Annotated in this window: 100 protein-coding genes and 2 tRNA genes (1 of these 102 running past the window's edge); 56 read left to right on the top strand and 46 right to left on the bottom strand. The window is 49.4% G+C overall.

All coding sequences use genetic code 11. The features are described 5' to 3' along the window. On the top strand, nucleotides 1–279 hold the 3' portion of the coding sequence (locus FH871_RS21690; protein WP_138993522.1) for a hypothetical protein. The gene continues 246 nt to the left of window position 1, outside the view; only the last 279 of its 525 coding nucleotides appear in the window; its start codon lies off the left edge, out of view; the stop codon is at nucleotides 277–279. A 32-nt stretch (nucleotides 280–311) separates the two neighbouring features. Here FH871_RS21690 and FH871_RS21685 read toward each other — a convergent pair whose 3' ends face one another. Then, nucleotides 312–1,550, bottom strand: coding sequence for a PAS domain-containing sensor histidine kinase (locus FH871_RS21685; protein ID WP_138993520.1), 1,239 nt, complete (start codon nucleotides 1,548–1,550; stop codon nucleotides 312–314). Between the two features lie 45 nt (nucleotides 1,551–1,595). Between FH871_RS21685 and FH871_RS21680 the strand changes: the two genes are divergently transcribed. The 3 genes from FH871_RS21680 (at nucleotide 1,596) to FH871_RS21670 (ending at nucleotide 4,000) form a co-directional block, all read left to right on the top strand. Beyond that, a complete protein-coding gene (locus tag FH871_RS21680) occupies nucleotides 1,596–1,790 on the top strand; it encodes a hypothetical protein (protein ID WP_133299859.1) in 195 nt (64 codons plus the stop codon). A gap of 84 nt (nucleotides 1,791–1,874) precedes the next feature. Continuing rightward, entirely contained in the window at nucleotides 1,875–3,182 is a 1,308-nt protein-coding gene (gene hemA, locus FH871_RS21675) for a glutamyl-tRNA reductase (RefSeq protein WP_138993518.1), read from the top strand. Between the two features lie 200 nt (nucleotides 3,183–3,382). Beyond that, the gene (locus tag FH871_RS21670) at nucleotides 3,383–4,000 is read left to right on the top strand and encodes a DUF4230 domain-containing protein (protein WP_138993516.1); all 618 of its coding nucleotides are present in this window, start codon (nucleotides 3,383–3,385) and stop codon (nucleotides 3,998–4,000) included. Here the strand turns inward: FH871_RS21670 and eutC are convergent. Continuing rightward, on the bottom strand, nucleotides 3,997–4,776 hold the full coding sequence (eutC, locus tag FH871_RS21665) for an ethanolamine ammonia-lyase subunit EutC (protein ID WP_138993514.1): 780 nt from the start codon (nucleotides 4,774–4,776) through the stop codon (nucleotides 3,997–3,999). The two genes, FH871_RS21670 and eutC, sit on opposite strands and share 4 nt — an antisense overlap. Beyond that, nucleotides 4,773–6,152, bottom strand: coding sequence for an ethanolamine ammonia-lyase subunit EutB (locus FH871_RS21660; RefSeq protein WP_138993513.1), 1,380 nt, complete (start codon nucleotides 6,150–6,152; stop codon nucleotides 4,773–4,775). Before FH871_RS21660 ends, eutC begins: the two co-directional genes overlap by 4 nt. 184 nt (nucleotides 6,153–6,336) lie before the next feature. On the opposite strand from FH871_RS21660, the gene FH871_RS21655 reads away from it, so the two are divergent. Both FH871_RS21655 and FH871_RS21650 read left to right on the top strand, forming a co-directional pair. Then, nucleotides 6,337–7,092: an HAD family hydrolase gene (locus FH871_RS21655; RefSeq protein ID WP_138993511.1), complete on the top strand. Its 756-nt coding sequence runs from the start codon at nucleotides 6,337–6,339 to the stop codon at nucleotides 7,090–7,092. 19 nt (nucleotides 7,093–7,111) lie between these two features. Then, nucleotides 7,112–8,257 (top strand): TIGR03364 family FAD-dependent oxidoreductase, encoded by a 1,146-nt coding sequence (locus FH871_RS21650; protein ID WP_138993509.1) that lies wholly within the window; start codon nucleotides 7,112–7,114, stop codon nucleotides 8,255–8,257. 153 nt (nucleotides 8,258–8,410) lie between these two features. Here FH871_RS21650 and FH871_RS21645 read toward each other — a convergent pair whose 3' ends face one another. Both FH871_RS21645 and yihA read right to left on the bottom strand, forming a co-directional pair. Then, the gene (locus FH871_RS21645) at nucleotides 8,411–8,908 is read right to left on the bottom strand and encodes a DUF5606 domain-containing protein (protein WP_138993507.1); all 498 of its coding nucleotides are present in this window, start codon (nucleotides 8,906–8,908) and stop codon (nucleotides 8,411–8,413) included. Nucleotides 8,909–9,073: 165 nt separating this feature from the next. After that, a complete protein-coding gene (yihA, locus tag FH871_RS21640) occupies nucleotides 9,074–9,694 on the bottom strand; it encodes a ribosome biogenesis GTP-binding protein YihA/YsxC (RefSeq protein WP_138993506.1) in 621 nt (206 codons plus the stop codon). A gap of 223 nt (nucleotides 9,695–9,917) precedes the next feature. Between yihA and FH871_RS21635 the strand changes: the two genes are divergently transcribed. Beyond that, the gene (locus FH871_RS21635; protein ID WP_138993504.1) at nucleotides 9,918–10,448 is read left to right on the top strand and encodes a thioredoxin fold domain-containing protein; all 531 of its coding nucleotides are present in this window, start codon (nucleotides 9,918–9,920) and stop codon (nucleotides 10,446–10,448) included. Nucleotides 10,449–10,533: 85 nt separating this feature from the next. On the opposite strand, the gene FH871_RS21630 is transcribed toward FH871_RS21635, so the two are convergent. From FH871_RS21630 to tgt, 11 genes are all read right to left on the bottom strand, one after another. After that, complete coding sequence (locus tag FH871_RS21630; protein ID WP_138993502.1) at nucleotides 10,534–11,163, bottom strand: response regulator transcription factor; 630 nt, start codon at nucleotides 11,161–11,163, stop codon at nucleotides 10,534–10,536. Between the two features lie 64 nt (nucleotides 11,164–11,227). Beyond that, a complete protein-coding gene (locus tag FH871_RS21625; RefSeq protein ID WP_171062910.1) occupies nucleotides 11,228–12,433 on the bottom strand; it encodes a glycosyltransferase family 4 protein in 1,206 nt (401 codons plus the stop codon). 73 nt (nucleotides 12,434–12,506) lie between these two features. Then, on the bottom strand, nucleotides 12,507–13,577 hold the full coding sequence (locus tag FH871_RS21620) for a glycosyltransferase (protein ID WP_138993500.1): 1,071 nt from the start codon (nucleotides 13,575–13,577) through the stop codon (nucleotides 12,507–12,509). Further along, entirely contained in the window at nucleotides 13,574–14,482 is a 909-nt protein-coding gene (locus FH871_RS21615) for a glycosyltransferase family 2 protein (RefSeq protein ID WP_138993498.1), read from the bottom strand. Before FH871_RS21615 ends, FH871_RS21620 begins: the two co-directional genes overlap by 4 nt. Beyond that, a complete protein-coding gene (locus tag FH871_RS21610) occupies nucleotides 14,454–15,704 on the bottom strand; it encodes an O-antigen polymerase (RefSeq protein ID WP_138993497.1) in 1,251 nt (416 codons plus the stop codon). Before FH871_RS21610 ends, FH871_RS21615 begins: the two co-directional genes overlap by 29 nt. Then, nucleotides 15,677–16,930, bottom strand: coding sequence for a hypothetical protein (locus FH871_RS21605; RefSeq protein WP_138993496.1), 1,254 nt, complete (start codon nucleotides 16,928–16,930; stop codon nucleotides 15,677–15,679). The genes FH871_RS21610 and FH871_RS21605 overlap by 28 nt, the downstream gene beginning before the upstream one ends. 69 nt (nucleotides 16,931–16,999) lie before the next feature. Continuing rightward, entirely contained in the window at nucleotides 17,000–18,256 is a 1,257-nt protein-coding gene (locus tag FH871_RS21600) for a nucleotide sugar dehydrogenase (protein ID WP_138993495.1), read from the bottom strand. 16 nt (nucleotides 18,257–18,272) lie between these two features. After that, entirely contained in the window at nucleotides 18,273–19,352 is a 1,080-nt protein-coding gene (locus FH871_RS21595; protein ID WP_138993494.1) for a GNVR domain-containing protein, read from the bottom strand. Then, on the bottom strand, nucleotides 19,352–21,277 hold the full coding sequence (locus FH871_RS21590; RefSeq protein ID WP_229317464.1) for an SLBB domain-containing protein: 1,926 nt from the start codon (nucleotides 21,275–21,277) through the stop codon (nucleotides 19,352–19,354). Before FH871_RS21590 ends, FH871_RS21595 begins: the two co-directional genes overlap by 1 nt. A gap of 664 nt (nucleotides 21,278–21,941) precedes the next feature. Continuing rightward, nucleotides 21,942–23,402: an OmpA family protein gene (locus FH871_RS21585; RefSeq protein WP_165840956.1), complete on the bottom strand. Its 1,461-nt coding sequence runs from the start codon at nucleotides 23,400–23,402 to the stop codon at nucleotides 21,942–21,944. Between the two features lie 233 nt (nucleotides 23,403–23,635). Continuing rightward, nucleotides 23,636–24,766 carry a tRNA guanosine(34) transglycosylase Tgt gene (tgt, locus tag FH871_RS21580; protein ID WP_138993492.1) on the bottom strand — a complete coding sequence of 377 codons (1,131 nt, stop codon included), beginning with the start codon at nucleotides 24,764–24,766 and terminating at the stop codon, nucleotides 23,636–23,638. A gap of 141 nt (nucleotides 24,767–24,907) precedes the next feature. On the opposite strand from tgt, the gene FH871_RS21575 reads away from it, so the two are divergent. The 7 genes from FH871_RS21575 (at nucleotide 24,908) to FH871_RS21545 (ending at nucleotide 29,811) form a co-directional block, all read left to right on the top strand. Continuing rightward, nucleotides 24,908–26,113 carry a glycosyltransferase gene (locus FH871_RS21575; RefSeq protein WP_229317462.1) on the top strand — a complete coding sequence of 402 codons (1,206 nt, stop codon included), beginning with the start codon at nucleotides 24,908–24,910 and terminating at the stop codon, nucleotides 26,111–26,113. A gap of 110 nt (nucleotides 26,114–26,223) precedes the next feature. Further along, the gene (gene rsmG, locus FH871_RS21570; protein WP_138993491.1) at nucleotides 26,224–26,844 is read left to right on the top strand and encodes a 16S rRNA (guanine(527)-N(7))-methyltransferase RsmG; all 621 of its coding nucleotides are present in this window, start codon (nucleotides 26,224–26,226) and stop codon (nucleotides 26,842–26,844) included. Between the two features lie 36 nt (nucleotides 26,845–26,880). Next, nucleotides 26,881–27,180, top strand: a complete 300-nt coding sequence (locus FH871_RS21565; RefSeq protein ID WP_114407125.1) for a hypothetical protein — start codon at nucleotides 26,881–26,883, stop codon at nucleotides 27,178–27,180. 79 nt (nucleotides 27,181–27,259) lie between these two features. After that, nucleotides 27,260–27,333: transfer RNA gene (locus tag FH871_RS21560), tRNA-Asn, on the top strand. A 130-nt stretch (nucleotides 27,334–27,463) separates the two neighbouring features. Then, entirely contained in the window at nucleotides 27,464–28,246 is a 783-nt protein-coding gene (locus FH871_RS21555) for an adenylate/guanylate cyclase domain-containing protein (RefSeq protein ID WP_138993490.1), read from the top strand. A 7-nt stretch (nucleotides 28,247–28,253) separates the two neighbouring features. After that, nucleotides 28,254–29,264 carry an adenylate/guanylate cyclase domain-containing protein gene (locus FH871_RS21550; protein ID WP_138993489.1) on the top strand — a complete coding sequence of 337 codons (1,011 nt, stop codon included), beginning with the start codon at nucleotides 28,254–28,256 and terminating at the stop codon, nucleotides 29,262–29,264. Further along, nucleotides 29,254–29,811: a Pycsar system effector family protein gene (locus FH871_RS21545; RefSeq protein WP_138993488.1), complete on the top strand. Its 558-nt coding sequence runs from the start codon at nucleotides 29,254–29,256 to the stop codon at nucleotides 29,809–29,811. Before FH871_RS21550 ends, FH871_RS21545 begins: the two co-directional genes overlap by 11 nt. Before the next feature lie 21 nt (nucleotides 29,812–29,832). Here the strand turns inward: FH871_RS21545 and FH871_RS21540 are convergent, their stop codons facing one another. From FH871_RS21540 to FH871_RS21520, 5 genes are all read right to left on the bottom strand, one after another. Beyond that, nucleotides 29,833–30,084 (bottom strand): hypothetical protein, encoded by a 252-nt coding sequence (locus FH871_RS21540; protein ID WP_138993486.1) that lies wholly within the window; start codon nucleotides 30,082–30,084, stop codon nucleotides 29,833–29,835. A gap of 119 nt (nucleotides 30,085–30,203) precedes the next feature. Beyond that, the gene (locus FH871_RS21535) at nucleotides 30,204–31,076 is read right to left on the bottom strand and encodes a toprim domain-containing protein (protein WP_138993484.1); all 873 of its coding nucleotides are present in this window, start codon (nucleotides 31,074–31,076) and stop codon (nucleotides 30,204–30,206) included. Nucleotides 31,077–31,318: 242 nt separating this feature from the next. Beyond that, nucleotides 31,319–32,512, bottom strand: a complete 1,194-nt coding sequence (locus tag FH871_RS21530; protein WP_138993482.1) for a VapE domain-containing protein — start codon at nucleotides 32,510–32,512, stop codon at nucleotides 31,319–31,321. Between the two features lie 69 nt (nucleotides 32,513–32,581). Beyond that, nucleotides 32,582–33,838 (bottom strand): site-specific integrase, encoded by a 1,257-nt coding sequence (locus FH871_RS21525; protein ID WP_138993480.1) that lies wholly within the window; start codon nucleotides 33,836–33,838, stop codon nucleotides 32,582–32,584. Between the two features lie 76 nt (nucleotides 33,839–33,914). Next, nucleotides 33,915–34,121, bottom strand: coding sequence for a hypothetical protein (locus FH871_RS21520; RefSeq protein WP_138993478.1), 207 nt, complete (start codon nucleotides 34,119–34,121; stop codon nucleotides 33,915–33,917). A gap of 138 nt (nucleotides 34,122–34,259) precedes the next feature. Between FH871_RS21520 and FH871_RS21515 the strand changes: the two genes are divergently transcribed. Together FH871_RS21515 and FH871_RS21510 are read left to right on the top strand one after the other, a co-directional pair. After that, the gene (locus FH871_RS21515; protein WP_138993477.1) at nucleotides 34,260–34,919 is read left to right on the top strand and encodes a helix-turn-helix domain-containing protein; all 660 of its coding nucleotides are present in this window, start codon (nucleotides 34,260–34,262) and stop codon (nucleotides 34,917–34,919) included. A 13-nt stretch (nucleotides 34,920–34,932) separates the two neighbouring features. Beyond that, a complete protein-coding gene (locus tag FH871_RS21510) occupies nucleotides 34,933–35,688 on the top strand; it encodes a GIY-YIG nuclease family protein (protein WP_138993475.1) in 756 nt (251 codons plus the stop codon). 28 nt (nucleotides 35,689–35,716) lie between these two features. Here the strand turns inward: FH871_RS21510 and FH871_RS21505 are convergent, their stop codons facing one another. Together FH871_RS21505 and FH871_RS21500 are read right to left on the bottom strand one after the other, a co-directional pair. Further along, nucleotides 35,717–36,163: a type II toxin-antitoxin system death-on-curing family toxin gene (locus FH871_RS21505; RefSeq protein ID WP_138993473.1), complete on the bottom strand. Its 447-nt coding sequence runs from the start codon at nucleotides 36,161–36,163 to the stop codon at nucleotides 35,717–35,719. 1 nt (nucleotide 36,164) lies between these two features. Continuing rightward, nucleotides 36,165–37,169 (bottom strand): DNA-binding protein, encoded by a 1,005-nt coding sequence (locus tag FH871_RS21500; RefSeq protein ID WP_138993472.1) that lies wholly within the window; start codon nucleotides 37,167–37,169, stop codon nucleotides 36,165–36,167. A 1,033-nt stretch (nucleotides 37,170–38,202) separates the two neighbouring features. Here FH871_RS21500 and FH871_RS21495 point away from each other — a divergent pair. The 3 genes from FH871_RS21495 (at nucleotide 38,203) to treZ (ending at nucleotide 43,080) form a co-directional block, all read left to right on the top strand. Continuing rightward, the gene (locus FH871_RS21495) at nucleotides 38,203–39,450 is read left to right on the top strand and encodes a hypothetical protein (protein ID WP_138993470.1); all 1,248 of its coding nucleotides are present in this window, start codon (nucleotides 38,203–38,205) and stop codon (nucleotides 39,448–39,450) included. Nucleotides 39,451–39,603: 153 nt separating this feature from the next. Then, nucleotides 39,604–41,211 carry an alpha-amylase family glycosyl hydrolase gene (locus FH871_RS21490; RefSeq protein ID WP_138993468.1) on the top strand — a complete coding sequence of 536 codons (1,608 nt, stop codon included), beginning with the start codon at nucleotides 39,604–39,606 and terminating at the stop codon, nucleotides 41,209–41,211. 6 nt (nucleotides 41,212–41,217) lie between these two features. Next, nucleotides 41,218–43,080 carry a malto-oligosyltrehalose trehalohydrolase gene (gene treZ, locus FH871_RS21485; RefSeq protein ID WP_138993466.1) on the top strand — a complete coding sequence of 621 codons (1,863 nt, stop codon included), beginning with the start codon at nucleotides 41,218–41,220 and terminating at the stop codon, nucleotides 43,078–43,080. A 125-nt stretch (nucleotides 43,081–43,205) separates the two neighbouring features. Here the strand turns inward: treZ and FH871_RS21480 are convergent, their stop codons facing one another. Continuing rightward, entirely contained in the window at nucleotides 43,206–43,955 is a 750-nt protein-coding gene (locus FH871_RS21480; RefSeq protein WP_138993464.1) for a glycosyltransferase family 2 protein, read from the bottom strand. Between the two features lie 58 nt (nucleotides 43,956–44,013). Between FH871_RS21480 and FH871_RS21475 the strand changes: the two genes are divergently transcribed. Then, entirely contained in the window at nucleotides 44,014–44,751 is a 738-nt protein-coding gene (locus tag FH871_RS21475) for a class I SAM-dependent methyltransferase (protein WP_138993463.1), read from the top strand. 59 nt (nucleotides 44,752–44,810) lie between these two features. Here FH871_RS21475 and FH871_RS21470 read toward each other — a convergent pair whose 3' ends face one another. From FH871_RS21470 to nagB, 3 genes are all read right to left on the bottom strand, one after another. Beyond that, entirely contained in the window at nucleotides 44,811–46,082 is a 1,272-nt protein-coding gene (locus FH871_RS21470) for a glycosyltransferase family 4 protein (protein WP_138993461.1), read from the bottom strand. Next, nucleotides 46,079–46,819: a bifunctional 2-polyprenyl-6-hydroxyphenol methylase/3-demethylubiquinol 3-O-methyltransferase UbiG gene (locus tag FH871_RS21465; protein WP_138993459.1), complete on the bottom strand. Its 741-nt coding sequence runs from the start codon at nucleotides 46,817–46,819 to the stop codon at nucleotides 46,079–46,081. The genes FH871_RS21470 and FH871_RS21465 overlap by 4 nt, the downstream gene beginning before the upstream one ends. Before the next feature lie 187 nt (nucleotides 46,820–47,006). Next, nucleotides 47,007–48,965 carry a glucosamine-6-phosphate deaminase gene (gene nagB / locus FH871_RS21460; RefSeq protein WP_138993457.1) on the bottom strand — a complete coding sequence of 653 codons (1,959 nt, stop codon included), beginning with the start codon at nucleotides 48,963–48,965 and terminating at the stop codon, nucleotides 47,007–47,009. A 183-nt stretch (nucleotides 48,966–49,148) separates the two neighbouring features. Between nagB and FH871_RS21455 the strand changes: the two genes are divergently transcribed. The 11 genes from FH871_RS21455 to FH871_RS21405 all read left to right on the top strand — a co-directional run bounded on the left by FH871_RS21455 (nucleotide 49,149) and on the right by FH871_RS21405 (nucleotide 68,484). Further along, nucleotides 49,149–50,171, top strand: a complete 1,023-nt coding sequence (locus FH871_RS21455) for an LD-carboxypeptidase (protein WP_138993455.1) — start codon at nucleotides 49,149–49,151, stop codon at nucleotides 50,169–50,171. 201 nt (nucleotides 50,172–50,372) lie between these two features. Beyond that, nucleotides 50,373–52,760 carry an ABC transporter permease gene (locus tag FH871_RS21450; protein WP_138993453.1) on the top strand — a complete coding sequence of 796 codons (2,388 nt, stop codon included), beginning with the start codon at nucleotides 50,373–50,375 and terminating at the stop codon, nucleotides 52,758–52,760. 122 nt (nucleotides 52,761–52,882) lie between these two features. Then, nucleotides 52,883–55,627, top strand: a complete 2,745-nt coding sequence (locus FH871_RS21445; RefSeq protein WP_138993451.1) for a DUF1553 domain-containing protein — start codon at nucleotides 52,883–52,885, stop codon at nucleotides 55,625–55,627. Between the two features lie 6 nt (nucleotides 55,628–55,633). Then, nucleotides 55,634–57,133, top strand: coding sequence for a DUF1501 domain-containing protein (locus tag FH871_RS21440; protein WP_138993450.1), 1,500 nt, complete (start codon nucleotides 55,634–55,636; stop codon nucleotides 57,131–57,133). A gap of 242 nt (nucleotides 57,134–57,375) precedes the next feature. After that, nucleotides 57,376–58,245 carry a sugar phosphate isomerase/epimerase gene (locus FH871_RS21435; protein WP_138993448.1) on the top strand — a complete coding sequence of 290 codons (870 nt, stop codon included), beginning with the start codon at nucleotides 57,376–57,378 and terminating at the stop codon, nucleotides 58,243–58,245. A gap of 584 nt (nucleotides 58,246–58,829) precedes the next feature. Next, complete coding sequence (locus FH871_RS21430) at nucleotides 58,830–59,456, top strand: RNA polymerase sigma factor (RefSeq protein ID WP_138993446.1); 627 nt, start codon at nucleotides 58,830–58,832, stop codon at nucleotides 59,454–59,456. Between the two features lie 48 nt (nucleotides 59,457–59,504). Further along, complete coding sequence (locus FH871_RS21425) at nucleotides 59,505–60,497, top strand: FecR family protein (protein WP_138993444.1); 993 nt, start codon at nucleotides 59,505–59,507, stop codon at nucleotides 60,495–60,497. A gap of 53 nt (nucleotides 60,498–60,550) precedes the next feature. Further along, nucleotides 60,551–64,066 carry a SusC/RagA family TonB-linked outer membrane protein gene (locus tag FH871_RS21420; protein ID WP_138993442.1) on the top strand — a complete coding sequence of 1,172 codons (3,516 nt, stop codon included), beginning with the start codon at nucleotides 60,551–60,553 and terminating at the stop codon, nucleotides 64,064–64,066. 16 nt (nucleotides 64,067–64,082) lie between these two features. Beyond that, nucleotides 64,083–65,561, top strand: coding sequence for a RagB/SusD family nutrient uptake outer membrane protein (locus FH871_RS21415; protein ID WP_138993440.1), 1,479 nt, complete (start codon nucleotides 64,083–64,085; stop codon nucleotides 65,559–65,561). Between the two features lie 25 nt (nucleotides 65,562–65,586). Further along, nucleotides 65,587–67,059 (top strand): sulfatase, encoded by a 1,473-nt coding sequence (locus FH871_RS21410; RefSeq protein ID WP_138993439.1) that lies wholly within the window; start codon nucleotides 65,587–65,589, stop codon nucleotides 67,057–67,059. Between the two features lie 24 nt (nucleotides 67,060–67,083). Next, nucleotides 67,084–68,484, top strand: coding sequence for a sulfatase (locus FH871_RS21405; protein ID WP_138993437.1), 1,401 nt, complete (start codon nucleotides 67,084–67,086; stop codon nucleotides 68,482–68,484). Nucleotides 68,485–68,503: 19 nt separating this feature from the next. Here FH871_RS21405 and FH871_RS21400 read toward each other — a convergent pair whose 3' ends face one another. Continuing rightward, the gene (locus FH871_RS21400; RefSeq protein WP_138993435.1) at nucleotides 68,504–69,763 is read right to left on the bottom strand and encodes a sensor histidine kinase; all 1,260 of its coding nucleotides are present in this window, start codon (nucleotides 69,761–69,763) and stop codon (nucleotides 68,504–68,506) included. A 222-nt stretch (nucleotides 69,764–69,985) separates the two neighbouring features. Between FH871_RS21400 and FH871_RS21395 the strand changes: the two genes are divergently transcribed. Next, a complete protein-coding gene (locus FH871_RS21395; protein WP_138993434.1) occupies nucleotides 69,986–70,501 on the top strand; it encodes a ferritin-like domain-containing protein in 516 nt (171 codons plus the stop codon). 81 nt (nucleotides 70,502–70,582) lie between these two features. Next, nucleotides 70,583–71,224 carry a cysteine hydrolase family protein gene (locus FH871_RS21390; RefSeq protein ID WP_138993433.1) on the top strand — a complete coding sequence of 214 codons (642 nt, stop codon included), beginning with the start codon at nucleotides 70,583–70,585 and terminating at the stop codon, nucleotides 71,222–71,224. 125 nt (nucleotides 71,225–71,349) lie between these two features. On the opposite strand, the gene FH871_RS21385 is transcribed toward FH871_RS21390, so the two are convergent. Further along, the gene (locus FH871_RS21385; RefSeq protein WP_138993431.1) at nucleotides 71,350–72,579 is read right to left on the bottom strand and encodes a glycosyltransferase; all 1,230 of its coding nucleotides are present in this window, start codon (nucleotides 72,577–72,579) and stop codon (nucleotides 71,350–71,352) included. A gap of 105 nt (nucleotides 72,580–72,684) precedes the next feature. Next, nucleotides 72,685–73,932, bottom strand: coding sequence for an amine oxidase (locus FH871_RS21380; RefSeq protein ID WP_138993429.1), 1,248 nt, complete (start codon nucleotides 73,930–73,932; stop codon nucleotides 72,685–72,687). A 296-nt stretch (nucleotides 73,933–74,228) separates the two neighbouring features. Between FH871_RS21380 and treY the strand changes: the two genes are divergently transcribed. The 3 genes from treY (at nucleotide 74,229) to pfkA (ending at nucleotide 80,738) form a co-directional block, all read left to right on the top strand. After that, the gene (gene treY, locus FH871_RS21375) at nucleotides 74,229–78,464 is read left to right on the top strand and encodes a malto-oligosyltrehalose synthase (protein ID WP_138993427.1); all 4,236 of its coding nucleotides are present in this window, start codon (nucleotides 74,229–74,231) and stop codon (nucleotides 78,462–78,464) included. Nucleotides 78,465–78,890: 426 nt separating this feature from the next. Next, on the top strand, nucleotides 78,891–79,550 hold the full coding sequence (locus FH871_RS21370; protein WP_138993425.1) for a phosphatase PAP2 family protein: 660 nt from the start codon (nucleotides 78,891–78,893) through the stop codon (nucleotides 79,548–79,550). Nucleotides 79,551–79,763: 213 nt separating this feature from the next. Further along, a complete protein-coding gene (gene pfkA, locus FH871_RS21365; RefSeq protein ID WP_138993423.1) occupies nucleotides 79,764–80,738 on the top strand; it encodes a 6-phosphofructokinase in 975 nt (324 codons plus the stop codon). Here the strand turns inward: pfkA and FH871_RS21360 are convergent. Then, nucleotides 80,735–81,505 (bottom strand): YdcF family protein, encoded by a 771-nt coding sequence (locus tag FH871_RS21360; protein ID WP_138993421.1) that lies wholly within the window; start codon nucleotides 81,503–81,505, stop codon nucleotides 80,735–80,737. The two genes, pfkA and FH871_RS21360, sit on opposite strands and share 4 nt — an antisense overlap. An 81-nt stretch (nucleotides 81,506–81,586) precedes the next feature. On the opposite strand from FH871_RS21360, the gene FH871_RS21355 reads away from it, so the two are divergent. After that, the gene (locus FH871_RS21355; protein WP_138993419.1) at nucleotides 81,587–83,026 is read left to right on the top strand and encodes a thioredoxin-like domain-containing protein; all 1,440 of its coding nucleotides are present in this window, start codon (nucleotides 81,587–81,589) and stop codon (nucleotides 83,024–83,026) included. Nucleotides 83,027–83,029: 3 nt separating this feature from the next. Here the strand turns inward: FH871_RS21355 and FH871_RS21350 are convergent, their stop codons facing one another. Beyond that, nucleotides 83,030–83,941 (bottom strand): DUF58 domain-containing protein, encoded by a 912-nt coding sequence (locus FH871_RS21350; protein WP_138993417.1) that lies wholly within the window; start codon nucleotides 83,939–83,941, stop codon nucleotides 83,030–83,032. 157 nt (nucleotides 83,942–84,098) lie between these two features. Beyond that, nucleotides 84,099–84,545 carry a septal ring lytic transglycosylase RlpA family protein gene (locus tag FH871_RS21345; RefSeq protein WP_114407974.1) on the bottom strand — a complete coding sequence of 149 codons (447 nt, stop codon included), beginning with the start codon at nucleotides 84,543–84,545 and terminating at the stop codon, nucleotides 84,099–84,101. Nucleotides 84,546–84,810: 265 nt separating this feature from the next. Here FH871_RS21345 and FH871_RS21340 point away from each other — a divergent pair, with 265 nt between their 5' ends. From FH871_RS21340 to FH871_RS21320, 5 genes are all read left to right on the top strand, one after another. After that, entirely contained in the window at nucleotides 84,811–85,134 is a 324-nt protein-coding gene (locus FH871_RS21340; protein ID WP_114407973.1) for a DUF3276 family protein, read from the top strand. Nucleotides 85,135–85,329: 195 nt separating this feature from the next. Then, a complete protein-coding gene (gene ychF, locus FH871_RS21335) occupies nucleotides 85,330–86,433 on the top strand; it encodes a redox-regulated ATPase YchF (protein WP_138993415.1) in 1,104 nt (367 codons plus the stop codon). Nucleotides 86,434–86,484: 51 nt separating this feature from the next. Continuing rightward, a complete protein-coding gene (locus FH871_RS21330) occupies nucleotides 86,485–87,312 on the top strand; it encodes a LytTR family DNA-binding domain-containing protein (protein ID WP_138993413.1) in 828 nt (275 codons plus the stop codon). A 113-nt stretch (nucleotides 87,313–87,425) separates the two neighbouring features. Then, a complete protein-coding gene (locus FH871_RS21325) occupies nucleotides 87,426–88,034 on the top strand; it encodes a hypothetical protein (RefSeq protein ID WP_138993412.1) in 609 nt (202 codons plus the stop codon). Nucleotides 88,035–88,052: 18 nt separating this feature from the next. Then, nucleotides 88,053–89,213, top strand: coding sequence for a serine hydrolase (locus tag FH871_RS21320; RefSeq protein ID WP_138993411.1), 1,161 nt, complete (start codon nucleotides 88,053–88,055; stop codon nucleotides 89,211–89,213). A 1-nt stretch (nucleotide 89,214) separates the two neighbouring features. Here the strand turns inward: FH871_RS21320 and FH871_RS21315 are convergent, their stop codons facing one another. After that, nucleotides 89,215–90,531, bottom strand: coding sequence for a DUF5103 domain-containing protein (locus FH871_RS21315; protein WP_138993409.1), 1,317 nt, complete (start codon nucleotides 90,529–90,531; stop codon nucleotides 89,215–89,217). A 107-nt stretch (nucleotides 90,532–90,638) separates the two neighbouring features. On the opposite strand from FH871_RS21315, the gene FH871_RS21310 reads away from it, so the two are divergent. Beyond that, a complete protein-coding gene (locus FH871_RS21310; RefSeq protein WP_138993407.1) occupies nucleotides 90,639–91,562 on the top strand; it encodes a bestrophin family protein in 924 nt (307 codons plus the stop codon). 262 nt (nucleotides 91,563–91,824) lie between these two features. Here FH871_RS21310 and FH871_RS21305 read toward each other — a convergent pair whose 3' ends face one another. Further along, nucleotides 91,825–93,828, bottom strand: a complete 2,004-nt coding sequence (locus FH871_RS21305; protein WP_171062909.1) for an ABC-F family ATP-binding cassette domain-containing protein — start codon at nucleotides 93,826–93,828, stop codon at nucleotides 91,825–91,827. A 95-nt stretch (nucleotides 93,829–93,923) separates the two neighbouring features. Here FH871_RS21305 and FH871_RS21300 point away from each other — a divergent pair. The 8 genes from FH871_RS21300 to FH871_RS21265 all read left to right on the top strand — a co-directional run bounded on the left by FH871_RS21300 (nucleotide 93,924) and on the right by FH871_RS21265 (nucleotide 99,566). Further along, nucleotides 93,924–93,996, top strand: a tRNA-Thr gene (locus tag FH871_RS21300). A gap of 180 nt (nucleotides 93,997–94,176) precedes the next feature. Further along, entirely contained in the window at nucleotides 94,177–95,535 is a 1,359-nt protein-coding gene (locus FH871_RS21295) for a site-specific integrase (protein WP_138993404.1), read from the top strand. 8 nt (nucleotides 95,536–95,543) lie between these two features. After that, nucleotides 95,544–95,885 (top strand): DUF6883 domain-containing protein, encoded by a 342-nt coding sequence (locus FH871_RS21290; protein WP_138993402.1) that lies wholly within the window; start codon nucleotides 95,544–95,546, stop codon nucleotides 95,883–95,885. A gap of 4 nt (nucleotides 95,886–95,889) precedes the next feature. After that, nucleotides 95,890–96,126 (top strand): DUF4926 domain-containing protein, encoded by a 237-nt coding sequence (locus FH871_RS21285; protein ID WP_138993400.1) that lies wholly within the window; start codon nucleotides 95,890–95,892, stop codon nucleotides 96,124–96,126. 70 nt (nucleotides 96,127–96,196) lie between these two features. Continuing rightward, the gene (locus FH871_RS21280; protein ID WP_138993398.1) at nucleotides 96,197–97,123 is read left to right on the top strand and encodes a hypothetical protein; all 927 of its coding nucleotides are present in this window, start codon (nucleotides 96,197–96,199) and stop codon (nucleotides 97,121–97,123) included. 92 nt (nucleotides 97,124–97,215) lie between these two features. Then, on the top strand, nucleotides 97,216–97,548 hold the full coding sequence (locus FH871_RS21275) for a helix-turn-helix domain-containing protein (protein ID WP_138993397.1): 333 nt from the start codon (nucleotides 97,216–97,218) through the stop codon (nucleotides 97,546–97,548). Beyond that, complete coding sequence (locus tag FH871_RS21270; RefSeq protein WP_138993396.1) at nucleotides 97,545–97,985, top strand: hypothetical protein; 441 nt, start codon at nucleotides 97,545–97,547, stop codon at nucleotides 97,983–97,985. Before FH871_RS21275 ends, FH871_RS21270 begins: the two co-directional genes overlap by 4 nt. A gap of 75 nt (nucleotides 97,986–98,060) precedes the next feature. Further along, nucleotides 98,061–99,566, top strand: coding sequence for a hypothetical protein (locus FH871_RS21265; RefSeq protein WP_138993394.1), 1,506 nt, complete (start codon nucleotides 98,061–98,063; stop codon nucleotides 99,564–99,566). Nucleotides 99,567–99,794: 228 nt separating this feature from the next. On the opposite strand, the gene FH871_RS21260 is transcribed toward FH871_RS21265, so the two are convergent. The 3 genes from FH871_RS21260 to FH871_RS21250 all read right to left on the bottom strand — a co-directional run bounded on the left by FH871_RS21260 (nucleotide 99,795) and on the right by FH871_RS21250 (nucleotide 104,519). Then, nucleotides 99,795–100,274 (bottom strand): hypothetical protein, encoded by a 480-nt coding sequence (locus tag FH871_RS21260; protein WP_212768254.1) that lies wholly within the window; start codon nucleotides 100,272–100,274, stop codon nucleotides 99,795–99,797. A gap of 48 nt (nucleotides 100,275–100,322) precedes the next feature. Then, nucleotides 100,323–100,997, bottom strand: a complete 675-nt coding sequence (locus tag FH871_RS21255; protein ID WP_138993390.1) for a DUF3800 domain-containing protein — start codon at nucleotides 100,995–100,997, stop codon at nucleotides 100,323–100,325. A gap of 75 nt (nucleotides 100,998–101,072) precedes the next feature. Beyond that, nucleotides 101,073–104,519, bottom strand: coding sequence for a DNA methyltransferase (locus FH871_RS21250; RefSeq protein ID WP_138993388.1), 3,447 nt, complete (start codon nucleotides 104,517–104,519; stop codon nucleotides 101,073–101,075). A gap of 520 nt (nucleotides 104,520–105,039) precedes the next feature. Here FH871_RS21250 and FH871_RS21245 point away from each other — a divergent pair. Then, the gene (locus FH871_RS21245; RefSeq protein ID WP_138993386.1) at nucleotides 105,040–105,687 is read left to right on the top strand and encodes a hypothetical protein; all 648 of its coding nucleotides are present in this window, start codon (nucleotides 105,040–105,042) and stop codon (nucleotides 105,685–105,687) included. 163 nt (nucleotides 105,688–105,850) lie between these two features. Then, nucleotides 105,851–106,237 carry a hypothetical protein gene (locus FH871_RS21240; protein ID WP_138993384.1) on the top strand — a complete coding sequence of 129 codons (387 nt, stop codon included), beginning with the start codon at nucleotides 105,851–105,853 and terminating at the stop codon, nucleotides 106,235–106,237. A gap of 657 nt (nucleotides 106,238–106,894) precedes the next feature. On the opposite strand, the gene FH871_RS21235 is transcribed toward FH871_RS21240, so the two are convergent. The 4 genes from FH871_RS21235 to FH871_RS21220 form a co-directional block, all read right to left on the bottom strand. After that, entirely contained in the window at nucleotides 106,895–107,251 is a 357-nt protein-coding gene (locus FH871_RS21235; protein ID WP_212768253.1) for a hypothetical protein, read from the bottom strand. Nucleotides 107,252–107,336: 85 nt separating this feature from the next. Further along, nucleotides 107,337–107,516 (bottom strand): zinc-binding dehydrogenase, encoded by a 180-nt coding sequence (locus FH871_RS21230; protein ID WP_138993382.1) that lies wholly within the window; start codon nucleotides 107,514–107,516, stop codon nucleotides 107,337–107,339. Nucleotides 107,517–107,610: 94 nt separating this feature from the next. Further along, the gene (locus FH871_RS21225; RefSeq protein WP_138993380.1) at nucleotides 107,611–108,009 is read right to left on the bottom strand and encodes a hypothetical protein; all 399 of its coding nucleotides are present in this window, start codon (nucleotides 108,007–108,009) and stop codon (nucleotides 107,611–107,613) included. Nucleotides 108,010–108,137: 128 nt separating this feature from the next. Continuing rightward, complete coding sequence (locus FH871_RS21220) at nucleotides 108,138–108,467, bottom strand: hypothetical protein (RefSeq protein WP_138993378.1); 330 nt, start codon at nucleotides 108,465–108,467, stop codon at nucleotides 108,138–108,140. A gap of 676 nt (nucleotides 108,468–109,143) precedes the next feature. Here FH871_RS21220 and FH871_RS21215 point away from each other — a divergent pair. Further along, nucleotides 109,144–109,344 (top strand): histidine kinase, encoded by a 201-nt coding sequence (locus FH871_RS21215; RefSeq protein ID WP_229317460.1) that lies wholly within the window; start codon nucleotides 109,144–109,146, stop codon nucleotides 109,342–109,344. Beyond that, nucleotides 109,334–109,594, top strand: coding sequence for a DUF2147 domain-containing protein (locus FH871_RS21210; RefSeq protein ID WP_138993376.1), 261 nt, complete (start codon nucleotides 109,334–109,336; stop codon nucleotides 109,592–109,594). Before FH871_RS21215 ends, FH871_RS21210 begins: the two co-directional genes overlap by 11 nt. Here the strand turns inward: FH871_RS21210 and FH871_RS21205 are convergent. Genes FH871_RS21205 through FH871_RS21195 form a run of 3 tightly spaced genes read right to left on the bottom strand, consistent with a single transcriptional unit; the run spans nucleotide 109,574 to nucleotide 112,916 of the window. Next, on the bottom strand, nucleotides 109,574–110,647 hold the full coding sequence (locus FH871_RS21205; protein ID WP_138993374.1) for a dihydrodipicolinate synthase family protein: 1,074 nt from the start codon (nucleotides 110,645–110,647) through the stop codon (nucleotides 109,574–109,576). The two genes, FH871_RS21210 and FH871_RS21205, sit on opposite strands and share 21 nt — an antisense overlap. An 11-nt stretch (nucleotides 110,648–110,658) precedes the next feature. Then, a complete protein-coding gene (locus tag FH871_RS21200; RefSeq protein ID WP_138993372.1) occupies nucleotides 110,659–111,675 on the bottom strand; it encodes an NAD(P)-dependent oxidoreductase in 1,017 nt (338 codons plus the stop codon). Nucleotides 111,676–111,680: 5 nt separating this feature from the next. Continuing rightward, nucleotides 111,681–112,916: an Nramp family divalent metal transporter gene (locus tag FH871_RS21195; protein ID WP_138993370.1), complete on the bottom strand. Its 1,236-nt coding sequence runs from the start codon at nucleotides 112,914–112,916 to the stop codon at nucleotides 111,681–111,683. A 150-nt stretch (nucleotides 112,917–113,066) separates the two neighbouring features. Between FH871_RS21195 and FH871_RS21190 the strand changes: the two genes are divergently transcribed. After that, a complete protein-coding gene (locus FH871_RS21190) occupies nucleotides 113,067–114,965 on the top strand; it encodes an AAA domain-containing protein (RefSeq protein ID WP_138993369.1) in 1,899 nt (632 codons plus the stop codon). Nucleotides 114,966–115,037: 72 nt separating this feature from the next. Here FH871_RS21190 and FH871_RS21185 read toward each other — a convergent pair. Then, nucleotides 115,038–115,343, bottom strand: a 306-nt coding sequence (locus FH871_RS21185; RefSeq protein ID WP_171062908.1) for a T9SS type A sorting domain-containing protein, incomplete at its 5' end; no start/stop codon positions are given.

The following is a 115,343-nucleotide window of genomic DNA, read 5'->3' as shown; positions in this document are numbered from 1 at the left end:
TATCTGGAATGGGGAAATTATGAATTAAAAACCTACCGGTTTGTCAATGGCAAGTTCGAATATGTCGATCTGCCGGTTCTCAACAAACTGTTTTTTCCCCGTTTGAAACCGGACAACAAGAACAGTCCGCTGGAGGGTAAACTGGATTTCTCCCAAAGCTTTCTGCGGTCGCGCAATACCCGCATGACGCCGGTCAAATTCGCCATTCGCATTCGGGACCGCCAGTTGCGCGTTAGTAACGTCGTGGAAACTGATACCATTTCCGTTCCCCTGAACTAAAATATACGATTCGCAGTGCGTAACAACCGGTTTTACGCACTGCGAATCGTTTTGTGGCTTTCCAGAGCCGGTTCTTCGCCCACCACGGTTTCCCGCAGCAAAATCCGGAACGTCGTTCCCTTGCCCACTTCGGAGCTTTTGACATACAGCCGTCCGTTGTGGTATTCTTCAATAATCCGTTTCGCCAGCGTCAGGCCCAGACCCCACCCCCGTTTTTTGGTGCTGTAACCGGGGTTAAACACCTTCTGCAAATTGGCCTTGCTGATGCCTTTGCCCGTGTCAGTGATGTCGATGGCAATTTCGTTGCGGGGCAGCGGTAACAACCGGATCGTCAGGCTACCAATCCCGCCCATCGCATCGACGGCATTCTTACAGATGTTTTCAATGACCCATTCAAACAGCAACTTGTTGATTTTCACCTCCCGGCCATCGACCAGATAGTTTTCAACGTGCATTTTGACCTTCGTTGAAATGCGTTTTTCGAGGTAGGTGATAAATTGGTGGACGGTTTCGTAGAGATCCTCCCGCTTCAGCGTCGGAATGGAGCCGATGCTGGAAAACCGGGTCGCAATCGTCTCCAGCCGGTTGACATCTTTCTCAATTTCATCGGCAATCGACTGATCCATCGCCGGATCGGTGCGAAAGTATTCGACCCAGGCCATCAGCGACGACAGCGGGGTCCCCAACTGGTGAGCGGTTTCTTTCGCCAGACCCACCCAAACCCGGTTTTGCTCCGCCCTCCGGGCCGAACTGAACGCCAGATAGGCCAGAAAACCGAGGGCGATCATCACCGCAAGCTGAACGTACGGAAAAAACCGGAGTTGGGTCAGTAACGAGGAATTGTGGTAATAAATGTAGCCGCGTTTCTTGTTACCCATCTCAACCACAATAGGTTTATGCTCTTCTTTCATTTCCGCCAGATTTTCTTCCAATTCCAGGTCCATTTCTTCGTCGGGAGTGCCCGGAAGAAAAGTAAAATTGTGAACGATAATTTTATCGTTCTCATCTACATAAATCGTTGGAACCTGGTTTTTTTCGTTGACGAAAATAATTTCCTGGGTAATGAACGTCATATCCTCGTTCGAATTCTCATCATAAGCCTTGACCAGCGCTTTAGCATACAACTTGACGTAATTCTCTTCCCGTTCTTCCAGCCGTTCCACCAACCGGTTGGTGTAGAGCAGGGAAGCCGTACCGACTAAAAGCAGATTCAGGGCAACGACAATCTTCAGCGTGTTTCGCTGACCATAAATATCCAGTGACTTCAACATAGATTTCGGTTTGAAGCAACCTAACTCCGGTTTTCGACGTATCGGGTGAAAATTATCATTTTATGGGCTGATTCTCATCATCAAATCACAACCGCTTCAGGTGGTAACTTCGCAACAGACTTACGTCATAACGCTCATTTTCAGCAATTCAATGTCCTTATTGCCCGTCTCACCGGAATAATATTGCAAATAGGATATAAAGAAGAGAACTTTGCAATAGTTTATAGAGGTTCTAAATAAGTAACTAGTAAACTGAATCTGCACCAACAGTGTTTTCTGTAAGAGAATTGTATCGTAATTTTGAGCATATTTTGAAAAGTAGCAATGCACGATTTCTTTCAATCAATTAGCCTTTCACATAAAACCGCCCCCCTGGCTGTCCGGGAGCTAATTGCATTAAATGAAGACGAGTCCAAGCAATTTCTGATCAAGCTTCGGGAGTTTTTTGGAGCCTCGGAATCGCTGGTTATTTCTACCTGCAACCGCACGGAGGTTTATTACACTTCCCCGCAAAATCTGAACCGGGAAATTGCCCGGTTGCTACTCACCGAAAAAGGAATAACCTCGACGGAAGATTACCTTCCTTATTTTCATTTTTTTGATACGCAGGCCGAATCCGTTCGGCATCTGTTCGAAGTCTGCACCGGTTTGCACTCGCAGGTCGTGGGCGACATGCAGATTCCGAATCAGGTCAAGCAAGCCTATCAATGGTCGGCCGACCTCGATATGGCGGGTCCTTTCCTGCACCGGCTGATGCACACCATCTTCTTTACCAACAAACGGGTAGCGCAGGAAACCAGTTTCCGCGACGGAGCCGCTTCGGTTTCGTATGCCGCCGTTGAATTGATTGAAGAACTGGTGGGAACCACCGGCTGCCCGGCGGGTCACGGCCCGGCGACGCCCTCGGTGTTGGTGGTTGGCCTGGGCGAAATTGGCGCGGACATCTGCGAAAACCTGGCCGCCCGCAAATTAAACCGCATCACGCTCTGCAACCGTACCCGTTCCAAAGCCGATGCGCTGGCGGAGAAACACGCGTTCCGGGTGGCCGATATGGCCGATCTAACGGAGGAAATTGCCAAAGCGGACGTGATCATTGCATCGGTGCTGGTTGAAAAACCGCTCATTACCACCGACTTGCTGGCCGGTTTAAACTCGCTGACGTTCAAATATTTCATTGACTTATCCGTTCCCCGGAGCATCGATACCAACATTGAGCAGATTCCGGGTGTGCTTTTGTATAACATCGACCACATCCGCAACCGGGCCGACGAAGCCCTGAGCCGCCGGATGGCGTCGATTCCGCAGGTTGAAGCCATCATCGATCAGTCGATTGCCGATTTCAACGACTGGTCACGGGAAATGGTGGTGTCACCCACGATCAACAAATTCAAAAATGCGCTGGAGCAGATTCGGAAAGAAGAAATTGCCCGCCATTTGAAAAACATGACTGCCGAGGAATCCGAAAAAGTGGATAAGATTACGCGCAGCATCATGCAAAAAATTATGAAGTCACCGGTATTGCAACTCAAAGCCGCCTGCAAACGGGGCGAAGCCGATACCCTGATCGACGTGTTAACGGATTTGTTCGACCTGGAAAAACAACCCGCCGATGCATCGCAGAATTTTCACTAACCTATGATGAGCGTTCCTTAAGATCCCAAACGAAGCAATTGGTTTGGGATTTTTCGTTTAGGCAATGTCCGTTTACGGTATTCGGTTTACCGTTTGCGCCGGGCCGTCGGATCGGTGCGGTTCCCCACCGGGACTGACGCATACACAAAAACGTGTCAATTCCCGTAAACCGAATACCATAAACCGTAAACTCTGTCGCTATGTCCCGCTTTATCAATACGATTCTCCGCCTGTTTTTCATCGTCCTTCTGGTCGTTGGCCTGGTTGTGCTGTGGGAACAACTGCGGGGCTGGTCGGTTTTCAGCGGGTTGACGAAGAAAGAAGCTACCGTTCAGACGGTGGTTTTGCAGGAAGTGACTGAGCTAGGGAAACTCGAACTGGTTCAATACCGCTTCAAAGACATTGTCGAACACCAGTTTGTCCGGGAGTGGTTGCCCAACCCGAAAGCCGTGCTGATTGTGGAAGGCGAAGCGATTGGTTGCCTGGATCTGACCAAAATAACCGCCGACGATATAACCGCCCAGGGCGATAGCCTGATCGTTCATTTGCCCGACCCGGAAATCTGTTCCTACAAGATCAACCACAACCGCTCGCGGGTTTTCAATACGGAATACGCCTTTTTTGAAGAAGCCCAGTTGGTCAACGAAGCCTACCGACGGGCCGAAACCCAAATCCGGCAGTCGGCACTGAACAGCGGAATTCTGGAACAAACCCGGCAGAATGCCGACAAAATTCTCAAACCGATGCTGGAGCGGATTTCGGGCAAAAAAGTATTTCTGACGACCCGCATGAAAGCCACATTGCAGCCCCTTCGCTAAGGCGTCAATAGATTGTCGTCAAACTCATCTTTCAACAGCACCCCCGACAACCGCCGGGTTTTCATTTCGGTAAGCAGATAGAGCAACTTTTGTACGGCCGCTTCGTACGGAAAGCCTTCGGGCCGGATGTTGGAGATGCAATTGCGCGATTCGTCGGTCAAACCGGGTTGCGGCCCGAACGTCAAATAGGCTCCCATGCTGTCGGGCGAGGTCAGGCCGGGCCGTTCGCCAATCAGCACCACGACGGTTTCGGCTTTGAGTGCGTGGGCAATTTCGTCGCCAATCGCCACCCGCCCCTGTTCCACCAGACACAAAGGCGCCAGTGACCAGCCTAAGGCCCGGATTTCTTCCACTAAGCGCGAAACGACCGCTCCTGCGTGCCGATTGATCGCCGTGGCAGACAAGCCATCGACCAGCACAATACTGAGATCGAACCCCTGCGCGCTTTTCCCAGATACACCTGTCAGGTGGTGGAGGTGGGAAAGACTCTTTTCATCCAGTTTCCGACCTAAATCCGGACGCTGAAGATACTGTTGCCGGTCAGCCGCCCGGCTATGAAGCTGCAAAACCGGCTGTTGGATGACTTGCAACTGAGTCAATAGTGTATCCCGCTCCAGTTCTGAATAAACCGCATCCCGGGCGCGGGCGTGATCGAGTTGAAAATCGAGCAGGGCGCGCGTGGGCAGGCTGTGGCCCGTGCGGCCGCGGGCGATGCGGGCGGAGGTGTGGCTTTGCAGAAACGCCCACGGATCGGGTTGGTCGGGCAGATGGCTCATAAACCGGCAGCTTGGAGTAAACGGTGGGTATTTTTAACCGGCATCAACTTTCCGTCGGCGTTCATCAATTCCATGCGCAAAAGCCAGGCTTCAAATTCCGGCGCGGGGCGCAGGCGGCACAAATCCCGCAGGTATAACGCATCATGAAACGACGTACTCTGGTAATGCAGCATCACGTCATCGGCACCGGGAATACCCATGATAAAGTTAACGCCCGCGGTTCCGAGCAGGGTTAGCAGGGTGTCCATATCGTCCTGATCGGCCTCGGCGTGGTTCGTATAACAGATGTCGACGCCCATCGGCAATCCCAGCAGTTTTCCGCAGCAATGGTCTTCCAGACCGGCCCGAATAATTTGTTTTCCATTGTATAGATACTCCGGTCCGATAAAACCGACTACGGTATTGACCAGCAAAGGTTCAAAAAGCCGGGCCACGGCATACGCCCGAACCTCGCAGGTCTGTTGATCGACGCCATGATGGGCATTGGCCGACAGCGCACTCCCCTGCCCCGTTTCAAAATACATGACATTCTGACCCACAGTGCCGCGTTTGAGGGCGCGGGTAGCTTCAAAACCCTCCCGAAGCAGGGCCGTATTGATCCCGAAGGAGCTGTTAACGGCTTCCGTTCCGCCAATGGACTGAAACATCAGATCGACCGGCGCGCCCTGTTCGATGGCCTGGAGTGTGGTGGTAATGTGACTCAGCACGCACGTCTGCGTCGGAATTTCAAACCGCTGCCGGATCTGGTCCATCATATCGACCAGCCGAACCACCGTCCGAACGTGATCGGTAGCCGGATTGATGCCAATTACGGCGTCTCCGCTTCCGTAGAACAAACCGTCTACGATACTGGCCGCAACGCCCCGGAAATCGTCGGTCGGGTGGTTGGGTTGCAGTCGGGTCGAAAACCGCCCTTTCAACCCGATGGTGTCCCGAAACCGGGTAATGACTTCACATTTCGCCGAAACCGTAATCAAATCCTGATTCCGCATCAGCTTACTCACAGCGGCCACCATTTCCGGCGTCAGGCCCGGTTGCAGGTTGGTCAGCGTTGGCGCATCGACCTCGTCGGACAGCAGGTAATTCCGCAGTTCGCCCACCGTCAGGCTTTTGATGGGCGCAAACGCATTGGCATCGTGCGTATCCAGAATCAGCCGGGTAATTTCATCGGTTTCGTACGGAATCACGGCTTCGTTCAGGAACGTCGTCAGGGGCAGATCGGCCAGGGCCATCTGGGCCGCCACCCGCTCCTCGGCGGTTTGGGCCGCCACGCCCGCCAGTTGATCGCCCGACCGCAGGGGCGTGGCTTTGGCGAGCAACATTTTCAGGTCGTCGAAGTGATAGGTAAAGTTCCGAACGGTACAGCGGTAGGCCATAGTGGTAACAATTCCGAAAAGAGTTGTACGAAAACCGGGCTCACGGAATCCCGGAGGTTCAAAAATGGAATCTACTAACTAGCTCGGATAAGCCCAAGAAATCCAGGAATTTAATACACCGATAACCGTTTATAGGCGGGTCTTTTGTATGTTTGGCGATTGGTATTTTATCCGTTTTTGAAAAATGAAAGCATTTCAATTGGTGGTATTTGATATGGCTGGCACGACGGTTCGGGACCAGCACGAGGTGGAGCACTGCTTTGCCCAGGCGGCTTCCCAGACCGATCTGATCGTCAGCGACGAACGCATTCTGGCCATGCAGGGCCTTTCCAAGCGGTTTGTTTTTGAAACCCTCTGGAGAGAGCAGTTGGGCCAGCCTTCGCCTTCGGAACTGACGGCCAAAGTGGATCATTCCTACCAGCTTTTTACCGAAATCCTGGAAAATCACTACCGCACCCAACCCGTTGTGCCAACGGAAGGCTGTCTCGAAACCTTCGATTTCCTGCGTAAAAACGGCATCCGCATTGCGCTGACCACCGGTTTTTACCGCAAGGTGACTGATATTATTCTGGAAAAACTAGGGTGGCTAACCGGTCTGGACGAGCAGTATGTGGGCAACAGCCAAACCATCATTCAGGCATCGATTGCCAGCGATGAGGTGGAACACGGTCGTCCGCAGCCACTGATGATTCAGAAGGCCATGCGGTTATTGGGCGTTTCTGACCCAAAGTCGGTCGTCAATGTTGGCGATACGCCTTCGGATCTGCAATCGGGAAGAGCCGCCGGGGTTGCCTTCAATCTGGGGGTTGTCAACGGCACCCACACCCGTGCCCAGCTCGAAGCCTACCCTCACGACCAGTTACTGGGATCGCTCGGTGATTTGCCAACCCTGCTCTCAGCCTCGTCCTTTCAAAAACGGGCTAACGGTCTTAGTTTGTAATTTGTAATCCCTCTTTCTCTTGGCTTCTTTCGATTTCATCATCATCGGCTCCGGTATTCTGGGAACGTTTCATGCGCTCCATGCCGCCCGTGCCGGCAAGCGGGTTCTGGTTCTTGAAAAAGACAACCGCCCCGTCAGTGCCACCGTTCGGAATTTTGGGCAGGTCGTTCCTTCAGGTTTGAGCGGGCGCTGGTATCAGTACGGGCGTCGCAGTCTGGAACTCTACCACGAAATTCAGCAGGAACACGACATCTCGGTCCGGAAAAACGGCTCGGTTTATGTGGCGTCGGATGCCGACGAGTGGCAACTGGCCAACGAATTATACGACCAACGCCGGGCCGACGGCTATCCCTGCGAATTGTGGTCACAAGCCCAAACCTTGATAAAATACCCGGTTTTGCGGCCCGAATATGTTAAAGGTGCCGTGGTTTTTCCGGAAGAAATCAGCGTCGAACCGGATCTGATGATCTACAAGCTCATCGATTACGTCACAACGAAATATGCCAGCGTAACGTATCGCAACAATGCCGCCGTGGTTGGCTGCGAATCGACGGCCAGCGGGGCAACGGTTCAACTGGCGAATGGCGAACGGTTTGAGGCTCAGAAAGTTCTGATCTGCAACGGCAGCGAATTTCGCTTGTTGTACCCCGACCTGTTTGCCGAAAGCGGTCTGGTGGTGAGCAAACTCCAGATGATGCAGACGGTTCCGATGCCGGAAATTGCCCTTCCCGGCAACATTCTGACGGGTCTAACCATCCGGCGGTATGAGTCGTTTGCCGATTGTCCGTCGTACCCCAGTCTCAAGACGCCGGAACACCTGGACGAGCTAAAAAAATGGGGCATTCACGTCTTGTTCAAACAGGCGCTCGACGGTTCCATCATCATCGGGGATTCGCACGAATACGCAACGGCGCTCCAGACCGACGACCTGGGGTTCGACACCAAAGACTATGTCAATCAATTAATTCTGGAGGAAGCCAGCCGCATTGTTAACTTCCCGGTGGATCGGATTCAACGGACCTGGGCCGGTTTTTACGCCCAGACTACGCAGGAAATCTTCGAAGCCGATCTGGAAAACATTCACATTGTCACCGGGATTGGCGGCAAAGGGATGACCTCCAGCGCCGGTTTTTCAGAAGAAACAATCAGGCGGTTGTTTCCGTGAGAAGAAAGAGTGTAGACAAGAGAGGAAAGACAGTTTAGGCGCGACCTGTCTCTTGTCTTTCTTCTCATCTCTTTCTTCTCCGAAACAAAAAAAAGCAGGAAAGCCAAAGGCCCATTCCTGCTTTTTCAATTAATTACTGAAAATGGAAATTCGTTATGCTTTTTGCTCCTCCGTTTCGGCAGTTGCGGATGGCGTTTCGCCCGGAGCGGCTTCGGCGGTTGCTTCAACGTCCGTCGTTTCTTCCGCTTTTTTCTCAAAGACTTCCGGCAGGTTTTTCCGCAGAATGGTGTACCAGCCAATCATTTTCTTGACGTCCGACATGTGTACCCGGTCGCGGTCGTATTCCGGTACCACTTCGCCGATGAATTCGGCCAGTTCAGCATTTGAGGCCGATTTTGGCGTAATCGGCAGGGTGTCTTCGTATTTTTCGTAGATGGCCAGAAACACATCCGCCAGGGGCTTCGATTGTTCCTCGTCGTCGGTATAAATCGAGATGTCTTTCAGCACCGACACGCGCGCCGTCGGCCCGATCATGGTTTTTTCTTTCTTTTCGTCGAGCGACTCCACAATCACGCCAGTCCGGCTGGGTTTCATGATTCGGTATAAGCCGCTTTTTCCGGCAATATTTGCAATTTCTTTCAGCGCTTCCATGCTGCTTGTTTAATGGGTAACGGTCGATTTGATTTGGTTATTGCCAATTTTATGAAAAACTGAGGGGCAAAGATAGGGCTAATCGCCTGCACATAACAGCAGAGGAGTGGATTTAGGAGATTTTAATTCCCTTCGATACGCCTGGGGTGTTGAGCCGATTTATTGTCATTTTTTTGCCTTCATCTCCTCATAAAATTCTTTATTCAGTTGGTCGATATAGTCCAAAATTTCCTCTTTGCCCCGGCTACTGACGGCTGATGAGACGAACATCGGCGGCAGTTCGTCCCACGTTTGTTTTAAGGTCTGACTGTATTTTTTTACCATCTGCGAAATGGCGTTGGTGCTGCTTTTTTCGTTTTTTGTGAAAATAATCACAAATGGAAGCCCGCGTTCGCCCATTTTCGCCATAAACTCCAGATCGATCCGCTGCGGGTCGATCCGGCCATCGACCAGCACAAACGTACAGATCAGATTCGGGCGTTCAGTCAGGTATGCGTCGATCATCTTCTCCCACTTTTCCCGCTCCCGCTGCGGTGCTTTCGCAAAACCGTAACCCGGCAAATCGACCAGATACCAGTCCGTATTGATGAGAAAATGGTTGATTAATTGCGTTTTCCCGGGCGTCTGCGAGGTTTTAGCCAGCTTGTGCCGGGTGGTCAGCATGTTGATGAGCGACGACTTTCCGACATTCGAGCGACCGATGAACGCATATTCCGGTTTGTCGGGCTTCGGGCAGCGGGTCGGGTCGGAATTACTAATTATAAATTCAGCTTGTTTTACTTCCATAGTGGTTCAGAGAACAATTTGAAAAACCGTCTTCCTGCCGCAAAGTTCGTAAAGAATTGAGAAGAGTACTATTCTATCCCCACATTGCATCGATCACAACGACTTATAAATCGATATTTTTGCTTAAAATTGTACTACGAATGGGACCATTTCCGGGAATTGGGAAACCAATTGGAATCCGTTCGTCGTTATTCTTCCATCTGAACGAACCGCATACCGAATTATGAAAAATACAAGTTTGCTATCTGTACTCGTGGCCCTGGCCCTGGTTTTGAATGCCTGCAACACCACCAGCACAAAATCGGAAGGAGAAAAAACGGCCGTTAGTGAAAGCGCAACTCCGGCTGCGAGCGAAGCCGAAACCCCTCCAGCGGAGGCTACGGCCAGTGCAGAACCGGGTATTCAATTCACGGATGCCGCCTGGAAAACGCATCTGGCCAAGGCCAAAGCCGAGAATAAACTGGTCTTTCTGGATGCCTACACCAGCTGGTGCGGTCCCTGCAAAATGCTGCAAAAAAATGTCTTTACACAGCCCACTGTCGGCGACTTTTTCAACAAAGAGTTTATCAATGTAAAAGTTGATATGGAGAAAGGCGAAGGCCCGGATTTAGCCCTGCAATACCCGCTGGACGGTTATCCGACGCTGTTTTTCATCGACGGTGATGGCAAAGTTGTCAAGAAAGTACTGGGGTATATTTCCCCGGAGGAATTACTGGCGATTGGCAAAGGCGTGAAAGACGGAAACGCGCTTTAATTGCACGAACTTGCTGAACCCCAAAAAGCCGCAACGAATTTCGTTTGCGGCTTTTGTTTTAAAGGTCAGGTTGACCAAAACCGCTTTAAATCAGTCGGTAATGCATAGCCAGCTCCTTCATAACGAGCACGTTATCTACTTTCAGCTTATCAAAAATCCGGGCTTTGTGTGTGCCAACGGTCGACGTGTGAATGTTCAGCGTATCGGCAATGTGGCTCACGGATTTTCCCTTCACCAGGTGATAGGCGATTTCCAGTTCCCGGTTTGATAACCGCCCAAACGGGTCCACTTCTTCGCTAAAGCGGCTGTCTTCCCCCATCTGATCCATCAGTTCGGAACAAACGTAAAGTTTTCCGTATAGAATGCTGTGAACCGCTTTCAGAATTTCCGGGTCTTCGGCCTGCTTGCTGACGTATCCCTTTACACCCAGTTGCAAGTACCGTTTGGCAAAAGCATATTCAGTCATGATCGTAAAAATCATGATCGGCAAATCCGGTGCCGTGCTTCGGATGTTCTGAAGCAGGCTGAAGGTATCGGTATTTGGCATGTTGATGTCCGTCACCATCAGGTGATAGGTATTGTCCATGATTTTCCCGAAAGCCACACTGCCGTTTTTGGCCTCGTCTACCTCAATAGCGCCATACTGTTCCTTCAACAGAAGACGAATGCCCGAACGCACGATGGAATGATCGTCCACAAGCAGGACCTTATACATAGTTTTTCTGATTTTGGAGTCTCTTTGAAAAGCTAGTCTTGGAGCTCAGGCTTTCGGTTATCAGCTATTTTCCAAGCTGCTCCATCATTTTTTTTGAAGCATGCAGATCAATTCCAGCCGTTTGCAAAGCCTTTTTATAGACCCTATGCTTCGCTTCCCATACGTCAAGCGGATCGAAGTCGAGCAAAACCCGCTTCCGTGCATTGTGGCCATGTCTCCGTACCATATCATGGTCAGTCAAATAAATTCGTATTTTTTCGACCAAGCTCTCCGGCGACCTTGGCTCGCAGAAAAGGCCGGTTTCATTTTCAACCACGGCATCGACGGTCCCTGTGACCCGACTAACAATTGCCGGAACCTCCATAGCCCCAGCTTCGAGTAGCACATTTGGCAATCCCTCCCGATAGGTTGGCAGGAGGATAAAATCAAGTAATGCAAAGTAATATTCCACATCCGTCACAAAATCAACCCAGTGGACACGGGTATCAAGCAGTAGTTCATCAATTATTTCTTTTTCAGGTGACAACTCCATCTCAGAGGAGCCAACCAAAATCAGAGTAAGGTCAGGAAAATCTTGACGAATCATTTTCCAGGCCAGAGCCAGTTCAACGATGCCTTTGTCCCGCGTCAGACGCCCAACAAAGCCAATACAACGCCCTTTCAAACCCAAAGTTTCTTTCAGTTTCTGTAATTTACACTCGTCCAGATTATCCGGATTAAATTTCAGTCGGGCATCCACACCGTTACAACTTCCACGGTGAGGTACAGTTAGCTTTTTTGCGCTGGCAATTCGTTGGTTCAAAGCCAAGGTATGCAGTGAATCACTCACGATCAGGACATTCGTTGCCGCCCGGCACGACAAACGTTCCATACCCATCATCAACCATCGGTAAAATCCTTTCCTACTTTCAAAAGGGAAGCCGTGGATTTCGTAAACGCGAACGGGGACACCGGCCATTCGGGCAGCTAACATGGAAAGTAAACCCGCTTTAGGCGTGTTCCCATGCACGATTGCGGGTTTAACCCGCCGAAAAATTTGGTATGTATACCACAGACACATGAGATCGTGCCAGGGGGTAATTTTACGGGTGTAAGGTACGGTTTCAAATCTGATTCGATACCGATGAGCGAATTCAGTCAAAAAATCACCTTTTGAACAGATCAATTGTGTGTCCAAGCAATTTTCGCAAAAAAAAGAAGACTGGCCTTCTATGAAGGTTAACGAAATAGGAACCGTAAACGCATGGATTATGGTAGAAGAATGATTCATAGCACATGTAGAACAATTGACGCAAGACATTAAAATTCCAACCCTGACTTCATTAAGTATTTGGTAGGTTCTGTCATTGAGAAAGTGAGTTAAATATTTTTAGATAAGAAGAATTATTTGCCTGCAAACTATAATAATCTTCTACTACTTTGCGTCCATTTATACCAACAGTACTAAAATAATATTGATTATGATATACCGTTTCCAAAGCATTAAACCACTCCTCGGAGGTTGTTGCAAACAAATTTTGTCGATTATGATCAATCTTCAAATTTGCCTCAAATGGGGAAGCAATAAATGGTTTTCCGCAAGCCATATATTGAATTAATTTAAATCCACATTTTCCTTTTTCAAATAATCCATCAGTCAAGGGCATTATGCCGACACTTATTGGCATCAATAAATCAAAATCACATCCGATATGCCAATCCATGATACGAAAATACTCAGAAGGCAACAGATAAGACATTTTTTTATCAAAACCAATCAAATGAATGTTTATACTATATTTTTTAGAAAACCTATCAAGCGGCTCAATAATACTTAGCAAGTATTCAGATGTTGATTTGGAGCCAATCCACCCAACAATAAAATTGTTAGGTGGATTAATATATCCGGGAATTGGATAAAGATCTAAATCAATTGAAGTAGGTATTTCCACTACTTTTTTATGGAATTGTTTGAAATAGTTGGTTAAGTACGGGCTCCCAGTAATAACACATTCTGATTTTTTTGCAACACCTTTAATTTTGTCCTTAAATACATACCGAACAAACTTGTTATAATGTGTTTGATAAGTATGGTAAATAGCATCATCGTAGTCGACTATTACAGAAACATTACGCAATTTAAACCAATAATATAATCCAGTCTCCGGTAAGTACGGAAGAAGTTCACTATGAATAAATATAATACTATTTTTTTTAACAGAAAATATATGCATTATGCGCCTTATGTAGCAAATTATCAACTTGATTAAGCTATAATTAACATCAGAATTAAAATTAATCAAATATTCATCAGGTAGCAGTGGTTTGTGTTGACAACTATAGCCATACTTCTCAAAAATTGAAAAATATTGACTAAACCTGTACCGTGTGCTAGCAGCCAAATTTGAGTAACGAGTAAAAAATACAATTTTCATTTTAATATTTTATCAAAATATAAAAACTTATAAGTCTCAAATAAATCTTTAAGTCTTTTAAATTGCCGGTTACTAACTAAAAAAAACAGTCTTGTAAATGGCTCGATTAGAAAAGTCATTATAAATAAAAAATAATATTCAACAGGTGTAAAATGTTTTTTTATATATTTTAACCTACTATTTAGTAAATAGTACAAACTCTTGCCAAGTGCTTGTTCAGATGTTCCGCCGCCTTTATGAAAAATTGCTATATCGGTACAATAGTAACTCATATAACCTTTTTTAAAAGCTCTATAAGAAAAGTCTAACTCTTCAAAATAGACAAAATACTGTTCATCAAATAAACCTATCTCAGTAAGTAGTTCAAATGGGAATAAAAAAAAAGCTCCCATAACTTGATCTACATATTGAGATTTATTGTAGTCTAAATCAGTCATGACTGTCGCTGGGTTGAATTTGTAGGGCCAAAGCTTTGAAAATCCAATTATATCGTAAACAAATCCCCTGAATGTAGGAAATCGAGAACAACTTGTTTTAGTCATCCCATACTCATTATAATGTCTTACACCCAATATATGAACATTATTATTGACATTTATAAAATTTATTGCATCAGACAAAGTGTGTTTTTCAAGTACTGTGTCTGGGTTTAACAATAAAACAAACTTTGACTTATTTAATTTAATTATATGATTACATGCCTTGGAAAATCCAATGTTGAAAGCACCTTTATAAATTTCAACATTATCATAAAGAGGGATATTCTTAATAGAATTATCAGTTGAACAATTATCATATATATGTATTTTATAAGAATTATATGTTGAATTCAAAACAGATTCTACACATCTTTGTAATTGCTCTCCAGAATTCCAGTTAACTATTACTATCAACAATTCGCTCATTCTTAGTTTGTGATTTAAAATAAAAAAAAACACCTAATATCAAGAAAATTTGCAACCACATAGACATCAATGAAAAATATTGTTCCTGAAAGAATGAAAAAAATATTGGATAAAGGAAAATTGCGTATGCAATTTTATAAAAACCATTCTTTCTTAGAATTGCTCTTTTAAACAGTAAAGAATGAAAAAATCCAAGTGGAAAAAATATACTTAATCCAAGATATCCAAAATCTTTTATATACTGATAATATATAGTATAAACATTGGTAGAAAACGGAATAAATATAAATGGCTTTACAAGTCCTACAGGCTGAGTATTTGTTAAATTCAGTTTATAAAAAATTGCATGAATAGTCCTAAACATTTCTAAACCATATGAGTATTCTCGTTCACTACCTAAAAATTGACTAAGAGCAGGTAAGGGTCCTATTAGATAACGTGTAAATATCTTATATAGATTTCCCATGAGAGTGAAAGTATCTACATCGGATCCACCTTTTTTTAATAATAAAGCTGATGACGAAAAAGTTATAATTATACTCAGTGCAAAGAACCCAATATGTTTCTTCGTAATCTTATTTTTTAACAATATTAATGCGTAAATATAGACAACAAGCATAAACATGTAAGTACGACCTGTAAATAACACAAAGTAGACTGCTGTAATTATTATAGAAAGTATATAATATAACTTATTATTCAGTTGCTTTTTATAAAAAATTCTCAAGATTAGATTTACAAATGATATAACCAAAAAATAGCCTAAAATACCATAACTCTCACCTTCATTTTCTTTATTCAATGCAAACCTAAGACCGATAAAAAAATTAGTATTTCCAGCAGACACACTTAACTCAAAAGCCTTTCTTATGTAGAAGGGAAGTACAAGCAAAGAGGAATAAAATAAAAAATTTATGCATATAATACTTTTCTTGTTTAATTCTTCATATTCAGTATTTATTTGTGCTTTATTGGAGTAATTTTTAATTAGAGGAAAAACACCGCCCATTGAAAAAAGTATTGGCCCAATTATCATTATTAAAATTGATTCAATAGACAATGCATTAACATCTAATTGAAAAAAATTTACTGCTATTATATAATACATTATTACACAAGACCATATAAGGCTAAACAGAAATGGCGGATAAGCCTGTTTAGGAACAATTATATAATTAATTATTGTTGTTAATACTAGGACAATTTCCGCCAATATTTCCATGAATTATAATAAATTAAGATAAAATAAATTAAAGATGTAATTGAAGTATTTATTCCAGCATAAAATAACACTCCAGTTTTTAATAAAATAATATTGAGAAATATATTGAAGAAAAATGAAATAATACAACACATTAGCATAATCTTAGTCATAATTAAAAGTTCCAGTTTTTTTTGGACTAATATTGAAATTTGCCAAAAAAATGCTCCCGAAATTATAGAGATTGCTAAGTAGTAAAAATCATTTTCTCTCATAAATACGGGCAGGTATGTAATAATTTTATCATTAGTTGCAATTCTTAAGATTACACATACACTTAAAAATATTGCAGTTTGGTACATTATCCCTTTTTGTATAACCTTATCAATAGACACATAGTCATTTTCTTTATAAAGTCTAACAAGTATTGGGTAATATATAAGTGATATTGGGGTCAGTAACAATGAAATACCCTTATAAAATACGTCGTAAATAGCAGAATAATATCCAACTTCCTTTTGTGTAAAGAATTTAGATATAATAAATCTATCAGTAAAATTCAATAGCTGAGCGAACAAAAACCAAAAGATTAATGGCCAAATATAATTTAATATATAATTTTTCCTGTAGATATAATATATAATGTCTACAAAATTCAATTTAAGCATTGAACGCACCTTTAACTGATTGCTTATACAAATAATAATCAAATTAATCGAGAACGAAACATTTAAAGACATCAGTATATTATAAACATTGGCAATGTTAAAAAAAAAATAAATTAAAAAAGGCAATAAAAAATATACCAAGCTCCTAGTTATTTCCAAACACAGATATTGAAGTACTAACAATTTAGATTGGAGATACGCTATATGAATTTGATAAATCCCCATAACAATTAATGCGTAACCAGTCAGCAATCCATGCAAAACCTCTCCTTTGTTTAGCCAAACAATAACAAAACAACTAGATGCACCAAAAAAAGAGAATATTAAATAATTATAAACTAAAGAAGTAATAAGATAATTTGTTTCAAATTCCGGCAAGAACCTAAATAATAATTGATTTGCTGGAGCAGAAAGAAATAATGATATTACTGTAGATAAAACAAAAAGTAGTGTATAATCACCATAAACACTTTCACCAAAAAAATCTACAAATAGTATAACTGACAATAAATTTAACCCTCCGCTTATTGCTGAAGTTACAATATATATTGCATAGTTTTTATTTATATTAATTGTCATTCTTCTAAAACGGTAAAATATTCTGGCAACAATTTGCTGCTAAACTAATTCCATTGACTTTTTAATAACTTACAACCGGCTATCCACTTTATCCTTCTCCAACAATCCCTTCAGATCATAAATAACGGTTTTTTCGGTTCGTAATGCCGGATAATCCAGCTCCCGGAACGGTTCATGCGCCACCGCCATGACGATGCCGTCGTAGCGACCGTCGGGCTGGCTGATCAGCCGAAAACCGTACTCTTTTTCAACCTCATCGGCATTGGCCCACGGATCGTGTACTTCGACCTGAATGCCATACTCGACCAACTCCCGGTAGATATCGATAACCCGTGAGTTGCGGATGTCGGGGCAATTTTCTTTAAAAGTAATGCCCAATAACAAAACGCGTGAACCGTTGATCGTATGCCCCTTCCGAATCATGAGTTTGACCAGTTTGCTGGCGACAAACACGCCCATGTTGTCATTGATGCGCCGTCCGGACAAAATTACCTGCGGGTAGTAGCCCAGACTTTCGGCCTTGTGAGCCAGGTAATACGGGTCCACTCCAATGCAGTGCCCTCCTACCAGACCCGGTTTGAATTTCAGAAAATTCCATTTGGTTCCGGCGGCTTCCAGAACTTCAAGGGTGTCGATCTCCATTCGATCAAACATCAACGCCAGTTCGTTGACAAACGAAATATTGACATCGCGCTGGGCATTTTCAATGGCTTTGCTGGCTTCTGCCACTTTGATCGACGTTGCCCTGTGGGTCCCCGCCTGAATAATCGATGCGTATAACTGATCCACGACAAGGGCAATTTCCGGCGTCGAGCCGGAGGTGACTTTCCGGATGGTGGTCAGCGTATGAACCTTGTCGCCCGGATTAATCCGTTCCGGTGAATAACCGCAATAGAAATCGACGTTGTAGACCAACCCGGAGCCTTTTTCAAGAACCGGAACGCATTCTTCCTCCGTACAGCCCGGATAAACCGTCGACTCATAAATGACCAGATCTCCTTTTTTCAGTACCTTCCCAAGGTCGCGTGTTGCCCCCAGCAAAGGTCTTAAATCCGGTTTTTTATAGGCATCGACGGGGGTTGGAACCGTCACAATATAGATCGTACAGCCGGCAATATCGTCCAGTTTGGACGAAAACCGCAGGCGGTTCGTTTGCCGAAGTGTCGTCTCATCCGTCTCCCGGGTTCGGTCGTAACCGCCATGTAATTCATCGATCCTGCGCTCATCGATGTCGTAACCGACCACATCGTATTGTTTACCAAATTCCAGTGCCAGGGGTAAGCCTACGTATCCTAAACCAACAATTGCAATGCGTACCGAATCCATGATTTTATAGTCTCGCTTATCTTTCTATTGACAGAGGTTGCCAATCTATATGTCGTACCAGTGCAATCCCTATACCAAAAAGCCCGCCCATCAAAGCCGCCACCAGCACCATGATGGTCCGACGCGGTTCACTGCGCTTTGTAGGCACCTGCGCAGGCTCCAGTATTTTCAAAATAGGGGTCTCTTCCTGTATTTTGATCCGGGTTTGTTCATATTGCTGGGTAATATTACTGTATAAACCCTGCGCAAGTTCAAATTCAGCCTGCAAACGACGCTCTTCAATTGTTCCGATCTCCGTTACCATATACCGGTGCCGGTCCTTGTATGCCGACAGATTGACCATAGCCCGGTCATACCGCTGTTTGGCTTCCCGAAATCGTTCCGAAAGAAATTTCAGATCAGAGCGGGTTTTTTCAGTCCGATACTGAATCACGTAGCGGGTCAGATATTCGATTGCCAGTTGACTAACCTGGGCCGCTACTTCGGCATCCGGCATTTTTACCCGAATGATAATAACCCCGGATTGCTTATCTAAATCGGATAAAATGCGCTCCTTCGTATCCTGAATCAACAGCTCCTGATCCCGCGTCAGACGCAACGCCTGCCGATCATCAATCAATCGAGGAACCGGAAACGACTCCCTGTCAAAAAACCAGTCGGTCCACGAAAAAGACGCCTGGGTCAGGAAAGCAGCCAGGGTAGCATATTTACTTTTTTTAACCGTTGTGAAGGGCTGATTCAGCAAATATAAAATGAAAGGAGTGCTTTTCAGCACATCCGGATAAAGGTCGGGCCGAATGGCTTCCGTATTACTAACCCCTTCCAGGTTGATCCCCGCCAATTCCGCCAATGCCCCAAACCGCTTTAAATTCAAGGCCGACCGCGCCTGCAATTCCGGCATCACCCGCACCTCCGACGTGTATTCGAAAGGGCTCAGCAAGGCCATGATAACCCCAGCGACCCCAAATAAAAAAGCGATGAGCAGAACCGAGGCTTTTTGATGCCATACCACAATCAAAGCCCACTCGGGATCCAGGTGTGAAGGTTGCCGGATATTCCGAGCCTCGATTGGCAGCAAAGTTATATACTTTTTCATTAAAATAGCCGGATAATGGTCAACACCACTGCTGCCAGTGATGTAATGCCCGTCATCACGGCTACCCGCTCAGCCGGAGATAATTTACTTTCCGACCGGACCGGCTTTGGCGGTACTATTACTTCCATCCCAGGTTCTGAATACGGGTAAAACCGGGCACCCAGCAATACTTTGGTGCGGCTGACCTTGCCATTCGCGTAAACCACGTATAACTTTCGACGTAGCGCTTTGGCCGTAAATCCGCCCGATTCGCTGATGTATGATTTGATTGATTTACGCTGATTGAAATCAATAACGGCCGGATTGAGCACTTCGCCCCGTATGCGTACCAATTCCGTTTTCCGGGGAATGTGAATCGAATCGCCCTGCAGCAGCAGCAAGTTTCCGGTATCGGTTGGTTTTGCCATAATCCGGTTAAGATCTACCGAAACAACTTCACCCCTGCGGATGAACCGGGTTGCTTTCAGGTAGGCTTCCGGACGAAGCCCCCCGGCCCGGGCGATCAATTCCGTGATCCGTTCGGATTTATCACGAATCGGGTAGCTGCCCGGATAAGGAACTTCGCCGGTAATGATCACGGATTTCTGCGATTCATACCGGGGCGATGTACGGACATAAACCTGATCGAACGGACTCAGGACAAACCGAGCCTCAGCTTCAGAAAGTCTTAATTGCTCATTTAGTTCAAACTGAAAAAGCCGAACATTCTGATTTGCGGGCAAGTCGGTCGTATCTTTTCGGACCCGCCTGGCAATTTCGATCCGGGTGGCCGTTGCGCCATCACTGAACCCCCCCGCCATTACAATCAAGCTGGCAATGCTCATGCTGTCGGCGTACTCAAAAACACCCGGTTTATTGACCGCACCCTGAATATGAACCGTCCGGTGTTCCCGTAAATCGCTGTATGCGAGAATTGAAATTACGTCTTCCCGCTGAAGACTAATATCCTCCGCTTCACCGCGCATTAGTTTACGCAAATCGACCGATATGATTTCGGGATCCAGATTTTCCCGTAGACGCCGAATGGTAGCCCGGTTCTGAAACGCATCTTCCCGCAGCCCTTCTGCAGTCGTGATAAGCTGCCGCAAGGTCAAGCCTTTCTGCAAAGCGTAAATACCAGGTCGGAATATCGCTCCGTTGATGGTCACCCGGTTTTCATACCGGTCAATGATCGCTCCCACCGAATAATGATCGCCCGGCTGAGGTACAAAAGCCGGTATTTCAGCCGCCGGGACCGTAACAACCTGTAATTCTTTCGGGGTATTTCGGCGCAGGGTCAGCGACGCGGTGTAGGCTTTATCGGTAAATCCGCCCGCAAAAGCCAGGACATTTTTCAACAACTCGCCTGTTTTGACTTCATAGATGGCAGGTTGTTTTATTTCTCCGGTCAGTTCAATTCGGGTATCGTAGTGATTTACGAAAATGATGTCTTGGTCTTGAAGCCTGATGTTATCTTTCTGATCGGCGCGAAGTAAAAAATCGTATATATCCAGCGTACGAATTACCCTGTTACCCCGATAAACACGAATATCCCGAAATGAACCCCGATCAGGGTCGGGGCCACCCGCCACATAAAGTGCGTTAAAAACCGTTGCTAATGAGGAAAGGGTATACGTTCCAGGTTTCACCACCTGACCGATCAGCGTCACTTTAATACTGCGGATACTACCCAACGTGATGGTTGCAAAAACGCCACTTGCCGTTGTATTCAATCCAGAATACAACTGACGCAAACGCCCGACAATCCGCTGCTCGGCTTGTTCTATCGTTAACCCGTTAACGTAGATTGGACTTAGATTTTCCAGCTTAATAACCCCTTCAGGACTCACTTTTGCCCGGTAATTTTGCTGGGCATTGCCATATACATCAATAATAAGTTCATCTTCCGGCCCAACCTGGTAATTCTTCGGGGTTGGAATCCGCAAATTGGGCTCAAATGTCAGATTCGTTGTTGCGAATAGGCTGCTCCCAAAAACTGGGGGCTTATCCCCAGCGATTTTTTCCCGCACAGGTTGCGCTGTACTAAGACCTGCTTTATCAACTTGTCCGCGATTGACATCAACCGGGCTGGATTGCCCTTTAGAAATTGGTGCTTTTTCTAACTCCGTGATCCGCTCCCTCATCTTTGTAATATCCGCCAACGTAAATCCGCGGGAAGTGGCTAATTGCTCAATCTGGGATTCTGACATTCCGCTGGATTTGGCTCGCTGAACAAACTGACGCACCTGCTCATCGCTCAAGTCACTTACTTTTTGAGAATATGCTGGTATAACTACGTTTAATAAACCCCAAACTACCAAGATACTATTTGCTTGTATAAGCATTTTATGGCTTCTTGTACCAGGAATGAACACGCTGTAAATGGTTGAGTTAAGGAATTAAAATAGTACAAGTAGGAGTGAAGAGAGATAAAATGACAAATCGTGGATTTAATAAAGGGCATTTTTAACCATTCATTATCCGGTTCTTTTACGTCCTATCTGGCGTCTCACATTCCTACTTATCTCTACCTTATTTTATTTAGACGCAAAAAGCCCCGAAAGGTTACACCTTCGGGGCTTTTTTATTCTGGTATTTCAAACCAACTCCTTACGGAACCAGGCGCAATTCAACCCGGCGGTTTTTCGTCAGACCGGCACGGGAGTTGTCACCGATGGGTTTGAACGACCCGAAGTAGTCGATGATAATGCGGTTGGCATCATTCAGACCTTGTTTCACCAGGTAGTTTTTGACGGCTTCAACACGACGGCGCGACAGCGCGATGTTGTAACGGTCAGAAGCACGGCGGTCGGCATGACCCGACAGTTGCAGGCGGCATTGCGTTTTGTTCAGCAATTCAACCACTTTGTTCAGCATGTCGTAGTACTGCGGTTTGATGATGTTTTTGTCGGTGTCGAAAGCCACATTGGTCAGAATTTCGGCACAGGCAATACCCGGCAGTGCGGCACTTACGTACTTATCGAAGTCGATGGCTTCACCCGCACCGGAGACGATGCTACCAGCCGGCGTGTTAGGCTGGCGGTCGAAGTAATCCGAAACACCGTCATTATCCGTATCCATCAGCAAACGGGGGTCGATGTCTTTAGGCCGGTTGGCTTTGGCTACCGAATCGATTTGCTCCAGCGTCAGGATGACCGGCGGTTTGATCAGGTTACGAGGATCGGTCCAGCGGAGGTGATACGTCCCTTTGGTCGTATCGTACTCGTATTTGCCGTTCACTTTCTGAACCTTGATCGCGTTTTTGCCTAGTTTGTAGGTAACCGATACGGCTGCGTAACCCCACTTGTCCAGATTCGATTCTCCTTTCCGTTCGAAAGCGTTGTCAAATTGACCGCGGGTGCCGAACTGATCGAAATAACTGGAGCTGTTTCCTCCGATGGTGGCATCGAGCCGGTCGGTGTTGACGTTTGAAAACCGGAAGTCCAGACCCACATCGAAACGGGAGCTCACTTCATAATTAACAGCCAGACCAACAGGAATCACCCAGTCTTTTTCGTATTTAGCCTCACGCAGGATGCCATCGCCATTGTTGGTTTTGGTCCAGCGACGCACGCGGCCGGTTCCTAATTCGTAGGCGGTTGACTTAAAGAACATGACGCCCAAACCGGTGTAGGCATCAACTTTCCAGCGCTTCATTTTATTGATACCAAACAGCAGACTTTTCAGGTTCACACTTCCCGTCAGGTCAGTTTGGATGAAGTTTGATCGAAAATAAGAATAATACAGCCGGCGCTTCATACCGACTAAATTACCGAATTGCCCATCGAGCTGGAGGCCAAAAAGGTGAGACAATTGCTTCCCGACGGCCACGCCAAAGAACGCCGACTTACGTTCGTTGTAGCTGTCAAATCCGGTTTTCGAAACCGGATAGAAGTCATATTCCCTCAGGTCTCCAAAGAATTGAGTGGGTCCGCCCATGACAGAAACTGACCAGGTGTTCAGTTTTGCAGGACCTTCATACGAGGCTTTCGGGTTATACTGGGCACTGGCACCTGTCGCTGCCAGAAGAGCCAGTCCCATTGCCCTTACGAACAGGGATACTTTTTTCATACTTATCAGGTTATTGTTTGACAGTTAATAAACCATTGAGTGTGGTGAAACAACTTGTGTCGGTTACTTTAGCCGGTCGTTTTATGCAACTTTCAACGCTTTGCCGCAAAACTATAGATTTTCGCTTAGTTTACAAACAAGACACTGGTAGTTTACAAACAAGTTACCGTCCGCTTTGTTCAATTCATACGGTTTCGTTTTACCGGCACAAGAAAAACAGGATTTGGCTACCATCAAAGGCGTTGCATCAGTTTTTTTGTCATATTTGCTTTCCATTTTACGAAATTACCGGTATTGATCTCCTGCCGGGCCTCTTTCACTAACCATAAATAAAAGGTAAGGTTTTGAAGACTCGCAATTTGTGCGCCTAAAATTTCTTCGGACCTGATTAAGTGCCTTAAATACGCTTTAGAGTAACATGTCCCGGCATACCCGCCCAACTCCGCGTCAATCGGGCTAAAATCATCTTTCCACCGTTCATTCTTGATGTTGATGATGCCCTGGGTGGTAAATACGACCCCATGCCGGGCGTTCCGCGTGGGCATCACACAGTCAAACATATCGATGCCCAGCGCGATGGCTTCCAGGATGTTTTCAGGCGTTCCGACCCCCATCAGATACCGGGGTTTATCAGACGGTAAAATGGCGTTGACCTGCTCGATGGTCGTATACATTTCCTCTGCCGGCTCACCCACCGCCAGACCGCCGATGGCGTTCCCGTCCCGTTGTTGTTCGGCCACGAACTCGGCCGACTGCTGCCGGAGGTCCTTGTACGTACTGCCCTGAACGATAGGAAATAAGGTTTGCCGATAGCCGTATTTCCCTTCCGTGGCATCAAACCGGTCGATGCAGCGGGTCAGCCAGCGGTGGGTCATTTCCATCGACGCCCGGGCGTAGCCATACTCACACGGATACGGCGTGCATTCGTCGAACGCCATGATGATGTCGGCCCCAATGATTCGTTGAATATCCATGACACCTTCCGGCGTAAACACATGTTTGGAACCATCGATGTGCGACTTAAACGTGACGCCCTCTTCTTTTATTTTCCTGGTATTGGATAACGAATACACCTGATACCCTCCGCTGTCGGTCAGAATCGGACGGTCCCAGCCGTTAAACCGGTGCAGTCCGCCGGCTTTTTCCAGAATGTCGAGACCGGGACGCAAATACAGATGGTAGGTGTTTCCCAGAATAATTTCCGCTTTGACGTCCGCTACCAATTCGCGCTGGTGAACCGCTTTCACCGTTCCAGCCGTTCCAACGGGCATAAAAATGGGCGTTTCGATCAACCCGTGGTCGGTGGTGATGAGTCCCGTTCGCGCCTTTGAGTGGGGGTCGGTTGTCTGTAGGGTAAATTGCATGATGGGTCGCTTTACGATCTTTTGCCTGCAAAGGTGGAAAGTCCGGCGACCAAAATCAAAATATGTATATTTGCCACCGTATTCCAATTTGGCCTTGCGGCCCTTTATTTCCGTCGTTTCGTGGTCTTTATCGTGCTGGTTGTGTGTTTATTATCTGTAGGCATACAACTTCTGTATATTCTCGGTATTTTTTCGCGACTGGCTTTCTACTCCGACCCGGACGAAAGCGGGTCGCCGGACGGTGCGGCTTCGCTCAAACTGCTGGCCGCCCCCCCTGCCGTCGATCCGCCGGTGAGCATCATCGTGTGTGCGTGGAACGAACTGGAAAATCTGCGGACGTTGCTGCCCCTGCTCGATGACCAGATCTATCCGGATTTTGAAGTGCTGGTAATGGACGACCGGTCGAGCGACGGCACGAAAGAGTTCCTGGAAAAATCCGCCGACCGCTTCGAACACGTCCGGGTCATCCGGATCGACCGGGAACATGATCACGTGACGCCCAAAAAATACGCCCTGACAACCGGCATTCGCAGTGCCGCCCACGACCTCATTTTGCTGACCGACGCCGACTGCCAACCGGCGGGCGACTACTGGCTCGCGGGTATGGTGACGCAACTGGACCAGCCGAACAAAGAAATTGTGCTGGGCTTTGGTCCCTATAAACGCCGGAAAAAGCACGGCTGGATCAACCGGCTGATCCGCTACGAAACCCTGTTTACGGCGGTTCAGTACCTGTCGATGGCCCTGGCGGGACTGCCGTATATGGGCGTGGGACGAAATCTGATGTACCGGCGGCAATTATTTCTGGAAAACAAGGGGTTTTATTCGCACATCCGGGTGCTGGGGGGCGACGACGATTTGTTTATCAACGAAGTAGCCACCGCCCGAAACGTTGCAATTAGTGTTCATCCGGCTACCTTTACGTATTCGAAGCCGAAGGAGACGTTTGCCGAATGGTGGCACCAGAAACAGCGGCATTTGTCGGTGGGCAAGCATTACAAAACCCGCAACAAGTTCTTGCTGGGGCTTTTATCCCTTTCCCACGTGCTGACCTGGTTAACGGGTTCCATCATCGGTTTGATCACCTTGATTACGGTTTTGAATACCGGTTTGTCCGATATGCTGAGCCAATCCGACGGCCAGCTGTTGCTCATCGCCAGCGGATTGTTTGGATTCCGGCTTCTGGTTTTCTGGGCCATCGTCGGGCGGATCAGCTACCGGCTGGGACATACCGTCGACTGGATGGCCATACCGGTTCTGGATCTGACGATGGGAATTTATTATGGCATCATGGGCGTTGTGACCCTGCGGCCACGGCGTAAAAACCGCATTATGAAGTGGAAATAGAACGATGAATGATTAACGATGGATGATGAACGGCGGACGACGAAGATCAGTTGTGCCAGCCATTCATCATTCATCGTTCATCATTCATCGTTCATAATTCATACCTACTTTTGGACCTGATAAAAAAATACTTTCCCGACTTAACCGCGCGGCAACTGGAGCAGTTTGCGGCTTTGGATGATTTATACCGGCACTGGAACGCCCAGATCAACGTCATCTCGCGGCAGGACATCGACTCGCTGTACGAGAAACACGTGCTGCATTCCCTCGGCATTGCCAAAGTCATCCAATTTGTACCCGGGACCGAAATTCTGGACGTTGGCACGGGGGGCGGTTTTCCGGGGATTCCGCTGGCGATTCTGTTTCCGCTCGTCGATTTCCACCTGGTCGACAGCATTGGCAAAAAAATCAAAGTGGTGACGGAAATCAGTTCAGCACTGGGACTCACCAATGTGAAGGCGGAGCAGGCCCGGGTGGAGCACCTGGAATCCACCTACGATTTTGTGGTCAGCCGGGCGGTGACACGCCTGCAACCGTTTATGGGATGGGTGCGTTACAAGATTCTGAAAACCGGCAACAATAAACTTCGGAATGGGGTTTTGTACCTGAAAGGCGGAGATATCAGCGAAGAACTGGCCGAAGTGCAGGAGAAGCACCGGCTTTACGAATTATCCACGTATTTTGACGAACCGTTTTTCGAAACCAAGAAGGTCATTTATCTACCCAAATAATTGTTCAACAGTTGGGGCGTTCCCGACGCAAAGGCTATGGCAGAAGTTTTCAAATCCAGCGGTTTCAAAGATCCCATCAACCGCGACGTTGTTGAATTCAACGACAAAGGGGTGACATTCCGCGTCAACAAGTTGATTGGCGGCACCGACAGTTTTGTTTTTTACGGCGATATTTCGGGCGTAGAGATCGATAACGGACTGTTTTTTTCCACGATCCGGATCATTCCACGGGCCCGGCCCGAAATTATCATCAAGAATTTTACGCGGGGTGACGCCCGCCAGATCAAGGAGTTAATTCTGACACGGGTGCCGACCTTGGGCTCTTCGGCGGTCTAAAGCGAAAGTTCTTGAGGATTTTTGCAGAAAATGTTTGCAAGAGTTCTTCCGGACACTTACTTTTGCACCCACAAAACACTCCCGAATAGCTCAGTCGGTTAGAGCATCTGACTGTTAATCAGAGGGTCGCTGGTTCGAGCCCAGCTTCGGGAGCAAAAAGCCTCAAATCGCGAGATTTGGGGCTTTTTTGTGTTACATATGTAACACAAAAATTTTAACGCTTTCTTTATAATTTGATTTATACATTTATTATTTTTGAATATACCCAAACCTTAAATTTATCATGAACTTAGCGCTTTCTCAAGAATTACGTCGCCAATATGGTGAGGGATATCAAAAATCAGAAGAAGTCAGAGCATTACTTTCTGAAAATATTGAATCAATAATACAAGAAGTTAGAGCAAGACCTAATAATAATATAAAGGTTAAACTAAACGAATCATTTAATGCAAGGTTAGGTACTCCAAATAATAATTTGAGTAACTATTTACTTAATAGTAAGACAGCTGAGTTAGTGCTTTTATTTATTGATATATGTAGCTTTTCAACTAAATTTAGTTCATTAAATAATCAACAATTAACTTCATATTTGGATTCATATTATAAAATTGTATTACCAATAATTTATAAATACCAAGGTGAAATTGATAAAATAATGGGTGATGGAATTATATGTTTATTTGGGCCGCCATTCTTAAATACTACTTATAATGACCGTTTAAGAAAGGCAGAAGATTGTGCAAAAGAAATAATTGCGGCAACAAATGGAACTTCCTATTCACTCAAAATAGCTCTACACCCAGGTCAGTGTATGTACTATCATAATACTTCTTTAAACTACCCTGATTTTACTATTATAGGGAAATGTATAACAGAATTATATAGATTAGAGTCAATAGCTGAAGACGAAAAAATTATATTTTTTAGCGGTACTAAGTTTGAAAGTGAAACCCTGACTAGGCATACAAACTTTACAAGACCATGGTACATATCAAATCAGGCTTCTTTTCCTTCTTTAAAAGGAGTAACTGGTTATAATTGGAAACGTACTTTAATAAAAACATAACAATAAAATGAATATTGATAGTTTACTTCAAGATATAGAAGGTGAAATTAATGATATATTTAATCAATCATTCTCGCTAGATACAACAGACACTAAATTAGTTCCAAATTATGATAGTCCTGGATTAACTTTTGAAAGAAATAATGCAAAGAGAGGCAAAGAACTTACAACTTGTGTATTATATATTGATATTCGTGAATCTACTAAAATTAGCAATGATCTTAAAAACAAAAAAGATATATTAGCAAAAGTTTATACTGCTTTCGCTAAATCCATGATTACTGCTGCTGACTCATATGATGGGTATATTAGAAACATTATAGGTGACAGAGTAATGGTTGTCTTTTCTCCTGAAAATTGTTTTAATAATGCTATAAATTGTGCGATAACTATGAATACGATTGCACATAAAATATTTCCAAAATACTATAAGGAATCAACATTTAAATGTGGCATAGGTATTGACTTTGGCAATATGCGGGTTCTAAAGGTAGGTCGTCCAAGACGAGATGAAGAAAAAAATTCATTTAAAAATCTTGTTTGGCTTGGTGATACAGCAAATATAGCATCTAAATTGACTGATATTGCAAGTAAATCTTTTGAAGATACAGTATATAAAATATCTTATTTACGTAGCAATGGACGTTTTCCTCGTTTTGGAGAGTCTGAAAGGGATCGATTATTTAGCTTTTTAAATCTGCCGAAAACAGAAGAATTGACAGCGATTGAGTTTTCTAACCGAATTATATTTGAGAATAATAAAATATTAATAAAAGATTCTTTTGGAATTAGTGATCTTAATGTAACTAGTATTGAAAAAAAGAAAGTTAAATTAATTTTTCCGCCAATTTTGATATCTGGAATTGTTTATGCTGAATTTTCTAAATTAAATAATGAGAGAAATGATATAAAAGAGAATCTTTGGAAAATTCAACCCAAATCAAAATATTTAAAATCAATAAAAACAGTGTATGGTGCAGATTTAACATGGAAAATTAAGGGAAATAATGACAGATGAAGAATATAAAATCCTAAAAGAACAATTTACAATTGTTAGTGACTGGCTTAAATATGCCGAGTCAAAAAATGCAACTTTAACCGCTTTTAATGGAGCGGCTATCTTTGGAATTTTACAAAGTATTGATAAAATTCCAAGTTGGTTTTCTGCAATAACTGTTGCCTTGTTATTGGTATCCACTTTAATAACGACCTTTTCTTTTCTACCCCGATTGAATAATAAGTTTAGTACAAGGAAAATTCCAAACCAAGAATTTCAATCAACTAAAAACAATATTAATCATATTTTTTTTGGTGATATAAAGAAGCTAGACTCTACACAATTAAGTGAGTTATTAAATGAACGATATCAAAATATGAGTTTTAACCATTCCGATCTTGGTATTTACGATTGGTTAAATCAAATAATTGTAAATTCAGAAATTGCTGCAATCAAGCATATAGCTTTTGTATTTGCAATAAGAACTTCAATGTTATCAATTATAGTTGGGATTATATATATTTCTGTACGCTTAATAGGTTATTTTGATAAAATTATCAATAACTGATAAATTAAAATAGTCATAGTATTAATGTCCTTTTTTTCTTAGCCTTAAATGAGCTTTCTGGCACCCTTGGCAACAAAAAGCGGTATCAACTCTTCTGGCTTCAAAATCTTTTTCACAGTATTGACATTTCTTTCTATAAAACATTCCCTTAATGGTATAAGAGCTTGTACCATAATCCGGGTCGTAATTATGGATTCGTTTATTCTTCTGAACTTTCTCGAATCCATAGTTTCGTAAGCCATTTTTGTCTTGAATGATATTTTCCTTTTTCATTTTTGTACGCGTTATAAACTTGTTAATGGTTCGTTAATGGTTTCTAAATGGTGTGCTGTTACCTTCTAGTACACTTGAAAAATGGTCTAAAAGTGCCTTAAAAGCGGTCTAAAAGTGCTTTAATTTTGCTTCTGTACATAGTATTCATTATAATCCTTGAATGAAGCATATAGAAATGAACAATCCTTAACCTTCACTTCTTGAGCCGTAAGCTTTTCAATCGCTCTTTTTCCAGCATTGTCGTTATCAAAAAAAGTATTCACTACTTGGTACTGTTTTAGAATTGATAATGTCACTTGAAGAAAGGAAAGCGAATTCAATACAATGGTTGGGCTGTTTAATCGGATTGTATTATGATGCTGGCAGCAGGTCAGAAAATCAAAGAAGCCCTCGAAGACATTTATTGCTCCGGTTGGTTTGCCCGGAATAGTGGTGAACCATTTTAGTGAAGTCCCTCCTTGAAAATACCGGCTTCGAAACTCAAACCCACCTTTGTCGTTCTGGAAGCCAATCGCGAAGTAACTTTTATTATCTACTCGGTAATGCACCTCTTTTAAATATTGGCTGGCTACCTTAGGCGAAATCTTCCGGCTTTCTACATATGCCCATAAAGCCCGGTTTTGTATCGGTAGAACGCTCAAAACTTCAAGACTTGAATTATTAGCTTGATTTAGATTCTGGCCGCTAAAAGAAAAAGGAATGACATTATTCGATCCTGAGAATTTTTTGAGAATTTGAACGGCCTGACCAAATGAGCAATTTTGTAGGTATTGAACCAAACGGATTAGATCGCCTTTTTCTCCTGTTCCGCTAAAATCATGGAAAACGTTTTTAATGGGGTCAACCATAAAGGATGGAGAATTTTCCTGATAACGTGGTGAATAATAAACTAACTCCTTACCCTGCTTTCTTACAGGCTGACAACCCATTTGATTGAGATAATCAGTAATCGGGATTTTTTTTAATTCTTCAATGATGCTTTTATCAATCATGTCTTTTTTCTTTTAGCGGCTTGAAATCTTACTTACTCGTTTACTCACCTTATTACTTCCTTCATTATTAGCTATTTATAGCTCGAACATCGAGTAGTCCTGCTTACTTCTTTACTCGTAATTGTCTCTTTTTTCGAGTACTGAGTAATAGCGAGTAGAGAGTTAGTTACTCTTCTATTTAGCTTGTAATTGACTGATAATAAGGCTATTAGATAGTATCGAGTAATCGAGTAGGTAGTATTTTACTTTTGACGAATGTAATACCCCTTTTCAGTGTACTTCTTTTGGGTATTGTAATTTGAAACCTGTGGGAATCCCATTATTTGAAGTGCTTTACCGATTTGATTTCGGTATAGCTTAAGACTTACTTTTGTTCGAAGTGATTGTTCAATGTCAGCCGCAGTGTAAAATTCCGCCCAATGATCTCCTTTTTCTGCTGGCTCGAAATACTTACTGATAATTTCCATTTCAGTCGTTGTTCGTAAGAATTTCCGGTTAGACAGTTCCAAGGTTTTAATCTCTTCATTGGTCATATCCGGCTTATAAGTAGGATCGTTTAGCAAGGCATAGGCTTGTGACCATACCTTGTTAATATCTACCTGAGCCATATACCCGTTCGAGCCGCCGTTGTCATGTTGTATCTCTTTGACAATGAACGGTAACCAACGTACGTTACCGGTTTCATCGGTTAGAAACTCGTATTGGTTCGTACTGGCTACAAAACTGGCTCTTCGCTGAAAAGCGGTTTCAACATTTTGAAAGAGTGGGCGGTATTTTACAATCCCTTCTGACAAGACCGTTTTAAACTCATTATTGAGTTCTTTTTTGTCAAATGAAGCTAGTTCATCTAGATTTACCATGAAGTTTTGCACCAGCGAAAACTTGCCTTCTTTAGAGCCAAAATCAAATCCTTTCTTCACATAGTTTTTTAAGGCAAACGGAATCAGAAAATCTAAAAAAGTAGTCTTTCCGTCGTTCTGTTTACCAACTAGGGTTAAACATTGTTTGTTAAAGGAAATCGCTCCAACTGCCTGACCCACACAACGAACCAGCCACTTTTTAAACATTGCTTTCCACCAATCATTATCCTCTGTTTTGACATAGCTAGCTAATTGCTCGATATAATCCGGTAACGTATCATTCCAGGCTGGCAAACTCTGAAAATATACCTCGAACGGGTCATATTTTGGAATGGTTTTCGAACCAAATAAGGCTCGTAGAGCATCTTTAAACCCTTTCAAACCATAATCATATAGCTCTAATTCAACGTCGCACAAATTCACTAGCTCCCATTCGGTTGCCTTTTTAGCCTTACGTTCTAACTGATTCGAAACCACATCGACACGGTAATCATATTCCGCAAATAAATAATGCCGAATTCGGTAAATAATAGGCTGACTTTCAGCCTTTTGTTTGCTGTTTTGATCAGAATTCATAATTTTGTCTTATTAATTATCAAAGATTAGTATTGAAAACCACCCCCTTTTAGGAGGTGTTTTTTTTGATTACATTGCCTTGCGGTTTGGGCCTTCATTCTCCTTACGTTCGCGGAATTCACGCATATGCCGAATAACCGCTTCTTCACTTCTTTCCGTGTAGTATAGCTCGGTCGTACTGGTTTTTTTATGACCTAACATGGTGGCTACACTGGTCAACGGGACACCATTAGCGATATAATAAGAAGCACACGTTTTACGGGCTACATGGGTAGTTAGTCGAACGGTGATCTTACAAGCAGCTTGTATCTCCTTTAGAATGCGGTTCATAACCTGATTCGCGTAAACAGGCAGCAATCGTTTACGAAGGATACATTCTTCATTATCAGCGTATTTCTCCAAAATCTGTAGAGCTTGCGGTACTAACAGAATAATACAGTCATTGTCATTTTTCCCCCGCTTGATCTTGATCAGTTGTTCGCCATTTTGTAAAGTGAGCAAATGAGAGGAATTGAGTCTACTTACATCGACATACGCCAATCCGGTATAGCAACAGAATAGAAAGACATCTCGTACATAATTGTATTCCCGGCTATGGAACACCGTTTCCTGTAAACGGTGAATGTCCTTTTCCTTTAAAGCAATTACTGCTTTCCGTTCTCTTTTCGGACGAAAGAAGGCAAACGGGTTTTTCTCTAACCATTCGTTTGCAATGGCATAATTGAGCGTTCTTTTCAGAAACTCAGCGTGTAAAACGGCGTGATTATGGCCGTGACCATATGTCTTTTTGCAGAATGTTACGACTTGCTGCGCGTCAATTGCTTTTAGATCAGCAAGTTTCAAATAGGGATTTTGCCGGTAGGTTATAATATATTGCTTGATTCGTTCCACCAAATACCGCTTCTTCTCAACTGTTTTACGTTCAAAGTCAATACCTGACAGCGATTCAAATTCATCTTTGTAGAATTTGTCCAAGCATTCAATAACCGTTGGTTTGTTAGGCTCAATACTGGATTTGTCAATAACGACTTTCTTTATTTCCCGTAAATCGGGAGTTCGTTTAGTCAATAGAAAATCAGTAAATGTGCGTTGAAAGTCAGACTTTAATGCTTGTAAATAGGCCGTGGCCGATTCGTCGTTAAGCACAGTAAATGACTTAGCGTCGAGTTGGCGGGGGCTACAATTCAGACCGGAGCTAAAAGCCACGTTTCGGCCATTGTAATGTAACTTTACATAAATAGCTGTACCCCTTTGGTACAGTTGAACCGTCAGACGCTTTATTCGGACGTTTTGATTAGAATCAGGTAAATGTTTTACCTTTGCCATAGAAATCAATGTTTAACAGGATGTTGATTGAAAAATGAAGCCCGTTACCGTCTGCCAACGGTAACGGGCATTTTGTTTAAAGGAGGCTTTCCAAAGTGACTCCGAAAAAATTGGAAAGGTTACGAGCTTCAAAGCCCAAAATCGGCTTCTCCCCTCTTACCAGTTGACCAAATCGTTTTTGATTGATACCTACTTTTTGATAAAAGCGATTGTCCGGTTTGAACCGACCGCCAATTCTGTTTTCGTAGCCTTCTAAAGCTCCTTTAACTGCTGTCTCTTCCATAATGTATAAAATTTGTTACGTTAATTCTAAATATTACCGTCACAAATCTACACTATTCAAGATATAAATTCCAAATATTTTTTACATAATCGTATAAAATATTTTACGTATTTTTGCATTACTCTAAAAATCAACCACATGGATGTATCAAATAACATACGCTCAATACGTGAAAGGAAAGGTTTAACCCAAGTAGATATTGCAAACCGTCTGGGAACAGAGCGCAGCAATTACGCTCGTTTGGAGAATAGAAACGTTAATTTGACCCTTAAGCAGATTCAAGAAATTGCAGAAGCTTTAGAAGTGTCGGTTTACGAAATCATTGGTATGCCGCAAACGGATGATTTAAGAGGTGAACAAACCGAAACACTTCAAAGACTGGAAGAAAAATTGAAAATGACTGAAGAAGCTCTGAAGGACAAGAAGCGAAATATTAAGCTCTACAAATCCTTTATTGAATGGACAAAGGGCAAATTTGTAACACAATTCCTTCTAGCTGCCTTATATGCAATTCAAGAACTTAAGCTGAGAGAAGTAACTATTGAGGACGACGAAGAACTTGGCATAAGTAAATTTAATCTGACAGATGAAGAACTTAAGCAAATGGGTGACTACATGTTCAACTTTAGCACACCTAGTTATATGCTTACAAATTTTGTAGCATCATCAGGATTTGTAACTGAAAAATGGTTCATTGATGCCTATAAGCGTGCTAATAGAAGGAAAAAAGAAAAAATCGCATTTGCAGAAGTAAAAAATTGGGTTGATGGAGTTTTTGAATTTTTAGAAGAAGAGTAAGAAAAAAAATCTTATGCTAAGGACAATTATATTAGATGCATATGAAGAGTCTGAAAAAAAAGAAATTGCGAACGCTATAGATTATATATGTTCGCCTAAAGATAATTATGGCTGGTCTTCAGCAGGGTTATACTGTTACTGGAATTATTACACAAAGGAAATACTTTATATAGGCATAGCAGTTGACCTCACTAGAAGATTTAAAGAACATAATGGGTTTTACAAAAGAATAAACCCAAATATGTGTAAAATATATCAAATAAATAATTATTTCAAAGAATACAGAAAAATAGGGTTCTCAATAGTAGTACAATCAGCTCTATTACAACCAATAATCTCCTCAAATAGAGCACAATATAAATACACCAACAGCTTATTGAATCTTGAAAGTGGTATTTCCGATATTAAAATACAAGAAGGAGCATTGATAGAACTTTACAAGAATATTAACAATTCTTACCCTTCTTGGAACAAAATAAATGGTTCAATTAATGGGCAAAATAGATCTACCATGATAAGCCCTGATATATTTAAAGCATTAGCAAATATCTATGATGACTTTTTAGTAGCAAAAAGCACGCTAAGAGAATTAACTACAAAGCCAATGCTCATAGCATACGAGATTTGGCTACATGGCTACAGAATGTTGTCAGCATTTTATGGAAAAGAAAAGGCAATAATATTTATGATAGAAAATATTCCTAATACTAACGAGATAATATATCAAATGGAAAAAGATAATTATTTTTCCAAAAAAGCTCAGATATAAAGATCAATACATTGCAACTAATAAAGACCTATAATATTAAACCAGATTGTTTTGCAGAAATTATTTTTAGTTTTAACTCTTCAGAGTAGTCTTCTACATTTAATATACAAGTAATCATTTCAAATAACAAATCCTTACCAATACGATTGTCAGCAACATCTACAGCCGTATTTTCCATTTCTTTAATAAATCTGCTAACACAAAAATCGTATCCATTAATTTCTAAAAAATACGCTCCTAATGCTATAGATGTGCGCTTATTCCCGTCTCGAAATGCATGATTTTTATTGAGTGAATAAACCAAATGGGTAAGTTTATCTACTAATTCAGGATAATATAAATCATTCTGGACATGACCAAGTGGACTTTCTAAATAATTAATATCTTTAACCCCCGGAAATCCGCCGGATTTTGCTATCACCAATTGATCATGTGTGTGCAAAGCCCACTCAATACTAAAATATAAAAATGGCATCCTAACGATCTCTCAAACGATTAAATACATCAATATTTTCCTCTATCCTTTCCTCTAAAGCTTTACTTTTTTCTCCTAAAAAACGTTCATAATCGCTATGAGTGATACAATTTAAATAATTCTCTAAGTTTTTATGTAAAACATCCCGAAAACCAAAATCTCGACTAGCCATTTTTGTCCGAGCATTTTCAACTAAAGGTTTCCACAGGGGATGAGAAACAAAATCTTCAAATAGATTGTTAAGTTCCTCTGGAAGAAGCTTCCGTTTCAAATTATTACTTGATTTTCTTATTTCATGTGCAAGTCCAGTTTCAAAAGATGCAATAAGCTCTAATACTTCTGAATACATTGTATCTCTTACATTTTCCTTTTCTTCCAACTGTAAAATTCTTTTATATTCTTTCGCATTCTCTCTAAATATTGCTTGATATATTTTATCAGTATAAAAAGCATATTTATATGCACCCATTTCAAGACATTCATTTAATGCACTTGTGAAGTCTTTACGGTAGTTTGGCTCTTTCAAAATGGCATAGAAAAAGTCATCATCTCGTTGGTTTATATATTTAGTATTACCACCTACTTTCTGATTTAAGGTATCTATAACAATATCTAAAATTGTACTGCGTAATTTTTTACCATTTTCACTTTCAACTAGTAGCATTCCTAAGTTCAAGAAAGTTCTAAAATTGAATAACCCAAGTACAGCTACTCTATTAACATCAACGCCAAGAAGATGCCCAAATTGGCTCTTAAATGCTCTTAGGTTCTTCCCCTTAATAACCTCATACCCATTATGCTTCAGTTCATCTTGGTAATTCTCTAGATAACGATCAATGGTTTTATCGTCAATCTCGTAAAACTCAGTAATTTGTTTTCTAGTGTACCGAAACTGACCTTCGAACATCATACCTGGAAAGCCAATATGATCTTGAATGTTTTGTAACGCATATGAATTATTTAATATATTTTGCCGCTCAATATTAGATTGTGTCAAGTCTTTCATAATCAATCCATTGTATTCCACCTACCGACATAAATGTCGGTAGGTGGAAAGTAATCATCTGATTTTGTGATACTTACGCGTTATGAAAACGTTTAGCTAACGTTTTTCGCACTTGCCAAGTGTTAACAATATTACACTATTTAGCTATTATGTAATATAAAATACAAATGTTATGTAAAAGAAGATCCGAAGGTGAAAAAAATATTGATCTTCAGTGGTTGTAGATCAATGGATTAAAGTAATATAGTCATCTGTTTAACATAAGAAGAAAGCAGGAGAGCAGGTTCGGTGTCTGTACAATGACACTAGGGGGAGCGGTCGAAAACCCAATATAATAAATTATATTGGGTTTTCGACCGCTCCCCCTAGTGTCATTGTTTATTTATCCTGGTCATTAATTGATATAACACACTGAATTACAGAATATTACCTCAATTCTTAATTTCTAAAAAATATTGAAAAAGTTATTTAATGGTATGCCAATTTAAATTCAGAAACGTCTTACTTCAGTATCTATTAGAATGAAATTTCACTACTCTTTATAAAATACATGTTCATGTTTTAATTTTATACTCTTATTGACATGCTTAAATTGATAATTGTTTACAAAAATATTTACAAAATATGCTGAACAATACATATAACATATTGAATGTTAACCTGTTACGTATCAAATCTAGAAATTGATGAAAAGTTTGACACACATATTTTCAGATATATATGAAATAGATAAGAAATCAAATCTTAATCAACTCATTATCAATTGTTTAATACAACTTTAACTCCCCAGCTTCGGGAGCTTTAAATACAGCCACTTACAAACCCAAATTTGTAAGTGGCTTTTTTATTGGCTCACAACTTATGCACTGGATCCACAACCCCTGGATACCTGCTCCCGATCCCGTTTGCCCCTTATGCGTTCCCACCACCAATGACCAATCCAGTGTTCCATTGGATATAAATAAAGTTACCGTTTAAAACAAAACGGTAACTTTCCGGCTTTCAACCGACTCGATCGCTGCATCCCGGACGTATGATTGGCCGAATTCCGTTTTCCCAGAAGCAGTATATCCGTCTATTATTGATCGTGCTGCTGCTCAACGCGGTGGGGATGACCCTGAAAACCATCTGGATCCCGCTCACGAACGACCAGTTGGGCTATACCCTGGCGGAAACCCTGATGAACTACGGCTTCGGTTTTAACCGGCGGGCGCTGGTGGGTAATTTTTTCATTCTTTTTCAAAACCGGAGCCTCCTTCTGGCCCTCATCACGCTGGCCTATAGCCTGTGTCTGTTGTCTCCCCTGGTGTTGATTTTTTTTCTCCGATCCGGGAAAGAAGCGGCCTGGAGCCTGATCGGTGCTTATCTGCTTTTCTTCTCCCCGTTCGGAATCGCCCTGTATTTGAAAGACCCGCTGGCGATTCGCAAAGAACTGTTTTTCTACCTGTTCTTTCTCGGGCTGGTTGCCTATGACGTCAGAAGCTGGTTCGGCAATGTCGCCTTTATCATCATCGGCACCCTGGTTCATGACAGCTTCTTTTTCCTCTTTCTGCCGTTTTTGCTGGGTTACCACTGGTTGAACCACACCGCCACCCGGCAGCAATTGGGATTATATTTTGCAGTAGGTACAATCGTCACGCTACTGCTGTCGACGCTGAGTGGCAACTCCCGGATCATTACTGAACAGTTTGTCGAGCAGTACGTCGCCCTGGGTTTTAACCGACACCAGTTCGATGCGTTTGCTTATTTTCAGAAATTACCCTTCTGGGCCAATATCAACAACGCCCGGGGACATCTGACCGGTATGAATCCTTTTCTCTATCTACTCCTGTATGTCGGTCAATTTGGGGCTTTGTATGGGCTGTTCCGCCTGTTCAACATCACCCTGACGTATCAAAACCCCGGGCGGCTCCTGTTTGCCATTTGTGGTATTGGATTCATGGCGGTATTGCTGTCCCTGATTGCCATGGACTACGGGCGTTGGCTGGCGATGGCTTTTGGATGTTCCCTGCTGTTGATTTCCAGCCAGATCCAATCCGTTGACATCCCGGCCCACCACAAGTCGATGGGGGTTCGGGTTGCGGTGGGCTTTTTGTCGGTTCTGCTGCTTTTGGTCATTCGCATTCCTCATTTTACGGACCTGGCGTTCAACCCGACGGAGTGGTTTACCATTCAAAAGGCCTTCATCCTGACGGGCCTGGTTCTGGCCGTACTGCTGGTTGCCCTCCTCCCTGCCTGGGGCAGGGTCTTTTCCGAAAAAGGCGGGTCTGTTGGTGGGTAAATGCCTTAAACACCAGAAACCGGACCGAATAATCGTTTTTTGCCCTTTTTTCTCATCCCTGAACCCATAATTGGGGTTATTAAATCAGCGAACGGCCTTCCCGAAACATCCGGGATGACCGGCGTGCAGAATCATCCCGTACCCCGGACACTTATGGAAGAACAGCAAGCGAAACCTCTGTGGTGGCAGGAAGGCGTTATTTACCAGATTTACCCCCGCTCCTTTCAGGATAGCAACGGCGACGGCATCGGCGACCTGCCGGGCATTCTCAAACGCCTGGATTACCTGAAAGAACTGGGCATTACCGCCATCTGGCTTTCGCCGATTTACCCGTCACCGATGGCCGACTTCGGCTACGACATTGCTGATTACCAGAATATTCACCCTTTGTTTGGCACCCTGGCCGACTTCGACACGCTGCTGACGGAGGTACACCAGCGGGGTCTGAAACTGATTCTGGATCTGGTTCCCAACCATACCTCCGACCAGCACCCCTGGTTTTTGGAATCCCGGTCGTCGCGCAGCAGCCCGAAGCGCGACTGGTACCTCTGGCGGGATGCCCTCCCGGACGGCTCCGTTCCCAACAACTGGCTCAGCGTGTTTGGCGGCAGCGGCTGGGAATGGGACGAAACCACGCAACAGTATTATTACCACGCGTTTCTGAAAGAACAACCCGATCTGAACTGGCGGAATCCGGAGGTGCAGCAAGCGATGTTCGACGTCATGCGGTTCTGGCTCGAAAAAGGCGTCGACGGTTTTCGGGTAGATGTGATGTGGCATATGATCAAGGACGATCTGTTCCGCGATAACCCGCCCAATCCGGACTACCAGCCCCACCAGGCAACTTACGAGCAGCTTTTACCGGTTTTCTCCACCGACCAGCCCGATGTGCATGAACTGGTGGTGAAAATGCGGGAAGTCCTCGACCGCTATCCCGAGCGAATGATGATCGGCGAGATTTACCTCCCCATTCACCGACTGATGACGTACTACGGCATCGACGGCAAGGGCGCGCATCTCCCCTTCAATTTCCAGTTGCTGCAACTCCCCTGGGACGCCCGCCAGATTGCCACCGCCATTGATCAGTACGAAGGGCTGCTACCGGTGGACGGCTGGCCCAACTGGGTGCTGGGCAACCACGACCAGCCCCGGATTACGAGCCGGGTCGGCCGCGATCAGGCGCGGGTGGCAGCCCTGCTGCTCCTGACCCTGCGCGGTACTCCAACGCTCTATTACGGCGACGAAATCGGGATGCGCGACGTTCCCATTCCGTTTGATGAGGTGCAGGACCCGCAGGGACTGAACATGCCGGACAAAAACCTGAGCCGCGATCCGGCCCGAACGCCCATGCAGTGGGATTTACAGCCCAATGCCGGTTTTACCACCGGAAAGCCCTGGCTCCGACTGGCCGGAAACCACGCCCGCGAAAACGTGCAGGTACAAAACGAAGATCCCGATTCGATGCTTTCCCTGCACAAACGCCTGCTGGCCTTGCGGCAACGGGAACCTTCGCTTAGGATGGGCGATTACGTGCCGGTGTATGCCGACACCAACCTAATGGCCTACATTCGGCAGGCAAATGGGCATCCGCGTTTTTTGATGGTGCTGAACCTGAGCCACCGACCGGCTTATTTTAAACCAAAAGATCCTTCGCTCAAAGGCATCATTGCGCTGGCCACTTCCCGCGAACGGGAAGGAAAAACTGTAAGCGAAACCATCACGCTGAGTGGTGACGAAGGAATGATTATCCGACTTGATTAAACGATTATGAAAACCATTGGTGCAAACTATACCGGTAACGGTTCCTGTATATTTACGGTTTGGGCGCCGGAGAAAGAATCCATGACGCTCCTGCTTCTCGACCCTGCCGAACGCCAAATCCCCATGCAACGCGTGGAATGGGGATATTTTTGCGTGGAAGTGACAGAGGTTCAGCCAGGTACGCGGTATTTTTTCAAACCGGACGGCGGGAAAGCCTACTCCGATCCGGCCTCTCATTTCCAGCCCGAAGGCGTTCACGGCCCCTCGGCGGTGATCGACCACTCTGCCCATGCCTGGCAGGATCAGAACTGGCGGGGCCTCCCCTTCTGCGATCTGATTCTGTATGAACTGCACGTCGGCACGTTTACGCCCGAAGGTACGTTCGAAGCCATCATTCCCCGGCTCGATGCCTTGATGGAAACCGGCATCAACGCGTTGGAAATCCTGCCGGTCGCGCAATTTCCCGGCACCCGCAACTGGGGCTACGACGGCGTCTACCTCTACTCGGTTCAGAATTCCTACGGTGGTCCGGATGGATTGAAAAAACTGGTGGATGCCTGCCACGCCCGCGGCATGGCGGTTTTTCTGGACGTGGTCTACAACCACATGGGTCCCGAAGGCAATTATTTCAGTCGGTTTGGGCCTTATTTCAATTCCAAATACCACACGCCCTGGGGCGACGCCATCAATTTCGACGACGAATGGTCGGATGGGGTGCGGGATTATTTCTCCAACAATCCGCTGCACTGGTTTGAGCATTACCACATCGACGGGCTCCGGTTCGATGCCATTCATGCCGTGTTCGATATGGGTGCTTTCCACATCTGGGAACAGGTGCATCACGAAGTCAAGGTACTCGAGAAGCGGCTGGGACGTTCGTTGCATCTGGTGGCCGAATCCGACCTGAACGACCCGCGCGTCATCAAATCACCCGAAATGGGCGGTTTCGGTTTCGATGCCCAGTGGCTCGACGATTTTCACCACGCACTGTACGTTTTGATCCATAAAGAAGGCAAAGACCGCTACGGCGACTTCGGCCAGATGGAGCAACTGGCCAAAGCCTATACCGACGGTTTTGTGGTCAGTGGGGAATATGCTTCTTTCCGAAAACGGAAGTTCGGGGCTTCATCGGCGGGCCTGCCGGGCGATCAGTTTGTGGTGTTTAACCACAACCACGACCAGATTGGCAACCGCGTCGGGGGCGAACGGCTATCGGTTCTGATTGATTTCGAGCGGCAAAAAGTGGCCGCAGCCGCCGTGTTGCTGTCACCGTATGTACCGCTGCTGTTCATGGGGGAAGAATACGCCGAAGAGGCCCCCTTCTATTATTTTGTTGATCACTCCGAAGAAGCGCTGATCCGGGCGGTTCAGGAAGGCCGTCGGGACGAGTTTGCTTCTTTTGGCTGGACCGACGACCCGAAAGATCCCTTCGACAAAGCGACGTTTACCGATTCTATTCTGCAATGGGAAAAGCGCAAGGAAGGCAAACACCGGATTATGCTCGAGTGGCACCGGACGTTGATTGAATTGCGCCGAACCGAGCCGGTTTTACAGAATGTCGCCAAAAATGACCTCCGGGTCACGGTTTTGGGGCAATCCGGTTTTGTTCTGAATCGCCAAACCGCCGACGGCCAATCGCATATCCTTTGCCTGTTTAACCTCTCCGACGAACCTGTTTCGTACGCACTGCCCACCTGGGCATCGTCCTGGGACAAGATTCTGGATTCGAAAGACCCCATGTGGTTGGAGGCTGTCGCGTCAGAAACCGCCCTGTTGCCTGCACAGGCCGAACCGGGCCAGCCAGTCAGCCTGCCGCCGTGCAGTGTTACCTTGTATCGCACCCACGGATCAGTCGCAAGCCCTTTTTAGTCAGCGCGTTATGTAATGACGAGCGAAAACCAGCTCTTTTTCAGACACTCGCATAACCTTTCAACAGGATTGGCGCGTAAACACCGGCATCTCACCCCGCCGAGTTGTTGAAACGCCTTCCTTTTTTAACCAAAAATCCGAAAACGCACCGCCCGGGCCAGAATCCGGACGTGGTTCCACACGGCCGTTGCCACCCCAAAATGATCGGCCAGCACGGTGAAACGGTCCCAGAGCGACTGCCGGTGCCGCTGAACCGACAAACCGCCCACCAGATACTTACACAAGACAAAATCGAGCCAAACTACTTTCCGGGCGGTTTTCAGGCAGCGAATTTCCCAATCGACGTCCGCGCTGAGGTTGTCGATCCGAAAGGGCGGGGCCAGCGTCCGGCGGGCAATAAACGCCTGGTGACAGACCTTCATCCCCAGGGCCATATCGCGCCAGCTCAGGTGATGGGGCAGGACGTGGGGCGTAATCTGGCTGCGTAACCCCAGTGCCTTGCCGTTGTCGTCCACAAACAGCGCATCGCTGTAATAGACGTCGGCAGGATTGTTCCGGAGCTGGTTCAGGAGCTTCGACAAAACCGCTTCGTCGTGAAGCTCATCACCGGCATTCATGAACCAGACAAAATCGCCTGTCGCCCGTTGCTGGCCTTTGTTCATGGCGTCATACAACCCCCGATCGGGTTCCGAAATCCAGTGGGTGATGTGCTTTTCGTACTGCCGCACAATGTCCAGCGTCCCATCTTTGGAGTTGCCATCGATGATCAGGTATTCCACCTCACTGCCGGGCTGATTGGCGATCAGGCTCTGAATGGTGCGCTCCAAAAAGCGTTCGGCGTTGTAGGTAATGGTGATGATGGAAAGTAAGGGCATAGAGTGATCGCGGCAATTCACAAAAAAACGGTAATTTTACGTGCTAACCAACGGCTGAATGGAAACGAATTCAACAACCTCATCGGCACTTCAGGACGCATACCGGTCGCAATACGCTGATTCTGACCGCACCTGGCGGAATATGGGCGCCCGGATGAAGGCCGAAACCATTCGCCGTCTGTGCCAATCCTACCACTTTCCGAAAATGCTGGACGTGGGTTCCGGCGACGGGGCGGTTTTGCAGCAACTCGACCAGAACCGGTTTTCGCCAGCCATGTATTCCCTCGAAATCTCGGAAAGTGGCGCCAGCCGAATCCGGGAGCGGGGCCTGACGTCGTTGCAAAATGTGCAGCTTTTCGACGGCTACAAAATACCGTACGGCCCGAAAGAATTTCCGCTGGCAACCTGCTCGCACGTCATCGAACACGTGGAACATCCACGGCTTTTGCTGCGTGAAATCGCCCGGGTTTCGGATTACCAGTTTTTTGAAGTCCCGATCGACTTCAGCTTTTTTGTCGACAAAAAAACCGATCACTTCCTGTCGTACGGTCACATCAATATTTTCACGCCCTCGCTGTTCAAGTTTCTGCTCAAATCCGAAGGCTTTGAAATTCTGGCCGAACACAGTGTCTTCTACGACACGGCCGCCATTCGTCATTCGGCTCCCAACACGCTGGCTTTCTGGGCGATCTGGCTAAAAACCCAAATCCTGAAATCGGTTCCGGCCCTGCGAAAAATCAAGCCGAGTGCGTTTGCAGTGTTGTGTCGCAAGAAAACCGATCTTACCATTTTTTAAATGATGTTGTTACACAGGGTTAATCAGAGAAAACTTTGATCACCTCTGATGCTCCCTGATTAACCCTGTGTAACAACATCATTGTACAGGCGAATATATTTCTGAGCCACTACGGTTTCGTCGTAATTCGCTATCACATGATTTCGCGCGTTTGCCGATAGTTGCTGAAAAGCGGTTTCGGATTGCTCCAGCACCCACTGAATGCCGTTGGCCAGATCTTCCACCGAACGGTAGCTGACCAGATAGCCCGTCTGCTGATGCTGAACCATTTCGGGAATACCGCCCACCTCAAAACCGACCACCGGCGTTCCGCAGGCCATCGACTCCATGATCGTGTTGGGCAGGTTTTCTTCCAGCGACGGAATGACGAACAAATCGGCGGCACTATAAGCCGTGACGATCTGCTGCACACTGTTCAGGGAACCGAGAAAGTGGTAGTTGAACGGTAATTCCTGCAACAAACTTTCGTCGCCCGCCCCAAAAATCAGCAGTTCCACATCGTCGGGCTGCGCCAGTTGCTGCCGCAACAACCCCAGGGCTTTCTGGAAATACGAAAAGCCTTTGCCCACCGCCGACACTTTCGTAGCGGCAAAAAGAATAAACCGTTTGTGATCCGGCAGTTTCAATTCCCAACGGGCAACCGCTTTCGGGATTGGAACGAACAACTTGGTGTCCAGTGGATTCGGAATCGATTGAACCACTAATTTACCAAACAAGCTGCTTTGCCGCGCCCGGTTCGCCAGCCACTGGCTGCACCCCACCGGCGTCAGTCGGGCGTTTTGATATGCCGTTTGCTTGCGAAGCCAGCCGCTGTGGGAAAGGTCGTCGGGTGCTGATGTTCGCAGGAACGGGCAGGTGCCGCAGTGGTGCTGGTAGCCCTCGCAGGTGCCGCTGTGGTGGCAGCCGCCCGTGAAGGCCCACATGTCGTGCATCGTCCAGACGACCGGTTTTTGCAACGCAAACAGCTTGCGCAACGACCGGGTCGATAAGAAACCAAACGAAGTCCAGTGAAGGTGCAGAATATCAGCCTGTTGTACAAGCAGATGCTGGCTGATGTCGGCGCCGATCAGCGCAGGCGAGAAGGCAAACCGCACGTCGCGGCTGCGTTCGAAGGGCATAAAGGTCAGGCGGTCGAGCGCAAACCGGGCGGTGTTCCAGCGTTTTTGCCAGGGCGTTTGGGCGAGCGACGTCACAAACGGTTCGACCACCGACGTGTCGGCCACCAGCATATCGGACGAAAAACCGGCCCGATTCAGCGCCTGATTGATCCGGTTTGCGGCAATGGCCGCCCCGCCAAACTGATGAAACGTGCTCAGGTGCAGAACCTTCATTTGGTAGCCGTCAGAACGATGTAGGGCGAAAACGCTTTGGTTTCAACCGGAACCAGTTTGAAAAACACTTTCAGCGGAAGCCACAGGAGCTTTCGCAGCACCCGGCCCAGCAGCGGTTTTTCGGATTCACGCTCAAACCAGAGCATAAACCGCCCGTTGTAATAGACCTTGATATTTTTCAGACCCAACCGTTCGCTGGTGGTTCGGAGCAGTTCCAAATCCATCGACCGGATGTTGTGTTTGGCGTAGTTTTCCGGATCGAAGGTCTTCTGAAACCAGCCGTTCAGCCCCCGGAAGTTGGGTAGGGTAACGAGTAATAAACCGCCCGGATTCAGCGATTCGACGTGTTTTTCGAGAATAACCGCCGTATCATCGAAGTGTTCGATGAGTCCGTTCGACGTCACCATGTCAAAACCGCGTTGGGGCGAATACTGAAAGAGATCGGTTTCGATTACCCCGACGGAATGTTTCGGCAACCCGTTTGCTTTTTCCAGTTCATGCAGGATTTTCGGATGAACAACGTAGTCGAGCAGTATGGCGTCGGTGTTCAGGTGTTTTTTCATCCAGACCGAATAATAACCCGGAAAACCGCCCAGTTCCAGCACCGACTGGATGGGGTGAGCCGCCACCAGTTGCCGGATCAGGGGCAGAAACGGGTAGTTGTCCGGAATCTGGAAAATGAGCCCTTCTTTTGATTCCCAGTAATTGAGCCAGAAGGCGCGGTCGGTTAAAGTCAACGTGGTAAAGATTGAGCGGGTGACAGCCCCGCGTGTCGCAAAAATAGACACCCGTCCGACAGATTCAAAGCCGCACACCCGAATCCCGGTGCTTATCGGCCTTAAAACGATTCAACCGCCGACCGGGCCAAAAAAAGCCCCAGCCGGGTAAAGAGCTGGGGCTTGTCAAAAGAAGTTCGTGGGTACGTTAAAAATGCCAGCGTACAAAGGCTTCCATCGCTTCGTATTCGGCCAGACCGAGCTGGTTATACAACCCAGCCGTCGCCCGGTTGCGTTCTTCGGCGCGTTGCCAGAACTCCCGCGAATCGGAACCTTGATAGACCACGCCGTCTTTCTGCGACTGGTGTTTGAAAATACCGAGCCGTTTGCGCATCACCTGGTCGGGCGACATCGGAACCGCCATTTCAATTTCGTGGATATCCCACTCGGCCCAGGCACCGCGGTAGAGCCACACCCAGCAATCCTGCATGAAGTCTTCATTTTTTAACCGGCGAACGGCTTCCATGATGGCGTCCAGGCAAACTTTGTGGGTTCCGTGCGGATCGGCGAGGTCACCGGCGGCATAAATCTGGTGCGGTTTTATCTGTTTAATGACGTCCATCACCACCTGAATGTCGGCTTCGCTCAGCGCACTCTTTTCCACTTTGCCGGTTTCGTAGAACGGCATGTTCAGGAAGTGGGCATTTTCAACCGGAATCCCGACAAACCGGCAGGTCGATTTGGCTTCCCCTTTCCGGATCAATCCTTTGATATACCGCACTTCCATCGAGTCCATTTCACTGTCTTTCTTGGCGCGCAGGAACTCGGCGGCATCGCGGAAAATCTGGGTTGCTTCGGGGCTGTCGATTCCGAATTTCTCGTTAAAGTCCACCACATAATCCGCAAACCGCAGGGCTTCATCATCGGCCACGGCAATGTTTCCGGAAGTCTGATACCCCACGTGAACCTCGTGGCCCTGGTCGACCAGGCGCTGGAAGGTCCCCCCCATCGAAATGATGTCATCGTCGGGGTGCGGGCTGAAAATCAGGCAGCGTTTGCTGGCGGGCAGCGCGCGTTCGGGGCGCTTCGTGTCGTCGGCATTGGGTTTGCCACCCGGCCAGCCCGTAATCGTATGTTGCAGTTGATTGAAAACGTCGATGTTCAGATCGTATGCCTGACCAACCTGCGCCAGCAAGTCGCTCATCCCGTTGTCGTTGTAATCTTTGTTGGTCAGTTTCAGCACCGGTTTTTTCAGCGAGCGCGACAGGTACGTCACGGCTTTTTTAACCATGCTGTTGTCCCACTCAACGGTATCGACGAGCCAGGGCGTTTGCATCCGGGTCAGGTCCGACGCGGCCGCCTGATCGATCACAAACAGCGCGTTGGGGTGGGTTTGGAGATACGAAGCCGGGATGGATTCGGTAACGGTTCCTTCCAGAGCGGCCCGGATCACCGGCGCTTTGCGTTCACCCCAGGCCAGCAGAACCACCCGCCGGGCGCTTAGAATGGCGGCAACGCCCATCGTAATGGCCTTTTTCGGGGTTCTTACCAGACTGCCAAAGTCCATGGCCGCAGCCGCCCGCGTCGAGTGATCGAGCATCATCAGGCGGGTATGCGAATTGATCAGCGAACCCGGTTCGTTAAAACCGATGTGACCATTGCCCCCGATACCCAGCAATTGGAAATCCAGCCCACCATACGATTGGATTTTTTCTTCGTACGACCGGCTAAACTCCGCTACTTTGTTGACCGGAACGGTGCCGTCAGGAATGTGATAATTGCCTTCCGGAATATCGACGTGGTCGAACAACTGCTCCTTCATAAACCGCACGTAGCTTTGCAGCGAATCGGGTTCCATCGGATAATATTCGTCCAGGTTGAACGTCACCACGTTATGGAAACTCAGGCCTTCTTCGCGGTGTTGCCGGATGAGTTCGGCATACACCGTTTTGGGTGATGAGCCGGTGGCCAGACCCAGCACACACAATTTGCCCTGTTGCTGTTTGGCGCGGATCAGATCTGCAATTTCGTGGGCGACGGCGCGGGACGCATCTTTCGCATCGGCGTAGATGTGCGTCGGAATTTTTTCGTACGTGATGGCCGATTGCACCGGCTCACCCGGTTTACGACCCGACGCATTTTCGACAATGGAAGGTTCAGAAATCATAACGAATGGTAAATTGTGGTTCGTGCGGTGCGGCAAAATTCGGTATACTTATTCGTAACACCAATAAAAATATTTTAAAATTTTTTAAAAATACCGAATGCGATCTAAATTAAGGAATCGCGTTGTATTCTGGTTTATCTTGTTACTCTTTTTACCGCAATTCTTACTACTCGTTTCCGTCCCATGTCGTTTTCCCGCCGAAACTTTTTACAAACCATCACCGCTGCTGCGGCCATCCCGGCTTTTCGTCCACCACTTTCCGTGATCAAGCCCCCGCGGCTTAAACCGGGCGACACGGTGGCGCTGGTAGGTCCGGCGGCTCCGGCTTTCACGCACGAAACGGTGCAGGTCGCGGTGGAATCGCTGCAGGCGCTGGGTTTCAAAACCGTCATCGCCAAACACGTTTTCGACCGCTATGGCTACCTCGCCGGCACCGATGCCGACCGGGCCGCCGACCTCAACGCGATGTTTGCCGATTCCACCGTAAATGCCATCATGGCCATGCACGGCGGTTGGGGGTGCGCCCGGCTGTTGCCGCTGCTCGATTACAACCTGATCCGGCGGAATCCGAAAATTCTGGTCGGGTATAGCGACATTACGGCCTTGTTACTGGGCATTTACGCCCAAACGGGATTGGCAACGATGCACGGCCCGGTGGGTTCGGCCACGTTCAATCCGTTCACGGTGAACTATTTCCGGCAGACGCTGATGGACGGCCAGGCGGTTTTGATGGAAAATCCGCATGACAAGGGGGACTTGCTGGCGCAGGTCAAAGACCGGACCGACACGCTGAACCCCGGCAAAGCCCGCGGTCGGCTGGTGGGCGGTAACCTGACGGTTTTGAGCCACATGATGGGGTCGAAATACCTGCCGGACTGGAAAGACAGCATTCTGTTTCTGGAAGATATTGGCGAGGATGTTTACCGGATGGACCGGATGATTACGCAACTCAAACTGGCGGGCGTACTCGATCAGATCAGCGGTTTTGTTTTCGGGAAATGCACCGACTGCGAGCCCGGCAAGGGCTACGGTTCGCTGACGCTGGAAGACGTTTTTCGCGATCACATTGTTCCGCTGAAAAAACCGGCGTATTCGGGCGCCATGATCGGCCACATTACACACAAATTCACCGTCCCGTTGGGCATCGAAGCCGAAATGGATGCCAACGCCGGAACGATCCGGCTGCTGGAACCGGCAGTGCGGTAATGGTTTTAACTACCTGTCCGCCAGCGGTCAGCAAAACCGTCCATTTGCGGACAATAGTGCAAAGAAGCACGTGATTATTGTACTGATAATGCGTGTTTTAACGATTTGGTACGGCTTTTGGGATTGCCTATAAAACGCCTGATTTAACTTGAATTCCAGGTGATCGTTTCCCGGGCTTTAAACTTCAACACGGTATTGACCATGCTACACAATTACCTAAAAATCACGATTCGAACCTTCTGGAAAAACAAGCTGTTCAGCGGTCTCAATGTTGTTGGCCTGGGAATTGGGATGGCCGCGGTTGGTTTGATGGCACTATACGTCCTGGATGAATGGAGTTACGACCGGTTTCATACCCAAGCGGACCGCATTGTCCGGGTGGTTCATTATGCCCAATGGCCGGGTGGAAACCTCAAACTCGCCCCGACTTCCGCGCCGTTTGGTCCAGCCCTGAAGAACGAATACCCGGAAGTTGAAAAGGCGGTTCGGATCAGCACCGAAGGTGGTGGACTGATCACGTTCAATGACAAAAAAATGGAGGTCGGCAACATCTTTTTCACCGACCCGTCGGTATTTGAGGTGTTTACATTTCCGTTTCTGTACGGCGATCCGGCTTCGGCGCTGAGCAAACCGCAAAGCATCGTTCTGACGAAGAGCGTTGCTGAAAATCTGTTCGGCGATGCCCAAAAAGCGGTTGGAAAAGTTGTTGAGTTCAGTAATCATTTCCCCAACACCGTTACGGGGGTGATCGAGGATGTACCAGCCAATTCGCATTTGCAGTTCAGGGCATTACGTTCGCTGCCAACCAATTACACCAGCGGCTGGCAGAGTTTCGAACTCTATACCTATCTGCTGCTGACCGAAGGAAGCGATTCCAAAACGCTGGAAGCCAAACTGCCCGGTTTTTACCAGAAATACCTCAAAAAAGAATTGGGCGAGGGCGTAAACTACCGCATGGAACTCCAGCCGCTCCGGTCGATTCACCTCCACTCGCAGCTCGACTATGAAATCAGCCCGAACGGAAACGCGCGGACGGTGTCCATTTTTGCGATCGTGGCGGCCCTGATTCTGCTGATTGCCTGCATCAACTACGTAAATTTATACACCGCCCGTTCCCTGAAACGGACCCGTGAGGTCGGCGTTCGGAAAGCGATCGGCTCGTTTCGGCAGCAGCTCATCGGGCAATTTCTGACGGAGTCGATGCTCATGACATTTCTGGCGGGTTTGGTCGGTACAGGATTGGTGGTGGTAGCCTTACCTTTTTTCAATCAGTTGACCGATAAATCGCTGTCGATTCCCGATGGACCGACTATGGTCCTGGTGGTTGGTGGCCTTTCGCTCGCTCTGGGTGCGTTGAGTGGTCTCTATCCCGCCCTGATGCTGTCGGGTTTTCGGCCTACAGCGGCTCTGCGGGGGCAGGTTGGGTCCCAATCGGGCAGCAACTTTTTTAAGCAATCGCTGGTCGTGTTTCAGTTTGTGGCCACGATTGCGCTGATTGCCTGCTCCGGCATTGTGTACCGGCAGATGGAATTTGTGCTGCACAAGGATTTGGGGTTCAACAAAGAACAGGTGCTCACGTTCCACATTAACAGTGACGAAACCCGCCAGCGCGTCGAGGCACTCAAAGAGGCCCTGCTGCGAAACCCATTGATACAGAGTGCGTCGGCTGCCAGCAATCCGATTGGTAACAATAACATCGGCGGCAACGGGATGTTCTTTGAGCAAAACGGGGTGATTTCAGAAGGTACGCAGGTTGTCCAGAAATTTTCGGTTGATTCGGACTACCTCAAGACCCTGGAAATTAAACTGCTGAACGGACGAAATTTCTCCGAATCATTCAAAAGCGACCTGTTTGGTGCGGTTTTAGTGAACGAAACCTTAGTGAAGCAGCTCGGCTGGAAAGAGCCCGTCGGCAAGCGGGTGAAATACTACATCGATCAGGAAAAGCACACGGCCGAAGCCCGCGTGGTGGGTGTCGTCAAGGATTTTCATACCTATTCGCTGCAGCATAAAATCGAGCCGCTGGTATTACAGATGCCTGCTCCTTTTGAGAAAGACAATGTCTATGTTCGGATTCAACCCACGAAAGTAACCGAAGCCCTGGCCTACATCCGGTCGGTCTACCAAACCTTCGATCCGGCCAACACGCTCGATTTTCATTTCCTCGACGAAAACTTTTCGCAGCAGTACAAAGCGGAACAGAAACAGGGCGAAATCCTGCTGACGTTCACGGTTTTGGCGGTGTTGATTGCCTGTCTGGGGCTGTTTGGGCTGACGGCTTTTGCGGCCGAGCAACGCACCAAGGAAATTGGTGTTCGCAAAGTGCTGGGCGCATCGGTTGCCAGTATCGTGCTGTTGCTGTCGAAAGACTTTTTGAAACTGGTATTCATCGCCATCGTCATGGCTGCACCCCTTGCCTGGTATGCCATGAATCAGTGGCTGCAGAGCTTTGAGTACAAGCTTGAACCTGCGTGGTGGGTATTTGCCCTGGCAGGATTGCTGGCCATCGCCATTGCCTTCCTGACGGTGTGTTTCCAAAGTGTGAAAGCGGCCCTGACCAACCCGGTGGAAAGTTTGCGCAACGAGTAATCGTTCTGGCTACTGAACGTGGAAAAGTGCGGAAATTTTCTAATTTTTGTAGTAGATTTCAGTACTTTACCTTTTTCGACTCTTTATAAGGAGTCGAAACCCAGAAACCTGAACCTTTACTTATGAAACCTCAACTCCTGGTGGTTGGCGGGTTGGCCGTGGTGGTTGCGCTTACGCTTTCTTCGTTCCTCGGAATCTTCGAGGATAAGGTGGATTTTAATACCCAGATCAAACCGCTGCTCAATAAAAACTGCATTGCCTGCCACGGGGGCGTCAAAAAGGCGTCGAACTATAGCCTGCTCTTCAAACACGAAGCCCTCGCACCAGCCAAATCCGGGAAACTGGCCATTGTGCCGGGCGACGCCGATGCCAGCGAACTGATCCGCCGGTTGACGCTCACCGACCACGATGAACGGATGCCGCTGGAAGCGCCCCCGCTGAAACCGGAAGAAATCGAACTGCTGCGGAAATGGATCGACCAGGGCGCGGAATGGGGAGACCACTGGGCGTATCAGTCCGTCGAAAAACCGGACGTTCCGAACATCGGTACGTTCTGGTCGCGACTCGGCATCGTTGAAAACGACGAACTGAATTGGGCGAAAAACGAGATCGACCATTTTGTTCTGGACAAACTGAAACCGGAAGGGCTAAAACCATCGCCCGAAGCCGACAAAGCCACGCTGATCCGCCGGGTGTCGCTCGACCTGACCGGTTTGCCGCCGACGGAAAAAGAAGTTGCGGATTTCCTTGCCGACAATTCCCCGAATGCTTACGAAAAAGTGGTGGACCGGCTGCTGGCGTCTCCGGCCTACGGCGAACGCTGGACGGGCATGTGGCTCGATCTGGCCCGCTACGCCGATACGAAAGGCTACGAACGCGATCCGGGACGGACCATCTGGCGGTACCGCGACTGGCTCATCAAAGCCTTCAATCAGGACAAACCGTTCGATCAGTTTACCGTCGAACAACTGGCCGGTGATTTGTTGCCAGACCCGACAGATGATCAACTGGTTGCGACCGGTTTTCACCGCAACACGATGACCAACGACGAAGGCGGAACGCAGGATGAAGAGTTCCGGGTGGCCGCCGTGATGGACCGCGTCAATACGACCTGGGACGTCTGGCAGGGCACCACCTTTGGCTGTGTGCAATGCCACACCCACCCCTACGATCCGTTTGTCCACGAAGAATATTACAAATACCTGGCGTTTTTCAACAACGCCCGCGATGAGGATGTGACGACCGAAACACCGACCCTGCGGTTTTACAAAAAGGACGATTCGCTCAAAGTTCAGGCATTGAACAACTGGCTGAAAGGGCATGTGAAGCAGCCCCGGCAGGCGCAGGAGGTGATGAAATTCGTCCGGATTACCGAACCCAAAATCAATTCACACGATTTCGACCAGTACGTCAATGCGTCGCTGCTGGATGCCAAATTTTTCGGGGTGCAGGATGGCGGTTCCGGGCGGATTAAAAACATCGATCTGACGGGCAAAAACCGCCTGATCATGCAATGGGGAACGAAGGCCAAAAATGCCGTTCTGACCCTGCACCAGGACAGCCCGACCGGCCCGGTTTTGCTGACGACTCCAACGCCTGGTGGCCGGGATACGACCATGATTTTTGCGTTGCCGACGGTTTCGGGTCACCATGATTTGTATGTAACGCTGAACAGTCCCGAAACGCCGAAAGACTGGGTGCAGATCAAATGGGTGTCGTTTCAACCCGCGCTGCCCGATCAACCCGCGACGGCGTTGGGCGAAATGGACCTGAAACTGGCGGAAATTCTGAATACCCGGCCCGAATCGACGCCCATCATGCAGGACGGAACCGGTGATCTGGCCCGGAAAACCCACATTTTTGAGCGGGGAAACTGGCTGGTGAAAGGCAAGGAAGTGAAGCCCGACGTGCCGAAATCGTTGCCGCCAATGGCAAAGGAGTTGCCCAAAAACCGCCTGGGTCTGGCGAAATGGATGGTGAGCCGCGAACATCCGCTGACGGCGCGGGTGGCCGTCAACCGGTTTTGGGAACAGTTGTTCGGAACCGGAATTGTCGAAACCGTCGAGGATGTCGGCACCCAGGGCATCCCGCCGACGCACCGCGAATTGCTGGATTGGCTGGCCGTCGATTTCATGGAAACCGATCACTGGAGCGTCAAGAAATTGCTAAAAAAAATTGTGGTTTCGGCCACCTATCGCCAGCATTCCTACGTCTCGCCCGAGCTGCTGGCGAAAGATCCCTACAACAAATTGCTGGCGCGTGGGCCCCGCGTCCGGCTGGCGGCCGAGCAGGTTCGCGATCAGGCCCTGGCGGTTACCGGCCTCTTGAGCAACAAGTTATACGGCCCCAGCGTGATGCCGCCCCAGCCCGACGGCATCTGGCAATCGCCCTACAGTGGTGAATCCTGGAAGCTGAGCGAAGGCGAAGACCGCTATCGCCGGGCACTTTATACCTACTGGAAACGAACCGCGCCCTATCCGTCGATGATTACCTTCGATAGCCCCAGCCGGGAGTTTTGCCAGTTGCGCCGGTTGCGCACCAACACGCCCTTGCAGGCCCTGGTGACACTCAACGACCCGGTGTACGTAGAAGCCGCCCAGCGATTGGCCGAAACGATGACCCTGCGCGGAAAAACGCCCGAACAGCAGATTCAGGCCGGTTTTCGACTGGTTATGCTGCGGGATCTAACGCCGAAAAAACTGGCGGTTCTGACCCGATTGTACCGCAATACCGAAGCCTATTATCGCCAGCATCCGGAAGATGCCCACCAGCTATTGTCCTGCGAAGATGCGACGCCCCAACTGGCGGCTCTGACCGTGACGGCCAATACGATGCTGAACCTGGATGAAGTGATTACGAAAGAATAAAATCCGATGAACAAACTCCTCAAAGAACTCCAGGAAGCGGCTTTGCAACGCGAAACCCGGCGGCATTTTCTGCACACCTGCACCACTGGTCTGGGCGCGATGGCCCTGGGGTCGACCCTGACCAGTTGCGGTTTTTTCGGTAGCAAGGAAGAGAAAACGGCACTCAGCACGTCATCCGCTTCGGGTGAGCCGATGACGCCACGCCCGTCGCAGTTTTCGCCAAAAGCGAAACGGGTGATTTACATCCACATGGCCGGGTCGCCGTCGCAACTGGAGTTGTTCGATTACAAACCGGAGCTGGTGAAATACCACGGCAAAGACTGTCCGCAGGAACTGCTGGAAGGCAAGAAATTCGCCTTTATCCGGGGCGTTCCCAAGATGCTCGGGCCGCAGGGCAAGTTTGCACAACACGGCCAGTCGGGCGCGTGGATTTCCGATTATCTGCCGCATTTGCAAACCGTGGCCGACGAGATCACGTTCATCAAATCGATGCACACCGACCAGTTCAACCACGCCCCGGCGCAGTTGCTCATGCACACCGGGGCCGCCCGGCTGGGGCGTCCCAGCATTGGCTCGTGGGTGACCTACGGGTTGGGGTCGGAAAATGATAATTTGCCGGGATTCATCGTGCTGGCGTCGGGCGGAAAACAACCGGATGCGGGTAAATCGGTCTGGGGGAGCGGTTTTCTGCCAACGGTGTACCAGGGTGTGCAGTGCCGCACCGACGGCGACCCGGTTTTGTACGTTTCCGATCCGAAGGGCATGAACCGCGACATTCGGAAGCAAACCATCGAAGCGATCAACGACATCAACCAGCAGCAGTACGACGACGTGAAAGATCCGGAAATCCTGACCCGGATTTCGCAGTATGAAATGGCGTTCAAGATGCAGATGTCGGTGCCCGATGCGATGGACATCAAAAGCGAACCCGAGTACATTCTGAATGCCTACGGTGTTGACCCGAACAAAGGATCTTTTGCCCGGAACTGTCTGTTGTCAAGACGATTAATTGAGCGCGGTGTGCGGTTTGTCCAGCTTTTCGACTGGGGTTGGGATACGCACGGAACCAGCAAGGACGGTTCGATTGAAACCGGTTTGCGGGACAAATGCACGACCTCGGATCAGGCCGTAACGGCCCTGCTCAATGACTTGAAACAACGCGGTTTGCTCGACGAAACGCTGGTGGTTTGGGGCGGAGAATTTGGCCGGACGCCCATGCAGGAAAACCGCGACGGCCAGACGTTGCCGTTCATGGGCCGCGACCATCACCTCGATGCGTTCACCGTCTGGATGGCGGGGGGCGGGGTCAAACGCGGTTTCAGTTATGGCGAAACCGACCCGATTGGCTACTATGCCGTCAAAGATAAAGTCCACGTACACGACCTGCAGGCCACGATTCTACACCTGCTCGGCTTCGACCATTCCAAGCTGACGTACCAGTTTCAGGGGCGCCCCTTCCGGCTGACGGATGTGGCCGGGAAGGTGGTCAAGTCGGTTCTGGCGTAATCACTTAGGGTATAGGAACGCGGATGGAAGGATGAAACAGATCAAAACGGATTTTAATCCGTGCAAATCCGTTCGATCTGTTCCATCCGCGTTCCTATCAATCTGGACTCCAGGCTGAAAAAATTAAATTATTTATAGGGGTAAGATAGACACAAAGCCAAAACGCGGTATCATTGTGTTGAAAATACACATTAAGATTACGCCAGATACTTCACCCAATCGTCTATTTTACCGGAATCAACATGAATCGCAGAAATTTTCTTGGAACCTCCTTAGGACTTGGTGCGCTCTCGGTGCTTGGCCTGAATGCCTGTTCGGCAAAAGCCAAAACCATAGGCTTACAATTGTACACCCTCCGGGACGACATTCAGAAACAGGGGATCGAAACCGTACTGGCGGAGGTAGCCAAATTGGGGTATAAAGAAGTGGAAAACTTCGGGTATGGCGGTGGGAAATTCTTCGGAAAAACCCCGGCCGAATATCTTAAAATTCTGAAAGACAACGACTTATCGGCTCCTAGCGGACACACCCTGACGGCGCGTTCGACCCAAATGGGGCCGATGGACGGCCTGACTAAAAACTGGCAGCAGGTGGTAGACGATGCCAAGGCCGTGGGTCAGGAATACATCATCATCGCGTATCTGGCACCCGACGAGCGCAAACCGGACGACTACAAACAACTGGTCGATCTGCTGTCGGCAGGGCAGGAAACGGCGAAAAAAGCCGGGCTGACGCTGGGCTACCACAACCACGATTTTGAGTTTACGGAGCGCGTGGATGGCCAGATGCCGTATGAACTGATTCTGAAAAATACGACGGTGCAGATGGAAATGGATTTGTACTGGATTTCGAAAACCGGTCAGAAACCCGCCGACTATTTCGCCAAATACCCCGGTCGTTTTCCGCTCTGGCACGTGAAGGATATGGCAAAAACGCCGGAGCAGGAATTTGCGGAAGTAGGCACCGGTTCCATCGATTTTGCTGCCATTTTTGAAAAATCCGAAGAAGCCGGTCTGAAACACTATTTTGTGGAGCAGGACATCTGCAAACGCCCTCCGCTGGAAAGCATCAAAATCAGCATCGACAACATCCAGAAAGCAAGCTGGGGTTAATCACCCCGATCACGTCTACTTTGTGGAGCAGTTTTGGCTGAACAACGTTGCGGAATTCCTGGAAATCGACTATCGGATCTAATGCCTGCTCCAAAATTACGGTTCAAAACAAAAAAAGCCCGGACAGATTGTCCGGGCGGTCGTTAATAGAGATGGTAAAATGGAACCGGTTTGTTCAGGCACTGTGCACAAAACACGTCGTAATCTGTACAGAACCCGCAGCACATAAAGAGCCGAAAGGCCGTTTCCTACTGACCGGAAATAAAAAACCGATACCGTGTTGGATCAGGTGGGAGAAGTATGGGTCAACTCCGACGGTTTTTAAATATTTTGGAATAGGATAATCCCGCTTGTGACGTGCGCATATCCAGTATTTTTCCACTCTCTTCGTCGAAGTATTTGCAAATTCAACGATTTGTCCCAAGTTTGCAGCCAGAAGCCAGCGTCGCCACACTGGCTCTGTTTTTACAAGAAAAATCTATTTATTATATAGAATTAGTAGTTTGAAAGGAGAGTTACCAAACCGCTTTTTTTATTCATATTTATCTTTCAAATTGCATTAAAAGAAGGTCACTCGATTGACGATGCAACATACCGACGCTGAACTCTGGGAATTGTTTCGTACGGGCCGTCCGGAAGCCTTCGAACTGTTATACCGGCGGTTCTATGCGGTTTTGTTTCGATATGGGCGGACGTTCACCCACGACGATAAACTGGTCGAGGATTGCATTCAGGATTTGTTTCTGAACCTGCATCGGTATGGCAGCAACCTGAAACCCATGACCGACGGGGTTGCTTTTTATCTGCTGGCTTCATTACGGAACATGCTGTTCCGCCAGTTGACCCTTCTGAGCCGACTGCGGGATGCTTACCCCTTGCCGGAAACCGGGTCGCAGATCGAACTGTCGGTGGAGGATGCACTGATCATCCGGCAACTGTCGGATCAGCAGATTCAACAACTCAATCAGGCTTTGGAGCAACTTCCCGAACGTCAGCGCGAAGCCATCGTTCTTAAATTTTATTCCGGTCTGTCTTTCGAGCAAATTGCGCAGGTGATGGGCGTCAACCACCAGTCGGCCAAGAACTTCATCCAGAAGGGGTTGGAGGCTCTGCGTCAGCGCATTGGCCCGGCCATTCGCATTACGCAAATTCTATATGGAAGCCTGATTCCGATTTTGCCGTATTTTTTCAAAAAATCTCCCAAACGGTAGGGTACTTTTTGACCGGACCGGACTGTATTCCAAAAAAGCAGGAAAGCTTTGGCAACGGAATACAAATTATTCACGCCCGACGACTGGATTTTTGATGCCGCCTTCCGGCAATGGGTGTTGCATCCATCGGCCTCGGAAGACCGGTTCTGGCAGCAGTACATCGCTGCGAATCCGGCCCAGCGGGAAGCCATTGCCCACGCCCGGATTCTCATTCTGTATAGCCAGCAGCCGCCTGCCGTGCCTGCCGAACAACTCGACCGCTCGTGGCAGTCTTTGCAAAACCGTCTGCCTGAGCCGGTTGTCCGTCCGCTGTGGTCCCGCTCGTGGCTTTCGGTGGCGGCTTCTGTGGCCGTGATCCTGTTGTCTGGTCTGGCCTGGTGGCTGTACCAGAACACGCCCGAAACCTACCAGACGGCATACGGCGAAACCCGGCAACTTACGCTACATGACGGAAGCCGGGTGACGCTCAACGCCAACTCAAGCCTGCGGCTCGCCCGAAACTGGAAACCGGAGGCAACGCGCGAAGTCTGGCTGGAAGGAGAAGCTTTTTTCTCCGTGACCCACCAGCAAAACCACCAGAAATTTGTCGTCCACGCCCGCCAGCTCGATGTGCAGGTGCTGGGAACAGCGTTCAACGTTTTTACCCGCCCCAAAGCCGTTAAGGTGGTGCTGGAGTCGGGAAGTGTGAAGCTCAGCCAGCCCGATAAAGCGCCGGATCAGGGCATTACGATGAAACCAGGGCAGTTTTTTGAAGTGAAAGCCGACGGCACCCAGCAGTGGCGAACCATCCGGCCGGAACCGTATTCGGCCTGGAAAGAAAAACGGCTGGTGCTGGATCAGACCACCCTGGCCGATCTGATCGAAATCCTGCAGGATAACTACGGCCTGACTGTCCAGGTACCGCAGGAAGAGCTACTGCGGCTGCGGGCGTCGGGATCGATGCCACTCACCGACGCCGATGATGTGCTCGTCCAGATCGAAAGGCTTTTCTCGCTGACTATCAAACGTTCCGGAACCAACGTCACCTTCCATAAGCTCTAATTCCTAACCCTTATCGTATGAACCCAAGACGCACTACGCCTAAACTCTATTTTATGGATAGAACAACTCTATTTTGTTTGGTTGTAATCGGGCTATTCATCCGGCAACCGGTCAGCGGTCAGGTGCTGGCGTGGAATCCCAACCGGCAACTGCCGGAAAAACCAGCCAGTCAGGCACAACGGCGCCTGCTGACCTCCGTGCTGAAAGACATCGAAAACCGGTTTCAGATTTCCATCGCCTATCGGTCGGATTTGCTGGATAACCGTACCGTAGAACTCAAAACCGAGCGGTTTTCGAGTGCCGAAAAGGCGTTGAAGAAGGTGCTGGAAGGGCAACCGCTGCGCTACGAAAAAGTGAACGACGGTTTTTATCTGATTGCCCCCCTGTCGACCGAGAAGAAGGAGAAACCCCAAAACCCGGCTCCGGCTTCCAGCCCGGTCAATGGAAACGATCGTTCCGGCGAAGCCTCTCAACTGGGTGGCAGCGGCATTTTCGCCCCGATCAGTCAAAAAATCGCGGCTGCGCTGGTGCCGGTAACCGGTCGGGTGATCGACCAGAACGGCCAGGCCATTCCGGGGGCCACCGTGCTCTACAAGGAAAATCCGAACCTGGGCACGTCCACCAACGCCGAGGGCCAGTTCAGTCTGAATCTGCCTGAAGTTCGGGGGAGTCTGGTCATTTCGTCGATTGGCTTTCTGAGCCAGGAGGTTGCGTTGGGGCAGCAAACGACATTTACGATTACACTGGAGGCCGACACCAAGGCGTTGCAGGAAGTCGTCGTAGTCGGCTACGGTTCCCAACGGTCGCAGGATTTGACGGGTTCGGTGGCGGTGGTCGACCAGAAAGCCATCCGCAGCCTGCCGGTTTCGACCATCGACCAGAAAATGATCGGGCAGGTGGCGGGGGTGCAGATTCAGCAGCCGTCGGGGGCGCCGGGGGGCGGAACGTCCATCAAAATTCGGGGCAGCGGTTCGCTGGGCGCGGGCAACGAGCCCTTGTATGTGGTGGACGGAATGCCGTATTCGGCGGGCATGAACCAGACACTCAACCCGTTGCTGTTCATCAATCCGAACGACATCGAATCGGTCAGCATCCTGAAAGATGCGTCGTCGACTGCCATTTACGGTTCGCGCGGGGCCAATGGCGTGATCCTGATTACGACCAAAAAAGGAAAATTCGACCGGACCGAGGTCAGTGTGTCGTCCATGCGTGGGGTGCAGCAGGTTCCGCAAAAAGGCCGCCCCGAAATGCTGAACGAACGCGAATTCGCGGAATTGCAGCGTGATAAAATCGGGATTGTGGTTCGGCAACGCGAAAAACGGGCGGCTACGATCGACGACTATCCCCAGGAATACCGTAACCTCGACAACCTGACCGGCAAGGGCACCGACTGGTACGGTTTGCTGCTTCGGCCAGCCGCCATTGAAGATCACAACGTCAGCATTCAGAAAGGCTCCAAAGAATCGCGGCTGAGTTTCAGCATGGGCTATTTCAAACAGGACGGTGTTCTGAAGCACACGGGCGTGGAGCGGTATAGCAGCAAACTGGGCATCGAGTCCAACCTCGGCAAACACGTCAAGGTCAGCGCAATTCTCCAGCCCACATTTATCACCCAGAAACGAACCAACACCAATTCCAGCCGGGAAGATATTTTGGGCGTGAGTCTGTGGGCCAATCCCTTGCGTACTCCGTATGACCAGAACGGCAACCTGATTCCGTACATCGTTTCTCCGCAGAGCAAATACCATTCGGCCTGGAGTTTCGCCAATCCGCTGTTTACGTTGCGGGAAACCATCCAGACCGAGAAGGATTTTCAGAACCTCGGTTCGGCTTTTGTGGAGTGGGAAATCATTCCGGGTCTGAAAGCGAAAACGTCGCTGAACACCATCTGGTCGACGGCCAAATACCAGCAGTATATTCCGGCCACGGTGGGCGCGTCCAACACGCCCCCGATCGTCGGCACCGGACGCTCGAACAACAGCCGCAGTGAGCGGTTCGACTGGCTGATCGAAAACACGCTAACGTACGATAAAACGATTGGCAATCACCGCTTCGATGCGCTTTTGGGCTATACGACCCAGAAAAGCACGTCGACGGGCGTTAACCTCACGGCCAATCCGTATACGAACGACCTGATTCAGACCATCAATGCCGCGCAGACCATCAGCGCCTGGGGCGAAACCGTCAACCAGTGGGCCATGATTTCGTACCTGGGGCGCATCAACTACGCCTTCAAAGACCGGTATTTGCTAACGGCCACCTTCCGGTCCGACGGTTCGTCGCGGTTTGGGAGCCGGAATCGCTACGCCCTGTTTCCGTCGGTCGCGGCCGCCTGGCGGGTTTCGGAAGAGGATTTCCTGAAAGGCAACCGCGTCATCAACGACCTGAAACTGCGGACCAGCTACGGGCGAAGCGGCAACAACAACATCGGTAATTATTCCCACCTGGCGTCGATCAATGCCGAATCGTATGTCTTTGGAACCACGCAGGTGACGGCTTCCAGTGTGGGTTTGTCCAATCCCTATCTAAGTTGGGAAGTATCGAATCAGGTGGACGTCGGTGCAGATCTTGAATTGTTCCAGAACCGCCTGTCGCTCTCGCTGGATTATTACTACCGGAAAAGCACGAACATGCTGCTCAACGACGTGATTCCGGCCATCACCGGCTACAACGCGCAGACGGTCAACAAGGGAAATGTCCGGAATACCGGGATCGAAATTGCGCTGGGCGGCACCCCGGTTTCGGGCGCGTTCAACTGGGATGTCAACCTGAACATGGCCTTTAACCGCAACAAGGTGCTTTCGCTCAACGACAACGGCGACCGGATTCTGGCCGGTAGCAACGACAACAATCCCACGCACGTTTCGGTGGTGGGCAAACCCATCAGTCAGTTTTTCGGGTATATTTTCGACGGGCTCTATACGGCCGCCGATATTGCCAATCCGGCCATCATCAAAACTCCACAGGTCTATGAAGGCAACGTCAAATACAAGGATGTGAACGGCGATGGCGTGATTACCGACCTGCTGGATTATACGATGATTGGCAGTCCGCACCCCAAGTTCATCTTTGGCGTTACGAACCGGTTTTCCTATAACCGCTTCGATCTGAACGTCATCGTGAGCGGGCAGTATGGCGGGCAGGTCATGAACGGCTTGCGACAGACCGTCGACAACCTCCAGGGCTTTTTCAACGTCAGCAAAGAGTGGACGGCCCGCTGGCGGAACGCCGATACACCAGGTGACGGCCAGCACTACGGCATTCCCATTCTGACGCCCAGCCTGGGCCACCGGGTTTCGAGTTTGTGGGTCGAAGACGCGAGCTACCTCCGGATCGGCAACCTGACGCTGGGGTATTCGCTGCCTGAAAGCTGGGTGAAAAAAACCGGGTTTGTCAACAACTGCCGGTTTTACCTGACCAGCCAGAATCTGGCTACGTTCACCAAATACAAAGGTGCCAATCCCGAAGGGCAGTCGGTGACGGTCAACAACACGCTGGCCCCCGGCTTCGACATGTCGTCGTATCCGCTGTCCCGCACGACGTCCATCGGCATCAACCTGACATTCTAACCACCAGACCAATCGTATGAAAAAGATAGTGTATGTGCTGGGGCTGTTTTTCCTGTCGGCCTGCTCCAACGATTTTCTGGAGATTTATCCGGAAACCGCCCTCAGCGAAGGAACCTTTTACAAGTCGGAAACCGAATATATTCTGCTGGCCAACGGCTGTTACGTACCGATGCAGACCTACGAAAAAGTGGAACACTGGGTGATGGCCGAACTCATTTCCGACAACGGCAGCTTTCAATACAGCACCGTAACCGGCGAAGCGTCAAAAGGCGTTATCGATCAGTTCATTCTGGCCTCCAACAACGTTGCCTACGCCAACTTCTGGAATTTTTCGTACAACGGCATCACCCGTTGCAACAAACTGCTGGCCGAAATCGACCGGACGGGCGTAACCTGGTCGAAAGAATCGTTCAAGAAGCGTTGCGCCGGTGAAGCCCGGTTTCTGCGGGCCCTGTATTACTTCAACCTGGTGCGGCAGTTCGGTGGCGTTCCGCTGGTGCTGACCCCCATCGAATCGCGGGAAGCCGTCGGCATCAAACGGTCGACGGAAGAGCAGGTGTACGAAAACATCATCAGTGATCTGAAAGCCGCCGTCGAGAATTTTAACGGAGCCACCGATGTCAAAGAAAACGGACGCGCCAACGAAGGGGCGGCCCTGGCGTTGCTGGGGAAAGTCTACCTGACCCAGCGTAAGTATGCCGAAGCCGCTGCGGCCCTGAAAACCGTGATCGAATCGGGCAAATACAGTTTGCTGCCCAATTATGCGGACGTTTTCAATCCATCGAGCAAAGATTTTAAGGAGACGATTTTTGCGGTGCAGTATTCCGAAAATAGTGCGGCATTGTCCAACCGGTTTCTCTTCTGGTTTGCGCCCTGGACCTCGGCGGGAGCCATCACCGGGCGTCCCGGCATCAGCCTGGTCGGCGGGGGCTGGAACCAACCCACTGACGATCTGATCAATGCGTTCGAAGCGGGCGACAAACGCAAGGAGGTGTCGATCAAATTCTGGAATGGCGCCGACTGGGATGGCGTCGTGCGGCCCATTCCGTATTGCGCCAAGTACAAGGCCCCGCTTTCATCGCCCGTCGACCGGAGCAGTGACAACATGCCGGTGTTGCGGTATTCGGATGTGTTGCTGCTGTACGCCGAAGCGCTGAATCAGCAGGGCAACACCGCCGAAGCGATTCCGTACGTACAGCAGGTTCGCAACCGGGCCGGGTTGACGCAGTCGCTGGCGGGTACTGGCAAAACCGCTTTGGAAACGCTGATTGCCAAAGAACGCCAGGTCGAGTTCTGCTTTGAAAACCAGCGTTGGTACGATTTGAAACGGACCGGCAAGGCGGTGGAAGTCATGACGGCACACGGCCAGCGCGAGAAAGCGAAAAAATCGTTTCTTTACAATACCGCCTACGAAGTGACGCCCACCAAACTGCTCGCTCCGATTCCGGAAGAGCAGGTCCTGGTCAATAAAATTAACCAGAATCCGGGGTATTAAACACGTCAAAAAACCTGACAATAGAATGAAAAAAAACCTGCAACTCTCTGGTTTTCTTCTGGTTGCCGTAAGTCTGCTCTACTGCACGACCCGGCCAAAAACGGCGGTAAAAGCCGAAAAACCCAATGTGATTTTTATCTTTTCGGACCAGTGGCGGGCCGATGCCGTGGGCTACGCGGGCAATCCGGATGTAAAAACGCCCTACGCCGACCAACTGGCGAAGGAAAGCGTCAACTTCAAAACCGCCATTGCCACCATGCCCGTCTGCACACCCTACCGGGCAACGTTGCTGACGGGGCAGTATCCGCTCAAGCACGGCGTTTTTTACAACGACAAACCGCTGCCGAACGAAGCCCTGACGATGGCCGAAATCTTCAAGGACAATGGCTACCAGACCGGTTACATCGGCAAATGGCACATCAACGGACACCGGAATGGCGAACATCCGTTCAGCGCCCGCGACAAGCCGATCACCCGCGACCGGCGGCAGGGGTTCGATTACTGGAAAGTCCGGGAAGTGTCGCACGATTACAACGATTCATTCTATTTCGACGAAAAGGATCAGAAACACCAGTGGCCGGGCTACGATGCGTTTCCACAGACGGACAGTGCCATCGGGTTTATCAAGCAATCCAAAGACAAGCCGTTTCTGCTGGTGTTGTCCTGGGGACCACCCCACAATCCGTACCACACGGCGCCCGAAAAATACCGGGCGATGTATGACCCGAAGACGCTGACGATCCGGCCCAATGTGCCAAAAGCCATGCAGGACAGCGCCCGGCGGATTTACGCGGACTATTACGCCCACTGCACCGCCCTGGATGATGCGCTCGGCAAACTGCTCAAAACCCTGGACGAGCAGGGCATTGCCGACAACACGATTCTGGTATGGACCTCCGACCACGGCGACATGCTGCTGACCCAGGGTGTTTTGCGGAAACAACGCCCCTGGGACGAATCCATCCGGGTGCCGATGCTGGTGCGGTATCCGGCCCAATTCGGGAAGAAAAGCATTGAGATCACCAAACCGATCAACACGCCGGATATTCTGCCGACGCTGCTGGGCATGGCGGGGTTGAAAATTCCCGCAACCATCGACGGCAAGGACGTTTCGAAGGGCATTCTCAACCCGGCGGTTTATCCCATCGATGCCGCGCTGGTGGTGTTGCCGGTTCCGTTTCACGAATACAATTTCCAGAACGGAGGGCGCGAATACCGGGCTGTTCGCACCGAGCGGTATACCTACGCCCGGCGGCTGGCCGGTCCCTGGCTTTTGTATGACAATCAGACCGATCCGTATCAGCTAAACAATCTGGTCAACAAGGCTGAATACGCTGCGTTGCAAAAGCAACTGAATGCGGTGCTGGATCAGAAGCTGAAGGAAACCAACGATACATTTTTACCAGCCGACGAGTATATGAAGCGTTATAACTACACCTATGATAACAAGGATAGTTTGCGGCCACAGTCGTATTATGCGGAAATTCGTCCCAAATAAGGTTCTTAAATCCTGAAAATTGCCATGAATAAAACGATTTTAAGGACGGTCGGTTGGCTCGGGGTGGTGGGAACCATCTTGGGCAGCGCGGCATTTGTTGTCGATCTGCCTGAGACAACGGCTGGAAAACCGCCCGGAAAACCCAACATCATTTTCCTGCTGACGGACGACCACCGCTGGGATGCGCTGGGCGTAATGGGCAACCCGATCATCCGGACGCCGAACCTGGATGCGCTGGCCAAAGGCGGTATGCTGTTTCCCAATGCCTACGTCACCACGGCGATCTGCTGCGTCAGCCGGGCCAGTATGCTGAGCGGACAGTATGAATCACGCCACAAGATCAATGATTTTGTGACGGATTTCTCGCCGGAAGCCGTTGCGAATACCTACCCATTGCTGCTCAAAAAAGCCGGGTATACAATCGGTTTTGTCGGCAAGTATGGGGTGGGCGATAACCCGCCCGAAGACCAGTACGATTTCTGGGCCTGCAACCGCAAGGGGCAGCCGCCGTATGAATACACCAACCAGAGTGGGAAGAAGATTCACCATACTGACAGCGTAGCGCATGGTGTGCAGAACTTCCTGAACGATTTTGCCGGAAAAGGACCGTTCTGTCTGTCGGTAAGCTTCAAGGCCCCGCACGAACTGGATGGCAACCCGCCGACCTATCCGGTGCAGGAACGGTTCAAGGCGTTGTATAAAGATGCCAAAATACCGGTGCCGGAAACCGCCGATCCGAAGTACTGGGCCAGCTTCCCGGACTTTTTCCGAACCGACAAAAACATTGGCCGCGAACGCTGGAAACCGCTGTTCTCCACGCCCGAACTGCACCAGAAAACCGTCAAGGATTACTACCGGCTGATCACCGGCGTCGATGAGGTGGTGGGCAAGCTGAGGGCGCAGTTGAAGCAACTGAATCTGGATCAGAACACGATCATCGTTTTTATGGGCGACAACGGTTTTTACCTGGGCGAACACGGCATGGAAGGCAAGTGGTTTGGTCACGAAGAGTCCATCCGGGTGCCGCTGATTATCTATAACCCGGCTTTACCCGCCAGCCGGAAAGGAACCCGACCGGACCGGATTGCGCTCAACATCGACATTGCCCCCACCCTTCTGTCGTTCGCCGGGGTTGCTGTCCCGAAAACCATGCAGGGGGTGGATTTGATGCAGGCCAATGCACCCGCCCGGACGGATTTCTTCTACGAACATACGTTTATGGGCAGTCCGCGGTTGCCTAAAGTGGAAGGCGTGGTCACCCCGGATTTCAAATACATGAAATTCATCGAGCACGGGTATGAGGAGTTGTATTCCATTAAAGCCGATCCGCACGAAACGAAAAACCGGGCGACGGACCCGGCTTTTCGCAAGAAATTAGACGAAATGCGAAACCGCTACCAGGTGCTGAAAGAAACCGTTCAGTGAATAGGCGTCGCCCGGGTTTTTACTGGGTTTTCCAGTGAAGGCCCAGGCGAATGCGAAACAGGGTTCCTTCACCCGCTTTGGTCTCAATCTCCAGGCTGGCCCGCAGGAGTTCACACAGCCGTTTGACAATCGACAGGCCGATGCCTTCGCCTTTGGCGGCTTTAGGAGCCTGAATAACGGCTTTCTCCCGGGCGTCGGCTTCCGGTGTGGGCACCCCAAAGGCCGCGCTCGATTCGGGAATGGGGGCCAGCACCTGCGAATAGGAACCGGAATCCTGATTAGGAAGGCCCGGCCCGGAATCCTGAATCCCGATGAGCCAGCGGTAATTGCTTTCGCGAACCCACGACACCGATATCCAGCCGGATTGAGTATGTTTCAGGGCGTTCAACACCAGATTCTGCACGATGCGCTGCAAGTGGAGAGGATCACTTTCAACCAGCAACTCCGTCGGCCCGTCGGCTTTTAACATCAGGCCTGCTTCTTCGGCCAGTGGCTGGTAGCTGTCGATCAGTTGATGCAGGAGTTGTCCTGCGTTAAACGGCTGAATGTTGAGGGATTCCTGACCGGCTTCGAGTCGGGCCAGATCCATCAACTGGATGACCATATTCCGCACGGTTGTCAGGTTGCGATTCAGCATTTCGAGCATCTGTTTCCGTTCCGGTTCATCCGCTTCCACCAGATTCAAATACGAAGCGGCTCCCTCGATGATGCCGAAGCTGCCCCGCAGGTCGTGAGAGGCCGTTCGCAACAGATCTCCGCGCTGGCGCGTCAGGTCGTTCAGATCGTCGAGGGCCTGCTGCAGGAGCTGAACCCGGTTGCTGGCGTCCAGGCGCTGCAGTTCCGTATATTGCCCGACGCTACCGCTGATGCTGAGTGTTTTGAACCAGGATAAGTATTCATACGATTCGGCGACCCAATCCATTTCAGGTGCCGGATGGCGTTGCCAGTAGTGACGCAGTTCATCCAGCAGCACCTGATTCAGGTGATGGATTTCCGTCAGCAGTTCCTGCAACGTATACCCTTTTTGCCAGCGGTGCAGGCCATGCTCCTCCGACAACTGCTCAATATCCGCATTCAGAGCGAGTTGCCGCAGCCGCTGGTCGAAAACGTTGAGAATAAAAGGAACCTTGTTGTTGAACTCTTCCCGGCTTAAACTGGCGATGGTGTTGCAGGCCGGATCATTTTGACAGGCTGTTCGCCAGGTGTTCAGAATGGCTTCCCGCCGGGCGGCCAGGTAGGTTGCCAGTGTGGCCAGCGAAGGATCGATTGGGGTATTCATAAGGAGCGGGTCAGGTGAAACTTCCGTTGCCTGAATAACCCGTTCGGGAAAGAATGGTTAAAAAGTGCAGGTTGATTCAAAGTTTTAAGATAGGTGGAAAACTCGCTAACTTTTTATAAACAACTCCAATCTTGTTCTGTTGATAGGCTACGTTGTCGGGGTATTGAGGCACTCTCAAACACCGGCAATCGGGTAATTTTCATCAAAACAACGTTTAAAAACATGGCAACGACAAAAGGAAACGGAGAAAGCGAATTGAAGGAATTGTTTGTCGATGAGTTGAAAGACATCTACTGGGCGGAAAAACATTTGACAAAAGCACTGACCAAAATGGCAAAATCAGCCACGTCGGACGAATTGCAAACCGCCTTCGAAAAACACCTGACCGAAACCGAAAACCATGTAGCCCGGCTGGAGCAGGTCTTTGAGGCTGTGGGTGAAAAAGCATCGGCCAAAAAGTGTGATGCGATGGCAGGGTTGATCGAGGAAGCGGAAGGGTTGATCGAAGACACCAAAGAGGGAACGTTAACCCGGGACGTGGCCCTGATTTCGGCGGCACAAAAAGTGGAGCATTACGAAATTGCTTCTTACGGAACGCTGAAAACCCTGGCCGGTGTGCTGGGCTATCCAAAGGCGGCTCAACTGCTGGAAGCAACCCTGGCCGAAGAAAAGAAAACCGATTCCCTGCTGACGGAAATTGCCGAAGGCTCCGTCAATGAGTCAGCGAAAACCGAGTAGTTGATTTTTGAAAAGAGAGATGGACTGGTAGTAAGCCGGGTTATGAAACACCGGCTTACTACCGTTAGGCAACGGCACGCTATGGGAAAGAAGAAGCAGAATGAAGATTTGCACGGCAATGTGCCGGATCGCTTTCCGGTGGCTTTGCTGATTATCGATATGATCAATGATCTGGAGTTTCCGGAAGGCCAGCTGTTTTTAAAACCGTCTTTGAAAGCCGCGAAGCAGATTGCGGGTTTGAAAAAACGCGCCCAGGCTTTACAGATTCCGATCATTTACGTGAATGACAATTTTGGCCGCTGGCGGTCCGATTTTACGGAAGTGGTCGAGCATTGCCTGAATGATGGGGTTCGGGGTCAGCCTCTGGCCGAACTGCTGCATCCGGAAGCGGAGGATTACTTTGTGCTGAAGCCGAAGCACTCGGCTTTTTTTGCCACCACGCTGGATACCTTGCTGGAGTATTTACAGGTTGAGCGCCTGATTTTGACGGGTATCAGTTCCGATGTCTGTGTTCTTTTTTCGGCTAAAGATGCGTATATGCGGGACTTGGCGCTGAGTATTCCGGCTGATTGCATAGCCTCCGACGCACCGGAACATACCAAAATGGCCTTAACGTATATGGAAAGGGTGCTTGGCGCTGATACAACGCCATCAGACAAACTCGACCTGTCGGCGTTGTGCCAAATAGACGTTCGCACTGACGAAAAGGTCCCTGCTCTCTAATAGTCCGGTAGATCTGTAAACTTTTCAGATGCCTGAAAACGGATGACACCAGACCGAAAAGCCGGAAGTCGGGTTCGACAAACCACGCCGGGTATCCGGCCGGTTTATCGAACCCGTTTTCGTGTTTACTCCGGAAGAAAAGCGTGAGCCACGGCGTTCTCCGAGGGCTTCAGTTGGTTTTTAATCAGGCCGTTCATGCTGGCCCAGGTCAGGTCCCAGGATTGCTGCTGTAGGTGTGCGTCGATCGGCGCCCAGTCGGATTCGGCTTGTTCCTGGAGGGCTTCTGCCATCGCCTGTTCAAACCCCCAAACCGTATCGGCAATCCAGACGGGCGCGTAGTCGCCGTAGGTAGTGACCACATCCCGAATCGGCGTTGAAACCACCGGGAGCCCGGCGGCCAGGTATTCCGGCGTTTTGGTCGGACTGATAAACCGGGTGGCCTCATTGCGTGCGAAAGGCAGCAGAGCCACTTGCCAATTGCTGAAATAAGCCGGTAAGGCCTCATAGGGTTTCATGCCCAGATAATGCAGATTTGGCCCTTGCGGCAACGTGGCCGGATCAATTTTAACGACCGGTCCCAGCAGAATAAACTGCCAGTCGGGCTGGCGGCTGGCCAGTTCTCGCAGAAGCGTCAGGTCCAGCCGTTCGTCGATGACGCCACTGTAGCCAGCGCGCGGGTAGGCAATGCCGGCGTGGTCGGCAGGATCGGCCAAGCCCTGACGAGCCTGGGCAAAATGGGGGTTGTCGATGCTGCTGGGAAACGCATGGACGGATCGGTGTCGTTGCTGTTTGGCTTCGAACAGGCTGTAGCCGCCGGTGAAGACCAGCCCGGCCCGGTGCATCAATTCTTCCTCCCGTTCCCGCAACGCGGGTGGGGCTCCGTGAAAGGCCGACAGCTCATCCATGCAATCGTAAAGCGTCAGCCGGGGCCGCAACTGGTCAGTAAAGGCCAGCGCCATTGGCGTATAATACCAGGAAATAAAATCGATGATCCGGTGTTGAACCCGCAAGTTGTTGAGCCACTGGCGTTGCAGTTCATGGCCCGCTTCGGCCGTCAGACCGGGAGGCAAGTGAGGAACCAGAACATGCAGGTGGGGATTGACCGGCCGAACTTCCAGCCAGGCATGGTCGTCGCAAACGGGTTCTTCCCAATACCAGACCCGGTATTGCTGACTGGCCCGACTCATGAGATGCTGAGGGCGCTGATACACGAAGTTCCAGCGTAAATGCGAGAAACAGAGTAAATCAGTGATATCGCGCGCTGAAGTTGTTGAAATTACCTGAGCCGACAGGTCGAATTTACTGGATTCCTGATGTCCTGACTGACCTCCGGCTACCGATGGATGATGAGACATTTGATGATGGTTTATAGATGATTCATTGCGCCGGCAAACCGTATTTACAGGAAGCCATTATCATCTATTCAACTCCATCCGGTCGGCAAGGGGAGGCTTGGGCGCTCAGAAGTTAGGAAGCGGTCCGGCCTGCGAAATCAGGCTGTTTTGAACCCGGGCTAAAACCGCCTGTGCCTTCCGTAAGGCGTCGGCATACGGTTGGTTCAGCACCTGGTGTGGCGGCTGTTGGGTGACGGTTCCATCGCTGGTTCCCTCCGCGTCCCAAAGCCCCGCTTGGTGCCAGGGCGTCAGATGATCCCAATCCGGCCGGTCGATGATCGGGTACAGGCAAATTCCCCAGAGTGGGATGCCCCCGCTCAATACGGCCGCACTTTCCCGGGCCACAAACTGAATCCACTGGGGGCGGTCTTCGCCGGGGTGACTCGTTTCCGAGAGAACAATGGGGCGCTGGTAGCGTCGATACACTTCCCTGAACAGGTCGCGCAGGGGCCGCCAGCGCGGATCGAATCCCTCGTTGGCCCAGGGTAAAAAATCACCGGAACCGGCAATCCACTGATTGTTGTAGTAATAATTCAAGCCCACCACATCCAGGTAATCGGGCTGCCCACCCAGTTCCGAACAAATTCGTCCACTGAGCATATCCGTAGCCTGAAACTGGTTATCGTGTGCCAGGGCCGCAAACGCAAGCTGTTCCGGCGTGGCATCCAGGGGTGGCACCACGTTGACCAACGGCTCGGTCGTCAGGATGCGGATGCTGGGGTCGGCCTCCCGCAGGGCGGCCACGCCCTCGATGTAAGCGCGCATCAAACCGTATTTCACTTCCCAGCCCTGCCCCACGCAGTAGGGCGACGTACCGCGGGCATCGCCCCCCAGCCACGACAAAAAGCTGACTTCGTTGATCGGTGTTACGATCAGGGTACTGTAGGGGTCAACCGAGCGGTAAAACGCAACGAAACTCCGGCACAGAGCGGCAAACCGACGCGCAAACAGCGGATGCAGGGGCGTCAGATCGTCGGGAAATCCAAAATGGCAGAGATCCCAGACCTGCTGAATCCCGGCCATCCGGCCCCGTTCCATCATGAACGCCAGCGTTTGCCAGTCATACTGATACGGGCGTTTTTCGACCTGGCTCCACCGAATGCCTTCCCGGACGGTTTGGATGCCGAACGGGTCCAGATTCCGGTAATCGTCGTCGATGCGTTGCAGATGCCCCGTAATGTGGAGAAAATCGACCCGGTTTCCCCAGGCATTGAGCTGATCGGTGCATTCATACCCTCCCATCCAGAACGACTGGAAAGGGTTGCTGCGTGAATGGACGGGCAAAAAATCGGTTTCGACAGGGAAAACGTTCATGCAATCGAACGGCTGGTGTACCCGTAAATGTAAAAAGGAAGATCGGGAGAACCGGGTGTTGAGTCAAAAAGAGAGGCAATGGCCTGCCGAAGAACAGGTGTCTGGGTCTTCAGAATTTCACGTTCTGCACCAGTTGCCGGAATTTTTACGGACTCCGGTTTGAAGATCGAAACATTCTATTCCAGTCATTGCTTAATACATAGCTGCTCATCGCGGCACGTCCGTTGGTCAACCGGCAGACAAATTGACCAACGGTTCTTGAAACGTACTTTATCCGCAGGCTTTATCCGATACTCATGACTAATCCGGTTGCTACCTATCGTATCCAATTTCACAGTGGATTTACCTTTAGCGATTTTGAAAAAATAAGGCCGTACCTGAAGAAACTGGGTGTTGGTACGCTCTATGCCTCGCCCGTTTTCGAATCCGTACCGGGCAGTCAGCACGGCTACGATGGGGTCAATCCGCACCGCATTGACCCGGAAATTGGCACGGAAAAGCAACTGAAAACACTCAGCAAAAAACTCCGGAAGGAGGGCATCGGCTGGCTGCAGGACATCGTTCCCAACCACATGGCGTTTCATCCCAACAACCCGTGGCTGATGGACGTGCTGGAAAAAGGCCCGTTGTCGCGGTTTATGCCCTTTTTCGATACCGTCTGGACGAGCCAGCTTTTTCACGGACGGCTGGCGGTTCCGTTTCTGGGTGCGCCCCTCGATGAGGTCATCAAAAACCGGGAACTCAAGGTCGCTTACCAGGACGGACGGCTGGTGCTGCGGTATTTCGACACGGACTATCCGTTGCGCCTGCGGTCGTACCCAACCGTTTTGCAGGCTCCGGATGATCAGCCGACGCTGGAATCGATTCAGCAACTGCTCGACCAGATCCGCCCCCTTCAACTGGTGGAAGAACCCGAAGCCTACGCGCTGGGAATGAACGAATTCCGGCAGCAGCTCACGTCTTTGCAGAAAAATCCGGTCGTTAAGGCCTACATCAAGTCGTGTCTGAGCGCCCTCAACCGCGACCCGCAGCGACTCCGCCAGCTGGCTGATGAGCAGGTGTATCAGTTGAGCCACCACCAGGAAACCGACCGCCGGATCAATTTCCGGCGGTTTTTTACGGTGAGCAGCCTGATTGGCCTGAATGTGCAGAATGACGCGGTGTTTTCCTACGTTCATCAGGGAATCAAGGACCTGGTGGTCGAGGGGGTATTTACCGGGTTGCGCGTCGATCACATCGACGGACTGTATGACCCCGGTCAGTATCTGGAACGACTCCGCGAACTGGCCGGGGAAGAAGCGTATCTGATCGTTGAAAAAATTCTGGAACCCGGCGAACCGCTGGAAACGACCTGGCCCATTCAGGGAACCACCGGCTACGAGTTTCTGGCGCAGGTCAATAACCTGTTTACCCAACCGGCCAGCGAGCCGGTTCTGACGCACTTCTACCAGCAGCTCGTTTCCGATGCCACGCCCGTTCACCAGCAGATTCTGAACAAAAAGGCGTTCATTCTCTCGCAGCACATGAAGGGCGAGTTGGACAACCTGTACCGGTTTTTCCTGGAACTGAATCTGGTGGAAGAAAATGCGCTGGCTGTTCTGCCGCCCGACAGTCTAAAGGCGGCCCTCGGCGCATTTCTGGTGTATTGCCCGGTTTACCGGTATTACGGCAGCACGTTTCCGTTGGAGGAGCGGGAGGCTACCGCCGTGCAGGCGATTCTGACCGACCTAAAAAGCCAGAAACCGGAACTGGCCACGGCGGTCGATGTGCTGGAAGAAACGCTGCTGCAAAAACCGGCTGATGGCGACGATGCCTACAACCAGCGGGTTTCCCATTTGTACCGGCGGTGTATGCAATTTACCGGCCCGCTGATGGCCAAAGGGGTGGAAGACACGCTGATGTATACCTACAACCGCTTGATCGCGCACAACGAAGTGGGCGATTCGCCGGAAACGTTTGGGTTGTCGCCGGCCGATTTTCACCGGGCCATGCAGGAACGCCAACAGCAGTGGCCGCTGGCCCTCAATGCCACCTCGACGCACGACACCAAGCGCGGAGAAGACGTCCGGGCACGGCTGAACGTGCTGACGGATTTGCCCGACGAATGGCTGAAAACCGTCCAGGAATGGCAGCAGCTAAACGCCGGCTTGAAGCAGAAGAGCGCGCCGGATGCCAACGACGAATATTTCATTTACCAAACCCTGGTGGGGGCCTCTCCCATGCCGGATCAGGACGACGACGATTTTGAAAACCGGCTTCAGGATTATCTGGAAAAAGCCTTGCGGGAGGCCAAACGGCATTCGAGCTGGAACGCGCCCGACGCTGCGTATGAGGAAGCCACCCGGAATTTCGTTGCGCAATTGCTCAACCGGAAACGACCTTTCTGGAAAAGCTTTCAGAAATTTCACCGCCAACTGGCTGATTTTGGAATTGTTAACTCCCTGGCACAGGTCGTTCTCAAAATGACATGCCCCGGTGTTCCCGATGTGTATCAGGGGTGTGAGCTGTGGGACCTGAGTCTGGTCGATCCCGACAATCGCCGACCCGTCGATTATGACCAGCGCCGACAGTGGCTGGATGAACTGACCAATCCCGATCAGGCTCCGTCGGATGCGCTGTTGAGCGATCTGTGGGAAAACCGGTATGACGCCCGAATCAAGCTCTGGTTGACCCATACCTTGCTTACCGCCCGAAACCAGGAGTCGACCGAACTCTTTGCCGAAGGAGACTACATTCCGCTGGCGGTAGAAGGGCAGTACCGGCAGCATGTGCTCGCGTTTGCGCGTCGGCACCGGCAGACCTGGCTGGTGGTGGCCATTCCGCTGCACCTGGCCGAAATGAGCCGCCGGCAAAATAAAAGCGTTCCGGCCCTGGACTGGAAAGATACCCGGATCGTTTTGCCGCCGGAGGCACCGGATGAATGGAAGCACATGCTGCTTCCGACCAGCGGCAAAACAACAGACGGCATTGCACTGAAAGACGTTTTCAAGACGTTGCCGCTGGCGGTTTTGAAACTACAACCCGCTTTTACCGACCGGAGTGCGGGTCTGCTGCTGCCCGTTACGTCACTTCCCTCGGCTTTTGGCATTGGTGATTTGGGGCCGGAAGCGCGGGCTTTTGCCGATTTTCTGAGCCGCAGTCGGCAACATTACTGGCAAATACTACCGCTCAATCCCACGGAACCGGGAGCGGGACATTCGCCCTACAGCACCTATTCCAGCATGGCGGGCAACACCCTGCTGCTGAGTCCGGAAGCCCTGGCCCAGGACGGTTTGCTGGATTGGGACGCCTTACGCACCCACCAGCTTCCAACCACCGGGCGGGTGGATTATGCCGGAGCCGAGCGGGTTCGGCATGTTCTTTTAGAGCAAGCTTACCGAAATTTCGCCCAACAGAAAGACAGTCCGTTACAGAATCGATTTCAGGAATTTTGCCGGCGCGAAGCCCACTGGCTCACCGGTTTTGTGCTGTATATGGGCCTGAAACAAAAATTCCAGGGCCAGCCGTGGTATGAATGGCCGGAAGAATACCGCCTGCGCCAGCCGGAAGCGTTGCGGGCGTTTGAGGAGGCCCACCATGACGAATTGGAAAAAGTGCGCTGGTTGCAGTTCATTTTCGACCGGCAGTGGCAGAACCTCAAAGCATATTGTAACCAGCGGGGCATTCACCTGCTGGGCGACTTGCCGTTTTACGTGAGCTATGATTCGGCGGATGTGTGGTCGCACCCGGAACTGTTTAGTCTAGATGAATCGGGGAAACTGATCACGGTGGCCGGGGTGCCACCTGATTATTTCAACGCCGATGGTCAGCTTTGGGGCATGCCGATTTTTCGCTGGGATCGGCTTAGAGAGCGCGGTTACGACTGGTGGATTCGGCGGATTCGGAAAAATACGGCGTTGTTCGATCTGGTGCGCATCGACCACTTTCGCGCGCTGTCGGAATATTGGGAAATTCCGGCCGGGGAGAAAACCGCCATCCGGGGCGAGTGGAAACCGGGGCCGGGAGCCGATTTTTTCCGGGTTCTGCACCAGGAACTGGGCACTTTACCCCTGGTTGCCGAGGATTTGGGCGACATCAGCGAAGCGGTTTATCAGCTACGCGATGCGTTTCAGTTGCCGGGTATGAAGGTCGTTCAGTTTGCTTTTCAGGAAGCGTTGCCGCTCTCACCGCACATTCCCCACCAATACACGCCCAATTTTATTGCCTATACCGGCACGCACGATAACAACACAACCCGGGGCTGGTACCGGCAAAGCCTGAGCCCGACCGAACAGAAAACCGTAGCGGAGTATGTCGGGAAGCCGGTTTCCGAGAAAACCGTGCATCTGGCGTTGGGGCAACTGGTGTATGCCTCGGTGGCCAGAACAGTGATTCTGCCGGTGCAGGACGTGCTGGGGCTGGACGAAACCGCCCGGATCAACACCCCGGCTGCCACCGCCAACAACTGGCTCTGGCGGCTGCTGCCGGGGCAGTTGACCGATGAAGCCGAAAACCGGCTTCGGTCGTGGGCGACGCTCTATAACCGCTGGTAAGCCTGTACCTGCCAGCGGTTGACTGGCTTCATTAATGAAAATACGACCTTGTGTCCGTTGTGGTCACAAGGTTGTATTTTCATTATTTTCAATTCAGCTCCATAGGAATGCTTTTTTACCGCTTTTCGAGTAAGTTTGTGCTCAGGCGTCGGTGACGAATGATCTTTCTTCGCTTTCACCCTACAAAGTTCATTTGCCGTGTCTTTTCGATGGGCCTTCAAATCGTTTTCTAAATTGAATAACCGCCGAATTACTCGTTGGGCTTATCAAACCCAGCAGCAAACCAGCAGGCATTCGTTTCTTCGGTTCGTTAGTTTAAGTCAGTAAAGGAAACTTTTAGCTCTGTATGAAGCAGCATCCAAACGCTGTAGGGGCAGACAGCAACAATGCAACCGAATTATCAGACACAAGTCCTCTACCATTGAAATGACGCATAAAATTCTGATTTCCTTATTCCTCTGGCTTGCTTCTCTTCCGCTTTTTGCCCAAACAGCCGGTGATTCCATTCCCACCGAACGACGGTTCCCGCTAACATCTTTTATTGTGCCGGCCACGCTGGCAGGGGGCGGAGCGGCATTGCTCGGCCACCCTACGCGAGAGCCCTTTCAAGCGACGGGTCACGTCAGTTCGGCGGATGACTACCTGCGTTTCGGGCCGTATGGCCTGCGGGTCGCGCTGCAACTGGCGGGCGTGAAACCGGCAGTCAACCTGGGCGACGAAATTGCCGTGACGGTTTTGTCGAACGTGGCCATGGGGGGTGTCACCGAGGTCTTTAAACGCACGATCAACTCCACCCGCCCGGACGGTTCCGACCGCCGATCGTTTCCGTCCGGTCACACGGCTGTGGCCTTCACGGGGGCAGAATTACTGCACCAGGCGTATCAACACAAGAGTCCGTGGATCAGCATTGCGGGCTATGCCATGGCGAGTGCCACGGCGGTGCTTCGGGTGGCCAACGAAAAGCACCATTGGGCCGATGTTCTGGCCGGAGCCGGCATCGGTATTGCGTCCGTAAAGATAACGTATGCGGTTTACCCCCTTATTAAACGCAAGTTACAACGCCATCGCAAGCAACCGACAAGCTAAATACAATCACCTGTCAATCAGTTAATTGATTAAGTATTTTAAATGAGTAACCACCTGTCAATCACCGGTTTTCAGCATTACGTCCGTATTAAATTCGTTTTTCGTTGAACACATTTGTCGGTTTGTCCAAAAATGAAAATAAATTTGCGGTTCGCGAGCAAAAGGCAGACGAATATTTTTTTGCACATAGGAAATTTAAAATAGACTTTTAATATGAAGCGCTTAGCTGTTTTTACTTCCGGCGGTGACGCACCTGGCATGAATGCCTGTATTCGGGCGGTTGTCAGGGGAGCGGTTTACCACGGCGTCGAAGTTTTCGGCATCCGTCGGGGGTACAACGGAATGATCAACGGCGATATTTTTCCCATGACGTCCCACTCGGTGAGCAACATTGTTCAACGCGGTGGAACCATCCTGAAATCCGCTCGCAGCAAAGAGTTCATGACCCCCGAAGGCCGTCAGAAAGCGCACGCTCAACTGGTTAAACACGGTATCGAAGGCCTGGTTGCCATCGGCGGAAACGGGACATTTACCGGAGCTTTAAAGTTTTTTGAAGAATACCAGATTCCCACCGTTGGCGCACCGGGCACCATCGATAACGATCTGTACGGCACCGACTATACCATCGGTTTCGACACGGCCGTCAATACCGCCCTGGAAGCCATCGACAAAATTCGTGATACGGCCGATTCACACGACCGGATTTTCTTCATCGAAGTGATGGGACGCGACTCGGGCTACATTGCCATTCAATCGGGTATTGCCGGGGGCGCCGAAATGGTGATGGTGCCGGAAGTGCTGACGCCCATTTCGGAAGTAGTCGAAACGCTGAAACAGGGCTGGAGTCGTTCCAAATCCTCCTCCATCATCATTGTGGCCGAAGGCGACGAAGAGGGCAATGCCGCCGAAGTAGCCGAAAAAATCCGCTCGCAGGTGGGCGTCGACGTCGACATGCGCGTGACGACCCTGGGCCATATCCAGCGCGGAGGCATTCCAACGGCCTACGATCGCATTCTGGCCAGCCGCCTGGGTTTGGGAGCCCTGGAAGGCTTGTTAAACGGAGAGAAGAACGTCATGGCCGGCGTTGTCAACAACCAGCTTCTCTACACACCCTTCATCGACACGATCAAACTGCCCAAACCGATCAACGAAGATTTGCTGCGGATGGTGCGGATTCTCAGCGTTTAGAGATACCCTGCAACCCGGTACGCCGTGTAGCCCACCAGTTCGTGGATCAGCCAATAGGAGCTAAACAGGGCTTTTTCGGAAGGCAGCAACAGGTGGTTGGGCGTAAACTCGCGTGGTCCGCCGATGAAAGCCGCCGGGTAAGGGGTTACGGCAATGTGCTGTTTCTCGAAACACCCGATCGCCCGGCGCATGTGCCAGGCCGACGTGATCAGCACATATTCATACCCGTTGAACCGTTTTTGAAGTATTGGGGCGGAGAAAAGTGCGTTCTCGTGCGTGTTGCGGGACCGGTTTTCGAGCAGCACGTCCTGCGCCGGAACGCCCGCCAGCATCAGGAATTGCCGCGTTAGTTGACCTTCGTTGGCGACGTCGCTCCGGAAAATACCGCCAATGCCTCCGCTAATCAGGATTTTCTGAATCTGCCCGGCTTTATACAACAGCAACGCCTGCCCCATGCGGTCGGCCTGATCGCCCAGATAAATGCGGTTGCGTGGCTTCCCATCCACCTTCACCATGCCTCCCGTCAGCACCACCCCAATGCGGGGACGCGTCGGGGCGGGTAGCGTAACCGGCGGAATCTCCCACCAGAGTGCCACCTCATTGGAAATAAATCCATTGCCGGTAATCAGCAGCAGCACGACGGCCGAAAGCAGGACTTTTCGCCGGCGGACATGATTTTTGGTGAAGATCGCTACCAGCAACAGGATGGTCAGCAGCCCCAGCGGCATGAGCAGAAAGGAAAATACTTTGGAAAGAAAGTAGAACATCGTGTATGCGAAGGCCAGCGCCCCAATCGTTATAAGTAGTATCTTTGTATGACAAACTCTGGTCAACCAACCACGCAATTCATGAATCGACGGTTCTGTTTTACGGCGTTCCTGCTGCTCCTCTCTGCCCCGTTTGTGCGGGCGCAATCGTCCGAAGGTCACCTGGTTACGGCCAAAATCAAAGGACTGGCCAACAAAACCGCTTATCTGGCGCATTTCTACGGCCAGACGCAGTTTACGCCCCGCGACACCGCCACCGCCGACGCCGAAGGACGCCTGGTGTTCGACGGGCCGAAAGAACTTCCCGGCGGGTTGTATATGATCGTGGTGGATGCCAAACCGGTTCTCCAACTGGTGATTGGCGAACAGCGGTTTTCGATTGAGGCCGATACGGTAAACGTCATTGAATCCATGAAAGTGACTGGTTCCCGCGAAAATGAGCTTTTTTACGGGTACCAGAAATTCCTGAGCAAAAAGTACGGAGAAATCAGTGCTTTGCAAAAAAGCGGGGGATCGGCCAGCCAGATTGCCGCCGGTCAAAAAGAAGTGGAAGCCTACCGCAAAGACTTCATGGCGAAGAATGCCAATACGCTGACGGTTAAACTGTTCCGGGCGGCCGAAGAACCCGAAATTCCGGAAGCGCCGAAGCTGGCGAACGGACGCCCGGATTCGAATTTTGTTTTTAATTATTACCGGAATCACTTTCTCGACGGTTTTGATTTTTCGGACGAACGCCTGATGCGGACGCATTTTCTTCAAACCAAACTCGACCGTTATCTCAAAGAACTGACCGTGCAAACCGTCGATTCGCTGATTCCGGCGGCTGATTACCTGGTGAATAAAGCGAAAGCCAACAAAGAAATTCTGCAATACACGATCTGGTACATTACCAACCAGTATGAAGAGCAAAAGAAGGTACTGAACACCGACGGTTTGTTCATCCACATGGCGGAGAAATACTGGCTGACCGGGGTGATGCCCGTCAGCGATACCTCCACGCTCACCAGCATGCGCGACCGGGTGAAGATTCTGAAACCGCTACTGGCCGGCAAAACCCTGCCCAACGTGAGTTTGAAGGATACGCTCGGGCGGTTTCAGGCGTTACACAACGTCAAAGCCGAGTATACCATTACGTTTTTCTACGATCCCGAGTGCGGCCACTGCCGGGAGTCGGCCCCCGCGCTGAAGAAATTCTACGATAAACACAAAGCCAAAGGCGTGCAGATTTACGCGGTAGCCATCGGCAAAACCGAAGCGATCTGGAAGAAGTTTATCCGGGAATTTAAATTGCAGAGTCTGCTGAATGTCTACGGCCCGAGCGCGCCGGTCGATTACAAAACGAAATACGACGTGTATTCCACCCCGACGGTGTATGTGCTCGATAAAGACAAGAAAATCCTGGCCCGCCGATTACCCGTTGAAGATCTGGAAGGCTACTTTAATTTCCTCCAACAGCAGAAAATGACCAAAAAACCGGCCCCGATGAAGGATGCCAAGGCGAGTGTAAAGGGGAAACCGTAACCGTTACTTCATCTTCGTCCGCTTCACCAGGTAGCTCGTCAGGATCTGGTCGAATCCTTGGGCAATATCGGCCTCGATGAAGTCGATCCGGTACTGACCGCAGCGGAGTTTAAGTTCGTGGTAAAAATTCCTGATGGCCGTCTGGTAGTTGTCGCGCACCTGGTTGGGCTGCACTTTCACTTTTTCACCGGTTTCCAGGTCGATAAATTCGTACGGCCGTTCGTCAAAACTGAAATCTTCCTCGGTTTTCTTATCGATGACGTGAAAAATCAGCACTTCGTGGAGGTTGTGGCGCAGGTGTTGCAGGGCTGAAAACAGGTGGTCGACATCCGAGACATTCTCGAACATGTCGCTGAAAATGACCACGAGTGAACGTTTGTTGATTTTTTCGGCCAGTTGGTGAATCACTTCGGCCGCCGACGTTTTCCGCAGCGGGGGCGGCTGTTGCAGCAGCGTGTTGAGTTGCTGGAATATTTTATGAACGTGCGAGGGCGTTGATTTTGTTTGCGTCTGAATGTCAATTCCTTCGGCAAAGGTGGTCAGGCTAACGGCGTCTTTCTGGCGCTGGAGCAAATAGGCAATGCAGGCAGCGGCCAGAATGCTGAAGGTAATTTTCCCGTAGCCCGGTTCGGGGTAATACATCGTCGACGAGGTGTCGAGCAGCAGGTGGCAGCGCAGGTTGGTTTCTTCTTCAAACCGCTTGACAAACAGGCGTTCCGATTTGGCAAACACTTTCCAGTCGATGTAGCGGGTGCTTTCGCCGGTATTGTAGAGCCGGTGTTCGGCAAACTCGACCGAAAAACCGTGGAAGGGCGACTTGTGTAAACCGGTAATGAATCCTTCCACCATTTGGCGGGCCAGAAACTCCACATTACCGTATTCCCGGACTTTCAGTAAATCTACTTGCGTTGCCATAGTCGTAAAAATACAGATCGCGGCCGGATCATCAAAGGGATTCGAAGGGTAGTTTGGGCATCCGGCACATCAAATTTGCCTTGTGTCTGAAATGCGCCCGGCGCAAACTACGCTTTGATTCAGTGATCCAACCGCGATATGAAAACGTTCTCCGCGCTTAAATGGTATCGATGGGGGCAAGCAACGGTTCTAAACGGTTCGTAAGCGGAAACAACACGGCGGTGGCAGGCTCGGTTATTTTCCGGTTATGACCGACAACCCGGATGGCCACATTGGCGATGCCGGTTTTAACGATTCCCAGGGTTTTCGCGGCTGCATAGGCCAGATCGATGATGCGGCCTTTGCCGTGCGGCCCCCGGTCGTTAATCCGAACGACAACGGATTGATTGTTGGATAAATTGGTCACTTCGACCATGGTGTTCATGGGCAGAGAAATGTGTGCCGCCGTCAGTTTGTCGTTCTGATAACGTTCTCCGCAACTGGTTTTTTTCCCATGAAAGCGTTTTGAATAGAAAGAAGCCTTTCCTTTCTGTATGAGACCCGACTGGGCCTCCGTTGATTTCATGCCGCCGAAAAGCAGCATGATCGTGACGATTATACTCATACAGTTTGAGGTTTGGTGGAAAACAAAAAAAGGTTGAGCGCCAGACACTTACGCCCTACCTTTAGCAGAAATTTTACAATTCCCTCATTACAAAGATAACAGCAACTGCTTAAGAAGCAAACTGTTTTCTTTCTTTATTCTAGTGCTCTCTTAAACCTGTCCAGTTTGGGCCGTACGCTATGAAAATTAATTTGAGGCAATATTTTTGCTAGTTATACTAATCCGCTTATTTTAGCGTTTAAATCACCTCAAACCACCAGAGATTGTGGAAGAAAAAGAGAAAGAAAAAATCTTTTCCAAGCGCGTCAGAGCTGGAAAACGTACCTACTTCTTTGACGTCAAATCCACCCGCGCCAACGACTATTATCTGACCATTACTGAAAGCCGCCGGCATCCGCAGGGCGACGGTTTTATTTACGAGAAACACAAAATGTTTCTCTACAAAGAAGATTTCGACAAGTTCTCTGATGCGTTGCACGATACCATTCAATATATTAAATCCGATTTGATGCCTGAATTCGACTTCTCCCAGTATGCCGTGAAAGATGAACTGGAAGATGTAGGCGGCAGCGAATTGAAATGGGAATAATCCCGCTATCTCTTCTTCCACAACTTAGCCTCTGATCACCGGAGGCTTTTTTGTTTTTCGCCCCTGAATGTTCGAACTTTGCGAGACAATTGTGAATGAGTGAATGAGCGAATGAGTGAATAGCCTGCCGGATTCTTGTCAAACTATTCACTCATTCGCTCATTCACTCACTCACTCATTCAAAATTAAAAATACATGAGTCTTCAATGCGGTATTGTCGGGCTGCCTAATGTTGGGAAGTCCACTTTGTTTAATGCCATTTCGAGCGGAAAGGCCGAAGCTGCCAATTATCCGTTCTGTACCATAGATCCCAACGTCGGCGTCGTCACGGTGCCTGACGAACGGCTGGACACGCTGGAAAGCCTGGTGAAGCCCCAGAAAGTGGTGCCAACCATCATCGAATTTGTCGACATCGCCGGGCTGGTTAAAGGCGCCAGCCAGGGACAGGGCCTGGGCAATAAGTTTCTGGCCAACATCCGGGAAGTCGATGCCATCGTCCACGTCATCCGGTGTTTCGAAGACGACAACATCGTACACGTCGAAGGGCGCGTCAACCCGATTTTCGACAAAGAAATCATTGACATCGAGCTTCAACTGAAAGATCTGGAGTCCATCGACCGGAAACTGCAACGCACCGAAAAAGCCGTTCGCGCCGGTAGTGACGCCAAAGCCAAAGCCGAATTGGAAGTGCTCATCCGCTACAAAAAGGCGCTGGAAGCCGGACAGAATGCCCGCGCCGTGGATGTGACGCCCGAAGAACGGTTTGCCGCCGTGGGCGAACTCCAGTTGCTGACGGTAAAACCAGTGATCTACGTTGCAAACGTCGACGAGAAATCGCTGCCGGGCGGCAACCAGTATTCCGATCAACTGAAAGAAATGGCGAAAGCCGAGGGCGCGGAAGTGGTCATCGTGTGTGCTGCCATCGAGGCCCAGATTGCCGAAATCGAAGAACCCGACGAACGCCAGATGTTTCTGGAAGAATACGGTTTGCAGGAATCCGGTCTGGATTTGCTCATCAAAGCGTCGTACCGCTTACTCAATTTAATTACTTATTTTACGGCGGGTGTCAAGGAGGTTCGCGCCTGGACGATTCAGCGCGGCTGGAAAGCCCCACAGGCGGCTGGGGTGATTCACTCAGATTTTGAAAAACACTTCATCCGCGCGCAGGTCATCAAAATTCCGGACTTCGTTCAGTACAAATCACAGGCCGCCGTTCGGGAAGCCGGCAAACTATCGGTCGAAGGCAAGGAATACGTCGTGGCCGACGGCGATGTGATGGAGTTTCTGCATAGTGCGTAAGGATAGCGGGCTTCTGGCCCGCTTTTTTTAGATCCCATAGCAGCTGATTGTATGGCAGATGTAACCATCGCCCCTGCCCAACGCCATCCATTCCGTGATATCAGGCTGTTTCTGATATTGATTCCGTTTATCAATGTCCTCAATTATTACCTCACCTATACGCATATTCCGTCGGGCTGGCGGTTGGTAGCTACGTTTCTGATCGATACGCTGGAAGGATATGCCGCCTGGTGGATGATCCGCCTGCTGATCCACAGGCTGGATCGGCAGTTTCCGTACGAGCGGAGTTTCGTTCAACGCCTTATCATGCAGTGCACGGTCACTTCCGTTGCCGGTATTCTGGTGATTGCTTCAACGACAGAGCTGGTCAATTTTCTGGCCACTGACAAACCGGTTCCGAGAACCTTTTACACCCACGACATTTTTATTTTCTTTATCTGGATTCTGGCGATCAACGGGATCTACATCGGCGCCCATTTTTACGATCAGTTTCGGCAAGCCGATCTGACGAAGCACGAAGCGCTCCGCATCCGGCAGGAAGGGTTCATGGTTCGTTCGGGCAGGCAGAATGTAGCCGTTCCTTTCAACGAAATTGCCGGATTTTATGTGGATGGCGAATACACGATGCTACTGACCGATCAGCAGAAGCGCTACGTGATCGACCAGTCGCTGGACAAACTGGAAGAAGAACTACCGGCCGAGTGGTTTTTCCGGCTCAACCGTCAGTACATCCTTCACCGCCAAAGCCTGTCGGCTTTCGACCGAATGGAAAACGGCAAGCTCAACGTACGGTTGAAAGGCACACCCGGTTTTCCGGAAAGCATTCAGGTAAGCCGTACCAAGGCTCCGGCTTTCAAAAAATGGTTTTCTCCTGACTAAATTCAACTGCACTTCACGGACATTTTTGCTACACTTCACCGAAAAACAGGCTTATACGCCGTAAACAGACGCTTTTCCTGGTGGTACTTTGCCAACGCAAATACGAACACACCATGAAAAAGTCATTTTTATTCAACATTCTTATGCTTGTCCTGACGGGTTTGCTGCCGGTTTACGCGCAGCAAATACCGGCCCCGGAGTCTGTCAAGCGCGACTGGCCGCTTATGGTCAGCTTACAATTCCATTCGATTTCAATGCCTTTCAAAGATTTGAAAAGCACCTTTTCGAACGTCGGCTTCAGCCTGGGTACGGAGGTGGCCTACAACCGCCGGGGCAGCCTTCTCCAGCAGGTTCAGCTTGGTTTTTACCGAAACCGAAACGCCGGAAACGGGTTGTCGGTGTTTACCCAAACCGCCTATCGTCCCCATTTCGGACCGGTGTATGCGGAAGTTAAAGCGGGCTTGGGCTACCATTTTGCCTTTCATCCGAACACGACACTCGTGTTTATTAACGGCGAATGGCAGTCGGCCAGCCAAAGCGGCAAGGGGATGCTGATGGTGCCGGTTGGGCTATCCATCGGCTATCAGGGCACCAAAACCAAACGACTGCTGGAGCCCTTCGTGAGCTACCAGTTTTTCATTCTACAAGGCTACAACCCGGATGTCCCCCTCCTGCCCAACCAGTTGATTCAAATTGGTTCCCGCATTCACTTTTCCCACTAATTCGCACCTCACCAATCCATGAAATACGCTTTTATCGCTGCCCTGCTGGCCGGTCTGCTAGCGTGTGAGCCAGAGGATCTGGCCACCTCCACGGTTTCCTGCACGGAAACCACGCCAATCAATGCCCACTATTCCAAAGCGCAGCCCATACAAAACCTGCTGGATCGTTTTACCGCCGAAGGATTACCGGGTGTTGCCGTGGCGGTTTATACCCCACAGGAAGGGTATTGGGCCACAGCATCCGGCTATGCCCGGCTGGAAGACAAAACCGCCCTGCAACCCTGCCATTTGCACTACAGCCAGAGCGTGGCCAAAACCTACATGGCCGTTGGTATCCTGAAACTGGTCGAGGCCGGTAAAATTGAGCTTGATAGGCCGATAACGACCTATCTGCCCGCAAATCTCAGCGACAACATTACCGATGCTGAAACCATCACGGTTCGGATGCTCCTCAACCACACGTCCGGTATTCCAAACTATTCGCTCGATACCGATTACGTCACGGTTTTGCTGCAGCACCCGCTGCGTTCATTTACCGGTGCCGATTATTTGTCGTACATTCGAAAGGCGCCTTTGCTCTTCAAACCCGGTAGTTATTTTCAGTATTCCGATACCAATTACCTGCTGCTGACCCTCATCGCCAACCAGGTTCACGGCGACCACGCCCGGCTGATTCAGGAAAGCGTTCTAGTTCCCCTCCACCTTCAGCAAACCTTTTACCATAACGTTCAGCGGCAAACCAACCTGGTTAACAGTTACTTCGACCGGTTTGGCGACGGCAAGCTGGAAAACGTTTCGCAGATGCAGCAAGTCAACGTCAACTCCCTGTCGGGCGACGATGGGCTGGTGGCGGCTCCGATCGATTTCGTCAAATTTCTGCGCGGCCTGTTGGAAGGAAAACTGTTGTCAGACAAAAGCATGAAAACGATAATGACCTGGGTGAACGACAAAGACGGTGAACCGACTTACGGCATGGGCTTATACCATGTCTATTATTCCGGGCAGCTTGCCTACGGCCACGGTGGGGCGGGTTTAGGAGCCGGATGCGCCCTGTATTATTTCCCGGAGAAACAACTGTATGTCTTCATGGGAACAAATATGGGTACACTGACCGACGGGCCTTACGTACGGAAAGTGGGCGAAATGAAGGACCAGTTGCTCGATCTACTGCTGAAATAGCTTACTTCCGCTTGTTGTAGCCAATCCGCCGGTAGCCCACCAACTGATCGGCCCGCGACGCCGGGGGGCGGTGGTAGACCAGAATTTCATACTCATTTTCCGTGTCCGAATAATTTCCCTCGATCAGGGTTTCGTTGCCCGTGAGGTTCATCCCGGAGCGCGACACCGGCGGGGGAATACCTTTCAAGGAATAATTATAGTTATAAACACCCTGTTTCAGTTGAATTTCGGCCCGGTAGGCGTGCAAATCCGGGACGTAGCTCATCCGGTTGAGATCGTCTAGCCGCCAGAAATTGAATGCACTGTTCACAAACAATTCGGCATTGGGCACCTCGTCCATGCGCAGCGTAAAAACCGTCGTGATGTAGTCGGCCTGCGTGGCTCCAATGCGGGTTTCCAGGTGATCGATCACGTATTGTCCGTTAAAATCGTCGGTTTGCACATACGCGCCCACACTCCGAATGCCGTCGGCGTTCACAAAAGCCGTGTTGCGGTCTTCCTTACGATCGATCCGTTCGATGTAATTGCCGCGCGACAAAACCGTCCGGGTATCGAAATACCGGTATTCGTTCCCACCGGGAAACGTGTTTTTCAGATCGAAAAGCCGGTATTCCAGCAGGTTATCAAACGCCCGGACGTTGGTCGGCCGCAGACCCGTGATCACGCGGTCGTCGCGAAAATTCTGGCGAATGACAATTTTCAGGTCGTCCTGGGGCGAAATAAGCGGATAGCCCCGGTAACTGATTTCGAAATTGATCTGCTGGTCGGTAAAGCGCAATTGCGGATCGTTGGCAAACTGTGCCGTGGCCGACACGCCCACGCGGTTGAGGTACGTACTGAACCGGCGGCTGAAATAAATCTGGTTCGGATTCCGCTCGTTATAGACCACCAACACATAATTGCCCGGCAATTTGACCTTCGGCACCGGAAACCGGTAATGGTAATACGGTATTTTGGTGTTCTGCGAAATCTGATAATCCTGAATCGGATAGTCGTTGTATTCGTACGTAAACTCGATGTCATTCAGAATCGACCGTTGCCAGTCGGCGTTGCAATGCACGAATTTAGCGCGGAAGGGACGAAAGGTAGCCGTCAGATCGTCAAATTCCAGCATGAGCTGCGTCTCGACGGATTGATCGATGGTGGGCGGGTTGAGCGTTTGAGCCGGATCGGTCGGGTCGCTGCCAAGCACCGGATACAGCAACACGGTTTTGATGGCTGGATCGGCAATCCGATCGTCGGTCGGCAGGTTTTGGGCGGAAGCCTGAACCATTACAATGCCGTTGAGCAGCAAAACAAGTCGGAAGAATGAAAGCATTTAGAATAGATAAATCGGTATAGGTAGGAACGAAATTTAGGGAAAGGCAGTATAAAAAACATTTCAGGATGTATTTTTGACCTCAGCAAGATGTAACTCAGGCGACAATGGTCAATTACGATACAAAAGAGTGGGTCCGGTTTCTGATTAATTTCCCAAAAGCCGACACCGTCCGCAAGCTGATGCCCTTTTTAGGCCTGATGACGCTCTATTCTTTTTTGGTGGCCTTCATTCTCCTCTTCGTCTTTAATATGAAAGACAATTCGGATTTGAGGCACATTTCGGTGATGCACTCACTTCTGGGCTTTGTCATTTCGATGTTGCTGGTTTTCAGAACCAACACTGCCTATGACCGCTGGTGGGAAGGGCGTCGGATGTGGGGGGCGCTCACCAACAACAGCCGCAACCTGGCCCTGAAACTGGAACCCCTATTGGATCAGGCGGCCACCGATGAGCGGGACTTTTTTCGCGTGATGATCCCCAACTTTGCCTACGCGATGAAAAACCACCTGCGGGCGCATTTTGTCGAAAAAGAATTTACGGAATGTTCGCTTTTCCCCTTATCTGCACTGAACCGGCACGAGCACATTCCTTCCCAAATTTCGGCGGCTCTTACCCGCAAAGTCTATGAGCTTCAGCGAAAGGGCGTCTTTTTACCGGAACATTTGCTGTTTTTGAACGGCGAATTACAAAGTCTGATGGACATCTGCGGCTCCTGCGAACGGATCAACAAAACACCGATTCCGTTTTCCTACAGCTCGTTTCTAAAAAAATTCATCTTCATTTATTGCATCACCCTCCCGCTGGGCTACGTTTTCAGCCTGCATTATTTTGTCGTCCCGTTTGTCGTGTTCATCTTCTACGTTCTGGCCAGTCTGGAGGTCATTGCCGAAGAAATTGAAGACCCGTTTGGGACGGATGCGAACGATTTGCCCGCCGAAACGATCTGCAAAAACATCCGGCAATCGGTTCGGCAACTCATCCCGGTTTCGGAAGCGGTCAAAACAACCTCCAATTCCGGGCTTCTTTGAGTTGGGGCTTCCGGGAGAAACCGTTATTTTTCAAATCGCTTCCTCTCCACCCTGACGCAATGAGCCTTAGAAGACGGGTTTAGCATCGCCCAACTGTCTTTTCAACTGGTATATCTAACCCTTGCGAATCGCCCCTCTTACCGCCCGGCCGTCCAAGATGGTACGTCAACCCTGCGCTGGGTACAGTTGCCGGTATAATGACCTGGGCGTTTTTTTCGGCCGGCATCTTTTTGGGTCCGGTCTGGCGGATGAACAGGGAATTTTACCCCAGTTTCTTTTCCAATTTTTCCGCTTCCAGCATCACGTCCTCCCACTGCGCCTGAAACGAATCGAGTTGCGTACCAACCCGTTTGTAGTCAGCGGTTTTAGACTGAAAAAGCTTTCCATCGGCCACCACTTTCGGCTCGGCCATTTCGGTTTCCAGTTGCTTTTTCTGTTTTTCAAGCCGGGCAATCTGCTGCTCAAAATCTTCGGCCTGCTGCGTGGCTTTTTTCAACGCCCGCTGCCATTCCTTGCGCTCTTCGTCATTGGTGACGCCCTTGCCGTTGGCAGAACCGTTGGAACGGTTTTGCCCATTCTTATCGGCCGGTTTGCTGGTTTCGGCCAGTTTACCATTCGCGGTCGCGGTCGGTTGCGGAGTACTGGCGGGCGTCTCGACCGGATTCGACTTCCGCTCTTCCAGCCACCATTCGTATTCGTCGTAGGTGCCGGGGTATTCCTTGATCTGCTCGTCTTCGATGTACCAGATTTTGTTGGCAATCTGCGAGACGAAATACCGGTCGTGGGAAACCACCACAAACGTGCCTTCGTACTGATCCAGCGCCTGAATCAGAATATTCACCGACTGCATGTCCAGGTGGTTGGTCGGTTCATCCAACAGCAGGAAGTTGGCCTGCGACAGCAGCACTTTCGCCAGGGCCACCCGCGATTTTTCGCCCCCGGACAGCACCTTGATTTTCTTGAAAACATCGTCGCCCGAAAACAGGAAACAGCCCAAAACCGTCCGCAATTCCGATTCGGATTTGGTCGGATTGGCTGATTTCAGTTCCTCCAGCATGTTGTCTTCCACGTTCAGCGACTCCAACTGGTGCTGGGCGTAGAAACTGAACGAGACATTATGCCCCAGCCGCCGTTCGCCCTTCGTGGTCGGTTCGGTTCCCGCAATAATCCGCAACAACGTCGATTTACCACGACCGTTGGCGCCAATCAGGGCCACGTGATCACCCCGTTCGAGTCGGGCGGTGGTGTGCGTCAGGATTTTTTTCTCGCCGTAATTTTTCGTTACTTCATCGAGGTGCAGAATGTGCCGACCGGGTTGCGTCGAAAAGTTAAACCGGAAGTTAACGCGGGCATTTTCGTCGATCACCGCATCGACCCGGTCCATTTTTTCGAGCATTTTCACCCGGCTCTGGGCTTGCTTGGCTTTGGTGGCTTTCGCCTTAAACCGCTCGATAAAGCGCTCGGTCTGCCGGATTTTAGCCTGCTGGTTTTCGTAAGCACCCTGTTGAATTTCGTTGCGGAGCGCCTTTTCTTCAATGTAGAACGAATAATTTCCCGCGTAGAAATTCAGCTTGGCACCTGACACTTCCACAATGCTATCCACCACATTATCAAGAAATTCCCGGTCGTGGGAAACCACGATAACCGCTCCTTCGTAGTTCAGAATGTATTTTTCAACCCAGACAATGGAAGGTAAGTCCAGGTGGTTGGTCGGTTCATCAAGCATGAGCAGCGACGGTTTTTGCAGCAGCAGTTTTGCCAGCATCACGCGCATCCGCCAGCCCCCGGAAAACAGCCGCAGCGGTTTGTCCAGATCCCCGGTCGAGAAGCCCAGCCCTTCCAGGATTTCTTCGGCTTTCGACTGAATCGTGTAGCCATCCAGAGCTGCAAATTCGTCCTGCGCCCGCGCCAGTTTGTCGATCAGTTCGTCACGATAGTTGACTTCCATCTCGTGCAGCAGGCCGTCGATCCGCTTTTGCAGGTGGTTCTGGCGTTCAAAAGCCTGCATAGCCACCGACAAAATCGAGTCGTCGGTTTGGTAGGAAAGCAAATCCTGGTTCAAAAAACCGATGGTTACATCACCCGCTTTGGAGATACTTCCGCCGTCGAGCTGGTATTCACCCATGATCAACCGCAGCAGGGTCGATTTTCCGGTTCCGTTGAGGCCAATGAGACCAATTTTCTGACCGGGCTTGATGTGCATCGACGCATTTTCATAGAGCGCCCGGCTTCCGAGATAATAAGACAGGTTTGTAAGAGAAATCATACCGGCAAATTTACGCATTTTTGCCGCGTTTGCTTGCATGGTTTGTGAAGAACCCGCTATATTTGCACCCACAAAAACGCTGAAAAGTCGTTTTTGCCTCCTTAGCTCAGTTGGTAGAGCGACGCATTCGTAATGCGTAGGTCGCAGGTTCGAGTCCCGTAGGAGGCTCATTTTTCAGATCAGGGTTAATCAGTTTTCGAGCGTAAAACCTCAAAATCAACTGATTAACCCTTTTGCTTTATCTGGCTTTATCGAAAGAAATACGGAATAATCAAGTAAATCCGTCCCCTATTCCGTCCCCCGTATTTAGAATATTCGTAACTTGGAACTGACCAAACCAAGTTACCAATGAAAACCATATCGGATAAGGACATTAAGTTCTTACTCAAAGATGCCCGAGCCGAACGGCCAACGCTCATCAACCTTGTTTTCCGCTACGATAACGCCCGGTTCAAGATTTCTACCGGCCTCACGATTGAACCGTATCAATGGGACATAACCAACCAACGGGCGTACACCAATCAAAAGAGCCGGGCCGCTCGCGAACCGTTTGAAACGATCAATGCCCACCTCGACCGTTGGCGGTCTGCTACGAAAAAGGTATTGAACGCGCTGCAACTGGCTCAAATCCCTTTTGATAATGAGACAATCAAACAGCACCTCGACACAGAATTAGGCCGGACTAAAAAAATCAACGTAGTTGAGGCAAAAACGGAATTGTTTACAGATTACATTGAGCGGTTTGTTAAAGAGGCTGAGGCCGGAAAACGTCTAAACTCCAAAAGTATTCGATACTCTCATTATACATTGGCAGGTTACATGAAGTTAAAACGAATCCTAGAGCGATACCAGGCCGAAACACGTAAAGGCATTGATTACAAAGATTTCTCACTCGATTATTACCACGCCTTTAAACTCTGGCTGACCGGTCGGGGCCTCGCGCTCAATTACGTAGGCACGTTGCTCAAAGACCTTAAAGTAATGTTGAAACAGGCACACGCCGACGGTATGCACAGCAATAACGTTTACCAACATCGGGATTTTAAAAAGTTAGTGGAGGATGTAGATAATATTTACCTGACTGATGAGGAATTAACGATACTTTATAACCTTGACCTTTCCACTAACGCCCGACTCGATCGGGTACGTGACTTGTTTCTGATTGGCTGTTATACGGGCCTACGGTTTTCCGACTTCTCAGAGTTAAGGCCTGAAAACATTACCCACAACGGGCGTATATTGACGCGTAAGACGCTCAAAACATCCGAAAGGGTTTCTATACCCCTCAACCCTAAAGTCCTTTCTATCATCAGCAAATACGAAGGTATTCCCCCGCGCACGATCACAAACCAGAAAATGAACGATTATCTGAAAGAATTGTGCCGACGTGCCGGGCTAACAGACTCCGTAGAAGTGAGCCGGACGAAAGGCGGCAGGAAGGAAACGCGTTATTTAGAAAAGTGTGAAATGGTTACGACCCACACCGCCCGCCGGTCTTTTGCAACGAATGCGTATTTGGCAAAGGTTCCTACCGTTGCGATTATGAAGATTACCGGTCACCGTTCAGAGGCAGTGTTTTTACGGTATATCAAAATTTCCTCCGAGCAAAACGCATTGATGATGCTGGACCACCCACATTTTTCGGGACTCACCAGCGAATCAGTTGCCTCAGCCATTCCCGTTTTGCCTTTGCAAAAAGTAGCCTGATTGTTCTGATGAAAAACCAATTACCCAACTGTGAAAAGGCCCGAATTGATGATAATAAACTTTATCAGTACCTACTCAATCCGACACACCCTGACGGTAAGAGTAAGGCCCGGTTTTACGAACTCATTGGCTACACGCTCGACAAAGGCGAACAATTACGGGTTGATCTACTACGGCTTGCCTGTATGGGTTTGGTTATTGATGAATCCACTAACCGGGCGGGTCACAAATACGTTGTTGTTGGTTCGATGAATGCCCCCAACGGCAAAACGTACCCATTAATAACCGTTTGGGCGGTTGAACCGCCTGATTACGAACCGCGATTAATCACAGCATATCCAAATAACTAAGACCATGATTCAGGAACTTGATTTAGTAGCCTTATTGACCGACCGCCCGACCATCGGATTACGCCGGGGGGACGTTGGTACGGTTGTTCACATCTACGGGAGTAACGACCTTTTTGAAGTAGAATTTATTAACGCCAAAGGCGACACGGTGGCCGTTGAAACACTGAGCGCGGATGAGGTTAGGCAAGTTGATTTAGGTCGGGTAATGTTGCATTACAGCGATTTAGAAAGTGCCGCGTAAGGGTTCAAATTAACTAACACTGCCTAGCAACCAAGGCAATTTTACTATTAGACCAAACCAAGTAAAGTCAATGGTTAAAACTGATATTCAAGAACGTATAGATAAAGTTTTTTGGAGAGCTACCCATACGTTGCCAGAAGAGTTTATAAATATAAACGTGTCTGGTCCGTTCCCGGAAAGAGGTGCTCTCTATAAGGCAGTTGAAAAGGATTTTATAAGTTATTCTACCCTGGGGAATGATTTAATTGAAGAGGTAAACGCAAACCTTTCTTCAGACCTAAGACCGACAGAAAGAATAAAGTACATTACCAATCTTAACTCTTATTCATATGGATTGAAGGATGGTTATGAATTTATAGAATCTGACGAATGGGTTGACAAAATACTCGTTCAGTTTGGTAGATTATTTTTTGATACAGATACCAAAAAACCAAAGTTAACCGAAGAAGATAAAAAACACATTTTTGAAGTCGTTGAGGAAGTCAGGAAATGTTGTTACGAATTTTCAAAGGCTGCGGATTCAGTGGCTTCGATTATACACACTTTTTTAATTGGGTATGGAATAAAACCCCACAAGTGGGGAACAACCAATGTACTATACTCCCCAAAACCGGAATCTACCACTACTTTCACTAATCCGGTTCCAGCGGATACATCAACTGTTAAGGTTCAAAATTTAGGACAAGGTTTACCCAATATCCAAACCGTGGAGCCTACCAAAAAACTTCGTTGGAGAGACGACAGGGGTGACAAATCAGACTTTGCAGAATTAGTTTGGGTTTTGGCAAAGTCACAAAGAATTATTGATAATACAACAAACAAACCAGTTACTATAGAAGTATTAGCTAAACAATTAGGCGGATTGTTTGGAACTTCCATTAGTAATCCAATGCAGTTAATGCAGGCCCGTAAAGATTCTTTTAGGGCTTCTGAGGATGGTATTACGTTTATCTCCTACCTATCTGAATTGGTGGAACAATACATAGGTAGTAAGTGATTTAATTATACTTGGTTATAGTCGAAGTTATAGTATAACTCTGAACAGACCTATTCCTTTCAACTTTGAGCCGTACCAAATCAAATACGGCCATGTACGGCACAGTAACACAAATCCAGATTACCCCCGACCAGTTGACCGAACTGGTACGTGGGGCGGTTCGCTCGGAGTTGGCGAACTACACGCCCCCCGCCCCCGAAGGCTCAGACCTCCCCGAATTACTGACGCGCCGACAAACAGCCGATGTTCTGCAAGTGAGTCTAACCACCTTGCACGATTGGGCAACCGACACCGACGACCGACCGGCCGTACTGGTTCCGCGCAAAATCAACGGGCGCGTACGCTATCAAAAAACGGACGTATTGGCCGCGCTCAAACAGCCGCGCCGATTTAAACACAAGGCAGCGGAGGGCCGGAACCAATGAACTATCTACCCACCTCCCACCGCCTGACGTACCGGCTTGATATTGACCGGGGCCGGTATATTGTCATAGAATGTGAACCGGGGTTTTGCAAGGTTCCGCGTGAATTGATTGTTGAAGAACGTCGGTTTAACGAAAATATAGACGCCGAATTTATCCTACGTGGTCCCGAAACCAAGAAAAAGGAAACCGGTACGGGCAAAAGGTCAGCAAGAAAGATTACGTTCTTTACCGGGCTGCAACGGACCAACTACGCGGGCGTTTACATCGGTAATGTGGTGACGTTTGGACAGGGAGGCAGTAAAGTCCGCAACGGGGTTATCGTTCAATTCTCGACTGATGCCGGGCGTATGACCCTTCGTTACTTCCCGGCTTATTATCCTTTCCCCAAAGACCGGGCCGCGTTTGTGGCATCCGTTGTTGGCCGGGGGCTTCTTTAACTCATTTTTCATGTAACGAACCGCCCCGCGCGGGCATTTACCACACGTTGACCGTGGGGGCGGGTTCACTTTGCCATGTTCGACGGAATCACCATACAGGACGTTTCGGTAAACGTTGATGCACTGCTGACAAATGAGTGTTTGACGTTTGGAACGTTGGTTGACGGGCAAACTGGGGTTATTCTTAATCCGGTCAGAAAGGCGCATGACCGGGGGCTAACCTTTCGGCTCGTTCCCCGCCGAACCGAACAAGGTTACCGGGTTGAGGTAAAAGGGAGTTTGCACAAGTTTTTTAACAGCGGTATACATAATGCCGACCAATACACCGCAAACGACCTGTTGCTGACGCTGGATCAATTGGCAACTGAGTACGGTTTTAACCTGTTTGAGTCGGTCATCAATAACATAGAGTTTGGCGTAAACGTTGAATTGGCGTTTCCAGTTGCCAAAGTCTTAGAAAATCTCATCTGCTATAAAAACCAGCCGTTTGCGATTGATAGTCATAGCCCGGTCCCGTATTTCGTCTGTGATCGACAACGCTACGCGGTAAAAATGTATGACAAAGGCAAACAGAAAGGGCTAGCCGCTAACGTACTACGGTTTGAGATTCGGGTAAAAAAGATGATGTATTTTGACGGTACGGGCGTTACCCTACGCACATTGGCCGATCTATTGAACGTGGATAATTTCAAGCTGTTAGGGGCCTTACTGGTCAAGACATTCAACGAAATTCTGTTTGACGACCCGGCAATTGACACTAAGGGCCTGAGCAACGACGAACGGCATATATACCAGCAAGGCCGGAACCCGCGTTACTGGCACACGCCCGAAAACCTGACCGTAAAACAGGCCGCAACGCACCGCCAACGTCTGAGCCGGAATAAAACCCGTTTCCGGACCTTGCTCGATCAGTACGGTAGTAACTGGCAAGGTGAGGTTGCCGCTCTCGTTCGTCAAACGTGGGAACAATTAACCAGCGTTGACGACCACTTACTGACGCTCATTAATCAACACAAAATAGGGTGGCAAAACCTGACAAAACCTGACATTTGGAACGGTTTTACGGGGGGAGAATACAGTGAGGAAACCGTGATAAACGAGGGGGGGACCTGTCACAAATTAACCGATTTTACCCCGCCCGACTGTCACGAATTAACCGCGCCCCCAACGCCCCCACTGTCACAAATTAACCCTTTATATTCCGGGGTACCTTGTGACAGTGGAAAACCAGACCAGCCGCGCCCGGTAGTGTGTCCTGTAACGGGTGTAATGATTGACCAACCACGGCCGGGGCAACGGTTTGTTTCAAGTGTCGTTCTACGGAATGACGACGACTTATTACTGACATTAAACCGCCAACAACGGAAATACGCCAAAGGCTCAAAAGAGGATCAGTACAGCCGGGCGGCTCATAACGTCCGCAACCGGGAGAGTAACGAGCGCAACAACCTGGCCCGGCGTTTGCGACGCGTACTCGACACGCCCGGTTTGTTTCCACCTGATGAGGGAATCCGACTGACTGATGAGCAGCGGGCTGTACTCGAGTATTGGGCGGGAACCCCCTATGAGGTAAAGATTTGATACCGCTGTAGAAGGAATTACTTTGAATATGTAGAAGAAACGCCAATTCTGGTAAAACCATCTGATAATTGAAAATCAACCAGTTGCAGAGGGCCGACTAAGAACAAATTATAAACAATTGTTGACATAGATAGTATAGTTTTTGTACCTTTGCAGTGAGTCTCATCTTTCCAGATGGAAGAAGGAGATCGAAAAGCGGCTGGCCAAGATGCCCGTCGCTTTTCGCGTTTAATGCACTACGGGCAATCTACGGCCTAACTTTTGCATTATTTTTTTAAAACTTCTATCCTGTAAATGGTAAGCCGTAATCAAGTAGTAGTCAGGTTGTTTCCGATAAGGCTCTAGTATAATAACATACCGTTGCTGCTTGTCAAGAATGTATGTTTTTATGACCCACCTGCTTTGATGTCTCTCCTCTACACTGAATAATTCCATATCGTGCGGGTGTTTTTCCTGGATATGATGCCATATCCAATGCAGCCGTTGTGCCCGCATCATTTCAAACTCACGGCGTTTGATGGTTTGCCCGTTTTGGTTTTCCTCAACATCATGCGTGATAAGGTGACTGAAGAGAAGTTGCATTTCCGGCTCTTCTCCCTTGAACGGTCTAATAAGTCGGCCACGAAAGGAAAAATTCGGGTTTTCTTCAATATCACGCCTAAAGATTTCATACAAAGCTTCTCTGCGCTCTCTTTCTGTTAAGTGCATAATTTCAAGGAGGCTACTGTATGTTTTTAATAAATGTAATGGCATAGACTATTTTAAATCAATAAAGAAAAGATTGAATTTCGACTCTTCACGAGGGGTACTGTAGGTTAGCGGCAGGCTACAATGACCTTGAATTTTTTCGATCAGCCTGTTCTTCGCCCTTACTGATCCGCCCCCTCGCAGGTGATAAGATATTGCTCCCATAAGTAGATCAGTCATTTGCATCAATAAACTTTCGTGCGACCTTATATTTTGTAAGTTACGGATGGAACTATATCGAATATTGAGAATCTCTTTTAATTTCTTCACTTTATATGCACTCAATGTATCTTTAACATCTAAGTATACATTATATCTGTGCTCCATATCAATCTTATGATGCAATAACTGATAATACATCTTATAATAAAAGTCATCAAATGATTGCCCATAGGCAATATTGTTAATTCTAGTCTTATTAACTACTATAGCTCTAAATTGCAATTCAGTAGCAAAAAAGTAATCAATCAAGTCGGCATAAAATCCATACTTTGAGTGAGAGACTTTTGACCACTTTATTTCAGCATTCATTTGATGTTTTTCCTTAATCTGGCGAATCGTTGCATTATGTAACCCAATTTGATTGTAAGCAGAACTTACATATGAAATTAACATATATGACTGATGATCGTTTTCTAAATGACAACTTTCATCGCAATAAAAATTAAATGTTTTTAGTCCCATGGTAAGAATTTCTAAGAAGCAGAAGTAAAGTAACATATTCATAAACTATTAAAGTAGCACAGAAAATAGAAGCCTTCACATAGCGTAGGTTCCCTCCGGCGTTTGCCGCACCAGCGCCAGCGCAGCCAGCGTATCTAACAGCGGCTGCACTTTCCCGGTGTTGGTTCGCTGGAACAGGGCGGCTACCTGTTTGGCACTGAGCGGAACGCCCGCCTGTTGAACGGCATCCCGAACGGCTTGCATCTGTTGAGCCAACTCTTTCGGCCATTCCTGTTGACTGACTTCTTTAGCGGTTTCCTTTATCGTTGTCTCCGTTGGTAAGTTGATTCCTAATTGCTGCTGTTGGCCGGGGGCCTGGTATTCGGGGCGTAGGTAGCGAATATGCCCGGCGGCTTCCTCAGCGGCTCGTTCGTGGTTGAGTCGGACAAGGCGGTTTAGTATTTCGCTCTCCGGTAGGTCGTGTGGCCAACCGTAGGCATCGGCAACGGCCTCGTCTAGCTGTTGATGAAGACTGAGTACCACCGACGCCAAACCCTGCTGATTAATCGTTTGCTCTTTGGCGTTTAGGGCTTCGCCTTTCCGCAATTTTTCGACAACGTTGTACAGGTCGGTTAAAGTCAGGGTAGGATGAGCGGCCTGTTGGCGTTTGCGGTGGTTATCTAAATCTTCGGCAAGTTCACGAATAATAGTCCGTTGTTGCTCAGTTGAATTAGGAAAAGGAAAGGGAGCGAAGCAGCGAGTATTGTTATATCGTGGCCTATTTTCTAATGTTCCACCAGCAGCAAGTGTCCAAGTAATGTGTATTTTACTTGACAAAATACCAAGGTGAAAAGCATCGTCAGAGGCTAAAATTATTAATGCACCGTCGGGAAGAATATTAGCTTCTAAAAATTGAAAGAATCTGTGTTTTGATACCTCACTTGTGGCAATAAAACGATTTACGGAATTTAACGCTTTACGCATTGATGGTTGATTTTCGGCAAATAACCACCACTTATCGCGTCGAGCTTCGCGTTTCACCTCATCACGAAAAGGCTTGACCGTAGTAAACAAATGTTGATAAACGTCTGGAAATTGCTCTCTAACAGTGCGTTCGTCTAATCCGAACAAATCAATAACATAAACTCCACGTGGTTGCGATGTCAAGTCTTTACCATTCCTGTATGGCTTGATATGTACACTTAAAGCAGGATTCAAATCATAGCCTAATTCTTTTGCTTTATCTGCATTAACAATAAACCCTTCACCAACAAGTTTAACTCCCATAAAACAAATACCGCTGTTCGCTTTGAGCACTTTAACGTCACTAACATTCGCCCCAGTTGTTAGATCTGCATTTATTAAGGCGTCTTGCTCAAGTAATTCTACATCGTGAGCCTCCTCATCACCGACAACAGTTTCCTTAACAACCTTTAACAGCTTCCCTATCTCCGCACCTGATTTGAATACCGTCATAGCTACTCTAACGGCAGCTCCGTCAAAATTATCAACCCAAGGGTGGTCAGGAATTGCAAATGATATAAATAATGGATTGCGTAAATCCATTACATAAGTCTCGGTTACTTTTCTGTTAAATGCTTGAGTGATAGAGTTTGTTGTAATGAAACCGAAGGAAGTAGTTTCCCCCTTTTTAGTTTTTTCAGCCGCATTTCTCCACCAATAGACTACATAGTCAACAGAATCTGGTACTAGGTTTTTATAGGCTTTTCGTAGAGCAGAAACGTATCCTTCGCCAAGAGTCTCTAACAATTTCTTGTTTCCTATAAACGGTGGATTTCCTACGATATAATCCGCTTTCGGCCATTCGGCGGGCCGAGGGGTCGGATAGTCAAATACCGTAACGCGGGCGGTTTCGTTGGGTACGGGTTGGCCGGTAACCGGGTGTAGTTTGGTCGTTACCCCATCCCACCGCGTAACCGGTTGGCCGTTGGCATCGACACGCGGAACGGGCGGGCCGTGCTGCAAAACGGCGTCCTGTTGCTGGATGTTTTCGTATTCGTCTAACAGCGGTTCGGGCAACTCACTCATGCCGTGGGTCCGCAAGTGCCATTGCAGGTAGCCGATCTTTAACACCACGTCGGCAATCGCAGCCGCGCGGGGGTTGAGTTCCAGGCCCAACAATTGCCGGGGTGAAATAGTAGTTCCTCCGCTGAGGTTGAGCAGAGCGGTTTGGCCGTAGGAGTTGATTGCCGCCAACACCTCCCCCTCCAATCGTTTCAGGTGTTCGAGCGTCACATACAGGAAATTGCCCGAACCACAGGCCGGGTCCAGAATTTTAAGGCTCGTCAGCCGCCGTAAAAACCGTTCCAGTTCGGCGCGGGCGGCTTTGTCTTTGCCTTCCTCCAACAACCGCGCGGCCGCAGCCTGAGCAGCCGCCCATTCCCGGCGCAGCGGTTCCAAAACCGTCGGCAAGACCAACCGCTCGACGTACCGGCGCGGGGTGTAGTGTGCTCCTAAACTGTGCCGTTCGCGTGGGTCTAAGGCACGTTCTAACAGTGTACCGAAAATGGCCGGTTCTACAGCGGTCCAGTCAGCTTCAGCCGCCTTGAGCAGCAATTCGATTTGATCGGCCGACAAGGTGAATGCGTTGGCATCATGAAACAGTTTACCGTTGAACTTACGTAAACGCGCCTTCAGATCCGGCGAAAATCCACCTGTATCCATCGTACGCCAAAGGGTCTGTAAGGCATCGGGCAAAAATTCGCGTAGGTCAGGCTGTGCGTATTGCCGTAGCATTCCCGTAAAGGATTCTTTGGGTATCAGACCAACATCCTCTGAAAACATCGTAAACAGGCATCGCATTAGAAACTGTGCCACCAAATCGGGTGAATGTCCCGCACGCTCTAATTGTGTGGATAGTTTCGCCAAATATTCAGCAAGTTCACGCGTCACACGGGCCGCGCGTCGGCTAGGGTCCAATTCGCGCGGGTCGGTCCAAATCAGCCGCAGCATTTCCCGCGTTTCCTCATCGGCTAGTTTCGACAAGGGAAGCCGGTAGCGGGTTTGATCAGGAAAAGGCACAAACTGATCACCTACACCCGCAAAGTTGCTATAGAGGTCGATGCAATAGCCAACGTCGGCCACCAACACGAACAGGGGCCGGGGTTCGTCGGCAGGTAAGGCCCGCACGTAACCTAACGCCTGTTGGCGGGCGGTCTGCATCATTTGCCCCCATTTGGTAGTTCCTCGTACAGCGTGCCCTTTCCGGCGTTTTTCGGGCGGCAAACCTAATTCAGCGCGTTCAGCGGCCTTTTGCTGGTCCGGCGTTTCGGTTCCCTGTTTGGTTTCCAGCACAAAACAGCCGCGTTTGTAGAGGTCAACACGGCCAACGCTGCGTTTACCCTGGTCGTTAAACTCAACCGCCCGTTCGAGTACGTAGGCATCTTGTGTAGGGTTATCGGTCGTGGGGTCAGGCCGGGCAACGCCAATTAAATCACACAGGTCTTGCAGGAACAAACCATAGTTGGCACGTTCCGCACCGCCCGCCGGTTTCCAACGGGCTTCAAATTCGGTATAGGTCACGGGTGAATAGAATACAAATCAATGGATCAAACTATAAAGGGAAATTAGCCCGAAAGATAATGATTGCTAGTATTTCTTTTCGGGCTAAATTTACTTAGCTATGACTGGGCACAGGTAGGGAGGGGTGGGTTAATTCTCTGGCCGAAAGGAGATCCACGACCGTTGGCCTAGCCTTTCATATACGTGTGCAAAATTCAGAGGGGGGTATGCTTGTTTTTCATATATTGACAACTACTTGACTTTAAATGGCTCTGTTCCAAAAAAGGAGGTTTTGGTGAGAATTCGGAATTACTTACAAAGTGACTTTAATGTTAGGCAAAGTTGTAATTGACACCATCAGCTCCGTATTTTTAGGATTCTCAGCAAAACATCCAATAGAACGGAAAGTAATCATAACGATACAAAAAATATAATATTAATTGCACTACACAATATTAGAAAAAGTCAAATTAACACAAAAAGAACGGCAAAACTTTCGTATATCGTAGGGTCATAGGTCAGGTATTTGAACCTTCACTAAATGAGACAGATTATATTAAACCAGTTAACGGCAGCTTTAGCAGCGAGACATACTTACTTCATAAGAGAGCAGGATGTACAACTATATCTCGCAAATTACTGCCTTCAGACAGGTATGTATGACAATGTATTTATTGAATATCACGTTCCAGGTGCTTTAGTGCCACCGTACCTTTGGACAGACGCGAATAACATTTACATTGACATCGTTCTAGAAAAGGAAAGTCAGTTTTATCCAATTGAAATAAAATACAAAACCACAACTCAACCTCTACAACATTTAGTGTTTGGACAAAATGTAAATGTCCTCTTAGGACAACATGGCGCTCAAAACATTGGTTGTTACGACTTTTGGAAGGACATCAAAAGAACTGAATTTTTTGAAGCAACTTTCCCGTTTTGCCAACGGGGAATCGTTTTGTTTATTAGCAACGACTTAAGTTATCAAAAGGCACCATTGAATTCAAATGTAGGTTATGCACCTTTCTCAATTCACCAAGGAAGACACATCGCAGCGGGGACTCAACTCAATTGGAATGGTGCGTTAGCAGTTTCAAATGGACGACCAGGCTTCACGGTCAATCACGATTATACTATTAATTGGGCACAGTTGCCTTATCACCAGCAGCATTACTACATCCTAACATAAGCACAAACCGCTAACAGGGATTTGCCGGTATACTGGCTGACGAACAAATGCTGAACGAATTATTACTATTGAACTTTTGTAATCAGTCTAGGGTGACGAAATACAATGCCGATTCATTGGCGAGCCCTAATCCATTATGTACAATAATGATTGACATATTACGATGAATGATTGGTTAAAAATACTTGAGGCATTCCGAGAGGGCAAATTCCCTGATTATTATTACGGGCTTACTCCTAGATTCATAATTGGAGTATGCCAAATTCCAATAGGAAAAAAGTTTGACAAAAGAGAGTCAGCATACGAAGCTACTAGGCAAATGTTTGATGAAATGCGAGCTTTCAATATTGACGGATTTATTGTTGTATCTAATCAATGTGATATTCACAATGGTCCTGTAATGTCATTGACAAAACAAAAATGGTCTGAAAGTGAAATCGCAACATCATTTGAAGAAATTTGGAACCGATATGGTGATGAAATAATCGCTGGAAACTATCACATCAGCTCATCTGAACGCAAAATTGTAGAAGAAATTTTCAGCGCATAACAGGGGTTTGCGTCAGGCGGGCGGACGTGCAAACTCAAAGCTGAGTACTTCTAATCTTTAGTGATAAATGGCAATTATGTGCTCCAAAACTCGCCTGAACCCGAAGTCCCAAACCGTTGACAGTAAGTATACTGATACATACGAAAATAATATCTATTGTAAAGCCGCTACTTAATCTGTGTCAATCACAACATAGCCAGAGTATAAAGACGATTATGTTTTGCTATTCTGTAAAACAAACGGGTCGAGGGAACCACCCCTCGACCCAATGAGCCGGAGGAACCACCCGCCCGGCTCTGACCAAACCAAGTAGCCTGAAAAGGCCGCTTGTTTCAGACAAAAATACGCATGACGAGTTGGCAACCGTCCCCCGTTGAAAAAAAGTTTGTTTTAATTATTCATTCGTCCCCTATTCCGTCCCCCAGCTGTTGTGTTGAAAATTTAAATGCTGTTAATCAATTAGTTAAACTCTTAAGTTCAACTCCCGTAGGAGGCTCATCGCTTTCAAAAAGGCTAATTCGTTAAAGAGTCTGAACGCTCAAAATCAACGAATTAGCCTTTTTTATCATGTAGCTAATCGTTTTTGGCTCAATGCAATGAATTGGCTCAAAAACTGATTTTAACGAGTACTTACTTTATCATTGGCTCCGATACCCCCTACGGCTGTTTGGTAATCTTCAAATCGGTGAAATAGCCTTCAGTCCCCACATCAACCCACAGGCCGATACCGCCAGATCCACCAGCGCCGTGTTTTAGATCCTTCACGAGCAAAGCGGGTTGTTTCGCATCGTTCAAATACAATTTCGCTTCTGGGTCCTGGACGACAATTTTCAGGGCAATCCACTCATTCAGCGCCATATCGGCATACGATTCGTACCGTTCCGGAGCTTCTTTCCGCAAGCGATCAAACTTATGATCAGGATACGAATAATATTGAATGGCGTGGTTGCGCCTGACCTGATCGGGCTTCAGGTTGGCCAGATCCAGTCTGATGACCTGCGCCTGTATGCTCAACTACTCAACAGCCAGCCGCTTATCAGGGCAAATAAGCTCCGTCTCATACCATTGGAGTTAGGTGATCGGAAGAAAATACAATTCGTTAGGGCAGAACCACCAATTTACCGGCTCCCTGATTACGGTCCATGAACTGATGGGCGGTAACGATTTGGTCCAGCGTAAAGGTACGGCTGATGGCCAGTTTTGCGTGACCCGCTTCGACCCGGCGAATAAAATCCTGAAAAACGGGCGCTGGACTCGTGATCTGACCAGGATGATCCATTTTGTAGCAACCACGTCCGCAGAAAACCCGAAAAGTGTGTCAAGTTAGCGAATTCTAACTTGACACACGCACGGCTTAAATCCTATAACGTACATTAGTTGAGTGCGATCAGCCGACCCGTCACAGCAGGCTGTTGGGTAGCAAGCACCAGGTTGTTGACCTTGGTATCAAACCCGTCGGTAACGACCACCTGATAGGCTCCATCGGGTAACGCATCGATATCCATCTTGATGCGTGCTATTCGTTGCCGCCGTCCGACGCGCTGAACGAAAAACTCCTTCCCGGTGCTATTGACCAGCCGGACTTCAACGACACCGCCGATCATTTTATCGACAGCGACGCGGATTTTACCCTCGGTATCGGTGTATAGACTGCTTTGATACGATTGCACTTTTCCGGCGGGTTTCGGTTGGCTGGCATTGGTTACTGCGAAAGAAACCGTCAGGCTCGTGAATAGGAAAGCTATGATCAAGGATTTGGTGAGCGTTTTCATGGCGTGAGAAGTTTAGTTTGGTTGTCCGTTTTGGATAAACCAAAGGTCCGCTTCCGGGCAAAAAAACCCTGTCACAGATGAGTCAATCCCTGCTACTTTTGGGAAAAGCAGTAAATCGGTTGATCGGCTTACGATTCGAGCGAGCTGGCCAGATTGGCAGAAGCGTTCAGCATCCCAAAAAGTGTGTCGTAAAACCAGACGGTGTAGGCTTTGACGGTGCGGAAATGCAAATCGAAATTGCTTTTGTTTAAGAAAAGCACAAACCGATCAAAGGGAACGGAGTCGCCCTGGTCAACGGCATAGCGAACAACAGCCTCGACAACCGGGATGAACCGGTTAGGATCTTCGGTGGCAAACCGCTCGTTCCAGTAGACAAGGTGGCTCCCCTGGATAAATCCGAAGTCGGTGAAGGTTTTCAGGAATTCGTTTAACGCGTCTTCAACTGGTAACTGAATCATGATTTGGTAAAGCCGTTGTAGGTTACTGCGTCCCTGAAAGTTCGCAAAAGGCCCGAAAAGCAAAGTCCGGTGGATTCTGCCGTGCCTTCGCCAAGGCCAGCGTTGGCGCTTGTCCGATAAATTCAACTTAATACAAAAAAAGTGCCAAAATGCGCAAAGACGATTTACAAGGAATCTCCAATTTCGCAGGTACGCAAAAACGTCCGATCAGAATCCGGTAAACGCGTAGCATTTCTTACCTTTATTTGGAAATTGGGTATGGTCCTGATGGCCTAAACCCCTATTCAGTGTGTTTCCTGCGCGCGATTTTCGCCTTAAAATAGGTTTTTTTCTCTCTCTGGCAGTCGCCATGCTGGTGTCTGCCCCACGGTTTATTCGACTGGAAACAACGACTTTACCCATTATGCAGCTACCATTCCTACACGTTCGCACATGGTTTTAGTTGCTGGGTCTTTCATCAATATGTGCTCAACCAACCGCGCACCCTTTCTTTGGTTCGTCCCCGCTGGATCGTCGGTCCGGGAAGTGTTCTCTTTACACTGGCTCTTTTCTTGCCGTATGATCACCTGATGGCCTCTGTATTTAATCTCAGTTTACTCTGGAAGGATATCCCGGCTTCCAGACGTTTGGCCTGGGTTCTGCTGCGCGGCAGTGTGCTATCTTCCTTCATGTTTTTGTGGCCTATTACCTGAAACAAAACCAGGAATCTCAAGCGGCTAAATTGGAAAACGAGCGTCTCAAGCAGGAAAATCTGAAAGCCCGTCTGGAGGTTTTGAAGCAACAGATTAGCCCCCATTTTCTGTTTAATTTCCTAAATACGCTAAAGAGCATTACCCAGGAAGAAGACTATCTTCTCCCTCATCGGTATGGCCGATAGGGCAGTCGCACAATCGACCGTAAAAGCCGACGATATTTTCGGGCTTTATGAAGATGAAACCGGCGAACGCCGGATCGAAATTTTCAAACAGAACAATCAGTATTCTGGCAAAATCATTGCCGACCACTCGAATACCGATCGGCCACTCAAACCGGGGACGCTGGTTCTGAAAAAGTTCACCTTCGCAAAAAACGAGTGGGTAAACGGAACGGTTTATGCGTTCGCCTACTCAACGAATGCTTCGGAGTGAGGAATGGCCGGAACTGATCGTTGCCACGAAATCGTCGTCGTTCAGGTGCGGATAAGCCGCGTAAACCCGGTCGATTTCTTCCATCTGCCCCGGCGACAGTTCCTCCGCCGGATTCAGACACCAGCGCCCTTCGAGCAGTCCCTGCCGACGCAGCACCTCATGAATTCCGGCAATGCAGCCGTGGAAACCGTGGGCCGGATCGAAGAAAGCCGCGTTGCTGTCGGTGACTTCGACGTTGCGCGTCAGCAGTTCCACCAGCCCGTCGTTTTCGTTGTCGAGGCAGGTTTTGATTTCGTCCAGCAGTTCGACGGCTTTTTTCGTCCACACGGCCCAATGCCCCAGCAAACCGCCCACAAACCGCTTTTCAACGGTTTGGCCGCCAATCGTAAACCGGTACGTCGTCAGCAAATCCGCCACAATGTTGTCGTCGTTGCCGGTATACAACGCAATCGCGTCCCGGCGGCTGGAATGACAAACCGCCCGCACCACATCCAGCGTCTGATACCGGTTGAAACTGGCGACTTTAATGGCCTGAATGTTGGGAATTTCGGCGAACCGATGCCAGAAATCGTAGCTGAAAATGCGCCCTCCCACCGATGGCTGTAAGTAAAAACCGAAGACTGGAATCACCTCAGCCACCGCCCGAACGCGGTCCAGAATGGCCGCTTCGGTCCAGTTTTGCAAACCGCCCATGCTCAGCAGCCCCAGATCATACCCGTATTTCAGGGCGAGTTCGGCTTCCTTCAGTGCCTGGTCGGTGGGGCCGACCATACCGGCTACTTTGATGAACGGACGGTTCAGTTGGGCTTCGGCAATTTCTTCGGCGGCTACTTTCAGCACCGTTTCGTAGAGATTGATTTTCGGATCGCGGATTTCGAACTGGGTGGTGTGAACGCCCACGGCCACTCCACCGGCTCCGCTCGCCATATAGTAACGGGTTAAACCACGCTGCCGGTTTTCGTCAAACTGCCGGTTTGGGTTCAGGGCTAGGGGGTGCGCCGGAATCACCGTACCCGCGTGTAATAATTGCTGAATATCAGAACGTAATGCCATATTGCTACTCATTAAAATTTGCCATCCCGCTCCTGAAAATGCGTGGGTTTGTTCAGAATTGTGCCGCCACCCTGCAACCACGCGACGGTCAGTTCCATCATCTGCCGCAGCGTGACGCGCGGGTAGCCGAACAGCTTGTTGGCCTGCGACGAATTGCTCAGCAAAGCCGTTGGCTGGGCCTCGTTGACGAAAACCGGAGCCTTGCCGAGCATCCTGCCGTACTCCTGCGCCAGCCACTGGATTGAGACGGTTTCGGGTCCGGTGACGTTGAGGATTTTGGCCGGCACGTTGCAATGCCGCAACGCCCGGAGGGCAATTTCGTTGGCGTCACCCTGCCAGATGACATTGGCGTTGCCCATCGCCAGGTTAATCGGTTTTTCGGCGATGACGGATTTGGCAATTTCCAGCAGCACGCCGTAACGGAGATCGATGGCGTAATTCAGGCGGTAAATCAGCGTCGGCGTGTTGTTTTTATCCGCGAAATACTGAAAAATCCGCTCGCGGCCCAGACACGATTGTCCGTATTCGCCGACGGGTTCGGGGGTGGTTTCTTCCGTTGCGCCCCCGGACGTTACCGGCGTAAACGGGTAAACATTGCCAGTCGAGAACGCCACAATCCGGGAATTGCGGTATTTCTCCGCCACCCGCCCGGGCAGGTAGGCATTCATCGCCCAGGTGAAGGCTTCCTTGCCGGTGGTGCCAAATTTGGTTCCGGCCAAATAGAGCACATTTTTCACGGACGGCAAAGCTGCCAGATCGCTTTCGTTGAGTAAATCCGCCGAAATCGTTTCGATGCCGTCGGCTTCGAGTTCGCCCTGGAGTTGCCGGTCCGAAAACCGGGAAACACCGATGACGCGTTTCTGAATTCCGGCCTGCTCGATGGCCTGTCTGGCCAGCCGCGCCAGACTCGGCCCCATTTTTCCGCCAACCCCCAGAATGAGGATGTCGCCTTCCAGTTCGTATAAATCAGACACCAAAGCCGCCGAGGGCTTGATCAGTTCCTGTTCCAACACGTGCAAATCGTTCATGTCTGTTACTTAAAAAACAATTGATTGACATTGCTTAAAGCCAGCCCGAAAATCACCAGCAACCCCAACGCACCGGCCACTTTGACGGCGGTCGAATTCGCGTAGCGGCCCATGATCCGGCGGTCGTTGGCAATCGTATACATCGCCACCCCGATGAAAGGCACCACCAGGATGGTAATGCTTTGGGCAAAAATGATCAGGTCGAGCGGCAGCTTTCCGAAAATTATGGCAATGGAAGCGCCAAAGAGCATGACCAGCGCAATCAGGTATTTGACCCGTTTGGAACCCAACTGACTGCCGTAGCCCAGCGCATCGCCGAGGAGCGTTCCGCCGACGGTGGCGTTGCCGACGAGCGACGAAAACGAAGCACCGAATAACCCGATCAGGAAGAGCACCGAGGCATATTGCCCAAAAATCGGCTCCAGGGCTTTTCCCATGTCTGAGGCACTGGTCACTTTGATGCCCTTCGGATGCAATACAGCCGCAGCACAGATTAAAACCGTCGCGCTCATCAGCCCCATCAGCGTCATGCCGGTGACGGTATCCACCTTTTCATCCCGCACCTTCGGATTGACCCGCACCCGCTCCTGCACCAGATACGACTGGTAAAACGCACCCACAATCGAAAAACAGGAGGCCGTAAACGCAATGACCAGCCCCAGCGAACCCGCAGGCAGCGACGGTATGAAACCGGTTGCGACCTCGGCATAATCCGGCCCCGAAAAAGTCAGCGTGGCGATGAAAGCCACCAGCATCACACCGACCAGCAGAATCATGAGCCGTTCGAGCACTTTATAAAACGACTTCAAAAAAAGCAGACTAATTCCCAAAACCGTAAATATACCAATCCAGACGTTCACCGGGGTATGGGTGGCTTCGGCGATGGAAATTCCGACCCCGACGGAGTTGCCGGCCTGGAACGAGGTGGCTACCAGAAAGACCCCAATTCCCACCGCCACCGCCACCGGATTGCCCCACTTCTGCCGGATGGTCGCCAGCAGGGATTGGTTCGTTGCCAGACCGATCCGGGCGGCCATGGCCGTGAAAACAATCATAAAGAAGATCGCCATCACAATGATCCAGAGCAGCGAATACCCGTATTCGGCCCCCATCTTTGAGGTAATCGTCATTTTGCTGGGGCCAAAAACCAGCGCGGCTGTGATGATACTGGGACCCAGCGACGACAGCCAGGCTTTTACCGTCCGGGGCGATGTGTGGCCCGGCCCTGGTTGCGCAGGCATTTCATTCGGTGAGTCAGCGGTTTTGGGGTGCATAATTTTCAGGAAAGCAAGGTTTTTCGAAGATATACTTCCTGCGTCAATATCCTTCATTTGGCGCCAAAATACCGGGAGCCAACTTTTTGCCCGGCCGAATATCCACTACTTTTGGGAATGGATTACTTTAAAAATCTTCTTGACGTCTTAAAAATTGAACGGGAAGAAGATCGCAATCAATACCGCCGACAGACGGAAAGCACTTCCGTTGCCGAACGCCGGGCCAGCGGCCTGACCTGGTATCCCATCGCCATCCGGGGTTCCGAGATGAGTCGGGGCGATTACCTGACGGTGGAAGTGGAACGCACCACACACCAGGATGTTTCGCACCAGTTCCGGTCGGGCATGCCCGCCGTTTTTTTCAGCAACCACGATCCAAAAAACGACCGGGTCGAAGGAACGGTTTCCCACCAGAGCGGCAATCGGCTCAAAATCACCCTGCTGACCGACGAACTGCCCGACTGGTCGCGGGATGGAAAACTGGGGGTTGAACTGCTTTTCGACGACAAAAGCTACGACGAAATGCAGGACGCGCTCAAGCTCGCGAATTCGCTGAACGAGGGGCCGCAACACCGCCTGGTGAAGATCCTGACCGGCCAGTCGTCGCCCACCTTTCAGACCGATTTACCTCCGCTGCCGATTCCGCCACTGAATGAAAGCCAAAACCGGGCGGTCGAAAAAATCCGGGCCGCCAACGAACTGGCCATCGTTCACGGCCCTCCGGGAACCGGCAAAACCACCACGCTGGTGCAGGCCATCAAAGCCCTGCTGAAACAGGACAACCGGAAAATTCTGGTGGTTGCGCCCAGCAACACGGCGGTCGATCTGTTGAGTGAAAAACTGCACGAACAGGGGCTGAACGTGCTGCGGGTCGGCAATCCGGCGCGCGTTTCGGAGCGGCTGATGGCGCTCACGCTGGACCACAAAATGGCGGAGCACCACCTGATGAAAGAGGCCAAAAAGCTGAAAAAGCAGGCGAATGAGTTCAAAAACATGGCGCATAAGTACAAGCGCAATTTTGGCAAAGCCGAGCGCGATCAACGGAAAGCCCTGTTTGATGAGGCTCACCGGATTATGAAGGAGGTGGGGAACACGGAACAGTATATCATCGATGATCTGGTGGCCAAAGCCCAGGTGATTACGGCCACGCTCGTCGGTTCCAACCAGTACATGATCCGGAACCTGACGTTTCATACCGTGGTCATCGACGAAGCCGGGCAGGCGCTGGAACCCGCCTGCTGGATTCCGATCCTGAAAGCGCAAAAGGTGGTGCTGGCCGGCGATCACTGCCAGTTGTCGCCGACGATCAAATCGAACGAAGCGGCCCGGAAAGGCCTGAGCACGACCTTGCTCGAAAAATGCGTGGCCCTGCACCCCGAAGCGGTCAGTGTGCTGGAAGAACAATACCGGATGCACACGCACATCATGGGTTATTCGTCGCAGGTTTTTTATGCCAATGTTCTCAAAGCGCACGCGTCGGTGGCGGCTCATTCGCTGTTTCCCGGCGACAGCGCGCTGCGGTTTATCGACACGGCGGGCTGCGGTTTTGACGAAAAGCTGGAAGGCACCAGTTCCACCAACCCGGAAGAAGCCGCTTTGCTGATGAAGCATTTGACGCAGTTGGTGGCCGAACTGGGGCCGTTTTACAGTCCGCAGAATTTCCCGAGCATTGCGATCATCTCGCCCTATAAACAACAGCTTGCCGTTCTGAATGAGCAACTGGCCCACGCGCCGGATTTACAGCCGTACCTGGGCAAAATTGCAGTCAACACCATCGATAGTTTTCAGGGGCAGGAGCGTGATATTGTCTACATTTCGATGACCCGGAGCAATGCCGAAGGCGAGATTGGTTTTCTGGCCGACATTCGCCGGATGAACGTCGCCATGACGCGGGCGCGGAAGAAATTGGTCATTGTGGGCGACAGTGCCACGCTGGCGAGTCTGCCGTTTTATGCCGACTTCATTGCCTATTCCGAACAACTCGATGCCTACCAGAGTGCCTGGGAGTGGCTGTGAGTTGATCGATTAATCTACAAAAACCGCCCGGATGACGTGTCCGGGCGGTTTTTGCAGGATGCCGTTTAACATTTATTGCGTCAATACTTTCAAGGTTACGGATCGGAAACCGCTCTGAATCTGTAAAAACAACAGGCCCGGCATCGGATGCAAAACCGGCAGGGTCTGCTGTTCTACCGCAGCCGCTTTTTCCACCTGCCGTTCACTCAGTAGTCGCCCATTGACATCCGTCAGTTGCACGCGCAACGGCTGGCCTGCTGCGCCCCGGATTTCGACACGAACCTGATCCGACACCGGATTACCCAGCAAAACCGCCTGTAGCGCTTCCGCACCTTCCGCCGATAACCGACCGCCGGTGGGCGAGCAGGTCAGGTTGAT

The organism is Larkinella sp. C7, assembly GCF_006149005.1.
Lineage (GTDB): Bacteria > Bacteroidota > Bacteroidia > Cytophagales > Spirosomataceae > Larkinella.
Note: the sequence above shows the minus strand (reverse complement) of the source record. Positions and strands in the feature narration are given on the sequence as shown.

What these genes read in the sequence shown, in the direction of transcription:
- tgt (WP_138993492.1), bottom strand. Translation starts at nt 24,766, where the DNA reads ATGCAATTTACCCTACAGACAACCGACCCCCACTCAAAGGCGCGAACG.
- FH871_RS21240 (WP_138993384.1), top strand. Translation starts at nt 105,851, where the DNA reads ATGAATGATTGGTTAAAAATACTTGAGGCATTCCGAGAGGGCAAATTC.
- FH871_RS21315 (WP_138993409.1), bottom strand. Translation starts at nt 90,531, where the DNA reads ATGCTTTCATTCTTCCGACTTGTTTTGCTGCTCAACGGCATTGTAATG.
- FH871_RS21450 (WP_138993453.1), top strand. Translation starts at nt 50,373, where the DNA reads ATGCTACACAATTACCTAAAAATCACGATTCGAACCTTCTGGAAAAAC.
- FH871_RS21670 (WP_138993516.1), top strand. Translation starts at nt 3,383, where the DNA reads ATGTCCCGCTTTATCAATACGATTCTCCGCCTGTTTTTCATCGTCCTT.
- FH871_RS21510 (WP_138993475.1), top strand. Translation starts at nt 34,933, where the DNA reads ATGCTAAGGACAATTATATTAGATGCATATGAAGAGTCTGAAAAAAAA.
- FH871_RS21385 (WP_138993431.1), bottom strand. Translation starts at nt 72,579, where the DNA reads ATGTCTCATCATCCATCGGTAGCCGGAGGTCAGTCAGGACATCAGGAA.
- FH871_RS21260 (WP_212768254.1), bottom strand. Translation starts at nt 100,274, where the DNA reads ATGCACTTAACAGAAAGAGAGCGCAGAGAAGCTTTGTATGAAATCTTT.
- pfkA (WP_138993423.1), top strand. Translation starts at nt 79,764, where the DNA reads ATGAAGCGCTTAGCTGTTTTTACTTCCGGCGGTGACGCACCTGGCATG.
- treZ (WP_138993466.1), top strand. Translation starts at nt 41,218, where the DNA reads ATGAAAACCATTGGTGCAAACTATACCGGTAACGGTTCCTGTATATTT.
- FH871_RS21565 (WP_114407125.1), top strand. Translation starts at nt 26,881, where the DNA reads ATGGCAGAAGTTTTCAAATCCAGCGGTTTCAAAGATCCCATCAACCGC.
- FH871_RS21355 (WP_138993419.1), top strand. Translation starts at nt 81,587, where the DNA reads ATGAATCGACGGTTCTGTTTTACGGCGTTCCTGCTGCTCCTCTCTGCC.
- FH871_RS21470 (WP_138993461.1), bottom strand. Translation starts at nt 46,082, where the DNA reads ATGAAGGTTCTGCACCTGAGCACGTTTCATCAGTTTGGCGGGGCGGCC.
- FH871_RS21350 (WP_138993417.1), bottom strand. Translation starts at nt 83,941, where the DNA reads ATGGCAACGCAAGTAGATTTACTGAAAGTCCGGGAATACGGTAATGTG.
- FH871_RS21305 (WP_171062909.1), bottom strand. Translation starts at nt 93,828, where the DNA reads ATGATTTCTCTTACAAACCTGTCTTATTATCTCGGAAGCCGGGCGCTC.
- FH871_RS21395 (WP_138993434.1), top strand. Translation starts at nt 69,986, where the DNA reads ATGGCAACGACAAAAGGAAACGGAGAAAGCGAATTGAAGGAATTGTTT.
- FH871_RS21655 (WP_138993511.1), top strand. Translation starts at nt 6,337, where the DNA reads ATGAAAGCATTTCAATTGGTGGTATTTGATATGGCTGGCACGACGGTT.
- FH871_RS21270 (WP_138993396.1), top strand. Translation starts at nt 97,545, where the DNA reads ATGAACTATCTACCCACCTCCCACCGCCTGACGTACCGGCTTGATATT.
- eutC (WP_138993514.1), bottom strand. Translation starts at nt 4,776, where the DNA reads ATGAGCCATCTGCCCGACCAACCCGATCCGTGGGCGTTTCTGCAAAGC.
- FH871_RS21525 (WP_138993480.1), bottom strand. Translation starts at nt 33,838, where the DNA reads ATGGCAAAGGTAAAACATTTACCTGATTCTAATCAAAACGTCCGAATA.
- FH871_RS21505 (WP_138993473.1), bottom strand. Translation starts at nt 36,163, where the DNA reads ATGCCATTTTTATATTTTAGTATTGAGTGGGCTTTGCACACACATGAT.
- FH871_RS21600 (WP_138993495.1), bottom strand. Translation starts at nt 18,256, where the DNA reads ATGGATTCGGTACGCATTGCAATTGTTGGTTTAGGATACGTAGGCTTA.
- FH871_RS21545 (WP_138993488.1), top strand. Translation starts at nt 29,254, where the DNA reads ATGACAGATGAAGAATATAAAATCCTAAAAGAACAATTTACAATTGTT.
- FH871_RS21405 (WP_138993437.1), top strand. Translation starts at nt 67,084, where the DNA reads ATGAATAAAACGATTTTAAGGACGGTCGGTTGGCTCGGGGTGGTGGGA.
- FH871_RS21605 (WP_138993496.1), bottom strand. Translation starts at nt 16,930, where the DNA reads ATGACAATTAATATAAATAAAAACTATGCAATATATATTGTAACTTCA.
- FH871_RS21265 (WP_138993394.1), top strand. Translation starts at nt 98,061, where the DNA reads ATGTTCGACGGAATCACCATACAGGACGTTTCGGTAAACGTTGATGCA.
- FH871_RS21390 (WP_138993433.1), top strand. Translation starts at nt 70,583, where the DNA reads ATGGGAAAGAAGAAGCAGAATGAAGATTTGCACGGCAATGTGCCGGAT.
- FH871_RS21520 (WP_138993478.1), bottom strand. Translation starts at nt 34,121, where the DNA reads ATGGAAGAGACAGCAGTTAAAGGAGCTTTAGAAGGCTACGAAAACAGA.
- FH871_RS21275 (WP_138993397.1), top strand. Translation starts at nt 97,216, where the DNA reads ATGTACGGCACAGTAACACAAATCCAGATTACCCCCGACCAGTTGACC.
- FH871_RS21380 (WP_138993429.1), bottom strand. Translation starts at nt 73,932, where the DNA reads ATGAACGTTTTCCCTGTCGAAACCGATTTTTTGCCCGTCCATTCACGC.
- FH871_RS21345 (WP_114407974.1), bottom strand. Translation starts at nt 84,545, where the DNA reads ATGAGTATAATCGTCACGATCATGCTGCTTTTCGGCGGCATGAAATCA.
- FH871_RS21625 (WP_171062910.1), bottom strand. Translation starts at nt 12,433, where the DNA reads ATGAATCATTCTTCTACCATAATCCATGCGTTTACGGTTCCTATTTCG.
- FH871_RS21205 (WP_138993374.1), bottom strand. Translation starts at nt 110,647, where the DNA reads ATGGCATTACGTTCTGATATTCAGCAATTATTACACGCGGGTACGGTG.
- FH871_RS21210 (WP_138993376.1), top strand. Translation starts at nt 109,334, where the DNA reads ATGGCCGATAGGGCAGTCGCACAATCGACCGTAAAAGCCGACGATATT.
- FH871_RS21610 (WP_138993497.1), bottom strand. Translation starts at nt 15,704, where the DNA reads ATGGAAATATTGGCGGAAATTGTCCTAGTATTAACAACAATAATTAAT.
- FH871_RS21360 (WP_138993421.1), bottom strand. Translation starts at nt 81,505, where the DNA reads ATGTTCTACTTTCTTTCCAAAGTATTTTCCTTTCTGCTCATGCCGCTG.
- FH871_RS21595 (WP_138993494.1), bottom strand. Translation starts at nt 19,352, where the DNA reads ATGAAAAAGTATATAACTTTGCTGCCAATCGAGGCTCGGAATATCCGG.
- FH871_RS21230 (WP_138993382.1), bottom strand. Translation starts at nt 107,516, where the DNA reads ATGGATCATCCTGGTCAGATCACGAGTCCAGCGCCCGTTTTTCAGGAT.
- FH871_RS21630 (WP_138993502.1), bottom strand. Translation starts at nt 11,163, where the DNA reads ATGTATAAGGTCCTGCTTGTGGACGATCATTCCATCGTGCGTTCGGGC.
- FH871_RS21535 (WP_138993484.1), bottom strand. Translation starts at nt 31,076, where the DNA reads ATGATTGATAAAAGCATCATTGAAGAATTAAAAAAAATCCCGATTACT.
- FH871_RS21200 (WP_138993372.1), bottom strand. Translation starts at nt 111,675, where the DNA reads ATGAACGATTTGCACGTGTTGGAACAGGAACTGATCAAGCCCTCGGCG.
- FH871_RS21420 (WP_138993442.1), top strand. Translation starts at nt 60,551, where the DNA reads ATGGATAGAACAACTCTATTTTGTTTGGTTGTAATCGGGCTATTCATC.
- FH871_RS21685 (WP_138993520.1), bottom strand. Translation starts at nt 1,550, where the DNA reads ATGTTGAAGTCACTGGATATTTATGGTCAGCGAAACACGCTGAAGATT.
- FH871_RS21480 (WP_138993464.1), bottom strand. Translation starts at nt 43,955, where the DNA reads ATGCCCTTACTTTCCATCATCACCATTACCTACAACGCCGAACGCTTT.
- FH871_RS21220 (WP_138993378.1), bottom strand. Translation starts at nt 108,467, where the DNA reads ATGATTCAGTTACCAGTTGAAGACGCGTTAAACGAATTCCTGAAAACC.
- FH871_RS21245 (WP_138993386.1), top strand. Translation starts at nt 105,040, where the DNA reads ATGAGACAGATTATATTAAACCAGTTAACGGCAGCTTTAGCAGCGAGA.
- FH871_RS21330 (WP_138993413.1), top strand. Translation starts at nt 86,485, where the DNA reads ATGGCAGATGTAACCATCGCCCCTGCCCAACGCCATCCATTCCGTGAT.
- FH871_RS21475 (WP_138993463.1), top strand. Translation starts at nt 44,014, where the DNA reads ATGGAAACGAATTCAACAACCTCATCGGCACTTCAGGACGCATACCGG.
- FH871_RS21435 (WP_138993448.1), top strand. Translation starts at nt 57,376, where the DNA reads ATGAATCGCAGAAATTTTCTTGGAACCTCCTTAGGACTTGGTGCGCTC.
- FH871_RS21285 (WP_138993400.1), top strand. Translation starts at nt 95,890, where the DNA reads ATGATTCAGGAACTTGATTTAGTAGCCTTATTGACCGACCGCCCGACC.
- FH871_RS21370 (WP_138993425.1), top strand. Translation starts at nt 78,891, where the DNA reads ATGACGCATAAAATTCTGATTTCCTTATTCCTCTGGCTTGCTTCTCTT.
- FH871_RS21225 (WP_138993380.1), bottom strand. Translation starts at nt 108,009, where the DNA reads ATGAAAACGCTCACCAAATCCTTGATCATAGCTTTCCTATTCACGAGC.
- FH871_RS21515 (WP_138993477.1), top strand. Translation starts at nt 34,260, where the DNA reads ATGGATGTATCAAATAACATACGCTCAATACGTGAAAGGAAAGGTTTA.
- FH871_RS21280 (WP_138993398.1), top strand. Translation starts at nt 96,197, where the DNA reads ATGGTTAAAACTGATATTCAAGAACGTATAGATAAAGTTTTTTGGAGA.
- FH871_RS21400 (WP_138993435.1), bottom strand. Translation starts at nt 69,763, where the DNA reads ATGAATACCCCAATCGATCCTTCGCTGGCCACACTGGCAACCTACCTG.
- FH871_RS21325 (WP_138993412.1), top strand. Translation starts at nt 87,426, where the DNA reads ATGAAAAAGTCATTTTTATTCAACATTCTTATGCTTGTCCTGACGGGT.
- nagB (WP_138993457.1), bottom strand. Translation starts at nt 48,965, where the DNA reads ATGATTTCTGAACCTTCCATTGTCGAAAATGCGTCGGGTCGTAAACCG.
- FH871_RS21430 (WP_138993446.1), top strand. Translation starts at nt 58,830, where the DNA reads ATGCAACATACCGACGCTGAACTCTGGGAATTGTTTCGTACGGGCCGT.
- FH871_RS21500 (WP_138993472.1), bottom strand. Translation starts at nt 37,169, where the DNA reads ATGAAAGACTTGACACAATCTAATATTGAGCGGCAAAATATATTAAAT.
- FH871_RS21550 (WP_138993489.1), top strand. Translation starts at nt 28,254, where the DNA reads ATGAATATTGATAGTTTACTTCAAGATATAGAAGGTGAAATTAATGAT.
- FH871_RS21530 (WP_138993482.1), bottom strand. Translation starts at nt 32,512, where the DNA reads ATGAATTCTGATCAAAACAGCAAACAAAAGGCTGAAAGTCAGCCTATT.
- hemA (WP_138993518.1), top strand. Translation starts at nt 1,875, where the DNA reads ATGCACGATTTCTTTCAATCAATTAGCCTTTCACATAAAACCGCCCCC.
- FH871_RS21195 (WP_138993370.1), bottom strand. Translation starts at nt 112,916, where the DNA reads ATGCCTGCGCAACCAGGGCCGGGCCACACATCGCCCCGGACGGTAAAA.
- FH871_RS21620 (WP_138993500.1), bottom strand. Translation starts at nt 13,577, where the DNA reads ATGAAAATTGTATTTTTTACTCGTTACTCAAATTTGGCTGCTAGCACA.
- FH871_RS21415 (WP_138993440.1), top strand. Translation starts at nt 64,083, where the DNA reads ATGAAAAAGATAGTGTATGTGCTGGGGCTGTTTTTCCTGTCGGCCTGC.
- yihA (WP_138993506.1), bottom strand. Translation starts at nt 9,694, where the DNA reads ATGGAAGTAAAACAAGCTGAATTTATAATTAGTAATTCCGACCCGACC.
- FH871_RS21190 (WP_138993369.1), top strand. Translation starts at nt 113,067, where the DNA reads ATGGATTACTTTAAAAATCTTCTTGACGTCTTAAAAATTGAACGGGAA.
- FH871_RS21585 (WP_165840956.1), bottom strand. Translation starts at nt 23,402, where the DNA reads ATGAAAAAAGTATCCCTGTTCGTAAGGGCAATGGGACTGGCTCTTCTG.
- FH871_RS21635 (WP_138993504.1), top strand. Translation starts at nt 9,918, where the DNA reads ATGAAAAATACAAGTTTGCTATCTGTACTCGTGGCCCTGGCCCTGGTT.
- FH871_RS21540 (WP_138993486.1), bottom strand. Translation starts at nt 30,084, where the DNA reads ATGAAAAAGGAAAATATCATTCAAGACAAAAATGGCTTACGAAACTAT.
- FH871_RS21555 (WP_138993490.1), top strand. Translation starts at nt 27,464, where the DNA reads ATGAACTTAGCGCTTTCTCAAGAATTACGTCGCCAATATGGTGAGGGA.
- FH871_RS21445 (WP_138993451.1), top strand. Translation starts at nt 52,883, where the DNA reads ATGAAACCTCAACTCCTGGTGGTTGGCGGGTTGGCCGTGGTGGTTGCG.
- FH871_RS21320 (WP_138993411.1), top strand. Translation starts at nt 88,053, where the DNA reads ATGAAATACGCTTTTATCGCTGCCCTGCTGGCCGGTCTGCTAGCGTGT.
- FH871_RS21455 (WP_138993455.1), top strand. Translation starts at nt 49,149, where the DNA reads ATGTCGTTTTCCCGCCGAAACTTTTTACAAACCATCACCGCTGCTGCG.
- FH871_RS21410 (WP_138993439.1), top strand. Translation starts at nt 65,587, where the DNA reads ATGAAAAAAAACCTGCAACTCTCTGGTTTTCTTCTGGTTGCCGTAAGT.
- FH871_RS21495 (WP_138993470.1), top strand. Translation starts at nt 38,203, where the DNA reads ATGATTGGCCGAATTCCGTTTTCCCAGAAGCAGTATATCCGTCTATTA.
- FH871_RS21660 (WP_138993513.1), bottom strand. Translation starts at nt 6,152, where the DNA reads ATGGCCTACCGCTGTACCGTTCGGAACTTTACCTATCACTTCGACGAC.
- FH871_RS21645 (WP_138993507.1), bottom strand. Translation starts at nt 8,908, where the DNA reads ATGGAAGCGCTGAAAGAAATTGCAAATATTGCCGGAAAAAGCGGCTTA.
- FH871_RS21615 (WP_138993498.1), bottom strand. Translation starts at nt 14,482, where the DNA reads ATGAGCGAATTGTTGATAGTAATAGTTAACTGGAATTCTGGAGAGCAA.
- FH871_RS21440 (WP_138993450.1), top strand. Translation starts at nt 55,634, where the DNA reads ATGAACAAACTCCTCAAAGAACTCCAGGAAGCGGCTTTGCAACGCGAA.
- treY (WP_138993427.1), top strand. Translation starts at nt 74,229, where the DNA reads ATGACTAATCCGGTTGCTACCTATCGTATCCAATTTCACAGTGGATTT.
- FH871_RS21310 (WP_138993407.1), top strand. Translation starts at nt 90,639, where the DNA reads ATGGTCAATTACGATACAAAAGAGTGGGTCCGGTTTCTGATTAATTTC.
- FH871_RS21255 (WP_138993390.1), bottom strand. Translation starts at nt 100,997, where the DNA reads ATGGGACTAAAAACATTTAATTTTTATTGCGATGAAAGTTGTCATTTA.
- FH871_RS21295 (WP_138993404.1), top strand. Translation starts at nt 94,177, where the DNA reads ATGAAAACCATATCGGATAAGGACATTAAGTTCTTACTCAAAGATGCC.
- FH871_RS21290 (WP_138993402.1), top strand. Translation starts at nt 95,544, where the DNA reads ATGAAAAACCAATTACCCAACTGTGAAAAGGCCCGAATTGATGATAAT.
- ychF (WP_138993415.1), top strand. Translation starts at nt 85,330, where the DNA reads ATGAGTCTTCAATGCGGTATTGTCGGGCTGCCTAATGTTGGGAAGTCC.
- FH871_RS21490 (WP_138993468.1), top strand. Translation starts at nt 39,604, where the DNA reads ATGGAAGAACAGCAAGCGAAACCTCTGTGGTGGCAGGAAGGCGTTATT.